Here is a 114,160-nt window from a genome sequence, read left to right as displayed (position 1 = left end):
TCGAGCCCCTGCACCGCTACCTGCGCCCCCGCTTCCCCGAGCGGGCCGGCCTGATGTTCTTCGCCCTGGACGTGGGCCCGTGGCCGCGGCCACGCGCGAAGGTCTACGTCGTCCACCCCCACGCCACGGCCGCCGACGCGGCGGAGGCGGCCCGTCTGGTGCCGGCGGCCAGTCCCCGGAAGGTGGCCGAGCACTGCCGCCGCATCGGCGGGGACGGACCCTTCGACCGCCTCCCCCTCATCTCCTGCTACGCCTTCACCGACGAGGGCGAGGGAGAGCGCAACGGCGAGGGCCGCGGTCCGACGGGCCACACCGTCCACGTCCCCGTCCGTGCGTGCGTCCGCGACGACCGGGCGGCGCGCGACCACGCCGTACGGCTCCTGCGGCGCCACGGCGTGTGCGGCGCTCCGCTCGACCGGGCCCTCGCCGCGCTCACCGTCCGGCCCCTCGACGCCGGAGTGGGGCTCATCTCGTATCTGAGTCTCGTCCAGATGGCCCGGCAGGCGCCGCGGATCACGGTCTACCTCTCCTCCGAGGCGTACCGCGTGTTCCCGCCCCGCGCCGACTGAGCCGCCGCGACCTACCCCCGCCAGCCGTCGCCCGGCCCCGTCGGCCGGGGAACCTCCGAAGGGACGTACCACTGATGGAGCCGTACCGCGTCAAGGCCGTCGAGCCGATCCCCGTCACCACCCGCGAACAGCGGCGGGCCGCCCTCGCCCGCGTCCACCACAACCTCTTCGATCTGCGTGCCGACGAGGTCACCGTCGACCTCCTCACCGATTCGGGCACCGGCGCCCTGTCCGCCGCGCAGCTGGCCGCCGCCATGGACGGCGACGAGTCCTACGCGGGCTCGCGCTCCTTCCACCGCTTCCACGACACCGTCCGGGAACTGACCGGCTTCGCGCACATCCTGCCGGTGCACCAGGGCCGGGCGGCCGAGCGGCTCCTCACCACGACCCTGCTCGCCCCCGGCAAGGTCTTCCTGAGCAACACGCACTTCGACACCCTGCGGGCCAACATCGCCCTGTGCGGGGGCGAGGCATGGGACCTGCCCTGTCCCGAGGCGCGGGACCTGGACAGCGCCGAACCGTTCAAGGGGAACATCGACACCGCCCGGCTGAAGGCCGTCCTGGACGGACCGGACGGCTCCCGTGTCGCGGCCGTGATCATGACGCTCACCAACAACGGCGGCGGTGGCCAGCCCGTGTCCATGGCCAACCTGAAGCGGGCCTCGTCGCTCTGCCGGGAGCACGGCGTACCCCTGTTCCTGGACGCGGCGCGGTTCGCGGAGAACGCCTGGCTGGTCACCCGGCGGGAACCCGCCTACCGCGACCGCAGCCCCCGGCAGGTCGCCGAGGAAGCCTTCCGGCTCGCCGACGGCTGCGCGATGAGCGCGAAGAAGGACGGTCTCGCCCACATCGGCGGCTTCCTCGCCCTCAACGACCCCGTCCTCGCCCAGCGCTGTGAACTGCTGCTCATCGCCACCGAGGGCTTCCCCACCTACGGCGGACTGGCCGGACGCGACCTGGCCATGGTGGCGCAGGGCCTGAGCGAGGTCACCGATCCCCGGTATCTGCGCGCACGTGCCGAGGACACCGCCCACCTGGCGGATCTGGTGCGGTCCGCCGGCGTCGACATCGTGGAGCCGCCGGGGGTCCACGCGCTCTACCTCAACGCGGGCCGTCTGCTGCCCCACATCCCGCCGCACCACTTCCCCGGCCAGGCGCTGGCCTGCCGGCTGTATCTGGAGGGCGGCATCCGCGGAGTCGAACTGGGCTCCCTGTACCTGGGGACGGAGGACGCGCGGGGCAACCCGCTCACCAGCGCGCCCCACGAACTGCTGCGACTGGCCATTCCCCGGCGCACCTACACCCGTGGCCACTGGGAGCACGTCGGACGTGCGCTGGCCCGCGCGGTCCGTGACGCCGCCGACATCCCCGGCCTGCGCATCATCGAACAGCCCGCCTCGCTACGGCAGTTCCGGGCCAGGCTCGCGCCGGTCACCCCGTAGGCCCACCCGATCCGTCGAACCCGTTCGCCCCGCGCGGGGCCGCGGGGCGAACGGAACGGGTGCCCGCGGCGTCGGAGGAGCATGAAGACGTCGCGCCGATCCGCCGTCCTGCTCCTGAGCGCCGTACTGTCGCTCGCCGGGTGCTCCGCCTCGTCGGACCGTCCGGGTGACGAGGGGTACTCCGGGCCCACCCTGCCCGCCCGCACCATCAAGGAGGGCACGTGGCGGGAGGGTCCGGCCAAGCCCGAGGAGCAGACCCCGTACCCGTACGACATCAATACGCACTGCGGGATCAAGTGGGTGCATTTCGGCGGCCGTTGGTGGGTGCTCGACACCGTCTTCCCCGGCGTCGAGCAGGTCCGGGGGGAGCCGGTCCCGCCGGGGAGGGACCGGATCGCCGGCTATATGACCCTGATCGGCCCGGACACGGCCGACTTCGACGCCGCCGGCATGCCGACCCTGCAGTTCGTGCCGGCCGACGACGAACCGCCGGGCTGCGCCTAGTGACCTGAGTCGGAGATTCGTCGTTGGTTTGGTATGAGTCGTCCGGGTCCGAAGATTCCGCCGTTGTCGGTGACCGATGCCCAGCGAGCCGTGCTGGAGGGCTGGGTGCGTCGCCGCACGACGGCTCAGGCGCTGGCCCAGCGGTCGCGGATCGTGCTGGAGTGCGCCGACGGGCACTCGATCATGGAGGTGTCACGCCGGCTGCGGGTCACTGCGGACACCGTCCGCACCTGGCGGCGACGTTTCCTCGAACGGGGCCTGGACGGCCTGTCCGACGAGCCGCGGCCCGGCGTCCCGCGGAAGATCACCGACGCTGACGTCGAGCGGGTCATCGTCAAGACACTTGAAGAGAAGCCGAAGAACGCCACCCACTGGTCGACCCGGTCGATGGCGGCGGCCACGGGCATGTCGCAGTCGGCGATCCCGCGGATCTGGCGCGCGTTCGCCCTGGCGCCGCACCGGTCGCAGACCTTCAAGCTTTCCACGGACCCGCTGTTCATCGACAAGGTCCGTGATGTCGTCGGCCTGTATCTCGACCCGCCGGAGAAGGCTCTGGTCCTCTGCGTGGACGAGAAGTCCCAGATCCAGGCCCTCGACCGGTCCCAGCCCGTGCTGCCGATGGTTCCCGGCGTTCCCGAACGCCGCAGCCACGACTACGTCCGCGCCGGCACCACCACGCTGTTCGCCGCACTGGAAGTCGCCACCGGCAAGGTGATCGGCTCCCTGCATCGGCGCCACCGGGCCGTGGAATTCAAGAAGTTCCTGACCAAGCTCGACAAGGAAGTCCCCGCCGACCTCGATGTCCATCTGATCCTCGACAACTACGTCACCCACAAGACGCCTGTCATCAAGAAGTGGCTGCTTGCGCACCCGCGCTTCCATCTGCACTTCACACCGACGAGTTCGTCCTGGCTGAACCTGGTGGAGCGGTGGTTCGCCGAACTCACGCAGAAGAAACTCAAGCGAAGCGTTCACCGCTCCGTCCAGGCCCTCGAACGCGACATCCGCGCTTGGCTCACCGACTGGAACGAACACCCCAGACCGTTCATCTGGACGAAGACCGCCGACGAAATCCTCGACAAAGTAGCCGCCTACTGCCGACGAATCTCTGACTCAGGTCACTAGCGTGTCGCCCCGGGGCCGGGGAGGGGCGTCGGGCCCCGCTCGGTTCCGGAGCGGGTCGCCCACCCGTCTTCCTAGGGGTCGTGCCCGGTCGCCCCGGTCGCGGGCCCCTCCGCGAGGAGGACCGCGGCGGTCGTGCTCTTGCCGACCGGTTCCCGGCGCACCTCGTAGCTCTCGCACGACGCGATGACGATCTCCAGCCCGTGCTGCCCGACCCGTCCCGGCTCCGCGGCCGAGGCCACCGGAATGACCGGGTCGCTGTCCCAGACGGTGACCCGCACCGAGCCGCCCGCCACCTCCAGGTCCAGCAGACAGGGACCCGGCGCGTACTTGCAGGCGTTGGTCAGCAGTTCGCTGACGACCAGCTGAACGGTCCCCACGGCTCTGGCGGACACCGGAAGGCCCAGGACGGACTGGAGGCGCCCCAGGAAGGCCCGGGCCAGGGCGCGGCCCCGGGCGATGTCGCCGGGCTCACCGTGGTACATCGCCGAGCTCTTGACCAGTCCGTCGTCCAGCAGGGGGCTGTCGTCGTGGGCAGCCTCGTCCATGCGATCCGCCCGCTTCCTGAGCCTTGATCGGTACACCGGCCCGTCTACCCCCAAAATCCCGCGAACACCAGACCCGGCCGTACCGGCTGCGCCTTCCACCCGTCCGCCGGAGGCCGGGACGCGGGCGGACGGCCGCCGCCTACCGGCTTCGCAGCAGGAGCAGGGCGACGTCGTCGGTGCGTGCGTGGTGCGCGCCGCCGTGCTCCAGCAGGCTCTCGGCCAGGTCGTCGAGGGGCCGGCCGCCGTGGGCCGTGATCCGGTCGGCGAGGGCCGCGATGGAGGCCGTGATGTCGGTGCCGGGGGTTTCCACCAGGCCGTCGGTGTAGAGCGCGAGGAGCCCTCCCGGGGGAAGCGGAAGGGTGGTGACGGGATAGTCGGCCTCCGCGCCCGTACCGATGCCCAGCAGCGGGCCCGGCTCCACCGTGAGCGCGACGGTCCGCGGTACGGGTGTGGGCTCCCACAGGAGCGGGGGCGGATGCCCCGCACTGGCCAGGTGCAGACGGCCCCCGTCGAGATCGATGTGGAGGTAGAGGCACGAGACGAAGAGATCGGTCTCCAGGTCCGTCAGGACGCGGTTGGTGCGGGCCAGGACCTCGCCGGGCAGCGCGCCCGCGGTGGCGTGGACGGCGGTGCGGACCTGGCCCATCAGGGCCGCGGCGTGCATGCTGTGCCCCTGGACGTCGCCGATCACGGCGGCGGCGGTCGCCTCGCCCAGCCGGATCAGATCGTAGAAGTCGCCGCCGATCCCCATACCGTGCGCGGCGGGCAGATAGCGGGCGGCGACGTCGAGACCGGGGAAGTCCGGCAGCGCCGCCGGCAGCAGGGCCTGCTGCAGACCGTGGGCGAGGTCGTGCTTGGCGTCGTACAGGAGCGCCCGGTCCATGGCCTGGGCGATGAGCCCCGCCAGGGAGACGAGGACCGCGCGGTCGCCGGAGCCGAAGGGGTGCGGGTCGTCGTACGACAGGACGCAGCAGCCGACGCGGCGCTCGGAGACCAGCAGGGGCAGGAACGCCCAGGCCCGTTTGCCGCTGAGTTCCGCGGCCCGGGGGTGGGCGCGGGCCATCTCGGCGGGGTCGGCGAAGAAGGCGGGGACGCCGCTGCGCAGGACGCGCCCGGCGGGGGTGAGATCGGTGTCCAGGGGCAGGCCGTCGAGGCGGGCGATGTTGCGCGGGTCGTAGCCCTGGTGCCCGGTGATCCGCAGCCGGCCCGCGTCGGCGGCGGACAGCACCATGCCCTGGGCGTCGAACGCGGGCAGGATCTGATCGGCCACCACGTTGACGACGTCGGCCACGGTGACGGTCTGGCTCAGGGCCGCCGCCAGGTGGATCAGCTGGTGGACCCGTCCGGTGCCGGTCCCCGCGGGCGAGGCGGCCGGGTTCGGGGTGATGCGGGGCGGCGTCGTGTCCCCGGACGGCGGGTGCGGGTGGGGCGAGACGAGGGCGCTGATGCCGCTGTCGTCGGGGTAGAGCCGGATGTCGAGCCAGTGGTCGGGTGGGCGCAGCGCCGTGTAGGCGACGGGTTCGCGGGTGAGGACGGCGGTCCGGTAGTGGTCCTCGTGGAGCGGATCGTCGAGCCAGGGCACGGACTGCCACGGCAGGGTGCCCAGGAGCCGGTCTGCCCGTCGGCCGAGCAGCCGCGCGGCGGCATCGTTGAGGAAGGTGATGCGGCCCTGCAGATCGAAACCGAGGGCGCCGACGGGCATCCGCTGCAGCAGGTCGGCGGCGGCCAGTCCGCTCTGGGCCGGGTCCGGGCCGGGCCGGTGCAGGGGCACGGCCCGCGGCTGATCGGGGATCTCGCGGGAGGCGGGCGTCTCGTCCAGCACCTGGGTGATGCGGCTCGCGCCGGCCAGAATGTTCCCGCGTTCCCGCCGGGTCAGCGAGGGTGGGTGGCTTTTGGGCCACACCAGGGCCAGGGCTCCCCAGCGCCGGACCCCGTGCAGGGGGGCGAAGGCCAGGGCGAGCTGGTAGGGCAGCCCGGCCGCGGTGTTCGGGTACAGGCGTGCCATGTCCTCCTGCCGGCCCACCCAGACCAGGCGGTCCTCCCGCACCGCCTCGGAGAGCGGGCCCGCGGCCGACACCGCCACCCGCCGCCACGGTGTCACCGCCATCACCGGCACCCCGCACACCGCTGCCAGGCACAGCACCGGGTCGGCCGCCGGCAGCAGGTAGACGCCCGCCGCCAGCGCCCCGGTCCCTCGCACCGTGCCACTGAGCACCTGGTCCAAGGACGGCTCGTCACCCGGGGTGACACCACTGCCCTCACTCACATCTCCGACAGTAGGCCGCGAACGGCCCGAGCGGGATGTGGAGCCGCACCGCCGGGGTCACCGGGCCCGGGCGCACCGCGACGAGAGGGCGCCGCGGGGCCGTCGCCGATCGGCCGGATGACGTCTGTTCAGCGGCGGGTGCACGCCAATAGCGTGTGCGGCCTTCGCGTCCTGGGGGGTCCCATGAACGGTCTCCGTGCGGTCGTCGTCTGTCTGCTGGTCGTGTGCGCGGCGATGGTGTCACCGGCCGCGGCCGTGACGCCGAAGGGCTGGACGGCGCTGCCGGTGCCGGCGGCGGCCCCGCCGGTGACCGTGACCGGTCTCGCCGCCCGGGGACCGACCGAGGCATGGGCGACCGGCCACGAGACCGCGGCCGACGGACCGCGGCCGGTGCTGTACCGGTGGGACGGCACGGCCTGGAGCCGGGACACGAGTTTCCCCGGCGCCGGTGAACCGGGCGGGCTCGACCAGGTGCGGTTCGTCGGCCGGGAGGTGTGGATCCTCCGCACCCGGTCCGGCGAGGGGGAGATCCTGCGCCGGACGGCGGCAGGGTGGAGCGTCCTCCCGGTGCCGCGCACCCTGTGGACCTACCAGGACTTCACCGCCGTACCGGGTGCCGCGTGGGTGGTCGGTGAGGACGACACCGGGCTGAAGATCCTTCGGTACGACGGTTCCGGCTGGACCGCGCAGACCGCCCCCGACGGGGTGCGGTACCTGATGGGGATCACCGCGCGCACCGCCATGGACGCGTGGGCCTGGGCCGACACCGACACCGGGACCGCCGTCCTGCGCTGGGACGGCACGGCCTGGCGGGACGCGGACGTGCCGCTGCCGCCCGACAGCAATGTGCACACCGTCCTGCTCGAACCCTCCGGCCGGGTCACGATCGGCGGCAGCCAGTACACGGCCGGCGTGGCGCGCACCTACCTGATGACCGGCGACCGGCACGGCTGGCGCACCACCCGTCCACCGCTGGGCGACACCGCCACCGAGGCGATGGTGCGCGGCCCGGACGGCGCCCTGTGGCTGCCGGTGCGCAGCGACCGCGCCTTCCAGTCGAAGTACGCGCGCGTGGACGGCGCACGCACCACCTTCTCCTACGGCCCGGAGCGTCCGAACGCCATCGACGTCAAACCGCGTGCCCTGGCGAGGGCGGGGTCGTCGCTGCTGTCCTTCGGAACCGCCGAGATCTACGGATCGAAACCGAACCTGATGAGCGAGCGGCTGGGAGGCCGACCATGACACGCCGACTGCTGGTCACGGCCCTCGCCGCCGCCCTGACGTTCCTCGCCCTCATGACCCCGGCGGCGGCGGACACCCAGGACTGGCACCACGTCCCCGTCCCCGCACAGGTACGCCCCCAGGCCGGGCTGAACGAGGCCGTGGCCTTCGGACCGGACCGGGCGTGGGCCGTGGGGACCGACGCGGTGGGACGGGAGGCGCCGGGATTCCCGCTCGTGCTGCGCTGGGACGGAACCGCGTGGCAGCGCCGGGCCCTGCCCGGGATCGGCTGGCAGGGAGAGCTGCTGTCCGTCGCCGGGACCTCACCGGCCGAGGTCTGGGCGGTCGGGCGCGACGCGGCGGGTGCCACCCGTCTGCTCCGGTCCGACGGGTCCGCGTGGTCCGAGAGCCGGCCGCCGCGCGGGGTCGTCCTGACGAAGGCCGTGGCCGGTGGCGGCGAGACCTGGCTGATCGGTTCCCGCGACGGCGCGCAGGCGCTGCTGCGCCGGGACGGCCGCGCCTGGCAGGACGTGCCCGTACCGCCCGGAGCCGTGTACGGCCTGCACATCCTGGCGGCGGACGACGTCTGGGCCGCGGGCGCGACCGGTGCGGGCGCCGCCGTGTCGCACTGGGACGGGCAGACGTGGCACCAGACGATCGTGGACGGGTTCCCGCGGTCGGCCGTGGGCAGCGTGCTCGCGGTGTCGCCGACGGAGGTGTGGGCGGGCGGCACGGCGGGATTCGTCGGCGGCCCGGTGGGGCGGCCGATCCCGCCCCTGCTGGTCCGCTTCGACGGGCAGACGTGGAACCACGTGACCGTGCCCACCGACTTCGGATCGGTCACCTCCCTGACCCCCGCCTCCTCCGGAGCGCTGAGCTGGGTCGCGGTGGCGCGCTCGCAGAAGTGGGGCCCGCCGGGCAGCCAGCCGCCGTTCGTCCCCGGACCGGACTTCCTGGCCTGGGACGGACAGGCGTTCACCGAGTACGGCGAACCGGCCGTGGCCGGGGAGGGCGACTCCTCGCGGCTGCAGCTGGCGCCCGTGCCGGGCACCGGCACGGTCTGGTCGGTGGGCCGCGCCGACGGCCCCGAGGGCACGTTCGCCCCGCGCATCCTGCGCTTCGGCTGAACGGGGTGGGGCGAGTGATGCCCGGCGGCCGGCACGCACGGCGGCCGCCGGGCCCCCGGTCACAGCACGGCCACCGGGTTGACGGGCGACCCGGTGCCGCCCGGCACGTTCAGCGGCGCCACGACCATCAGGAAGGCATGCCGGCCGGCCTCGGCACAGGCGGCGGAGAGTGCCTCCAGGTCGAGGTTGTCCAGCAGGGGCACGCCCATGGCGGCGATGGTCAGCGCGTGCACGGGGGAGGACACGCCCTCCACGGGCGAGGGCCGCACGTCGCTGTCGCCGTCGCCGCCCAGCAGCGCGATGCCGCGCTCGGCGAGCAACGGCACGGCATCCACGTGCAGGCCCGCGCAGGCGTCGTCGGGGTTCCAGGGCCCCAGCTCGCGCCGCCGCCGGAAATGGCCGGACCGCAGCAACACCGCGTCGCCCTCGCCGATGGTCACACCCAGGGCCCGCTCGGCCGCCAGGACGTCATCGGCGTGTACGGCCGTCCCCGGCTCCAGCCAGTCCCGGCCGAGCACGGCGGGCATGTCGAGCAGCACTCCCCGGGTCACCAACGGGCCCAGCGCGTCGACCGCGCCGAAACGGGCGCCCCGGGCGTCGACGGACCCGCGCGCGTCCCGCCCCTCGTACAGCAGGCCGCGGTAGGCGATGTGCGACAGGGCGTCCAGATGGCTGACCCCTTTGCCGTGGTAGTCCGCGGCGATGAAGTCCTTGTGGCAGGTGGGCTCGGGGGGCTCGACGTCGCCCAGCTCGGTCATGTGGTGCAGAGCGGGCCTGCCGTTGTCGGGACCGGGCACCGTGTTCCACGGCAGGGCCATCGGGACGACCCTCCCGGACCGCACCAGGGCGGAAGCCCGTCGCACGTGGTCCGGGGTGATCCGGTTGGCGGCACCGCGATCGGCCGGGGTCCAGCGGCCCCAGCTGCGCAGCCGGTCGAAGAGGGCGTCGAACTCCGCGCGCGTCACGGCGGGGCCGTTGTCGGGCGGTCCGGACGGGAGGGGCGTCATGGGCGTACGTGCTCCAAGGGTCGGGAAGACCTCCGAGTGTCCACGGTGGACCACGTCCGGGATTCCCACGAGCCGGACCGGCCGCGCCGCCGGTCCGGACGCGGGTCCGCCCGTGCCGCGGGTTCCCGCGGGCGCCCGTGGGCCTGCCGTCCGCCCCCGGACGGACCACCGAACCGACCGACCGCACGGAAGGACGCCGTATGAGGATCGCCGTATGAGGGTCGTCGTCACGGGCGCCTTCGGCTTCCTCGGACGCCAGGTCGCCCGCGCGCTGCTCGGCACCCGGACCTTTCGCGGGGCACCGATCGACAGCCTGGTGCTCGTCGACCGGACCGCGCCGGCCGGGCAGCCGCCCGTGACCGGCCCGAGCCCGACCGCCCCACCGGTCTCCGACACGCTCGTGTCCCACCCCCTCGTGTCCGACCCCCTCGTGTCCGACCCCCTCGTGTCCGATCCGCTCGTGTCCGATCCGCTGGTGGAGATCGTGCACGGTGACCTGACCGGCCGTCTCGACGCGGTGTTCGCACGGCCGGTGGATGCCGTGTTCCACCTCGCCGCCGCCGTCTCGGCCGAGTGCGAGGCCGACTTCGACCTCGGGATGGGCGCCAACGTGGACACCACACGGGCCCTCCTCGACGCCGCCCGGGCCCAGTGGGCCGCCGGTGGGCCGACGCCGTGCCTGCTGTTCTCCAGCAGCGTCGCGGTCTACGGTCCCGACCCGGCGCTCCCGCTCCCACCCGTCGTCGGCGAGGCGACCCTGCCCACGCCGCGGTCCAGCTACGGCGTCCAGAAACTCGTCTGCGAGCAGCTGATCGCGGACTACACCCGCCGCGGGTTCGTCGACGGTCGTGTCGCCCGGCTGATGACCGTCGTGGTGCGGCCGGGCCGACCGAACGCGGCCGCTTCGGGCTTCCTGTCCGGCATCATCCGCGAGCCCCTCGCGGGCCGCGCCGCCGTCTGCCCCGTCCGCCCCGACCTGACCGTGGCGCTGGCCTCGCCGGGGCGCACCGTCGAGGCGCTCCTGCGTATCGCCCAGGCGGAGCGCGGGGCGGGCAGGGGCCGGCTCGCCGGCGCGCTGCCGGTCAACCTCCCGGCCCTCACGGTGTCGGTCGCCGAGATGCTGGCCACGCTGCGGAAGGCGGCCGGCGACGCCGTCGCCGATCTGGTGACGATCAGACCCGATCCCGCCGTCGAGGCCATCGTGGGCTCCTGGCCCTCCGCCTTCGACCCCACGCGCGCCGCCGCGCTCGGGCTGGCTCCCGACCCGGACTTCGCCTCGGTGCTGCGGGCCTACGTCGCCGACCATCCCGACGCGGTCCTGCCCGGCCCGGCCCGCAGGCCGGGACGGCCGGACCCGGGCCCACCGGCCGGTCGCTAGGCCGTCGCCAGTGCCGTCGCCGTGCCGCCGCCGGGTCGGCGACGGCCGGGATCGCGGACACTGGACGAAGGAGAGGGGAGGCCGCCCGTGATGACCACCGTCCGTGCGCAGCTGGGCCAGGCCCTGTTCCGCCGCGTCGCCGGGCCCGACGGACCCGCCACCCGTGCCCGCATCCATGACACCCCCGGCCCGCGCTGGTTCGGCCCCGACCGCCCCATCCGGACCGTGCACGGCGACGCCTCCATGTTCATCGGCGGGCTGAGCGCCCTGCTGCTGCAGTCCCTGCACCCGCTCGCCATGGCGGCGGTGGCCGGTCACTCCGGGTACCGGGGTGACCCCTGGGGCCGGCTGCAGCGCACCAGCACCTTCCTCGCCGTCACCACCTATGGGACCGCGGCGGACGCCCGGCAGGCGGTCGACCAGGTGCGGGGCATCCACGAGCGGATCCGCGGGACCACCGCCGAGGGGGAGCCCTACCACGCGGCCGATCCGCATCTGCTCGGCTGGGTGCACGCCGCCGAGACGGACAGCTTCCTGCGCGCCCACGAACGCTTCGGGGCCCACCCGCTGGACGCCGACGCCTACGACGCCTACGTGGCGGACACCGCCCGCGTCGCCGCCGCCCTGGGGGTGAGCGACCCGCCACGCGACCGCCGCGAACTGGCGGAACGGCTGGCGGCCTACCGGCACGAGCTGAGGGCCACCTCCGAGGCCCGGGCCGCCGCCCGCTTCCTGCTGTTCCGGCCTCCCCTGCCCCTGGCCGTACGGCCCTTCTACGGCGGGCTGGCCGCGAACGCCGTCGCGCTCCTGCCGCCCTGGGCCGGCAGGATGCTCCGGCTGCCCCGGGTACCGGTCGTCGAGAACCTCGCCGTACGCCCCGCCGGCCAGGTCCTGACCCGGACCATCCGCTGGGCCATGACCCCTCCCGGCCGGTCCCGGCCGACGTGAACCACGGGAACCGGCGTCCGCCGACAGGGCCCGTCGGCGACCTAGGTGACCTGGGCGACCTCGGCGGACTCAGCGACCGATGAGCCCCACGGATCAGCCGGACAGGGCCTGTTCGACGGTGGGGTGACAGGGAATGAACGTGTCGACGCCGACCAGCTGCAGTACCCGCAGCACCGACTCCTGGGCAGCGGCGATCCGCAGCCAGCCCCGCTCGCCGCTCACTCGCCGGTGCACGGCGACGAGGACGTTGATGCCGCTGGAGTCCATGAAGGTCACACCGCCGAGGTCCACCACGATCCGCGGAGGCGGCGCCCCGTCGCCCCCGGTCAGCAGGGCCTCGTCGAAGAGGTCCTTGACGTCGTGGTCGATCTCACCCCGCAGGGTCACGACCCGGACGTCGTCGACCACATGGTGTGCGAAGGAGAGCCGGCCTGGCCGGTCCGCGTTCTCGATGGCGGTCACCGTCTCCTCGACTCGCTTAGGCTGGCCCCGGGTCAGGGCATGCACGGATGATTCTGCCCCACTGCCCGGGCCGGACACACCCGGGCAGGCTGTGTCGAGCGGCGCCTCGGTGGCATAAGTGACGGTATGGCGGGTACTGGCGTGCGTGGGTACGGGGAATGAGGGCGAGGCTCGTGGGGTCCTATGCCGAGGGTGACGGCTCGACCGAGCCGGACGGTCCACTGCTGCGCGCCGGATTCGCCCTGGACGGGGACGACGCCTGCATCGCCGACGCCCGCCACCACGCGGTCGCCTTCCTCGACCACGCCCGTACCGACCGCCACCTGCCCGTGAGCGCCCACGCGCGGGACATCACCCAACTGGTCGTCAGCGAGCTGGTGACCAACGCCCGCAAGTACGCCCCCGGGCCCGTCCTGATGGAACTGCGCATCACGGCCGACAGCGTCGAGATCGTGGTGTGGGACAGCGACCCCACCGTCCCCTCGGCCCGCGCCGCCGACCCGGACCGGGTCGGCCAGCACGGTCTGGAGATCGTCAAGGCCGTCACCGAGGACCTGTTCGTCGAGCAGGCGTCGGTGGGCAAGCGCATCACGGCCCGCGTCGCCCTGGCCGACCCGCCCGGCGCCGGCAGCGCCGCCCGCGGCCCCGCGTGACGGCTCGGCGCGAGCCCTACGCGACCTTGAACTCGATCTGGGTGATGGCCGGTCCGTCGCCGGTGACCTGACCCTCCTTGATGGACTCCGTCCAGGAGCCGTCCTGCTGGAGCTTGGCCAGAACGGCGGGGGAAAGGCTGACCGTGATCTGGATGCCGCCCCCGGCGGACGGGGCACGGTCGATGCGGATGTCATTGCTCATGCCGAGGAAGCTACCGCCAACACGTCGGCCGCCATGGGCTGTTGACGTTTTACCCGGGGTCGTGAGGTTACGGGCCGATCGGTCCGGCCGGCCGCGGTGCCTCAGTCCGTGCCGAGGGGGACCCGCAGCCGCACCCGGTAGCCGCCCTCCCGGGCCGGGCCCGACTCCAGGGTTCCGCGCAGGATGTCGGCCCGTTCCCGCAGGCCGACCAGACCGAGCCGGGAGCCGGGGAGGGCCAGGGAGGGCCTGGTCGGCGGGGAGTTGGTGACGGTCACTCCGACATGGTCGCCGTCGTGCCACAGCTCGACGACGGCGGTCGCGCCGGGGGCGTGCTTGCGGACGTTGGTCAGCGCCTCCTGGACCGTGCGATAGAGGGCCCGTTGGGCGGGCGTGCCCACGCCGGGCGGGAGTGCACCGGTCAACCGCGCCTCGATACCGCTCGATCCGACCAGAGCGTGCAGGTCGGCGAGCGTGGGCTGAGGCGTCAGCTCGGTGGCGTGCCCGCCGGAGGCGCGCAGCAGGGTGACCATGGTGCGCAGCTCGTCGAGCGTGGTGACACTCAGCGAACGGATCGTGCGGGCGGCCTCCCTGGTGTCCGTGTCCCCGGTGGAGACCTGAAGGGCCCCGGCCTGTACGGCGATGAGGCTGACCTGGTGGGAGACGACGTCGTGCATCTCGCGGGCGAGCCGGGTGCGCTCGTGGGCGAGCGCGGCCTGGGCGTGCAGCGCCCGCTCCTGCTCCCGGGCCTCCTCGACCTCGGCCAGCCGCCGGGCCAGATCCCGGTGCGCCTGCACGAGTTGGCCGACGAGGGCCGGGACGACGGCCAGGGCCAGGTTGTACACGAGGGTGATCAGCGTCATCGTCCGGCCGACCTCGGCGAGCCCGGCGGGCGGCCAGGGCGTGCTGCTCACGACGGCGACCAGGGCCACGCATCCCGCGAGGAGCCGCCGGTCGCGGGACCGTTCGGCGACGCCGTAGAGGGCTAGCAGGGGCGCGAGGGCGACCTCCTGGGTGAGGGCGATCGGCAGGGTGAGCAGGAGGACGGCGAGCGGGAACCCGCGCCGGAGGACCAGCGCGGCACACCCGAGCCCGGCCAGGGCGAGTCCCGTCCGCGACTTGTCCCACAGGTTCAGCCACACGTCGACGGCGGCCACCACGGCCAGGGCGATGTCCACGGCCGGCGCGGGCACCCGCTCCCACAGCGCGCGTGCCCCGCTCATCGGCCGGCCTCCGGCCGCCGGCCCTCGTCCAGGAGCCCGGCGCGCTGTGCCAGCAGCGCCGCCTGCACCCGGCTCGTGACCCTCAGCTTGGTGAGGATCGCGCTGACGTGGTCCTTGACCGTGCCGGCGCCGAGATGGATGCGGGCCCCGATGTCGGCGTTGGACAGCCCCTCGGCGACCAGGACGAGGACGTCGCGCTCGCGCGAGGTGAGCAGGCGGACCCGGGCCGCGTCCTCGTCGACGGCCGACGCGCTGCCGGAGTGGCTGTGCAGCAGGGTCCGCGAGGCTTTGGGCGACAGCACCACGCCGCCCGCGGCCAGGGTGCGGACCAGGTGGGCCAGTTGGTCCGGCTCGGTGTCCTTGAGCAGGAATCCGGCCGCGCCGGAGTGCAGCGCCGTGAGGATGTACTCGTCGGCGTCGAACGTGGTCAGCATCGCCACGACCGGGGCGTCCGGCATCGTCCGCAGCTCGCGCAGCACGGTGAGTCCGTCGACGTCCGGCATCCGGATGTCCAGCAGCACCACGTCGGGCCGCTCCCGCCGTACGGTCTCCACGGCCCCGCTCCCGCTCGCCGTCGCGACGACCTCGATGTCGTCCGACGCGCCCAGGATGAGCCCGAACCCCGACCGGACCAGTGCCTCGTCGTCCACCACCACAACCCGGATCACATGCGCCCGCTCTCGTCCTCGCCGTCCCGCCCTGCCGACACGACCCTAGAGCGCGCAAACGACCCCGGTCGCGCACGGAACCGCAGGTCCAGCCACCCGGCGGGGTAGCTCCCTCCGATCGGCAGGGGCCCGGCGAGGATCCGACGGAGGCCGCGGGGGACGGCCCCCGGACGGCCGACACGATCCACTTCTCCTGCGAAACCCCTTGACCTCAAGCACGGTCGAGGTCACAGAGTGATCCTCATGGACACCGAGACCGCGAACACCGCGGACATCAAGGCCATCGAAGAGGTCGTGGCCACCGTCGAACGCACCCAGCGCGCCAGGGACGCCGAGGGCTTCCTCGCGCTCTTCCACCCCGACGCCCTGTGGACGACCGCCCACGGAAAGGTCCTGATCGGGTTACCCGCCATCGCCGAGTTCACCCGTGCCGTGCTGCCCGGTGCCGTGTGGGACGGCGAGGTCACCTACGAGGTGGCGCACACGCAGTTCCTGCGCCCGGACGTGGCGGCCGTCAAGGTGCGGCAGGTCTACCACTCGGCGGAGGGCGACACGGAGGGCGCGCCGCTGTACGTCATGACCCGGCAGGCCGACGGAGCCTGGCTGCTGCACGCCTGCCAGAACACGTCGGTCCGGCGCGACTAGGGCCGGCCGGGGCGGCCGGGCGCGCTGCGGCTCACGCGTCGTCTCCGGGCTGCTCCCGCTCCCCGCCGGGACCGGACGGCTTCGGTGGCCGGCCCCGGCGGGGGAGCGGTCCCGCCGCACCGGGCAGCCGTCCCGCGTCGGACAGCGCCCTGCGCAGCAGGAACTCGATCTGCGCGTTGGTGGACCGCAACTCGTCCCCGGCCCACCGGGCCAGCGCGTCATGGACCAGCGGGTCGAGCCGCAGCAGCACCTGCTTGCGCTGTGCGGCCGACCGCTTCGGGGCCGGGTCGGCACCCGGCCCGCCGTCGGGGGGAGGGGGCGTCACTGGTACAGCGACCCGGTGTTGAGCACGGGCTGCGCGGCCCTGTCCCCGCACAGCACCACCATCAGGTTCGACACCATCGCGGCCTTCCGCTCCGAGTCCAGCTCCACGATGCCCTGTTCGGCGATGCGGGCGAGCGCGGCCTCGACCATGCCGACCGCCCCGTCGACGATCTGCCGCCGGGCCGCCACGACGGCACCGGCCTGCTGCCGCTGCAGCATCGCCGAGGCGATCTCGGGCGCGTACGCGAGGTGGGTGAAGCGGGACTCGATGATCTGCACACCCGCCGCCTCCACACGCGCGTGCAGCTCGACGGCGAGCTTCTCGGTGATCTCCTCCGCGTTGCCGCGCAGGGAGAGACCTTCCTCGTCGTGCGCGTCGTAGGGGTACTCGATGGCGATGTGCCGTACGGCCGCCTCGGTCTGGGTGGAGACGAACTCCAGGAAGTCGTCCACCTCGAAGGACGCCTGCGCGGTGTCCTCCACCTTCCACACCACCACCGCGGCGAGTTCGATCGGGTTGCCGTAGGCGTCGTTCACCTTCAGGACGGCCGTCTCGTGGTTGCGTACCCGCGTCGAGATCTTGACCCGGGACGTGAACGGGTTGACCCAGCGCAGGCCGTCGGTGCGGATCGTCCCCCGGTAGCGCCCGAACAGCTGGACGACACGGGCCTCGCCCGGTGCCACCATGTTGAGGCCGCACATGGCGAGGAACGCCGCGAGGCCCACCAGGATGCCGCCGACTATCAGCGCCGCCTTCACACCGGACGAGGTGGACACGGCGCCGAGCACCACGAGACCGACGCCGGCGGCCAGGCCCACCAGTCCGAGCAGCAGGGCGAGCCCGCCGCCGATGGAGTGGGCGGGGAACTCCCGTACGCGCGGCTCGGGCATGTCGGGGAGGTCCGTGGTGTCGGGCGCGTTCGGTGTGAGGTCGTGTGGGCTCATGGTGGTCTCCCCGAGTGAGTGGTCACAGGTGCAGGGCGAGGCGGGGTTCCGAGGGGCCGTCCGCCTCGCATCTAGCTTAGTGATATCACTTTATCGGGTTCGTGGCCAAGCTCCGGACGCCGTCGGCTACTGCTCACCGAGTCCGACGGCGCGCTGGTCCACGGCGGTGTCCGGGCGGGCCGCGCCGGTGAACCGGGTGGGGCGGAAGGCCGCGAGGAGTTCCTGTTCCCGGTCGGTCGTGATCTCGACCGCGGCCAGGCGCCCCAGAACCGGTGCCAGGGTGACCCCGCTGTGCGAGACGAGGCAGTAGACACGGGACCGCGCACGGGCGTAGCCGGCGACGGCGTGGCCGTCCGCGGGCAGCGACCGGATGCCGACGCGCAGCTCGATCCTCGGTGCCCCGGCGCAGTCCGGCAGCACCGAGCGGAACCGCCGGGCCAGGGTGCGCGCGAGGTCCCCGTCGGCGGTCGGCGGGTCCCGCGGATCGACGGCGGCGTTCAGATCGAGTGCCTGCAGGACGGTGTGCCCGTCGCCCGCCGGGCGGAGGTTGAGTCCGGGACTGTGGATCACACACCGCAGGTCCAGGCGCGGCTCCCTGACGTATCCGAGCAGGCCGACGCTCTGCGCTCCGCGCCCGGTGTCCGTCACCATGGGAACGTCGATCCCGGCGCGTGCGGCGAGTTCCCGGGTCCATCGGCCCGCGGCCAGGACGACGCGGTCGGCTCTGTGGACCCGGCCCCCGGTCAGGGTGACGGCGACTCGGTCCGGACCGTCGTCGACGGCTTCCACCTCGCCGGTCGCGTACGTGGCCCCGTGCCGCTCGGCGTCGGCCACCAGGGCCCGGACGAAGCGGTCCGGCAGTACGTAGCCCTCGGTGGGGAAGTGCGCGAGGGACGTGATCGTCGCCGGGACGCGCAGGCCGCCCGCGATGCGGCCGGCTTCGTCGGCGGTGACCCGGTGCGCGGGGTAGCCGAGGGACCGCAGGCGCGTCACGTGGTCGGCGAGCCGCCGCTCGTTCGCGGCGTCCGCCCACTGCAGGGCGCCGCTGGGGAAGTAGGAAGGGGCGCCGGGCAGTTCCGCGGCGAGCCGGGCGTGCTCCTCCATGCCCGCGAGGTTCAGCCGGTGGTAGGCGGGATGCGGTTTCCGGCTGGAGTTGGTCCAGGCGAAGGTGGTCGCGGACGTGCCGGTGCCGGCTCCGAGCCGGTCCAGCAGGAGCACGTCCGCGCCGGCGACGGCGAGGTGTCTCGCGGCGCTCGCTCCCAGGACGCCTGCACCGATGACGATGACCTTCATGGTCCGCGTGTCTCCTCTCGGTTCGGGCGGCGGGGCGTGCCGCTGCGCCGCTCACTCGGGCGGGACCGGAAGCTCCAGGAAGAACTCGGCGGTTCCCGGACGGACGACGGTCGTGACCACCTCGACGGTCCCGCCGTCGTCGGTGCGCAGCTCCCTGCGCCGCATCAGCGCCGGTGTGCCGGTCTCGCTGTGCAGCAGCGCCGCGTCGTGCTCGTCGAGGACGACCGGGTCGAGGTAGAGCCGTACGGAGTCGACGGGCACGCCTTCGCGTCGCAGGTACGGGAGGGTGACGAGGGTTGCGAGGTCCTCGCTCAGCAGGTCGGGGGCGGCCGCGAACAGCACCACGTGGCGCTCGACGGACTGCGGCTCCTCGCGGATGTCGAGTTTGCGCCGGACCAGTTCCACCACGGCGGTGTCGGCGGCGGCGCCGGGCAGGCGCAGGACGGCGTCGGCGGCTCTGACGACGCGTGCGGAGACGACGTCGTGCCGGCCCGGAGTGCCCCGGGAGGCCGTCGCGGGGGTGACGAAGTTCAGCAGGTTGATCTGCCGGGTCACATCGGCGACGAAGGTGCCGTGGCGTCGGCGGCGGATCGCCAGTCCCGCCTCGGCCAGGTCGTTGAGGACGCGCTGGGCCGTGGCGCGGCTGACGCCGTACCGGTCGGTGAGGTCCTTCTCGGTCGGGAGCCGCGCGCCGGGAAGCAGTTCCCCGGCGCGGATCCTGGCTTCGATCTCCCGTCTGATCCGGACGTACAAGGGTGCGGTCATGGGAGTCCCTGGAGGTCGGGTTTCCGTCATTTGACCGTACAATTGCGTAATCGGCCGGTCAATGGTCCGGACGGATCCGAATCCTCGCCGATCCTCGCCGCTCAGTACGTGAGCGCGTCCTCGGCCGTGCCGTAGAAGCTGGTGACCTGGCCGTCGTTGACCGTCACCGGGCCGTCCACGATCGTCACGGTCGTCGGGCTCTCGGAGGCGGTGAGGGCCACCTCCACCGTGGCGGCGCTCTTGCCGCCCGCGGTGTCGGCGCGGGAGAACAGGATCCCGGCGTAGGCGGTCTCGCCGGGCTTCATGATCCAGTCCTTGCCCTCGGGGCCCATGTGCTCGGCGGCGCCGTCGAGGCCCGGGATCGTGATCACCAGGTCGTTCGCCGGCAGCAGGCACGGGTCGCCGCTCTTGTTGGTCGCGGCCAGCAGGGCGTGGTTGACGAGCTTGGACGCCACGGTGACCTTGTAGCTCAGGTCGGTCGTCTCGCACATGCCCACGCCGCCGTCCTGGCCGTCGTCGGTCCCGGGCTCCGAGGCCGCCGGGGTGCCCTCGGCACCGCCGGACGAGTCCTCGCCGCCACCGTCGCCGTCGCCCTGGCCGGCCGTCGAGGGCTTGTCGGTGTCCTTGCCGCCGTCCTTGCCGCCCTTCGTGGGGGACGGGCTCGCCGTCGTGCCCGGGGCGGACGCGTCCTGCTCGGCGTCGCCCTTGCAGGCGGTCAGCGCGAGGATGCCGAGCGAGAGAACGGCGAGTGCGGCGGTGGCGCGGCGTGAACGAACGGCGTACGTCATGAGATGCCCCCCGGGAATCGGAATGTCCGGTGATAGTGCCGCACGGGAGGGGCGTGGTGACCGGCTGACATGGAGAGGAAACCGTCCTCGAACGGATTTGTGACACTGTGACGGTGCTACCCCGGTAGGGGGCGTGATGTCGTCCTCGTCGCCCCGTCCGCGCGCGGCACGGGGGTGCGGATTCCCGGCCCGGCCGCGTCCGTGGCCCCGCCCCGACCCTCGGTCATGGCGGGGCCGGCCGACAGGGCCTCAGCCGCGGCGGTCGAAGGGCGCGGTCGGGCGGCGGGCGTCCGGGCTGTCGGGGGTGCAGGTGTGATCGGGGTGGTCGTGGGTGCGGCGGGACTCCTTCATCTCCGCCTCGTACAGGTGGTCGCGTCCCGCGGCCAGCCGGTCCACCGCTTCGCGCTCCAGGTCCTTGAACGCCTGGTAGTACGTCCGGTCGTACGCCTCGACGATCTGGAACGTCCAGTGGCCCGGGATGACGTTGCGCCCCAGGATCTCCGTCTCGACGCGGCGGGCCCACGCGTGGTGGCCCGCCTCGCGGAGCAGTGACGTGGCCCGGTCCAGTTCCAGGTCCGCCGTCCCGGTCAGCTGGTGGAAGGAGAAGAGGTGCCCCCGGGCACGCTCGGTGGTCTCCAGGGCCTTGGACAGGGAACCGAGCGCCTCGACCGTGGCGTCGCTGAGGCCCTCCGGGCGCCGATGCGCATCGTCGGGCCCGTCTGCCGTGTCGTGCGGGCGTGTCATGGTCGGCCAGCCCCTTTCGCGTGCGGCACCTGACCGGCATCGCGGTCAGGAACCCCGGGGCCCTGACCGGAGCCGCTTCCTGCGGGTGCCCACCGGACGGTCGCCCATGCCGCAGCGGGCCCCCGGCCTGCCCTTCGAGCCTGCCGGGGCCGGGCTTCTACGGAGTGCGGCGGTCGAGCCGGGCGAGGCTGCGCAGCAGCGGTCCACGGCCCCCGTCGGGCACGGTCCACAGGGTCTGGCCCCTGACCCCCCACCGTTCGAGCAGCGCGTTGGCGGCGAGGAAGCCGCTCGTGGCCGCCCGCTCCATCAGCGCGACCGGCAGGCCGGTGCGGACCAGGTCCCCGGCCACCACCAGCCCGGGATCGCCGGTGCGGACGGTGGGCCGGTCGTGGTACCCGCCGACCGGGAACAGCGGGCAGTCGGCCCGCCACTCGTGCCGCTCGTCCAGCACGGCCGCCTCGCGCGTCTCGGGGTAGACGCGGTGCAACTGCTCCAGCAGACGCTTCTGTTCGACATCGCGGGACACGTGGTCGGACAGGGCGTAGGCGTGCAGTTCCACGACCGAGCCGCCGGTGCGGGCAGCCCAGCGCGCCGACTCGCCCTCCCAGCGGTCGAGGACGCTGACGTTGTCGAGCGTGCCGTAGCCGCCGGTGCCCAGGAAGCCGGGGCGGTCGGCGGCCACGGGCCGGTCCAGCCACAGCCGGGACACCAGGAACGGCGGCGCGCTCCGCAGACTCGCCACCCGCTCGCGCCACGCCGCGTCGGCCAGACGCGGGGAGCGTCCGGCGAGCGAGCGGAGGCCGCCCGTGTCCAGGGCCAGGACGACCGCGTCGTGGCCCCGCTCCTCCCCGCCGGCGGTGACGACGAAGCCGCCGTCGGCCGTGGGTTCGACCGTCTCGACCGGCGTCCCGGTGCGCAGCTCGGCTCGGTGCCCGCGCAGATAGCCGGCCAGGGGGTCCCACAGGGCGGTGGGGAAGGGCTCGTCGGGTACGTCGAACAGCAGCCCCTCCGCCGAGCCGAGGAAGTAGATGTGGAACATGAGGACCATCTCGGCCGCGGACAGTTCGCGGGGGTCGGCGAAGAAGCTGCGGGAGAACACCTCGAAGGCCAGGTGCTGCGCGGCCGCGGGGAAACGGATCGCGTCGAGGAAGTCGCGGGCGCTGACGTCGTCGAGGCGGTCGTGGATCCCCGGGACCCGGACGTCCAGCAGGGGGAGAGCGGCGACCGGGTCCATACGGAGCAGGTCCCGCAGGCCGAAGGACGGGCTGAGGGCGACGAAGCCGAGCGCGCTCCACGGCGGCGTGCGCGGGACGTGCCGGAAACTGTCGTGGAGCCCGTCGGCGTGCCGCAACGGATAGTCGGGCAGCCCTCGCAGCCGGTCGAGACCGGGGTCCGTGCGCCGCAGCAGACCACGCAGGTTGTAGTACTGGCGGAAGAAGGCGTGGAAGCCGCGGCTCATGGTGACGGTCGTGCCGTCCGACAGGACGGTGGGCCACCCGGCCAGCCGCCCGCCCAGCGTGGCCTCCCGTTCGTACAGCGTGACCCGCGTGCCGCGCTCGGCGAGGGCCGTCGCGGCCGCCAGTCCCGCGATGCCGCCCCCGACGACGGCGACCGCCGGGGGACGGTCGCCCGTGAAGCGCGGAGCGCCCGGTACGGCGTCCAGCCTGCGGGCCCGCCGGTCCCTGCCGTGCCTCGTCGGGCCGGTGCGCCCGGCGGCCCTCATCGGCCGTCCTCGGCGCCGGCCGGCCGGCGGGCGACGATCGTGTGCGTGATGCCGGTCTGCCATCCGGGCAGGGGCAGCACCCGTACGGAGTCGAAGCCCTGGGCGCCGACCCGCGCGGCGAAGGCGTCCGCGGTGTCGAAGTCCACCACGCTGCGCCACAGATGGCGGTACAGGTGCCCGTCGCCGAGCAGGGCGGCGACGGGCAGGACCATGCCGCGGCACACCCCCGTCCACACCGCACGGTGGACGGCCCGGCCGCTGAGGGTGTACTCGTGCACCGCCAGGCGCCCCCGTGGTGCCAGGACCTCGCGCACCGTCGACAGGACGGCGTCGGGGTCGGCCACGTTGCGGAAGAGATAGGCCGCGAAGACCGCGTCGAACGGTCCCTCCACGCCGGCGTCCACCAGACGTTCGGCGGGCGCGTGCACGAAGCGCACCCCCTCGCGCCAGGGTTTGCGGGCCGCCCGCTCCAGCATGCCCGCCGAGGCGTCCACGGCGGTGATCTCGGCACCGGGCAGCACGGCGCCGAGCGCGGCGGTGGAGGCGCCGGTGCCGCAGCCGAGGTCCAGGACGCGCAGGCCGCCGCCGGGCCGCGGCAGCCCGAGGCGGCGCGCCGAGCGGCGCAGATGGGCGTGGTAGCCGGGGTTGGCGGCCACCAGCGTGTCGTAGCTGCGCGAGGCATGGTCGAACGCGGCGGCCAGATCCTCGTCGCGGAGCAGGGTCATGCGGTGTCTCCTCGGCTGGTGCACGGAGGTCGGGTGGGCGGGGTCGGGCGGTGGGGTACGGGGCGGGGTGCGCCGGGCGTGCCGGTACGGAGCGGGGTGCGGCGGCCGTACTGGTACGGGGCGGGGTGCGCCGTCCGTGCCGGTCACGGGCGGCCGGGACCGCGGCCCGGGAACGTGCCGGCGGGGCCGGCGGGCGGGGCGGGTCTGCGGGGCAGCCAGGACAGCTCGGCGGCGGAGCGCAGCATCGGCAGCACGGGTGTACGGATGCCGAGGGCGAGATCCTCGTGGAGGCGGGTCTCACCGTCCAGGAAGCGCAGCAGCCGCTCCGCCGGCACGCGCGCGAACAGCCGTGCGAAGAAGGCGGCGCCGTCGACCCGGCCGCTGTCCAGGGCCCTCAGCAGTACGGCGTCCATCGCGCGGGAGCGCGCCGCATGGGCGGGCGGAGGCAAGGGGTGCCGGCCGGCGCGCAGCGCGGCGGCGACCGCCCGTGTCTGCCGTTGGATCGCGGAGAAGGTGTAGCCCGTGGACGGCCGGGTGGCGCCGCCGGCCGCGCCGATGCGGAACACCGAGGGCCCCGACCGGCGGGGGAAGCGGGCGTCGGTCATGGGGATCACCCCGGTCTCCGTGGAGACGACCGCGAAGTCACCGAGCCGCAGCACCTCCTCGGTGTAGCGGCGCAGCGCGGTGTCGTAGGCGCCGGGGGACAGGACGGTACGGGAGAACTCGGTGTACTCCACGAGTGCCCGGTGGCTGTCGGTGGGCAGGACATAGCCGAAGGCGAGCCCGCCGTGCGGCTGCGGGACCCGGAAGTCCATGAACTCCACCGTGCCGCGGTCGAACACCGGCCGCTCGGTGCGGACGTACCAGCCGTGGAAGTGCTGCAGCAGGGTGGTGCGGGCGGCGGGCAGACTCCCCAGGGGCCGGGAGTCGAAGACCCAGCGGGCGCGTACCGTCACCGGAGCGCCCCCGCCGGTGCGGGCCAGGATCTCGGCGCCCCCGGCGACACCGTCCACCGTCTCGACGGTCGCCTCGACACGGCGGATCTCGTCGCCGCGGGCCAGTTCGTCCGCGACGAGGTCCTCGAAGTCGTCGGAGCGGATCATCTTGTACGTCAGGGGTGCGATGTCCGTGTCCAGGAGCCGGCCCTCGGGTGTGCGCACCCGCAGCCGCCGCCAGACGGCGCTGAGGGCGGCGTCGTAGGGGCCCGGTCCCTCCTCCCAGAAGCACCACGTACGGACCGGGGGACGGGACGGTCCCGGCGGGGCGTCCAGCAGCAGGACCGACAGGCGGGGGCGGCCGGGGGCGGTGCGGGACAGCCGGTGGGCGAGGGACAGCCCGGCCGCTCCCGCGCCCACGATGGCCACGTCAGCCTCCAGCACCTGCGGCTCCCTCCCTGTCCGGCCGCACCGGCACAACGCCCGCGGCCGTCGGCCTCTCGCCAGCTTTCCGCCCCGGGGGCCGTGACGGATGCAGGCTCGACCGGATTGTGGGCCGGGTGGGGTGGGTGTGGGGTACCGGGAGTGTCTGGCGCATGGTCAGCGTCTGCCCCGGAGAGCGGCACGCACGGGTGTGCCGGCGGGGCCGGAACCGAGGGAGAGTCCTGCCGGGCCCCTGTTGTTCCCCTGCATCGATCGTGCAGCGTCTCACGCCGGGTGATCGTCGGCGCCCTCCTCGCGGAGGCTGCGGCTCAGACGCTGCAGCCCGCGCCGGGCGTGGCTCTTGACGGTGCCCAGCGGCCAGCCGGTGACTTCGGCGATCTGGGCCTGGGTCAGGTCGTCGTAGAAGGCGAGGGTGAGCACCCGGCGCTGCGGGGCCGGGATCCTGGCGAACTCGCGGCCGATCAGGACCCGGTCGAGCACGGCCTCGGGCAGCGTGTCGCGGTTCACGGGGGCCTCGGCCATACGGGTTCCGGCCGCCGCCACGAGGTCGGCCTGCCGCGTCCGCGCGGTCAGGGCGTCGGCGATCTTGCGCCGGGTGATGCCGACGAGCCAGGCGCCCAGCGCACCGCGCTCGGGGGCGTATCCGGCGCGCCCGCGCCAGGCCGCGAGGAACACCGACTGCCGCACGTCCTCCGCCTCCCGGGCGTCGCCGAGGGAGCGGCGGGCGAGCGTGTACACGAGCCCGCCCCACCGGTGGTAGGCCGCGGTCAGGCACCCCTCGTCGCCGGCCACGAACCCGGCGGCCAGCTCCTCCTGCTCCAGGGAGTCCTCCGCCGGGGCCCAGAGTGCGACGCCGTCCTGGGTCTTCTCGGCCTGCTGTGCACTCATGGTCTCTGCTCCTTGTGCGGTGCGGGCTGGGTCCGTCGCGCCCCGCGGGGGTGACGGGCGGGCTTTGGGGGCACGCGTGCCGTCCATGTCGGGCGCGCGTCGCTCGGCTCCTGCAACTCCTCCACCCTGCGAGGACGAGGAAAGAGGCCACAACTTGCATCGCCTGTGCAGCGCTTTGCGCCGGAGCGGGGCGACGCGTCCCACGGATGGACCCCGGCCCGCGCACGGGCGGCACCTTTTCACTCCTCCGGCGCATCCGCGGGCGCCCCTGCCGCGGAAGGCGTTGAGGCAGGTACCGCTGTGTCGGCGACGGAAGGAACCGTGATGGGCCCCAGCGACGCGAAGGACCACCCAGTGGCAGCGTCACCGCCCGCGACCCGCGCTCCGGGGTGCGCAGCCCCTCACCCGGCCCCCGGCGGGAGGACCACCCGCACCCATCGTCCGGCGCGGGCGAACCGCACGCCGTCGACGACGACGTCCCGGGGGCCGTACGCCGCGTACTGGAGAACCTGCTGGCGGAGCGCACCGAACGCGCCGCCGCCCTCGACCCGGTGTTCGCGGCGGACCTGGCGGACCGCGTCGCGCGGTTCGCCCTGGACGGCGGCAAGCTCATGCGCCCGCGCTTCGTGTGGTGGGCCCTGCGCGCGTGCGGGGGAGGGGCCGACCGGACCGAGGCCGCCCTGCGCGTCGGCGCCGCCCTCGAACTGATCCAGACCTGTGCGCTCGTCCACGACGACGTCATGGACGCCTCCCGGCTGCGCCGCGGACGCCTCGCCCTGCACGCCGACATCGCCGCCCAGTACGCCGGAGGCACGGCCCCGGCGGACGGGGCGCGCTTCGGCGAGGCCGCCGCGATCCTCGCCGGCGATCTGGCCCTGGCCTGGGCCGACGACATCGTCGCGGCCACCCTCACCACGCCGGACACCGACCGCGCCGTCCGGGAACTGTGGAGCGTCATGCGCACCGAGATGGTGGCCGGGCAGTACCTGGACATCCAAGGGCAGGCCACCTCCTCCAGGTCACTGGCCCGCGCCATCCGCGCCGCCTGCCTCAAGAGCGCCCTGTACTCCGTGGAGCGCCCGCTGGCCCTCGGGGCCGCCCTGGCGGGCGCGGACGCCGCGCGGACCCGGGCCCTGTGCTCGGCGGGCCGGTGCGTCGGCATCGCCTTCCAGCTCCGGGACGACCTCGGCGACGTCTTCGGCGGCCCGCGGCACAGCGGCAAACCCACCGGGGGCGACATCCGCGCCGGCAAGCCCACCTATCTGGTCGCGGTCGCCCAGGCCCGCGCCGAGGCGGCCGGTGACCGGCGTGCCCTGACCGTGCTGCGGGAGTCGCTCGGCGACGCCGAACTGCCCGAGAACCGGCTCGCCGAGGTCGTCGACGTCCTGGTCCGCACCGGCGCGCGCGACCTCGTCGAGGCGAAGATCGACCGGCTGGTCGCCCAGGGCCTGCGCCATCTGGACTCCGCCCCGCTGGAGCCCGAGGGCCGGCGGCGCCTGCGGGAGCTGCTGCACACCACGGCCGGCGGTCCGCCGCCGACACCGCCCTTCGGCGCGCGCGGACCCCTGGACGGCCTGCCCGTCCCGCTGCTGCCGGGCGCCGTCGAGGAGGTGGCGCGTTGAGCCGCACCGTTCCCGGGCGCACGGATCACGTCGTGGTCGTCGGTGCCGGACTCTCCGGCCTGGCGGCCGCACTGCACCTGCTCGGCGCAGGCCGCCGGGTGACCCTCGTCGAACGCGACCCCCTGCCCGGCGGGCGCGCCGGACGCCTGACGCGCGGCGGCTACCGCATCGACACCGGGCCCACCGTGCTCACCATGCCGGACCTGGCGGACGAGGCCTTCGCCGCCGTCGGCGAGAACCTGCGCGACCGGGTCGAGCTGATCCCCCTGCACCCGGCCTACCGGGCCCTGTTCGCCGACGGCAGCGGCATCGACGTGCACACCGACGCCGACGCCATGGAGGCGGAGGTCGAACGCTTCGCGGGCGCCGAGGAGGCCGCCGGCTACCGGAGGCTGCGCGGCTGGCTGGAGAAGCTGTACCGGGCCCAACTGCGCCGCTTCATCGACACCAACTTCGACTCGCCCCTGCAGCTGCTCACCCCCGACCTCGCCCGGCTCGCCGCGCTGGGCGGCTTCGGACGCCTGGACGCGGGCATCGGCCGCCATCTGCGCGACGAACGCCTGCGCCGCGTCTTCTCCTTCCAGGCCCTGTACGCCGGGGTCCCGCCCGCGCGGGCGCTCGCCGCGTACGCCGTGATCGCCTACATGGACACGGTGGCCGGCGTCTACTTCCCCCGCGGCGGCATGCACGCGCTCCCGCGGGCCATGGCCGACGCCGCCGCCGACGCGGGCGCCGACCTGCGCTTCGGGCAGGAGGTCGTCCGGCTGGAACGCTCCGGAGACCGTGTCACCGCCGTGGTCACCGCGCAGGAGCGCATCCCGTGCGACGCCGTGGTCCTCACCGCCGACCTGCCCGCCGTCTACGGCCTGCTCGGACGCACCCCGCGCCGCCCGCTGCGGATCCGGCACGCGCCCTCGGCGGTCGTCCTGCACGCCGGCACCGACCGCACCTGGCCCGAACTCGCCCACCACACCCTGTCGTTCGGGGCCGCGTGGCGGCGCACCTTCGACGAACTCACCCGCACCGGCAGCCTGATGAGCGACCCGTCGCTGCTGATCACCCGCCCCACCGCCACCGACCCGACCCTCGCCCCGCCCGGCCACCACCTCCACTACATCCTCGCCCCCTGTCCGAACACCGACATCGGACCGGACGCCGCCGCCTGGGGCGACCTGGCCCCCCGCTACCGCGACAGCGTCCTGCGCGAACTGGAACGGCGCGGATTCGACGGCATCGCCGACGCGGTCGAGGAACAGGCCCTGGTCACCCCGGCCGACTGGCACGCCCAGGGCCACGCGGCGGGCACCCCCTTCTCGGCCGCCCACACCTTCGCGCAGACCGGCCCGTTCCGCCCCCGCAACCTCGTACGCGGCACCACGAACGCCGTCCTCGCCGGCTGCGGCACCACACCGGGCGTCGGCGTGCCGACCGTCCTGCTCTCCGGCAAGCTCGCCGCCGCCCGGATCACCGGACGGCACGCGGCTCCCGTACCCAGGCGCGCGCGCACCGCGCCCACCGCACCGGAAGGACCCACCTCATGACCGCCCGCGAACTCGACGCGGCGGGCATCACCGAGCCGGCCCTGCGCGATGCCTACACGCGCTGCCGCCGCCTCAACGCCCGGCACGGCAGGACCTACTTCCTCGCCACCCGGCTGCTGCCCGTGGAACGCCGCCCCGCCGTGCACGCGCTCTACGGCTTCGCCCGCTGGGCCGACGACATCGTCGACTCCCTGGACACGGACCTGCCGCCCCACCGCCGCGCGGCCGACCTCGCCCTCCTGCACGAGCGGCTGGAACAGGGCCTGCGCGACGGCGACAGCCCCGAGCCGGTCGTCCTCGCCCTCGCGGACACCGCACGCCGGTACGCCATCGACCACCGGCACTTCCGCGACTTCATGGCGTCCATGCGCAGCGACCTGGAGGTCACCGACTATCCGACCTACGACGCCCTGCGCGCCTACACACACGGTTCCGCCGCCGTCATCGGGCTGCAGATGCTGCCGATCCTGGGCACGGTGGTCCCGCGCGAGGAGGCCGCCCCGCACGCGGCCGCCCTGGGGCTCGCCTTCCAGCTGACCAACTTCCTGCGCGACGTGGGCGAGGACCTCGACCGCGGCCGCGTCTACCTGCCCGCCGATCTGCTCGCGGCGCACGGCGTGGACCGCGAACTGCTGTCCTGGAGCCGCCGCACCGGCCGCCGCGACCCGCGCATCACCCGCGCCCTGCGGGCCTTTGACGACCTCACCCGCGGCGTCTACCGCGAGGCCGCCCCCGGCCTCCCCATGCTCGACCCCGTCTCCCGGCCCTGCATCCGTACCGCGTTCGTCCTGTACGGCGGCATCCTGGACGCCGTCGCCGACGACGGGTACGCGGTGCTGCACCGGCGTGCCGTGGTCCCCCGGCGGCGCCGGGCGGCGGTCGCCGCCGACGGGCTCGTACGCCTGACGGCGGCCCGGCTGCGGGGACGCGCCCAGGCGCGGCGGACACCGGCCCGGACTGCCGTTCCACCCACCGCCGTGACTCCCCGGACCGGCGTGGGCGCCGCACCGGATCCGGTGCACGAGGAGGTCGCGTGAGCCCCCGACGCCCCGTCCGCCGCGGACGGTACCCCCTGTCCCTCAGGCGCGGACCCGTGGCCTGGGAACGGCAGCGGCCCACCTGGCGCGAGGCACGCCCGGCCGTGATCGCCCGCGCCCTCAAGCGCGCCCAGGCACGCCCCTCGGGCAACTGGTACGTCGTCGGCGCCACCCGGGACCTGCGCGCCGACCGGCCCCTGGCCCGCACGGTCGCCGGCCGGGAAGTGGTCGTGTGGCGCGACGCGGACGGCCGGCTGGTGGCCGGCCCCGGCGTCTGCCCCCATCTGGGCGCGCCGCTGAAGGACAGCCCCCTGCGCTGCGGCACGCTCGTCTGCCACTGGCACGGACTCGCGCTGCCCGGGTCCTCCTTCGCCGGCTGGGAGCCTCTTCCCGCCCACGACGACGGCGTGCTGGTGTGGGTGCGACTGGACGACGTCGGCGGCGAGGCACCGCTCGACGCCCCGGTGGTGCCGGTGCGGCCGGCTCCCACCGCGTCGCTGTCGGCGGTCTACGTGGGCATCGGCACCTGCGAGCCGGAGGACGTGGTCGCCAACCGGCTGGACCCGTGGCACGGCGCCTGGTTCCACCCGTACTCCTTCGTCGACCTGACCGTCGCCGACGCCCCCACGGGCGCGGACGACGAGGACGCCTTCGTCGTCGACGTGTCGTTCAAGCTCGCCGGGCGGCTCGTCGTACCGGTGCGTGCGGTGTTCACCGCGCCCGAGCCGCGCACGGTCGTCATGCACATCACCGACGGCGAGGGGCAGGGGTCGGTGGTGGAGAGCCACGCGACGCCGCTGGCCCCGGACGACCGGGGCCGGCCCCGCACGGCGGTGGTGGAGGCCGTGGTGGCGGCGTCGGACCGGCCCGGGTTCGCCGTGGCTCGCCGGGCGGCCCCGCTGCTGCGACCGCTGATGCGGGCCGCCGCGGGCCGGCTCTGGCGCGACGACCTCGCCTACGCGGAGCGGCGCTGGCATCTGCGCTCCACGGGACGCTTCCCCGGCTGACCGCCGGGCCCGGGGGTGGTCCTCGCGTGCATCCGTCCGGGCACGTCCACCGGAAGAGGAACCGCGTGGACCACCCGGGTCGCGCCGCGGACGGAAGGAGGCGCGAGCCCGTGCCGGAGCACCACTCGCCGGGACTCGCCGGCCCTCCGCCGGACCACCCCTCCCCGTCGGTCGCCCCGCACCCGCCCGCCGGAGCCGGAGCGGCGGCGGACCCGGCCGGGGAGCCGCTCCCACACGGGGTGACGACGGGTTTCCTCGCGCGGCAGCTGGGCGTGTCACCGACCACGCTGCGGTCCTGGGACCGCCGCTACGGACTCGGCCCCGCCGTACGGGCCGAGGGCCGCCAGCGCCGCTGGTCGCCCGAGGACGTGGCGATGCTGCAGGAGATGTGCCGGCTGACGGCCACCGGCATCCCTCCGGCGGAGGCCGCCCGCGCCGCCATGCGACGATCCCGGGGGCGCGCCGCCGAGGCACCCGCCGCCGCGACAGCGACAGCGACGGCGCGCCGGGCCGTCGGCGGGTCCGCGGCCGAGCCCGAGGAGCCCGAGCGGCCGGGGGCGTTCGGCGCCGGCTCCCATGCGGCCACCGCCCTGCCGCTGGGCGACGTACGCCAGGAATGCCGGGGCCTGGCCCGCGCCGCCGTCCGGCTGGACGCGGCGGCCGTCCAGGAGCAGCTGCTGACGGTGGTGCGCACCTACGGCCTCGTCGTCGCCTGGGAGGAGGTGATCGCGCCCACCCTGCGGGCCGTCGGCCGGAAGTGGGAGTCCTCCGGCGACCGGTACGTGGAGGTCGAGCATCTGCTGTCCTGGCACATCTCCACCACACTGCGCCATCTGTACGCCGCGACCCCGCAGCCGCAGGGGGACACCCCGCCCGTCCTGCTGGCCTGCCTTCCCGACGAGCACCACACCCTGCCCCTGGAGGCGCTCAGCGCCGCGCTGGCGGAGTCACGCGTACCGGCGCTGATGCTCGGCGGCGCGGTCCCGGCCGACGCGCTGGACGGAGCCGTCCGGCGCACCGGCCCGGCCGCGGTCGCCCTGTGGGCCCAGTCCCGGCGCACCGCCGGCCTGCCGCTGGCCCAGCACACCGCCGCCACCCGGTGGGGGGTGCGCGGCGCACGCCGGCAGACCCCCGTCCTGCTGTGCGGCCCCGGCTGGGGCCGCCGTACCCCCGAGGAACTGCTGCGGCCCTCCGGGCTGCGCGACGCGGTCACCACGCTCGTGGCGCTCTCCACCTCGGCCAGACCGTGACGGCCCCGAGGTCCGGGCCGGCTGTCAGAGGGCGGCGCGGAGCAGGACGTGCAGATCGGTGCCGTCGGCCGGGGCGGGCTCGCCCCGCGGATCGGTGACCGAGGCCACCGCCAGCCCGGCGGCCGTGGCCAGTTCCGCGAACCCGTCGCGGGTGTACCAGTGCAGGACCCACGGCCGGTCCACCACACTGCTGTCCGCGCCGTGGTGGCGTTCGTAGCGCAGCACCGTCGTACGCGTCCGCGCGCTCTCGTCCCGTTCCTCGGCGACGACGGAGACCCGGAGGTCGGCACCGTCGGCCGCGGTGGCCGTGCGCACCCGGCCGATCTGGTCGGCGGGCGTCGGTTCGGGGACGAACAGGGGCACCAGGACACTGCCGTCGTCCGTCAGATGGGCGCGGATGCCCTTCAGGGCGGCCAGCGCCGTGGTGTCGTCCGGGAGCAGGGTGAACGTGGGCCCGGCGAGGAAGACCGCTTGGTAGCGGCGGGGCAGGCTCAGGGCCTCCATGCGCTGGTGGAACACGGTGGTGCGGACGCCCTGTTCGTCCGCCCGCAGCCGGAGCCGTTCGAGCATGTCCGCGGAGGAGTCGACGCCGTCGACCTCCAGCCCGCGCCGGCACAGCTCCAGCAGCGGGTCGCCGTCCCCGCACCCCAGCTCCAGCGCGGGACCCCCGGCTCGCCGGACGAAGTCCGCGTACGGCTCCGGGTCCTGGGAGAAGGCTTTGAGAGGCCCGTAGAGCTCCGCGACGATGCCGGTGTAGAAGTCCGCTGGGTCCATGGCCGTCACCCTAGGCACACCCGTCGCAGGTGATCATCCGAATATCGGCACCGGACTCCGCCCCGGTTCCGACGTTCCCGCCTCCGTCGACACCGCGCGGAATCGACCATTTAGGATGTCGGCCGCGCGTCGATGTCACGCGTGGCCGTGCCGTGCGGCCGGCCTGTCCGGTGGGCTGTATCTGCGGGATCTGCGGGGGAGAACTTCGGTGTTCGGAATCATCAGACCGTGCCGGCATCGCCTGGGCGAGGGCATGCGTACCGAGTGGATGGCGCATCTGTGCGGGCTGTGCCTGGCGCTGCGCGGGGAGTACGGCCAGTTCGCGCGGGTGGCCACCAACTACGACGGCCTGATCGTCTCGGTGCTCACCGAGGCACAGTCGGAGCGCGGCGGCGACCGGCGGCGGGGCGCCGGCCCGTGCCCGCTGCGGGGCATGCGCTCGGCGGACGTGGCCCAGGGCGAGGGCGCACGGCTGGCGGCGACGGTGTCGCTGGTGCTGGCCGCGGCCAAGATACGCGACCATGTGGCCGACGGCGACGGCCTGTTGGGGCGCCGTCCGGTCACGCTGGCGGCCCGCAGGATCGCCCATGGCTGGGACCGCGCGGGTGCCGCGGGCGGTGAGAGGCTCGGCTTCGACACCGCCGTGCTGCTCGCCGCGGTCGACCGCCAGCCCGGGATCGAGCGGACGATCCGCCCCGGTGGCTCGCTGCTGACGGTCACCGAACCCACGGAGACGGCGACCGCGGCCGCGTTCGCCCACACCGCGGTGCTCGCCGGCCGGCCCGCCAACGCCGAACCGCTGGCCGAGGCGGGGCGTCTCTTCGGCAGGCTGGCCCATCTGCTGGACGCGGTGGAGGACCTGGACGCGGACCGGGCGTCCGGTGCCTGGAACCCGATCGCCGTGACCGGCGCCGACCGCGCCGAGGTGCGCCGGCTGTGCGACGACGCGGTGCGGGGCATCCGACTCGCCCTGTCGGACGCCGCGTTCGTGGACGGTCGGCTGGTGCGGGCGCTTCTGGGCGGCGAGTTGGAACGTGCCGTCGACCGTGCCTTCGACCCTCGGCACCGTCACCACCAGCACCGCGCCCGGGGGCGGAGCGTACGGATGCTGCCCTGGCTGGGACTCCGTACGGCGACGGACCCCGCGGAGCGGACCGGCACGGACGCGGCCTGCGGCGTCGGCGCGCTCACGGACGCCACCGCCGAGGGCGCCCGGATGATGTCGGGCCGGCCGGGGGAGGGCGAGTGCCGGCGGTGCGGCAGATGGAGCCGACTGTGCCGATCCTGCGGCCTGTGCTCCCGCTGCTGCACGTGCGACGACGAGGGGCCGGACGAGGGGGACTTCTCGTTCGGCAACGACAACCGCGACGGCGGCTCGGGCCGTGACGGGTCCGGGGGCGACGGCTGGTCCGGCGGCTCGGGCGGCGGCAACTCGGGTGGCCACCACGGCGGTTCGGGCGGCGGCGGTCATGGCTCGGGTGGCCATGGCTCCGGCGGTTCGGGCGGTTCCGGGGGCGGTTCGGGCGACGGCTGCGGCGGCGGTGGGGGCGGCTGCTGCAATCCGTGCAAGTGCTGCTGCGACTGCTGCGACTGACGAAAGGACCAGGTCATGCCTCCGTGCCTGGACGTCTATGTGTGGGTGCCGCGCTGCACACCCGACGTCCTCCGCACCTTCATCGACCGCCACGTCGACACGGCCGACCCCGGTGACGAGCGACTGCGTGCCTTCGTGCGCACCCATGTCGTGGGGGAGCCGCACGAGGGTGACGCCGAGGCGCTCGCCGAGCTGCGGCCGGGCGACGGCTCCGGCGACGGCTTCGCGCTGTACGTCCGGGCACGCGCCCTCTACGGGGCCGTCATCGCACCGACGCACGACGGGGCGGTCGTACTGGGCCTGAGCATCGACGACCCCGACGGCTCCCCCCGGACACGGGAGACGGCTCGCCGGCTGCTCGACGGGCTCCGCCGGGAGTTCTCGGCCCCGGCCGGGATCGCGGGCGTGGAGCTGCCGCCGCCGCGTACCCGTGCGGAGTGGGAGGAGGAGCCGGTCGAGCTGCGCGTCGGCCGGGTGCCGCCTGGTCCGGGGCATCCCGCCGGGCCGAGAAGCCAGGGCGCCTCCGGGCGGGACGGCGCGTGAGAAGGGCGACGGCGTCGGAGGGGCCGCGTCAGGCCACCGGGTCGAGGAAGGTCAGCACCGAGGCGTCCTCCTCGATCAGCGGGGCGAGCGCCGCGTTGAACGGGCCGCCGTACGGGGCCGCGATGTGGGCCTGGAACGCGTCCTCGTCCCGGTACACCTCGAAGATCCAGAAGGCGCGGGGGCGGGACGCCTTGGTGTAGACGTCGAAGGTGATGTTGCCGTCCTCCTCGCGCACCTTCTCGGCGTACTCCACGATCAGGCGGGTGACCTCGTCCTGTGCGCCCTCGCGGGCGGTGAACTCGGCGAGCAGGGTCTTGTTCACGGTGTGGTGCCTCCGGGGTCGGGGTCGGTTCGCGGGCAGGTCACGGGTGGAGCGACGCCCTCCCGGGGCCGTCGTCGTCGACGCCGGCCGGATGTCATCGCCGACTCATGTCAACGATGACATCGCGTGGCCCGATGATGGGGCGGGTCCGGCCGATGCGTCAACACTCCGGCCGTGCCGCCGCGTGGCCGGTGCGGCGGCCGTCAGACGAGGTCGGTGCGGCGGCCGTCAGACGAGGTCGGCCGCGGTGAGCTGCGTCAACTGGCTCTCCCACGGCGGGTTGGGGCCCACCACCGAGCAGGTCAGAGCGGCGACCCGGACGGCGAAACGGCACGCCTCCGCGACGTCGTCGAGGCGGAGCCCCGTGAGCCGGCCGCCGAGGAGGCCGCGGGCGCCGAGGTGGTGCAGCAGCCCGGCGGTGAAGGAGTCGCCCGCGCCCACCGTGTCGGCGACCGCCGTGCGCACGGCGGACACCCGCACGCGCTCACCGTCGAGCGAGGCCAGTACGCCGTCGGCGCCGCGCGTGATCACCACGAGGCGGGCGCCGGCCGCGTGCCAGATGTCGCACGCCTGCTCCGGCGGGGTGCCCGGCAGCAGCAGCTCCAGGTCGTCCTCGCTCAGCCGCAGCACGTCGGTGAGGGCGCACCAGCGGGCCAGCCGGGCGCGATAGACCTCGGGCCGCACCAGCAGGGGGCGGACGTTGGGGTCGAGGCTGATGGTCGCGGCCGGGGCGGCCGTGGCCAGGAAGTCCTCCACCGCCGCGGCGCCGGGTTCCCGTACGAGGGCCAGTGACCCGGTGTGCAGACAGGCGGTGCCGGACAGGTCCACCCCTGCCAGCTCCGCGGCCGTCCACTGCCAGTCGGCCGTGTTCTGGGCGTGGAAGGAGAAGGTGGCCTGTCCCTTCGCGTCCAGCTCCGCCACGGCGAGGGTGCTGGGCTCGGCGGCCCGGACGGCGCTCGACAGGTCCACCCCGGACGCCTCCAGGTGCGCCCGGAACAGGCGGCCGAACACATCGCCGGACAACCGGGCGAGGAAGCGGGCCGGGGTCCCCAGCCGGGCCAGGGCCACGGCCGTGTTCGCAGGACCGCCGCCCGGCAGGACGCGCAGGGCGAGTTCGTTCGAGGCGCTGGAGGGTTCGGCGAAGGCGTCCGCGACGCACTCTCCCAGAACGGTGATCTGACGCGGGCTCATGAGCTGCTCTTCTCTGACGAACGAAGGGGCCTGCCGGACGCGCCCCGCCCCCGCCGCCGGACGGCCGCGGGGGCGACGGGCGCCTACGTTGCCGATTTGTGACGAGTGCAGGGCATTGACGTTTCCGGGAGACGGAGTCCATCATCCTCGCCAGGCAGTGTCAACGATGACATAAGTCAACGATGACACCCCGGACGGTGCGCACCGAACCCGACCCCCGCGCCGTCCGCTATCTCACAGGAGTCGCACATGTCTCGTACCGCTCGCCTGTCCTCCTCCCTCGTCAGAACCGCCGCCGTCGCGGGCGTCGCGACCCTCACCCTGACGGCCTGCGGATCCGGCTCGGGCTCCACCTCCACCGGCTCGGGCTCGGGCTCCGGTTCGGGCGAGGTCAAGGTCGGCCTGATCACCAAGACCGACACCAACCCGTTCTTCGTGAAGATGAAGGAAGGCGCCGAGAAGGCCGCGGACGCCGAGGGCGTCAAGCTGATGACGGCGGCCGGCAAGTTCGACGGTGACAACGCCGGTCAGGTCACCGCCATCGAGAACATGGTGGCCGCCGGTGTGAAGGGCATCCTGATCACCCCGAGCGACTCCAAGGCCATCGTGCCCGCGATCGAGAAGGCCAAGGCCAAGGGCGTCCTCGTGATCGCCCTCGACACCCCCACCGAGCCCGAGAGCGCCGTCGACGCCCTGTTCGCCACCGACAACCTCAAGGCGGGCGAGCTGATCGGCGAGTACGCCAAGGCCGCCATGAAGGGCAAGAAGGCGAAGATAGCCGCCCTCGACCTCGCCCCCGGCGTCTCCGTCGGCGTCCAGCGGCACAACGGATTCCTCAAGGGCTTCGGCGCCACCGACAAGGACGTCGCCTGTGCCCAGGACACCGGCGGCGACCAGGCCAAGGGCCAGACGGCGATGGAGAACTGCCTCCAGAAGGAGCCGGACATCAACGTCGTCTACACGATCAACGAGCCGGCCGCGCTCGGCGCGTACACCGCGCTCAAGGCCAAGGGCCGCGAGAAGGACGTCCTGATCGTCTCCGTCGACGGCGGCTGCACCGGCACCCAGGCCGTCAAGGACGGCAAGATCGCCGCGACCTCGCAGCAGTACCCGCTGAAGATGGCCGCCGAGGGTGTCAAGGCCGTCGTCACGTACGCCAAGGACGGCAAGAAGGCATCCGGTTACACCGACACGGGCGTCACCCTGATCACCGACAAGGCGCAGGACGGGGTCACCTCCAAGGACACCGTCTACGGCCTGGAGAACTGCTGGGGCTGAGCCGCCCCCCGAGGCCCTGCGACCGGGCCTCACCCTTCAGCGGGGCGGCCGCCCCCTTCCTCCGACCGGGGCGGCCGCCCGCCCGTCCTCCTGTCCGCCGATCCTCCCGATCAGCGCGGGCGACGACCTCTGTCTTGACGACAAGGACCTCGCATGACTGCCACGACCACACCTCCGGGCACGTCCTCGCCGTACGCCGAGCTCAAAGCACCCAACCCGGCCCGCCGGCTGCTCACGGCACCGACCACCGGCCCCCTGGTCGCCCTGCTCCTGGCCTGCGCCTTCTTCTCCCTCTCCTCCGACCAGTTCCTCACCGGCGGGAACTTCTCGCTGATCGTGCAGCAGGTCATGGTCGTCGGCACCCTCGCCATCGGACAGACCCTGATCATCCTCACGGCGGGCATCGACCTGTCGTGCGGTGCCGTGATGGCCTTCGGCAGCATCATGATCGCCAAGATGGCCGCCGAGGGCTCCCTGCCCCCGCTCGCCGCCATCGCCCTGGGCCTGGTCGTCTGCGGCGGCTTCGGACTGCTCAACGGGCTGCTGGTGCAGAAGATCCCGCTGCCGCCGTTCATCGTCACCCTCGGCATGCTCAACGTGGCGTTCGCCCTCACCCACATCTACTCCGAGGAACAGACCGTCACCAACCTCCCCGGCCCGCTCACGGCCCTGGGACAGACGTTCCCGCTCGGCAGGACCGACATCACCTACGGGTCCCTGGTCACGATCGCCCTGTTCCTCCTGCTCGCCTACACGCTGAGCAACACCGGCTGGGGCCGTCACGTCTACGCCCTCGGCAACAGCCCGGAGGCGGCGCGCCTGAACGGCATCCGCACGGGCCGGCTCACCATCGGCGTCTACACCGTCGCCGGCATCCTCTACGGCATCGCCGCCCTGCTGCTCATCTCCCGCACCGGCGTCGGTGACCCGCAGGCCGGGCAGACCGACAACCTCGACAGCATCACCGCCGTGGTCCTCGGCGGCACCAGCCTCTTCGGCGGCCGCGGCTCGGTGCTCGGCACGTTCATCGGCGTCCTCATCGTCGGTGTCTTCCGCAACGGTCTGCAGCTGATGGGCGTCGCGTCCATCTACCAGACCCTGATCACCGGCGTCCTGGTGATCCTCGCGGTGACCGTCGACCAGATCTCCCGGAAGAAGGCACGATGACCGCCACCAGCACCGTCACGCCCGTTCTGCAGGCCCGCGGCCTGGTCAAGCGCTACGGCCACGTCACCGCCATCGACGGCGCCGACTTCGACCTGCTGCCCGGCGAGGTCCTCGCCGTCATCGGCGACAACGGCGCGGGCAAGACCAGCCTCATCAAGGCCCTCACCGGAGCGGTCACCCCCGACGCGGGCGAGATCCGGCTGAACGGTGAGCCGATCACCTTCTCCGGACCGCAGAGCGCGCGCGCCCACGGCATCGAGACGGTCTATCAGGACCTCGCCGTGGCGGCCTCGATGGACATCGCCTCGAACATGTTCCTCGGCCGCGAACTGCGCCGGCCCGGCGTCCTCGGCAGTGTCTTCCGCATGCTCGACAAGAAGCGCATGCGCGACGAGGCCGCCGAGCACATGGCCGACCTGAAGATCGGACTGCGCTCGCTAACCCAGGCGGTCGAGACCCTGTCCGGCGGACAGCGCCAGGCCGTCGCGGTGGCCCGCTCCGTGGCCTGGGCCCGCTCGGTCGTCGTGATGGACGAACCCACCGCCGCCCTCGGCGTCAAGGAGTCCGGCCAGGTCCTCGACCTCATCCGCCGGGTCCGTGACAAGGGCCTGCCGGTCGTCCTCATCAGTCACAACATGCCGCACGTCTTCGAGATCGCCGACCGCATCCACGTCCACCGCCTCGGCAGGCGGGCCGCCGTGATCAAGCCCTCCGACTACTCCATGGCCGAGGTCGTCGCCATCATGACCGGTGCGCTCACCGTCGACGAGGCCGGGGATACTGTCGTTGCGGATTCCGCGGCGGCGAAGGCCGCGGGCGTCCAGGCCGACTGACGCCGCCACGATTCGAGTCACTCACGGGTTCCGGCCGAAGGCCGCGGCCGGAACCGACGAGCGCAGGGAGACCGTTCCACCATGGCAGCGAACCGCCGCCCCACCCTGGCCGACGTCGCCCGCGAAGTGGGCGTCAGCGCCAAGACCGTCTCCCGTGTCCTCAATGAGGACGGACCCGCCTCCGCCCGGACGCGGGAACAGGTGATGGCCGCCGTGGCCAAGCTGGGCTTCCAGCCGAACCTCATGGCCCGCAACATCAGGGTCGGCGGCCCCGACACCACCGTCGGACTGGTCATCCCCGACCTCGGCAACCCCTTCTTCGGCGCCGTGGCCAGCAGCATCGAGGACACGGTCCGCGACCGCGGCCTGACCCTGCTCATGGGGTCCAGCGCCGACGACCCGGACCGCGAACGCGCCCTGACGGACAAGTTCCTGGCCCGCCGCATCAGCATCCTCATGGTGGTGCCGTCCGTCGGCGCCGACCACTCCCACCTCAAGTCCCACCGCGCCGCCGGGCTGCCCGTCGTGTTCCTCGACCGCCCCGGAGCGGCCCTGGCCACGGACCATGTCGTCAGCAGCAACCGTACGGGCGCCCACGACGGCGTCGCCCACCTGATCGCCCACGGCCACCGCCGCATCGGCTTCATCGGAGACCTGCCCACCAAGCTCTACACCCGCCGCGAGCGTCTGGCCGGCTACCGCTCCGCCCTCCAGGAGGCCGGCCTCCCCGCCGACCGCGCCCTGATCACCAACGCCCACGACCAGCGCGGTGCCTCCGCCGCCACGTCCCAACTCCTGGGCCTGGCCGACCCGCCCACCGCCCTGTTCGCCGGCAACAACATCGTCGCGCTGGGGATAGTGACCGAACTCGCCCGCACCGGACGCAAGGACGTGGCGGTCGTCGCCTTCGACGACGTCGCCCTCGCGGACGCCCTGGAACCGGCCCTGACCGTCGTCGCCCAGAACCCCGAGGAACTCGGCAGGACCGCCGCGACCGTCGCCCTGGCCCGCCTCGACGGCGACCGCACCCGCGCCCGCACGATCACGGTCCCCACCCGCCTCATCATCCGCGGCTCGGGGGAGCGTCCGGCACCGGCACCGGCACCGCGGACGGCGTGACCTCAGGCCGCCATCGCCGTCGCCGCGTTCCGCAGGCGTACGCCCTTGTTGAAGCGGCGGAGCAGGAGGAGTGCGGTGGTGGCGAGGCCGGTGAGGAGGCCGAGCCAGATGCCCACCGTGTCCCAGCCCGTGGCGAAGCCGAGGAGCAGGGCGGCGGGGAGGCCGACGAGCCAGTAGCCGACCAGCGTGATGCGGAAGCCGCCCTTGGTGTCGTCGAGGCCGCGCAGGAGGCCGACGCCGATGTTCTGGGCGCAGTCGAAGAACTGCATCACCGCGGCGATCAGCAGCAGGCTCGTCGCGAGGTCGGTGGCCGTGCGGCTCTCGCCCTCGAAGAACGGGGCGAGCACCAGGCCCGGCACCGCGGCGTACAGGACCGCCACGACCGCCATCACGGCGGCGGCGCACGCCAGGGCGGTGGACTTCAGCCGCTGGGCGGCCGCCGTGTTGCCGAGGGCCAGTTCGCGGCTGACCCCGAGGGACGCGGCGTGGGAGAGGCCGACGGCGATCTGGAAGACGATGTAGACGAGCTGGTTGACGGCGGTGTGCGCGGCCAGCGCCGCCGTGCCGAAGCTGCCCACCAGCAGGGCGACGACGGAGAAGAACCCCGCCTCGGAGCCGTAGGTGGCGGCGATCGGCGCGCCCAGTGAGGTGAGGCGGCGCAGGGTGGCCGGGCGGGTCCTCCAGACGCTCAGCGACAGCACCGGCGCCAGCCGGGGGTCGCGCCGGGCGGAGAGGTAGAGCGCCAGGAACGACAGCGCGTACACGGAGGTCGTGGCGAGCCCGATGCCCGGCAGGCCCAGCTTCGGCAGGCCCCAGGTGCCGTGGATGAAGACCCAGTTGAGGCCGGCGTTGACGGCGATCGAGGCGATGGTGATGCGCAGCAGCGCCTGGGGGCGGCGCATGCCCACGGTGAACTGCCGTATCGCCTGGAACCACAGACAGGGCAGCAGTCCGGGCGCCAGCGCGTACAGGACGGGTTTCGCGGCCTCGACGACGTCCGGGTCCTGGCCGAGGTGGACCACGAGGTGCCCGATCCCCACCATCAGCAGCGCGCCCGCGAGACCGGCGAGCGTGGACAGCAGCAGGCTCGCCCGGACCAGGTCCCGGACCTCCTCCTGCGCGGCCTGCGCCGCGCCGGCGTCCGCCTCCGTGTCCTGGGACTCGGTGCGCGCGTCCGCCGCGGCGACCTGGTTGCCGACGGCGGTCACCAGCCCGACCCCCATGGTCCGCAGCTGGTTGAAGACGACCAGCGCGAGACCGCCGGCGGCCAGCGCCTCGGTGCCGAGCAGGCCCATCATGATCGTGTCGGTGGTGGTGAGCGCGACCTGGGCGAGCTGGGTGAGCGCGAGCGGGACGGCGAGCGTCGCCAGGGCGCGGCTGTCGGTGAGGAGTCGGGTCAGGGCGGGTGGCATCAGACGGTTTCCTGCGGGGGCTCGGGTGCTGCGGTGCGGCGGAGTTTGGTCAGCAACTCGTCGATCTCGCGCTCCACCTGGGGGGAGAGGAGTGCACGGGCGGCCATCCAGTCGTCGTCGAAGACGGTGTCCATGTACTTCTCCCCGCCGTCGTTGATCAACGCGACCATAGTGGTGCCGGGAGGCAGCGTGGACAGCCGGGTCAGGGCTGCGTGCACGACGCCGCCGGCCGAGCCGCCGAGGAGCAGCCCGGTGCGCCGCGCGACGGCCCGCGCGGTGGCGAACGCCTCGACGTCGCCGACCTTCACGCCCTCGTCCAGCAGCGAGTAGTCGACCATCGCGCCGATCGTGGCGCCCTCGGGCGTGCCGGTGCCCGACTGGTGGTAGTCGTGCGCGGGCGGTCCGAACGCGATCGAGCCCTTCGGTTCCACGCCGACGATCCGCAGCCCGGGCACGGTCTCCCGCAGCGGGCCCCCGGTCCCGAACAGTCCGCCGCCGGTGCCGACCGCGCCGATGAGGATGTCGATACGGCCGTCCAGCGCGGCGTGCAGTTCCCTGGCGACCGGGTGGTAGCCGACGCCGTTGGCCATGTTGTTGTGCTGCTCGGTGAAGTAGGCGTTGTCCGACTCGGCGGCCAGCTTCTCCGCGAACTCCTCGCGGGCGGCGGTGGCCAGATCCCCGTCGCCCTCCTCGGCGACGTACACCAGCTCCGCGCCGAGGGCCTTCATCGCGCGCAGCTTGTCGACGGCGGCGTGGTGGTCGACGACGGCGGTGAAGGTGTAGCCGCGCTCGGCGGCCACGACGGCCAGGCCGAGCCCGGTGTTGCCGGAGGTCGACTCGACGATCCGGCCGCCGGGGCGCAGCAGACCGCGCTCCTCGGCGTCGATGACCATCTGCCGGGCCATGCGTATCTTGGCGGTGCCGGTCGGGTTGAACTGTTCCAGCTTCAGCAGCAGCCGGGTGTCGCTCTCCGTGCGGGCCAGCTCGAACAGCGGGGTGGCGCCGATGAGTTCGGAGACCTGCCGCACGACGGGCGGCCGGTACAGGGGGTCGTCCATGGAGGGCTCCTGGGGCTTCAGTGGGGGTGGCGGTCGAGGCGCCAGCGGAAGGGGGAGGCCGAGGGCTCGACGACGACCTTCGGGGGCAGCGGGAGGTCGTGGAACGGCGACTCGTTGGAGTCCATCTGGTATCCCGCCGTGTTGAGGTACACGAGCAGGTCACCGGCGGCCGGACGCACGGGGAAGGGGATCTTCCGCCAGGTCAGCATGTCCGACTCCAGACAGGTGGCCGCCCCCACGCAGGCCGGGTACGGCCCCGCGTCGGCCCTCGGGCCGGTACCGGCCGGCACCAGCACCGGGTCGGGCAGGAACTCGCTGTCGAACCACTGCTCCGAGAGGCTGAGGCTGCTGCCGTCCACCGTGAGGAGCGCGTAGCCGTCGCGCTCCTTGACGCCCTGGACCCGGAACACGGTGAACCCGGCCTGGTCCAGCAGGGCCCGGCCCGGTTCGACGAGCAGGGTGACACCGGCCGCCCGGAGCAGCCCGGCGAGGGTGGTGCCCTCGCCCGCCCCGGTCGGGGTGGCCGCCAGGATCGTCCGCAGGGCGTCGGCGCCCGCGACGGGGGAGTGGTACGGGTAGAAGCCCCCGAAGGACTTCTCGGCGTGGAAGTGCTCGGGGCGCCGGCTCTCCTCGAACCGCCGCCACTCCTCGGCGCCGACGTAGTCCACCGCGAAGCCGCCCCCGATGCTGATCCGGTCCGCACGCAGCCCGAGTGCGCGGGCGCGCGTGCACAGGCCGATCGACTCGGCCGCCAGATCGGCGCGTTGACGCGTGTCGTAGCCGGAGAGATGGAAGCTGAAGCCCTCCATCTCGACGGGGCCGGTGACGCACCGCCGCAGGGCCGCGTCCAGCTCGCCGTCGTCCAGGCCGAAGCGGCTGTGCGGCTGCCCGGGGGGCAGCCTGCGCAGCAGGACCCGCGCGGTGCGGCCCAGTCGCTCCGCGAGCGGCAGGAGCCGGTCGAGTTCGTCGAGCGCGTCCACCGCGATCAGGGCGCCCTGGAGCACGGCCACGCGCAGCAGGTCGTCCGCCTTGGCGGGGCCGGTCACCACCAGGTCCTCGCCGCGGACGCCGGCGGCCAGGGCCTCGCGCAGTTCGCCCCCGCTCGCCACGTCCACGCCCAGTCCGGCCTCGGCGGCCCGTTCGGCGTAGACGGCCGCCTTGTTGGCCTTCTTCGCGTAGTACACCCGGCCGTCCACGCCTGCCTCGGCGAAGGCCCCGCGGAAAGCGGCCGCGTTGGCGTCGAACCGCTCCGGCAGCAGCACGTGGTACGGGCCGCGCAGGCCGTGGCTCAGCTCGTGCAGCAGCGCGTCGCCGAGCAGGGCCCGCACCGCGGGCGTGGTGTGGGAGGGGAGCGCGGCCGTCACTTCCACAGGGGCACCGCCGTGCCCAGGCCCTGGGCGAGGGCCAGTTGGGCGAACCGGTGGCCGAGGGCGATGTCGGTGACGACGAGCCCGCTGTTGTACGCGAAGATCTGCTGCCCGGCGTCGGTGCGGCCCTCGGCGCGGCCGGCGAGCACCTCGGGGAACTCGGCGTCCACGTCGGGCAGTTGCCCGTCGGCGTCGGCCATGTCCACGCCGGTGACCCGCATCTGCGCGGCGCTGGTGGCGATCACCCGGTCGGCGCGGTGCAGGGTCGAGGGCGCGATGCCGTAGCCGACGAGGACGGACAGGGCCGAGGGCTTGAGCCATTCGGCGTCCACGGAGGCGGGGGTGTTGGGGCCGGCGGTGGCCAGCACGATGTCCGCGTCCCCGGCCGCCGCCCGCAGATCGGTGACGACCTCCAGCTCCCGGTCGGGGAAGTGGGTGCGCAACTGCTCGCGCACCGCCTGTATGCCGTCCGGGTGCGTGCCGGACAGCATCAGCCGCTCCAGGCCGGGCAGCGTGGTCAGCAGGAACGGCAGCGCGAGCCGCCCCTGGGTGCCGGTGCCGATCACCAGGGCGCTGCGGGCGCCGGGTGCGGCCAGTTCGCGGGCCAGGAGTGCGGAGACCGCGGGGGTGCGCAGGGCGCCGACCCGGCCGCAGTCCAGCATCGCGACGGGCAGTCCGCTCTCGTCGTCGTACAGCGTCAGCGTCGTGTAGTAGTGCTGCTTGTCGCGGTCCTCGTGCAGGCCGTACTTGTACGAGGTCTTCACCGCGACCACGCCGCGCACGCCGTCGCGGCCGAGCATCGCGTACGCCACCGAGTGGCCGTCCTGCGGTTTGACGGTGAGCTTGCGGGGGTTGTCGGACTGTCCGTCGGCGAGGGTGCGGTAGGCCTGTTCCACCACGGACACGACGTCGGCGAGGGAGATGTCGATGCCGGCCACGTCGCTGGTGCCGAGGATGCGCAGGGTCGTGTCGTCGGGCGTCATCGCGGTTCCTCCGGTGCTGTCGGTGCCGGTCATGCGTGGGCCTCCACGGCGGCCTGTCCGTAGCCGTGCTCCGACTCCTCGGCGGGCGGGCGCGTCCGGCGGCCCTTCGCCCGTACCGAGGAACGCTTCAGCCAGCGGTCCGTGCCGTCGTACCGGGCCTTGAAGGGGACCCGTCCGTGCACGACCAGGTCGTTGTCCACGACCAGGACCTCGCCGGGCTCCAGGCTCACGGCCACGCTGACGCGGGCGAGTTCGTCCTCCAGGCGGGCGTAGGCCGCGCGGTGGTCCTCGGGCGCCTGCTCCAGCGGGGTGTAGGCCGGGTCGAAGCGCAGGGTCAGGCCCTCGTGCGACCGCCACAGGGTGGGCACGGGCGGCGGGTCTCCCTGGTACGCCCGGGCCTCCTCGTAGGCGTCGTCGGGGAGGATCGGCAGCACCGGGCGGCTCAGCAACTCCACGTCGGCGTCGGAGAGTTCGACGTTGCGGATGCCGGCGGCCGTGGTGGCGACGGAGTCGGGGTTGCGCACGCAGCCGAGGATCAGCAGATGGGCGCGGCCCGGGTGGAAGGCGTCCTCGGTGTGCGGGCTGAGCAGCACGCTGCTGCTGGCGCCGGTCTGCTCCTCCTCGTGGCCGGGACTCGGCACGATGTTGTGTACGAAACGCCCGTCCTGCTGCCCTTCCCAGGCGATGGGAGTGCCCATCACCGTAGACAGCAGGAGCAGGACAACGTCGTGGACGGCGCCGGCGTTCCCGGCGGTGGACCAGTGGTCCGGGGTGGGGCCGACGGCGTCGTCGTCGACATGCAGGCCGCGCAGGACGAACAGTCCGTCGGCGGTGTCGACGGGGCGGCAGGCGTGGCGGATCGGCTCGCTCAACGAGGCGGCGACGGCCGGGACTCGGGCCGGCAGGCCGGGGTGGGTGGAATCGCCGTCGTGTGCGGCGAGGAGGGCCTGGGCGGCTGCGGTCAGTTCGGCCGCGGAGGTGCTGTCGAGCAGGCGTACGGGAGTGCTACCCGTGGGCATGGGGGGTCCGTCCGTTCCGGTGCGGAATGCGTGTGCGGGCGCGGTGCGGTGAGGTGCGGGTGGGGCTGTGCCGAGCGGTCGACGGGCATGGCGAAGAAGGCCGCCCGGGAGGGGCCGCGTGGTCAGGCGCGGCTCCGGTCGGCCTCCGGAAACATAGCCAGCCCACAGATGTCAGGGAAGGCTTACCTAAGTTGATGAAGATCACATGCGAGGCCGTCTTGTCATACAGCCGTCACACAAGATAGGTAAGGCTAAGCAAATCAAGCCAACAGCGGGAAATTGAGGGACAAGTGGACCTGACGCGACGTCAACTGCTCTGGGCCGGCGGCGCCATCGGCGCGGGCGTCATGCTCACCGCCTGCGGTGGCGGCGACGAGAAGCCCACCGCGTCGGCCACCGGCGACTCGGCCAAGCCCCGCAAGGGCGGCACCCTGCGGGTCGGAGCCCTCGGCCGGGCCGGTGCCATCACCCGCGACCCGCACGGCAGTCAGGCCAACGAGAGCGACTACCTCATCATCAGCCTGCTCTACGACACCCTCACCGTCCCCGGCGCCAAGCCCAACACCGAACCCCGCCTCGCCGCGAGCTGGAAGCACTCCGAGGACCTCAAGACCTGGCGGTTCACCCTCGCCAAGGGCGCCACCTTCCACGACGGGACACCCGTCACCGCCGAGGACGTCGTCTTCTCGCTGAAGCGGCTGCGCGCCACCCCCTCCGGCGCCTCCCGCCTGCCCGGCATCCAGGCCAAGAACATCACCGCCGACGGCACCGACACCGTCGTCATCGTCTCCGACTACGCCAACGCCGAACTGCCCCTGCTGGTCCGCCTCACCACCTTCGTCGTCCCCAAGGGCACCACCGACAAGGACATCGCCAAGGCCCCCGGCACCGGACCCTTCAAGCTCGACTGGTTCCGCGGCGGCAACGCCCGCCTCGTCCGCAACGACGACTGGTACGGCGGCGAGGTCCACCTCGACGCCATCGAGGTCAAGATCTTCGAGAGCCCCCAGGCCATGGCGAGCGCCCTGCTCGCCGGCCAGATCGACCTCGCCTCCAACGTCGGCGCCGTCGCCGCCCGAACGGCCGAGAGCCGCAAGGACATCCAGGCCGTCCGCCGCCCCAACGACATGGCGATGCCCCTCGTCATGCGCACCGCCGACGGCCCCTTCGCCGACCCCAGGGTCCGCGAGGCACTGCGCCTGGCCGTCGACCGCGAGGCCATGGTCGAACAGGTCCTCTCCGGCTACGGCACCGTCGCCAACGACGTCCTCGGCACCGGCGACCCCGCCTACGACAAGGGCCTCCCGCAGCGCACCCGCGACCTCACCAAGGCCAAGTCCCTGCTCAAGGAGGCGAAGTTCGACACCTCCAAGACCTACGAGCTGTACACCACCGAGGACATCGCCGGCCTCGCCGAGTCGGCCACCCTCTTCGCCACCCAGGTCCGCGAGGCCGGCGTCAAGATCAAGGTCGTCAAGCAGGAATCGGCCACCTTCTGGGACAAGACCTGGCTCAAGGGCGACCTCTACACCACCTACTGGGGCACCAACGACTCCGTCGTCTTCTTCGCCAGCAAGACCATGGTCTCCGACAGCGGCCAGAACGAGGCCGGCTGGAAGGACAAGGACTTCGACACGGCGTACGAGAAGGCGATCGGCACCGCCGCCCCGGCCGAGCGCACCGCCCTGCTGAAGGAGCTCCAGAAGATCGAGTACGACGCCTCCGGCTACCTCCTGTGGGGCATGGCCGACGGCATCGACCTCGCCGGGGCCAAGGTACGCGGGCTGCCGACCCTGCCCGGGTACGGAAGGGTGCAGCTCGAAGGCGCGTGGCTGGCCAGTTGACCCCCGACACCGCCGCGCCGGCCGCCTCCCGGGTCACCCCGGGCGGGCGGTCGGCGCGCACCCCTGTCCAGGTCCTCGCCCGGGTGGGCGCGGTCCTGGTGAAACGCGCCCTCCTGCTCGCCCTGCTCCTCGCCCTCGTCTTCGGCACCGTCGAACTGCTGCCCGGCGACGCCGCCACCGCCACCGCCGAACGCGGGGAGAGCGCCGCCGACGTCGCCGCCCGCCGCGCGCAGCTCGGCCTGGACCGCCCCGTCCTCGAACGCTTCGGGGACTGGATGACCGGCCTGCCCACCGGCGACCTCGGCACCTCGGCGCGCGGCGAGAAGGTCACGGACCTGCTCTCCAGCGCCTTCCCCAACACCCTGCTCCTCGGCGGCATCGCCCTGCTGCTCACCGCGCTCGTGTCCCTCACCGCGGGCTGCTGGGCCGCGCTGCGCCCGGGCGGCCGCCTCGACCGGGCCGTCTCCGCCACGGCGACGGCCGTCCTCGCCCTGCCCGAGTTCGTCGTCGCCGTCGCCCTGGTCCTGGTGTTCTCCCTGTGGACCGGATGGCTGCCCGCCGTCACCCTCACCGGCGCCGACGGAACCCCCGCCGACTGGACCATGCTCGTGCTGCCCGCCCTCGCCCTCACCGTCCCGCAGGCCGGCTGGAACATCCGCATCGTGCGCGCCGCACTCGCCGACGAGGCCCGCGCCCCCCACGTGGAGACGGCCGTCCTCGACGGACTGCCGCCCCACCGCGTCCTCACCCACCACGTGCTCCCCGGGGCGCTGCCCGCCATCGCCGCGGGCCTGGCCACCTCCACCGGCATGCTGCTGGGCGGCGCGGTCGTGGTGGAGACCATCTTCAACCACCCCGGGATCGGCTCCGTCCTGGCCTCCGCCGTCAGCGACCGCGACAGCCCCGTCATCGCGGGCGTCACCGCCCTCTCCGGCGCCGTCATCACCGCCGTCCTGCTCCTGGCCGACCTGGTCCGCGACCTCGCGACGGGAGTCCGACGGTGAGAATCGCAGCCGCCCTGCGCGCCACCCCCGCCCTGCTCCTCATCGGGCTGGCCCTCGTCGGCCCCTGGATCGCCCCGCACGCCGTGGACACACCGGTCACCGCCCCCTACGCCACCCCCGACTCCGCCGCACTCCTCGGCGGGGACCAGCTCGGCCGGGACGTCCTCTCCCGCCTGCTGGCCGGTGGCCGCGACCTCGTGCTCTCCTCCCTCCTCGTCGCCCTCCTCGTCACCGGCACCGCCGCGGTGCTCGGCGCGATCGGCGCCGTACGCCCCCTCGTCGGACGCCTCGTGGAACGCACCGCCGACGTCCTGATGCTGCTCCCCGCCGTGCTCGGCATCCTCCTCGTCACCCTGTCCTGGCCCGACGGCGGCCGTCTCGCCGTCATCGCCGCCGCCGTCGTCCTCGGCGTGCCCTACGCCGTCCGGCTCACGGCGAGCGCGGCCCGCCCCATCGCCGAGGCCGGGTACGTCGAGGCGGCGGCCGCCGGCGGCGAACGCCTGTGGTACCTCGTCGTCCGCGAGATCCTCCCCAACCTGCGCGCCACCCTGCTGGCCCTGTTCGGCCTGCGCTTCGTCGCCGCCGTCTACCTCGTCGCCACCGCCGGATTCCTCCAGGTCGGCCCCCAACCACCGGCCGCGGACTGGGCGTTGATGGTCCGCGAGAACTCCTCCGGCCTCCTCCTCAACCCCTGGGCCGTCGTCGCCCCGAGCATCGCCATCGGCCTGCTCGCCCTCAGCGTCAACCTCGCGGCCGCCACCCTCGCACCCCAGACCGGCCGGAAGGCGGTGACCGTCCTGTGAGCCACACCCGCGACGGGTACACGAAGGCGGACGACCTCCCGGGCGACGACTCCCCGGCGGTCCGCGTCAGCGACCTCACCGTCACCGCACCCGACGGCCGGCACCTGCTGAGCGAGGCGTCCCTGACCGCCCGCCCCGGCCGCCTCGTCGCCCTCACCGGCCCCTCCGGCGCCGGCAAGACCACGCTGCTGCGCGCCCTCACCGGCCTCCTCCCGCCGGGCACCACCCGCACGTCGGGACAGGTCGACGTCCTCGGCCACGACGTCTTCGCCCTCACCGACCGGGAACTGCGCACCCTGCGCGGCACCCGTCTCGCCTACGTCGGCCAGGATCCCGGCTCCGGACTCAACCCCCGGATGCGCGTCCGTACCCTGGTCCGCGAACTCGCCGCCGACCGCGACCCGAAGGCGGTGGCCGCCCTCCTCGCCGAGGTCCGCCTCCCGGACGACGGCCGCCTGGCGGGCCGCCGCCCCGGCGCCCTCTCCGGGGGACAACAGCGCCGTGTCGCGCTCGCCCGCGCGCTGGCCCGCCGCCCCGACCTCCTCCTGCTGGACGAGCCCACCGCCGGCCTCCACCCCGAACTGCGCGACGAGATAGCCGAGTTGCTGCGTCACCTCGCCCGCGAACACCACTTGGCCGTCGTCCTGTCCTGCCACGACCCCGCCGTGGTCGAGCGCGTCGCGGACGACATCGTGGAACTCGGCGCACGACCCCGCCCGCCGAGCCCCGCACCCGTGCTCACACCCCGCACCGCCCCCGCTCCTCCGCCCCCCGAGGCCCCGCCGGCCCTCGACGTACGGAACCTGCACGTGTCGTTCCGCGGCACGCCCGCGCTCACCGGCGTCGACCTCACCGTCGCCCCCGGCACGGCGGTCGGCATCGTGGGCGTGTCCGGCGCCGGCAAGACCACCCTCGTCCGGACCGTCGTGGGCCTCCAGCGCAGCACCTCCGGCACGATCCGGCTGTCCGGCACCGCCCTGAGCACCGGACTGCGCGGACGCACCCGCGCGCAGCGACGCGGACTGCAGCTCGTCACCCAGAACCCGCTCGGCGCGCTGAACCCCAGCCGCCGCGTCGGCGACGCCGTGGGGCGCCCGCTGCGCCTGCACCGCCGCTGCCCGTCCGGGGAGACCGCGCAGCGCGTGGCGCACCTCCTGGAACAGGTCGGCCTGCCGCCCGCGTTCGCCGACCGCTACCCCCACGAGCTGTCCGGCGGGCAGCGGCAACGGGTCGCCGTCGCCCGGGCCCTGGCCGCCGAGCCCGACGTCCTGATCTGCGACGAGGTCACCTCCGCGCTCGACACCGAGACGGGCCACGCCCTCATGGACCTGCTGACGGACCTCCGCGAACGCAACGGCACCACCCTCGTCCTCATCAGTCACGACCTGTCCCTCATCGCCGACCGCACGAGCACCGTCACCGTGCTGGAGGCGGGCCGGGCCGTGGAATCCGGACCCACCGCCGAGGTCTTCGCCGCTCCTCGGCACGCGGCGACGAAAGCCCTGCTCGGCGCGGCCGTGTCCGCCACGACCCCCTGACTCCGCCGCGCCGCGGCACCTGCCGGTAGGAACGGCCCGTTCCGCCCCCGGTCCGGCGTGCAACCATCCCGCGCACCCGGTCGTCTCACTCGGCACCAGAGCTACACCGCAAAACATGATCAAGGGGTACGACATGCGACGTATCGGAGCGGCAGCGGCCGTGCTCGTGCTCGCGGGCACCACACTGGGGACGGCGGCCGGCACCGCGGGTGCCGAGACCGGGACAGCGGCCGGGCGCACGGTGGCGGCCTGCCCGACGGGCTGGGGCAGCGGCGCCAAGGGCGGCGCCGCGGTGGGCGCCGACCACCTGCGGAACATCAGGACCGGACGGCACGCGTGCTACGACCGCATGGTGTTCGAGGTACCCGGCGGCGGCCGGATCAGCTATCACGTCCAGTACGTGAAGCGCCTCGTGACGGACGGAGGCGGCCAGTACATACCGGTCAAGGGCGGAGCGATCCTCGACATCCGCATCGGCGCCTGGAGCTACGACCTGGAGGCCGGCGCTCCGACCTACCCGGGCAAGGTGGGCAAGCGCCTGCCCGGCGTCGACGTCACCGGCTACCACACCTTCCGGGACACCCGCTTCGGCGGCACCTTCGAGGGCCAGACCCAGGTCGGCCTCGGCGTCCGGGCCCGACTGCCGTTCCGGGTGCTCCGGTTGAGCGACCGTGTCGTGGTCGACGTCGCGCACCGCTGGTGACGAACCTGCACAGCACCCGGCCTCCCTCATGAGGCCACCGCCGGCGAGGCCGGGACCCCACCGGGCCCGGCCCCGCCGGCAGAGCGTGGTCCCCGGCGTGTGCTGAAGTGGGGATCATGACGAGAAGCGACGCGATCGTGGTGCCGGAGCTGTACGTCGGCTACCCCGGAGTGGCCTTCGGCGGATACGTCGCCGGCACGCTCGCGCAGAGACTGGACGCGCGGACGGTACGGGTGGACTTCCGCGGGCCGGCACCCGTCGAAGTGCCCCTGCCGGTCGCCGGGACGGCCGACGGGGGCGTTCGGCTGGGGGAGGCGGAGCGACCCCTCGCCGCGGCCCGCCCCGCCGAGTTGTCGCTCGACGTGCCGGCCGCGCCCTCCTGGGCGGCGGCGACCGCCGCGACCGATCGGTTCCGGTCCGATCCGCCGCCGGGTGCGGTCGACTGCTTCGGCTGCGGCCTGCGCGCTCCCGGCCAGGGGCTGCGCGTGCACTGCGCGCCGGTGCCGGAGTCGGGCCTCGTGGCCGCCGCCTGGGTCCCGCCCCCGGTCTTCGCCGACCCGGACGGCCGGCTCCCGGCCCGGCTGGTCTGGGGGGTCCTGGACTGCCCGGGACACTGGGCGGGCCGCTTCCTGGGCACCCAGCAGCCGGGCGCGGTCACCGCCTCCCTGACGGGCTCGATCCTGCGGCCGGTCACGACGGGCGAGCCGCACGTCGTGTACGCCTGGCTGCTGTCGGAGTCCGGCCGCAAACACACGATGGGCGTCGCGCTCACCACGGCAGAGGGCGAACTGTGCGCCCTCTCCGAGGCGTTGTGGATCGACCCCCGGCCCGCCCCCGCCTGACGGTCCCGGTCGAGGGTCGGCCCCGTCACAGGCCGGCGGTCCGTTGCGGTCGGGCGTCCGGTGTCCCGGCCCGGTCGCTCGATGCGGGTCGCCTCACCCCTCCACGGGCCGCCACCGCTCCACCGGCTGCCGCAGCACCGTCCTCAGCCGGGCCGGGTCGGTCCTGCGCGGGTCGCTGAGGTAGATCTCGTGATGGAGACCCGCCTCCCGCAGGCCGTGGGCGGGGAGGTAGTCGCGGTGCAGCCTGGTGAGGACGGGGGTCTCGTCGTCGTAGGAGCCGATGTGGAGGACCTGGGCACTGGTCCCCTCCCGCAGGGTCTCCGGCCGGACGGCCCCGAGGGCGGGCCGGTCCTTCTTGGCCGCGGCGGCCGAACGGGCCTCCTCGATCATGGGGTCGGTGATCCAGCCGGGCACGTTGATGAGCATGCGCCACCGCCAGTTGTCCTTGCGCCTGGCCAGGAAGTCGTCCATGTCGTCGGCCCACCACAGCCCTTCGAGCGGGCCCACGACGAAGTCCTCGCCCCGCTCCCGCCTGCTCGTGAACTTGACGGTGTAGGCGACCGCGTAGAGGGCCTCGACCGCGTGGCGGTACGCGGCGGCCGTGTTCGGATCGCCGTGCCCGTCGACGGCGAGGTAACGGAGTTCGGGGACGTCGACGAGTTCCCAGTCGGTGTTCTTCGGCGCGTAGCACGCCTTGAGCGCACGCTTGACGTCGTACTTGGTCGTCATGGGCCGAACCCCCACGCCCTTCTTCCCGCGTCCCTCGGCGCACGCGCGCCACCGCGCAACCTAACGCGTTTCCCGCGCCCGGCACCGGAGAACACGTCGACAGGCGCACCAGAGCGCCGAGGCCGGGAGCGGCGTCACCGGCATGTACGGCCGGTGTTGATGCACCGGACCATCCGGTTCATCAGGCGCTCGTCGAACACGTTGATGAAGTCCCCGTGATCCGTGATCGGCTTGTGCATCTGCTCCGGGAAGCCGTCCACCGCGTAGAAGGGGCTGGACTTTCCGTTGTCGCCCAGGCTGGGCGCCTTGACGTCGTAGACGAGGCGCTGCACCAGCTGGGGGACGGCCTTGAAGCCGTTCGGGCAGGCACCGGTGCGCGGGTCGGCGAACGCGACGTGGGCGCGATGGTTGGCGCTGTCGATGCTGCGGCCGTCCCAGCAGCTCTGGAACCTCGACGTACGCACCAGACTGCTGCCCCGGGGGCAGACCGGGTACTTGTCCGTCAGCTGTCGGTTCTCGAAACCGGTGCAGCTCCATGCCGCGTTGGCGTTGGCCGTGCCGTTGGTGAAGGCCTTGGCGTCACCGGTGATGATCCGCAGAAACTCGGGCATCGCCACGACCTTGCCGCGCGGGCTGCCCACGAAGTTCAAGGTGACCTTGGACGCGGTCAGGATGCGCCCGGTGTTGCCTTCGGCGCCACCGCCGAGCCGCTTGGCGTCGAACTCCTGGGTACCGTCCTGGAGCCGGAGCACCGGCCAGTAGTACGTGGACCTGTCGCCCTGGTTGCGGCAGCTGGTCGACGCGGCGGCGAACTCCTCGTTGGTGGTGAAGGCGTCGTTGTCCTGGTTGCCGACGTAGTCGTGGGTGTGGTGGGCGCCGTTGCCCACACCGGGCGCGACGATGATGTTGTCGGAGTTGTACAGCTTGTTCGCGTTGACACCGCACCGCGTGGTGAAGGTGCCCGAGGAGGCGCCCCTGGACCGGCGCGGGGTCCTCACGTTCGGCTGAACCTTCGTGATGTCCACGAAGTCGGCGGCCACCGGCCCGTTGCCGCCCGGAGCGCCGGTTCCGTTCTGCCCTCCGGCATTGCCCCCGCCCTGCCCCTGGCCGCCGCCCTGCCCCTGGCTTCCCGCCTGTTGGCCGGCGGAGTCGCGCAGGGTGCAGCCGGCGAGCGATTCCAGGCCCTGCGGCCGGGGGGCCGACCTGCTGATGGCGATCACGATCCGGTCGATGGCCGCGGCCCGTTCGTCCTTCAGGGGGCCCATGATCGCGTTGCCGACGAAGCCGGCGTCCGCCTGCACGGCACCGCCTGAGTCACGCAGCCGTTGGTAGGCCTCGGCGACCTGCTGGTCCAGAAGGGCGAGTTCTCTGTCCACCTCACCCCTGGCCCGGTCGGGGACGGACGTCAGCTTCGCCCCGACGTCCGGGCAGCCGATGGTGACGGCACCGGCCGCCGCTGCCCGACCGGCCTGGCCCTGAGCCTGGGGGGAGCGTTTGGTCGTGTAGCCGTTGTCGCCCTCGTGGGCGGAGGCGTACACGTTGACCGCTATCAGCCCTCCCGCTCCCAGGGCCAGACCCGCCGCAGCGGCGACGACGCGGTGTGTCGTCCTGGATCGCTTGCGTGTGGTGTGTCGCATCGGACTCCTCCGGGGCTCTCGCATCACGTGTGACTCGGCCGGCCTCCGGTCGACATGTCGTCGTCCGGAGGGGCGCCGTGATCAGAGTTACGGAGGGGACCGGTGTGAAGACGGGACTTCGTCATCACGTCAGCCCTCCGTAAGAACTCGCCCGGCAGGGCACGGTGGCTGATGGCGAGAAGAGGGCCCGCGGGCCCGGCCCGTACGGTCGGCCTCGGCCTCGGCTGCGATCGGGGAGAAGTCAGCGCAACCGGCGGGCGCGCAGGACCAGGTCGTCGGTGTGGTGGGCGCCGGCGCCACCGTCGGGGGCCACCCGCGGCCGTTGCTCGTCCACCTCGATCTCCCAGTCGCCGTCGAGCAGTTCGGCGACCATCGAGGGCCACACGTAGTCGGCCGGGTCGAAACCGCTCTCGTGTGCCTGTCGGGTCTCCATCCCCGCGTGGTGCACGAGCAGCAGCACGCCACCCGGTGCGACGGCCGCGAGCAGCGCCCGTTCGGCCGTGGCGTCGGGGGTCCGCAGCAGGGCCGGGTACTGCGCGGAGACCAGATCGAAGGAGCCCGGCGGGAGCGCCGCTTCGGCGAGTTCGGCGTGCACCCAGCGAATGGCGAGGCCGGCGTCCCGCGCGTGCCCGGCCGCCCGTTCCAGCGCCACACCGGAGACCTCCAGCGCGGTCACGTCCCAGCCGCCGCGCGCGAGCCACACGGCGTCGGCGCCTTCGCCGCAGCCGACGTCGAGCACGCGCCCCGGGGTGAGCCCGGCGGTCTCGGCCACGAGCGCGCCGTTGGGCTGCCCGCTCCACAACTGTGTCCGGTCGGCGTATCGGCTGTCCCACTCCGCCCGCACCGCGGGGTCACCGACGTAGCCGTCGGCAGAGGAGACGAGGTGGGACATGGGCGGGCCTGCTGCGATGTCGTCGGTCATGCACCCACCGTCGCCCACCGCGTTCCCCCTCGGCCACTCCTGTTGCCGGTCCGGCAAATCGTGCGTCACTCCGGGACCGGCCGCCTTCCGCGGATCGGGCGGTCGGAGGCCCCGTACCTCCGTCGCCGCCGGTCAGGGCAGGTGAGGGCGCGTCTCCGACCAGGTGAGGAGCAGATCCCGTACCGGCCCGGGGGACAGGTGGCCGACAAGCTCGCCCGCATGAGCCGTCAGGTTCTTGTGCCGCCTCAGCTCGCCGATCCTCTCGATCGCGAGGTCGGGCCAGTGCTCGGCGAGGGACCGGGCCGCGGCGGGGCTGAGTTCGAGTGCGGAGACGGTGTCGGCCGCCAACGCCTCGGGGTCCCAGAGCCGGTCCCCGGGATCGGGGCCGAGCCGTTCGATCACCCACATCCGGAGCATGAAGTCCTGGTGCGCCTTGCGCGCGCGATCCCATGAACGGCCGCCGCTCATGCGCTGGTTGGCCCGCAACGACAGCGTGGCCCACTCACGGCAGGCTCCGGGAGACCCCACGGCGCCGTACGCATGCTGCTGCGCGACGACCCGCACGGCCTCGAGCTGCCCGCCCCGCACCCGCTCGGTGAAGGATCGGAGCTTCTCGATCGACCAGGTGCCGAGATCGTGGCTCGGGCTGTCGCTGCCGGAGCCGGAGTAGGCATTCTCGTCGGCGTCGGCGTCGGCGTCGGCGTCGGTGTTCAAGCGACCTCGCTTCTGTGACGGGACGGGGACCGTTGCCCTGTGGCGGCCCGAGAGCCGGGCGCGGCGGGTTGGTGCCGTTGCCTGATGATCGGCGCGGGGCATCGCGGTGTCCAGGGCCCACGGGAGCGGCCCCTCAGGCCGCGCGCGACCGTGCCAGGGGTCACGGCGCAGTCACCCTGTGTGTCCCCCGGAGGGCGTCGCCGACGTGATCTGAACCATAAGTGTTCTGCGACATACGTCCCTGTAGTCCGTTATGGGTAGCTTGAGGTGCCCGACACGCCCACGGTGCCGCTCTGCCGCGCGCACCGCCCCCGATACCCGTCCGGGAGCCCCATGCGTCTGCGAATAGCCTCCCTTCCGTCCCCCGTCCTGACCGGCGGTGCGCTGACCGTCGGCCTCGGCGGCCTCTATCTGGCCGGTCTGCTCGTCACGGGCGGTGACATCGAGGCGGGTACGACGGTGCGCGGGGTCGACATCGGGGGGCTCAGCCGTGCGGAGGCCATCCACAAGCTGGACGCCCACCTGGCGACGGCCGGCCCGCGCGAGCTGGCCGTGCAGGTCGGCGACCGCAGCGGCACCGTCGACACGCGGCAGGCCGGACTCGGCTTCGACAGCGAGCGGACCGTCGACCGGGCGACCCGCACCGCCTCCGACCCCCTCAGCGTGATCGGCGGCTTCTTCCACTCGGGCGGAGACATCGAGCCGGTCGTACGCCTCGACGAGGACAAGGCCCACGCCGCCCTCGGGAACCTGGCGAAGGCGCTCGACCAGAAGGTCAGGGACGGCGCCGTCACCTTCGCGGACGGCAGGGTCGCGCAGGTCGCCGCCCACAGCGGTTACGCCCTGGACGTGGACGCCGCCTCCGACACCCTGCGGACCTCGTTCCTGCACGGTGCGCGGGGCAGGGCCGTGGTCCTTCCCGCCCGTGAGACCAAGCCCGAGGTGACGGCGGACGAGGTACGGCGGGCGGTGCGCGACTTCGCGCAGCCGGCCATGTCGGCGCCCGTCACCCTCACCGCGGCCGGCAGGCGCTTCACGGTCGACCCGGCGGTCCTCGGCGAACACCTGAGGATGGTGCCGGACGGCTCCGGCCGACTGGAGCCGAAGCTGGACGTCAAGGGCCTGCGCGCCGCCCCCTCCGTCGCCGGCCCCCTGGCCGCCGTCACCACCACGGCCCAGAACGCCAGGCTGGAACTGGACGGCGACAAGGTCGCGGTGGCCGAGGACGCCCGGCCCGGCGTACAGATCAGCGACAGCGCGTTGAGTGACGCGGTGCTGCCGCTGCTCACCAGAACGGGCTCCGCGCGTACCGCGGACGTGGCCGTGCGGCGCATCCAGCCCGAGGTGACCCGCGAGAACGCGGCACGGCTGGGGCTGACGCAGAAGATGTCCTCCTTCACCGTCAACTTCGAACCGGCCCCCTACCGAACCAAGAACATCGGGCGGGCCGCACAGCTCATCAACGGCTCCGTCGTCATGCCCGACGAGACCTGGAGCTTCAACCGGACCGTGGGCCGGCGCACCGAGGCCAACGGCTTCGTCGAAGGCATCATGATCCTCGACGACCAGTTCACCAAGGCGGCGGGCGGCGGTGTGTCCGCCGTGGCCACCACCGTGTACAACGCGATGTTCTTCGCCGGGGTCAAGCCCGTGGAACACGGCGCCCATTCCTTCTACATCGAGCGCTACCCGGAGGGCCGTGAGGCGACGGTCGCCTGGGGCAGCCTCGACCTCCGGTTCACCAACGACTCCGGCAAGGCCCTCTACATCCAGGCCGAGTCCACGGACACCTCGGTGACCATCAGCTTCATCGGCACCAGGCACTACGACGAGATCAGGTCGGTGAAGGGGCCCCGGACCCATGTGCAGCCGCCGGCGAAGAAGGTGCGCACCGACGACAAGTGCGTCCCGCAGACCCCGCTCGAAGGCTTCGACGTCACCGTGGAGCGCGTCTTCTACGACGACGGCAAGGAAGTGCGGCGGGAGCCGTTCCGCACCCACTACACCCCGCGCGACGAGATCACCTGCGAGACCCCCGAACCCTCCGACGGCCCCAGCCCCAGCCCCACCACCGGACAGACCGCACCGCCCGCCACCCACGGCTAGCCCACGCCGTCCCGGCGGTCATGCGGCCCGTACGGCACGGTCTCGGCGGGCGTCAGGGCCGGCAGTCTCCGCCGCAGCGTCAGCACGGCGTGGACGCCCCGACTCGGCGGACACGACACCGACCCGGTGCAGCGACCCGTCGACGCGATCGACCAGGTACGGACCGTTCCCGACCAGGTACGGACCGTTCCCGACCAGCATGCGCTCCGGCCGCCGCATGCGCCGGTCGATCGCGCGTGCAGTATCCCGTACGGATGTACGCCACGGCCGACGCATGGTCCCGGCCGGAGGACGGCGGCGGGCCGAGCGATCCGGGTGGGCGGTCACGGCGCCGTGGTCCGGGGGCAGGAACGCTGTGACGTAGGACGGGCGGATAAACGCATCGCGCCGATTGTCACTGCTTCGAGGTAAGCATCTCGTCCGCCTGATGGATGTGGCCGGTCGGGAGGCTAGGTTTCTGCAGGTGAAGGGATTCCCGTGATCCTTCTCGCCGTTGCCCACCCCTCCCTGTCTCCCGGTCGGCGCACCCGTGTGCGCCCGACGGCCCGTCGCGCAAGGAGAAAGCCCCCTCGATGTCCGTCGACAGCAGTCCGGAAGCACGGACCGCCCCAGGCGTGCCGCAACAGTCCCTGAGCACCGCCGCCGCCCGCACCCTCGCCACCACCACCAAGTCGGCCCCACAGATGCAGGAGATCACCTCCCGCTGGCTGCTGCGGATGCTGCCCTGGGTCGAGGCCGAGGGCGGCGTCTACCGGGTCAACCGACGGCTGCGCCACACCCTCGGCAACGGGCGCGTCGGGTTCGTCCAGGAGGGGGCGACGGTCCGCGTCATTCCCCAAGGACTCGGTGAACTGGCCTTCCTGCGCGGATTCGAGGACCGGGACGTCCTCGGCGCACTCGCCGACCGCTGCGCGCAGCGCGACTTCGCGGCGGGCGAGGTCCTCGCCGAGCGCGGCAGCCCCGCCGACCGGATCCATCTGATCGCCCACGGCCGGGTCAGCCAGACCTCCGCGGGCAAGTACGGCGGCGAGACCGCCGTCGCGGTGCTCGCGGACGGCGAACACTTCGGCGCCGACGCCCTGTCGGACCCCGACGCCCGCCACGACTGCACGGTCACCGCCCAGACCGCCGGCACCCTCCTCACCCTCTCCCGCGCCGACTTCACCGCGGTCCAGGCCACGGCACCCCATCTCCGGGCCCACCTCGACACGTTCGGCTCCCGCACACGCCGGCCGCAGAACAAGCACGGCGAGGTCGAGATCGCCGTGATGGCCGGCCACACCGGGGAGCCCGACCTGCCGGGCACGTTCGTCGACTACGCCTTGAACCCGCGCGAGTACGAACTCTCCGTCGCCCAGACCGTGCTGAGGATCCACACCCGGGTCGGCGACCTCTACAACGGCCCGATGGACCAGAGCGAGGAGCAACTCAGGCTCACCGTCGAGGCCCTGCGTGAGCGCCAGGAACACGAGCTGATCAACAACCGTGAGTTCGGCCTGCTGCACAACGCCGACTTCAAGCAGCGGATCCAGCCCCGGCTCGGCCCCCCGACCCCGGACGACATGGACGATCTGCTCTGCCGCCGCCGCGGCACCAGGATGTTCCTCGCCCACCCCAGGACCATCGCCGCCATCGGACGCGGTTTCAACGCCTGCGGTCTCCACCCCGACCAGGTCGACATCGAAGGGGAGTCCGTCCCCGCATGGCGCGGTGTCCCCATCCTCCCGTGCGACAAGATCCCGATCAGCGCGGAACAGACCAGCTCGATCATCGCGATGCGCACCGGCGAGAAGAGCCAGGGCGTCATCGGCCTGCGACGGACCGGCCTGCGGGACGAGTACGAACCCGGGCTCTCCGTGCGGTTCATGGGCATCAACGAGCAGGCGGTCGTCTCCTACCTCGTCAGCACCTACTTCTCCGCCGCGGTGCTCCTGCCCGACGCCGTCGGGGTGCTGGAGAACGTGCGGATCGCCCCCGGGCCGCGCTGACGCCCGACCGGTCGCACGTCCACGCCCGACACGCACGCTCCGCGCACCGCGGAGCGCCCACCCCGCCGCGACAAGGAGCCCTCGACCATGCCCACTTCCGGGCCCCTCGGACCACCACGCACCCCCGAACAGGTGCCGACGCCGACGTCATCCACAGCCGTGCCGGACGCGGCGGCGCCGGCGGCGGCGGTCCCGGACCACCGTCCGGCCGCACCGACCGCCCCCGGCTTCCTGGCCGCACTGCATCCGCCGGTCGCGACCCTCGTGCCGCCGCCGACCGCGCCCACGACGCCGCCGCCACCACCCGTGGAGCCCTCCGCCGCCGTACCGGACCCGCCCGACACGACCGCGGCCGCGCCCGACACGACCGCGGCCGACGACGCCCTCCGGCGGATCCTGCGCGGACCGACCGGACCGGGCACGGCCTCGCTCATCGTCGCCGACAGGTACGCATCCCCGCTGCCGGGTCCGGTGTCCCGGACACCCGCCGAGCCCGCCCCGGGGCGGGCCGTCCCCGGGCTCTACCACCACCCCGTCCCCGAGCCCGACCCGGTGCGCGTCGAAGAGGTGAGCCGCCGCATCAAACGCTGGGCCGAGGACGAGGTCCAGCTCTATCCCGAGGAGTGGGAGGGGCAGTTCGACGGCTTCTCCGTCGGCCGATACATGGTCGCCTGCCACCCCGACGCGCCGACGATCGACCACCTGATGCTCGCCACCAGGCTGATGGTCGCGGAGAACGCGGTGGACGACTGCTACTGCGAGGACCACGGCGGTTCCCCCGTCGGTCTCGGCGGGCGCCTGCTCCTCGCCCACACCGCGCTCGATCCCTTCCACACCACCGCCGAGTACGCCCCGGCATGGGAGGAGTCCCTCGGGTCGGACGCGCCGCGCCGCGCGTACCGCAGCGCCATGGGCTACTTCGTCGGCGCGGCCACACCCTCCCAGGCCGACCGCTACCGCCACGACATGGCCCGGCTGCACCTGGGCTACCTCGCCGAGGCCGCCTGGGCACAGACCGGTCACGTCCCCGAGGTGTGGGAGTACCTGGCGATGCGCCAGTTCAACAACTTCCGCCCCTGCCCCACGATCACCGACACCGTCGGCGGCTACGAACTGCCCGCGGACCTGCACGCCCGGCCGGACATGCAACGGGTCATCGCCCTGGCCGGCAACGCGACCACCATCGTCAACGACCTCTACTCGTACACCAAGGAACTCGACAGCCCGGGGCATCACCTGAACCTTCCGGTGGTGATCGCGGAACGCGAGCGGCTGCCCGTACGCGACGCCTATCTGAAGGCGGTCGAGGTCCACAACGAACTGCAGCACGCCTTCGAGGCCGCCTCGGCCGAACTCGCGGAAGCCTGCCCCCTGCCCACCGTGCTGCGTTTCCTCAAGGGCGTGGCCGCCTGGGTCGACGGCAATCACGACTGGCACCGCACCAACACCTACCGCTACACCCTGCCCGATTTCTGGTAAGAACGGATATCTCCATGACCACTGACACCACCGCCACCTCGACCGCCACCGCCAGGATTCCGTCGCCGGCGACCCCGTACCAGGGGGACATCGCCCGCTATTGGAACAACGAGGCCCGGCCCGTCAACCTCCGCCTCGGTGACGTGGACGGTCTCTACCACCACCACTACGGCATCGGCGCCGTGGACCAGGCCGCGCTCGGCGACCCGGCCGACAGCGCCTACGAGAAGAAGCTCATCGCGGAGCTGCACCGACTGGAGTCGGCGCAGGCGGAGTTCCTCCTGGACCACCTCGGCCCCGTCGGTCCCGACGACACACTCGTCGACGCCGGCTGCGGGCGCGGCGGATCCATGGTCATGGCCAACCGCCGTTTCGGCTGCACGGTCGAGGGCGTCACGCTCTCCGCCACCCAGGCCGACTTCGGCAACCGGCGCGCGCGGGAACTGCGCGTCGAGGACCGCGTCCGCTCCCGCGTCTGCAACATGCTCGACACCCCCTTCGACAAGGGCAGCGTCACGGCCTCGTGGAACAACGAGTCGACCATGTACGTCGACCTCCACGACCTGTTCGCCGAGCACTCCCGCTTCCTGAAGGTGGGAGGCCGGTACGTGACCATCACCGGCTGCTGGAACCCCCGCTACGGCCAGCCGTCGAAGTGGGTCTCCGAGATCAACGCCCACTTCGAGTGCAACATCCACTCGCGCCGGGAGTATCTGCGGGCCATGGCCGACAACAGGCTGGTGCCGCAGGCCATCGTCGACCTCACCCCGGAAACCCTGCCCTACTGGGAACTGCGGGCCACGTCCTCGCTGGTCACCGGCATCGAGAAGGCGTTCATCGAGTCCTACCGGGACGGCTCCTTCCAGTACGTCCTGATCGCGGCCGACCGCGTGTGAGTCCTGTCCCGGCGGGGCACCGGCGACACCCCGGACGAGGGGGTGTCGCCGGTGCCCCGTTGCCGTGTCCCGCAAGCGCGTGGGCCCTCCTTACGCAACACGAGTGAATCCGACGGGTTTGCCGTTCGACGGGGGTGTGCGTTCCGTACGGTCTCCGTACGGATCCGGCGGCCCGCGGGAAGCCCCGACGGCGGCGCCGATCGAAGGGGGCACCTGGATGCCGAGGCTGGGGAAGTAGGGGGTTCGGATGATGTCCCTCGGACCGTCCGTCGGCTGTTGGGTGCTGACTCTCTCCCTGCTGCTGCGGGTACGGGGGGCGCGTGGGCGGGCGCGGACGCGTCTGCTGCTGGTGGCGGGCTCCGCGGCGGCCGGGGGCGTCTACCGTGCCGCGCTCGCCGCGCTGTCGGTTCAGCCGGCGCGGACACCGGATGCGGCGGGGCCGGCCGGTCTGGCCGTGATCGTGGGCGTGACCGTCACGGTCGGGCTGGGGACGGCCGGTCTGGTGGCCGCGGCGGATGCCGGTTCGGGACGGCGGGCCTGGCTGCGGCGCGTCCTCGACGGGACGGTCATGGCCGGGGCCGCGTTCATGGCGGGCTGGGTGTTCCTGGGCAGAGCCGGTGAGGGATGGCGCCCGGGGACCGGCATGCTCGGCGTCCTGTGGGCGGCGGAGGTCGTCTTCCTCGGATTCCTGCTCGCCCTGCGCCGCCTCGTGCGCGACGACCAGCGTGCGACGGTCTGGGCGGCGATCGCGGGTGTGTCCCTCATGGTGGTCGGCGACAGTCTGCCGCTGTCGCCGACCGATGCGGGTGACCGCGAGGTGCTGTCGTCCCCGTGGGCCGACCTCTGCGTCACGGCCGGACTGCTGATCGTCGCCGTCGGCCCCTGGGTGCCCGGCGGGGCGAGCGTCCTCGGTGCCGGACGGCCGGCGTTGCGCTCGGGGATGGAGGGCGCCGCCGCGTTCATCCCCCTGACCGTCTGCACGGTCACGGCGCTGGGATACGTGCTGGCCCCCTCCGCCGCCGATCCGGTGCCGCTGCTGGTCGGCGGTCTGGCGCTGCTGGGCCTGTGGGCCCGTCAGATCTACCTGCCGAGCGACGTGAGAACGCAGGACGACTGAATCGTCCTGCCGTACAGGCGAGTTGAAGATCGGACCCGGTACTCCTGTGCCCGGTCTCCAAGGTGATCTGCGCCTCACGGGCAACCTGCGGGGCGCGCACGGCATCTTGATCGGTAACGGATGAAGCCGAGGCCCCCGGGGCTACGGCGTTCATCTCCGACGCCGTATACGCATTGTGTATACGCGGCGTGTAGAGATCGCGTGTAGAGCCGGCACGAGCTGACGCATGCGACCGGACCGAAAGGCAACCATGTACGGCAAGGCGTTCGCCCCCGAATACCAGGGCGCCCTGACCACCCTGTCCGTGAATTCCTCGCTGACCGAGGTACTGGCGGCCGGTACACGGCAGTTGAGAGAGGCCGAGCGTGCCGGGCAGCACGGTGAGGCGGCCCGCTCCGGGCTCGCGGTGGCCGAGGCGCACCGGCGGCTGGGGCAGATCGGCGACGCCGACCAGGCGTGGAAGGCGAGTTACCGGGCGGCCAGGGCGGCGGGGGACCAGGGGGCGATGGCCTGGGCGCTGTGGAGCGGCGGGACCCTGGCCCGGCAGCGCGGCTCGTTCGCGCTGGCCCGGCGGCTCCTGGGACTCGCCGCCGACCTGGGCGGGCGGGGAGGCGATGTCGTCGTCCGCGGCTACTCCCTCGCCGGGCTGGCCGAGACCGGCAGGATCCAGGGCGACTACGAAGCCGTCGCCCAGCTGCACGAGCAGTTGCTCGCCGAGGCCCGGCGGCGCGGCGAGGCGCGGCACACCGTGTGGGCGTTGGAGGGCATCGCACAGATCCACCGCCAGCAGGGGGCGTACGACAGCGCGTACGCGCTGTTCGAGGAGGCGGCCGGGATAGCCGCGGGCGCCGACGACCGGCGCGGTCACGCCTGGGCGCTGCGCGGGCTCGCCGACATCGTCTCGGCGCGCGACGGGGACGTGGAGCGCGCGCTCGCCCTGCTGTCGGAGGCGGAGGCCACCTGTCGGGAGATGCGCCTGTCCAGCGCGCTGGCCTACAACCACAAGATGCGCGGCAACGTCTGCTACCGGGCCGGGCGTTACACCGAGGCGCGGGACACCTACGAGCTGGCCCTGGGCGAGTTCCGTGAGATGAGCGAACCGCGCGGGCAGGCGCTGGCCCGGCTGGGACTGGCCAAGTCACTCGCCCGGCTCGGCCGGGACCACGACGAGACGGCTGCCGAACTGGCCGCGCTGGAGCAGGAGTTGGAGCGGATCGGGCTGCGGCATGCCCGGCAGATGGTGGCGCGGGCGCACGAGGAACTCGGGGTCCGGGCCCAGTCGCGGGGCGGCGTCCGGGTGGAGGCGGCACGGTGACGGCGCTCTCCACGGCACTGCGGTCGCCGGTCGACGTCCCCTTCGTCCTGGAGCGCTGCCGCGAGCTGGTGCGCCCCGCGCTGCGGGAGGCGGTCGGACGGACACACCCCTGGGTGGGCGAGATGGCCGCGTACTCGTTCGGCTGGTGCGAGGTGGGCGGTGCTCCCGCGGCCGCGTCCGGCGGCAAGGGAGTGCGGCAGGCGCTGGCCGTGCTGGGCGCCGAAGCGGTGGGGGCTCCCGCCCGGGCCGGGGTGCCCGCCGCGGTCGCAGTGGAACTGGTCCACGTCTTCTCGCTGTTGCACGACGACATCATGGACGGCGACACCGAACGTCGTCGTCGCCCAACGGTGTGGAAGGCGTACGGCACAGGACCCGCCGTCCTCGCGGGCGACGCCCTGTTCGCGCTGGCCGTCGAGACGCTCGCCACCGCGGAGTCCGGTGCGTCCGCGCTGCGGGCCCTGTCCGCGGCGCTCGGCGAGCTGGTGCGCGGGCAGGCCGACGACCTGCTGTTCGCCGCACGCCCCTGGGCGGGGCCGGAGCGGGTGCGCCCGGCGGAGTACCGGGCCATGGCCGAGCGGAAGACCGGCGCGCTGCTGGGCTGCGCGGCAGCGCTCGGCGCCCTGCTCGGCGGCGGCCCGCCCGCCGCGGTCTCGGCGCTGGACCGGGCGGGCCGCCGCCTCGGTCTGGCCTTCCAGATCGTCGACGACGTGCTGGGCATCTGGGGCGACCCCGAGATCACCGGCAAACCCGTGCACGGCGACCTTCGCGAGCGCAAGAAGACCTTCCCCGTGCTGGCCGCGCTCGATGCGGCCTCCCCCGAGGCGCGGCGGCTGGCCGAGCTGCTGGCCTCGGACGCGGACCCGCGGGAGGCGGCCGTCCTCGTCGAGGCGGCGGGAGGCCGGGCGGCGGCGCTCGTCGAGGCACGCCGTCACATCGCGGCGGCGCAGGCCGCCCTGGCGGACCTGGCGCCGGGGAGCGCGGCCGCCGACGAGCTCCGCGCGCTGTCGGCGTTCCTCCTGCGCCGGGACGTCTGAGGTCGTCGGCCGCGTCCCGGGACCTCGGTGACAGGTCCCGGGACAACCGGGAGCGCACGCGGCATCCCGCCGGTCGGCCCGGCCCGGGAGACGACCTCGGCGGGGAGGGCCGGCGGATGATCCCCGCAGGGAGGGGTATAACGGGCAAAGGGCCCTGATGCGGTGTATCGGCCTTCGACGGGTGATGGGTGAATTCGTCATCCCACTGCGCGCCCGCCTTCGCACTCCTATGCTGACGCCGAAGGTGGACACGTTCTGGGGGGAGTGCCTGATGAATGCGGTGGGCAAGGGTCCGTCAGTGGTGAAGTCCGGTGTCAAGCGCCTTCTGGGGCGCGCCGGATTCGACATCGTGCGCAGTACCGACAATCGGGGTGGCGTCGACGACTTCCTTCCGTTCGAGGCGACGATGCGGGCCGCGCGCGCGTCGGGCCTGTCGGTCGGCGACCACATCGACGAGGTCATGAACAAGACGCCCGGCGCCACCCAGAAGACCATCGACGAACTCCGCGCCCGCGGGGTCTTCGACGGTGACCCGGGCAGGGTGCTGGAGATCGGCCCCGGGTCCGGGCGGTATCTGGAGAAGACGCTCAAGGAGTGCTCGCCGGACCGCTACGAGATCTACGAGACGGCGAAGCCCTGGGCGGACTACCTGGTGGAGACGTTCGGTGTCGTCGCCCAGCCGACCGAGGGGAGCAGCCTCGCCCCGACACCCGACGCCAGCGTGGACCTCCTTCAGGCCCACAAGGTCTTCAACACCGTGACCTTCCTCTGCGCCTCCCGTTACTTCCTGGAGATGGCGCGCGTCACCCGGCCCGGTGGCCGGATCGTCTTCGACGTCATGACGGAGAACTGCCTGGACCCCGCGACGGTGCGCGCCTGGGCGGCGGAGGGCGGCTCGGGACACGACTCCTATCCGGCCCCCATGCCGCGCCAGACGTGCGTGGACCTCTTCGCGACCCTCGACTGCACCCTGGAGGCCGGATTCCTTGCGCCCATGGGCGTCGGCTCCACGGAGGTGCTCGTCTTCACGAAGAAGGCCTGAGCCTCGCACGGCACCTGTCCGCCGGTCCGCCGGACGGAGCCGGCCTGCCCGAGGCGGGCCGGCGCGGTCGGCCGGGGCGCCTAGGTGGTCCCGCCGCGCCGGTCGTCGGCGCGGGGGACCGCCCGCCGTCGCTCAGCTGTCGGAGTAGCTGAAGTCGCCCACCGTCCAGGCGCTGACGTCCTCGATCGCCACGCGGTACATCCCTCCCGTCTCCGGAATGCCCACCGTGCCCTGCAGGATGCGGGCGACGTGGAAATGCAGATGAGTGGGTGCCTCGTCCGCCCGGTCGGGGGCGTCGAACATCGCGGAGAACTCGCCCAGTCGGTCGGAATCCCTGAGGACGTCCGACACCCGCTGTCTCCACACCGTCTCGGGGGCCAGCCGGCCGGTGATGACGGCACCGCTGGTGACCACGGTCAGGGACATCTGGTTGCTCTTCTCGGACTCGACCAGGGTGGCGACGTCAACGAGCAGCTTGTCAGGCTTCGACATGGCGCAGAGTGTATTCGCCCGCAGGGGAGTGCAGGGGTCCGGCCGAGGGAATGCGGCGCCTCTGCCGCGCGAGCGCCGGCGGGACGGCAGGCGCCTGGCCCGGCGCGTCGAAGAATGGCTCGATGTGGTGTCGCCAAGGGCGGATGGGAGCGCTCCCATGGTGTGGGGGCGCGAGGGGTCCGAGCCGGGTGGCAGCCAGGAGGAGATGACATGACCGAGCGTCAGAACGAGCCCGAGCGCGGACGCGGGGGATCGCCGAGCCGCAGGACCGTGCTGGCGGCGGTGGGTGCCCTGCCGATCCTCACCGCCGTCGCGCCGCCGGCCGCGGGAGCCGTGAAAGCCGTGGCCGCGACGGCGGTCATCGATCCGGCCGCGCGCCGCCAGACGATCCGCGGCTTCGGCGGCATGACCCACACGGCGTGGATCGGAGATCTCACCGCCGCCCAGCGGGACACGGCGTTCGGGGCCGGAGAGGGGCAACTGGGACTGTCGCTGCTGCGGATCCCCGTCCCCGAGGACCGGGCGGCCTGGAGCCGCGACCTGGCGACGGCGAAACGCGCGGCCCAACTAGGGGCGGCCGTCATCGCGTCGCCGTGGAATCCGCCCGCCCGCATGGTCGAGACCTTCGTACGCGGCAGCCAGACCGACGCCCGGCGCCTGAGGTACGACATGTACGGCGCCTACGCCCAGCACCTCAACGACTTCACCACGTACATGCGGGACAACGGAGTCAACCTCTACGGCATATCGGTGCAGAACGAGCCCGACTACGCGCACGACTGGACGTGGTGGACCCCCGCCGAGATGCTCCGGTTCCTGCGGGAGAACGCCGGCTCGATCGGCACCAGGGTCATCGCCCCGGAGTCGTTCCAGTACCTGAAGAACATGTCGGACCCGATCCTCAACGACCCGGTCGCGCTCGCCAACGTCGACATCGTCGGCGCACACCTCTACGGCACCTCGTTCGCCAACTTCCCCTACCCCCTGTTCAAGCAGAAGGGCGCGGGCAAGGAACTCTGGATGACCGAGGTCTACTACCCCAACAGCAGCGACTCGGCGGACCTGTGGCCCCAGGCACTGGACGTGGGCGAGCACATGCACCGCGCCATGGTGGACGCCGAGTTCCAGGCGTACATCTGGTGGTACATCCGGCGCGGCTACGGACCCCTGCGCGAGGACGGCAGGATCAGCAAGCGCGGCGCCTGCATGGCCCACTTCGCCAGATTCGTCCGGCCCGGCTACGTACGGATCGACGCGACGCCGAGGCCGACGACGGACGTGTACGTCTCGGCGTACCGGAGCACGGGCTCCACGGTCGCCGTCGTCGCCGTCAACAAGGGCGCGTCGACGGTGAGTCAGCAGTTCACCCTGACGAGTGGTTCGCCGTCCCGTGTCTCGTCGTGGCTGACCGACGCGAGCAGGAGCGTCGCGCCCCAGGCCGCGACCGGTGTGTCCAACGGGTCGTTCACCGCCACGCTGCCCGCCCGCAGTGTGACGACGTTCGTGACGGGCTGACCGGGCGGCAGCCGTGCCGGGTGCGCGCCGCGGGAGGGTTCCGTGCGCGCACCCCTCGGACATCGATGTCCGATTCTCGCCGTTCCGCGTTAAATGCCTGGACCGGTCACCTCCCCGGACGGGACACTTCCGACTTCCGAACCTCCGGGAGTGTGATGGGGACCACAGAAATGCGAGGACCGGCGCCGGCCAGGAGCGCGGTCGTCCTCGCGCTGCGCCACTACGTCCGGGAACTGCTGCGACTACGACGACTCGCCCTGCCCGCGCTGCTGTTGCCGGCCATGGGCAACATCGGCGTCCGTTACGTCGCGCCCCTGCTGATCGCCAAACTGGCGGCACAGGCGGCCGACGACGGTCTCACGCTCGGCGCGGCCCTGCCGTACGTGCTCGGCTTCGGCGTGACGCTGGTGCTCGCCGAGACCGTGTGGCGCGCCGGGCAGCACTGCCTGAACCGCGTGGACGCCCTCGGCATGGAACACCTCTACGTGAGAGGCATGGACGAACTCCTCGCCAAGGACGCGGCGTTCTTCCACGACAACTTCGCCGGCTCCCTGACCAAACGGGTCCTCAGCTACGGCAAGCGCTTCGAGGACTTCGTCGACACGCTGACCTACCGGATCGTCGGCAGCCTCGTCCCGCTGCTGTTCGGTGCCGTGGTGCTGTGGAGCTACGAGCCGATGCTCGTCGTCGGCCTCGTGGTGATGATCGCGCTGACCGCGGTGGCCGCGACACCCCTGATCCGCCGCCGGCAGAGACTCGTCCACGACCGTGAGGCGGCGATCGCCCGGGTCTCCGGCCATGTCGCCGACAGCCTCATGAACATGGAGACCATCCGGGCGTTCGCGGCCGAGCGGCGCGAGGCCGACGAACACCGCAGCCGGGTCGCGGAATCCCGGCGGCTGACGCTGCGGTCCTGGGACTACGGCAACCTGCGCGTCGACATGCTGATCGCGCCCATGTCGGTGCTGACCAACGTGCTGGGCCTGGTGGTCGCCATCGCCTTCGGCAGCTCGGGCCAGGGGGTCGAGGAGATCGTGGTCGCGTTCACCTACTACTCCAACGCGACCCAGATCATGTTCGAGTTCAACCAGATCTACCGGCGGCTGGAGAGCTCGATGACCGAAGCCGCGCAGTTCACCGAACTCCTGCTGGATCCCCCCACCGTGCTCGACCCCCCGGAACCCGAACCGCTCGCGCCGAAGGACACCGGCATCCGCTTCGACGCGGTGACCTTCGCCCACGCGGGCGCGAAACCCATCTTCCGGGACCTCCACCTGGACGTGCCCGCGGGCGCCCGCGTCGGACTGGTCGGCAGGTCGGGCGGCGGCAAGACCACGCTCACCCGGCTCCTGCTGCGCATGGCGGACATCGACCGGGGGCGCCTCGCCATCGGCGGCCAAGACATCAGCCGGCTGCGGCAGACCGACCTGCGCTCACTGATCGCCTACGTCCCGCAGGAACCCGCGATGTTCCACCGCAGCCTGCGGGACAACATCGCCTTCGCCCGGCCGGGGGCCACCGACGAGGAGGTGCGCGCGGCGGCCGCGGCCGCGCACGTCACGGAGTTCGCCGACCAGCTCCCCGACGGCTTCGCCACGCTGGTGGGGGAGCGGGGGGTGAAACTCTCGGGCGGCCAGCGCCAGCGAGTCGCCCTCGCCCGAGCGATCCTGCGCGACGCCCCGATCCTGCTGCTCGACGAGGCGACCAGCGCGCTGGACTCGGAGAGCGAACTCCTCGTCCAGGACGCCCTGTGGCGGCTGATGGACGGACGGACCGCCCTCGTCGTCGCCCACCGCCTGAGCACCGTCGCCGGCATGGACCGCCTCGTCGTCCTCGACCGCGGGAGCGTCGTCGAGCAGGGCACCCACGAGGAGTTGCTCGCGTCGGAGGGCGCCTACGCCAAGCTGTGGCAGCACCAGTCGGGCGGGTTCCTCGGCGAGAGCGGCGAGTCGGCCGACGGCTGCCCGGTCCCGGAGGCGGGCCACGACAGGCTGCCCGGGCCGGCCGACCCGGCAGCGGACGGGGAACTCCGGACGTGGTCGGACGCCCCCACGAGGACCGGGTCCATCTGAGCGAGTCGATTCCCGGCCATTCTCGATCGCCGGCGGCTTCCCGCCGCGACGCCCGCTCCGCCCACCGGACTCCGCCGGCGCAGCCGTCGACCCTCCCGTGGGGAGGGCGGGAGGGGCGACGCGGCCCCGCCCGGGCAGGAGCGCGCGGGCGGGGCCGGGCGTGGTGGCCTCCAACGGGGGAATGGAGGCCACCGCCGACACAGCTTTGCACTGGATTCGGCCACGCAACAGAGGTGTGACCGGATTTCGTCGCATCGGAGTCTCCGTGCTCGGCGAGGTCCGAGGCGGCGCGGGCAGCCGACCGGCCGTGTGTTCGTCCCCGGCGAAGACGGCGGCGGGCCACGGCCGCCGCCGACAGGCTGTTCTCATGACGACGACACCGGACGGACGACCCGTCCCACCCGCGTACGCCGACGAGCCGGCCATGCTGGAGGCATGGCTGGACTTTCACCGTGCGACGCTCGCCCTGAAGTGCTCGGGCCTCACGGACGAACAGTCGCGCCGTGCGGCGGCGGCACCGTCGGCGATGACCCTGCTGGGTCTCGTCCAGCACATGGCCGAGGTCGAACGGAACTGGTTCCAGCGCGTCTTCGCGGGTCGGTCCGTCCCGCCGGTGTTCGGGCAGGACAACGCCGACGGGTTCGCCCTGCGGCCGGAGCGGGGTCTCGACGAGGCGACGGCCCTCTGGCGGGAGCAGGTCGCCCGAGGCCGTGAGCTGATCGTCGGCGTGCCGCTGGACACGGTGGGCCGGCTGTCCGAGGAGGAAGCGGGTCATGCCGGCGACCACGGGGTCTCCCTGCGCTGGATCATGGTGCACATGATCGAGGAGTACGCCCGGCACAACGGCCACGCCGATCTCCTGCGTGAGCGGATCGACGGGGTCACCGGCGCCTGAGACCCGCGTACCTCCGGAACATGCGGGAGTGCTTTCGCCCGCCGTATGGGACAGCCTGCCGACGGGACGGTCATGTGGACCGGCGAGAATGAGGGGTGGGATTCCGTGCGGCTCCGACGAGGGAGAGGCCCGGGCCGGGTGGCCACGTTCGCGGGCATGCTCGTGGCGGTACTGACGGCGCTGGCGGCGATGGCCTCGACGGCCTCCGCCGCGCCCCCGGCCGCGCGCACGGCGCCCGCGGCACCGGCGGCCAGGCCCGACTTCAAGCTGCCGTTCGCCTGTCAGCAGACCTGGCAGCTGCAGACGTACCGGGGCCATGCGCCCGACGACAAGAAGATCGACATGTACCGGGTGGGCGGGAACACCCTCGGCTCCCTGGTGGCCGCGTCCGCGGCCGGCACGGTCACCGAGCGGTTCGACCCGGGCGGCGTGGAGATCAACCACGGCAACGGCTGGTTCACGGTCTATCTGCACATGGACCGCGTCGACGTGACGGTCGGACAGCGGGTGGCCTCCGGGGCCACGCTCGGGCGGCTCGGTCTGGAGGGGACGACCTCGGCGCACCTGCACTACGAGCAGCTCTACGACACCAACGGCGACAACGACGGGGAGAACGACGAGATCGTCCACCCGGTGATCCAGGGCACCGAGTACCGGCTCTCGCCGGACGGTCCCTTCCCGCGGGTGACCAGCACCAACGCCTGCGGCGGCGGCAGCGAGCCGTCGAAGCAGTGGGTCGACACCTTCGCGGACGCGACCGGCTACGCCGCCGTCGACTGCGTGGGCGACAGCAGGCCGGGTTGCGCGCCCCAGGGCAAGCTGTACAAGGGCACCAACTACGTCCTGTGCAAGAAGAAGGGCGCCAGGTTCCAGGTGGGCAGCGCGTACAACCACTGGTGGCTGCTGACCGATCTCGACGAGGTGGCGCCGGGCGGCAAGGGCCGGGCCTATGTGTCGGCGTACTACCTCCAGCGCTGGGGGAACGACGAGGCGAAGGACAACGACGGCCGTGTGATCCGTGACTGCGGGGCCGACGAGGTACCCAGGTGACGGGTCGGTTCAGGAGCAGTCGGGCAGCGCGGGGCCGTCCTCGGTGCGGACGGCGGGCAGCCAGGCCGTCGTCTGCGGTGACCCGTCCGGGAGGCGGACCCGCAGCCACTTCGTGGAGCGTGAGCCGGTCTCGTCGCTGACCGGCGTCCCGCGCAGCACGTGACAGTCGACGGCGAGGACGTCCCCGTGCCACACCCGGTGCGCCACGACGTTCTCGACGGTGTACGGGAGCGCGGGATCCACGGCCAGGCCGAGGCTGCACGCCGGAAGGCGGTCCTCGGCCCGGTCACGGCACAGCCCCACCACGTTGAACACGGTGACCCGGCCCGCCGGTTCGGCGGTGTGCCGTGTCCCGCTCCGGTCGCCGCCGGAGGAGTACGCCCATCCGGTGGCGGCCGTCCCGCACAACGCGGCGGCCAGGGCGAGGCCGAGCAGCGGCTTCGCCCGTCCGCCGGTCCGCGGGACGGCCGCGGTCCGCATCCGGGCGAGCAGACTCTCGGCGGTGTGGACGGCGCGCTCGTCATGGGTGGGGGCCAGGCAGTCGGCGGCCAACTCGCGCCAGAGGGGCGGTACGGCGTTGTCCAGCCGCAGCGGCGCGCGCCCCTCGGCGTACTCCTGGGCCGCCGCCCCGCGTGCCATCGGGGTGGCCCCGGGGAACGGTGAGGCACCCCCGGTGAACATCTGGTGGATCATGATGCCGAGGGCCCAGATGTCGTTGCTGGGCCGCACCTGGACGCCGCGCTCGCCCAGCGGTGCTCTCCAGCGCTCGGGGGGCAGGTAGTCGGGGGTGCCGAGGGGCGGTGTGTAGCCGTGGGTGCCGTCCAGTTCCACGGCGAGACCGAAGTCGGAGAGCCTGGCCGAACCGTCGGCCATGATCAGGACGTTGTCGGGTTTGAGGTCGCCGTGCACCCAGCCGGTGCCGTGCAGATGGGCCAGCCCCTCGCAGATCTCGGTGAGGAGCCGCACCTTCTCGGACTCCGCCGGCCCCGGCCCGTCCCGTTCGAGGAGACGGCGCAGACTGTGCTCGGCCCGTTCCATGACCAGGACGACCGATCCGTCGAGAACCGGGTCGCCGGGCTCGCTGAGGACCACCGAGTCGAGCATCCGGATCAGCCGGGGGTGTCGGGTCCGGCGGCCGACCTCGGTTTCGCGCCGGGCGGTCTCCACGAGGGCGCGTGCCTGACGCGGGGCCAGCCCGGCGGTGGGCAGGAACTTGAGCGCGACGACCTGCCCGCGCCCGGTCTCCTGTCCCCGTTCTCCTCCTGACCCTGGCCCTGACCCTGGCCCCTGCCCTTCCCCGGACCCTGGCCCCTGCCCTTCCCGGGACCGGGACGTCGGCTCACCGTCCCGGGGGAGCGTGGGCCGGCCCTCGTAGACCGTGCCCCAGCCCCCGCTCGCGATCCGTTCGCCGACCTCCCAGTCTCCGACCCGGTAGCCGGGAGTCAGCCGCTCCAGGGGATCGCTCACGCCGTGCACGTCCTCGCCCCGAGCCCTGCCGCCGTACGGGGAGGCAGCAGGGCGAGATGGTCCTCGTGGACCAGACCGAAGCGGAGCGCGAGCCCGACGATCGCCTCGCGCTTGCCGTTGCGGCGGGCACCCTGCCCCGGTTCCACGGCGGCGGGGACGTCCAGCCGGAGCTTCTCCTCGGCGAGGTAGGCGATGTGGGAACTGACGGCGCGGGCGGTGAGTCCGCCGTACTCCGGCCGGGTCCTGAGCCGTTCGACGACCTGGGGCGTGGTCGGGACGGCGACCGCCGACTCGTCGCGCAGCCGGGGTTCGCAGAGCGCCACCAGAACCAGGAAGTAGGTGGCGGTCTCGTCCAGGGAGTAGGCCGTGAGGGTCTGCGTCCCCCACGAGCCGCCCGTGTGCTGCGCCCGGTCCGGATCGAGGTACACGTGATCCGGCGCGAACACCTGGAAGCTCACCGTCGACTCGCGCGCGGGCAGGACCACCCGCGCGAACTCGAAGGGAATGGGCGCCCCCACCCGGCGCGGCGGGACGCGTACGTACTCTCCCGCGCCCTCCGGGTTCTCCACCAGATAGCTCTGGGTGGCGCTGAAGTTGCTCAACTGCCAGTGATCCTCGGTCACCCGGATCTCGCCCGCGAGCCGGGAGACCGCCGGATCACCGAGCCGCAGTTCGACGGGAGTGTCGGCCGAACCGCGTCCGAACCGGGCCACGCCGCCCGGCCCCAGCCGCAGGGTCACCGGCGCCGCACGGTGCCGCGGCCGGCCCGCGCCCATGCCGGGGCCGCCGGACCCCACCCCCTGGCCGTAACCGCTCCCGCCGCTCTCCTCGTCGCGCGGAAGATGGATCACCACGCCGCTCATCCCGTTCCCCCGTTGCTGCCGTCGTCGCGCCGTCGCTGCCTGACTCGGTGAACGCCACGTGGTCGGCGCGGAGTTCACTTCGTCCCTGTGCTGTCCCGGCCCGTCCGCGCTGACAACGTTGGCCGTGAGCGGTGCTCCGACGAACGGGTCGAGGGGGAGGAAGGACAGCCGTGGTCACTGATTCATACGCGTGTCGGAGCGCCTTGGTTGCAGGGGGAGGCGTCGGGCCGGGCGGCGGCCGGTCAGCCGGCGAAGCCGCCGTTGCTCATCAGGAGCTGCCCGTTGATCCACTGGCCCTGCGGTGAGCACAGGAACTCCACGAGATGGGCGGTGTCCCGGGGGCTGCCCAGACGTCCCAGCGGCGTCCGGCGCAGGACGTGCTCCCGGATGCCGTCGGACATCCAACCCGTGTCCACCGGCCCGGGGTTGACGACGTTGGCGGTGATCCCGAGGGGGGAGAGTTCGTGGGCTGCCGCCAGCGTGATGCGGTCGAGTGCGCCCTTGCTCGCGCCGTAGGGCAGGTTGCCGACCGTGTGGTCGCTGGTGAGGCTGATGACGCGGCCGGTGCCCTTCGTCCCGCGGAAGCGTCGGCCGTACTCCCTGATCAGCAGCCAGCCGGCACGCGCGTTGACCGCGAAGTGGCGGTCGAAGCTCTCGACGGTGGTGTCGAGCAGGCCGGAGTCGACCGACTCGCAGTGGCACATCACCAGGGCGGTGACGCCGCCGAGGCGACGTTCGGCCTCGTCGAAGACACGGGCCGCCGCGTCCGGGTCGCCGAGGTCCGCCTCCACCGCCGTCGTGTCCGCGCCCCGCTCGGCCAAGGCCGCGGTGAGGGTGTCCACGGCGCCCGCTTCGGCGCCCCAGGCCATGCGGGCGTCGTACGGAGTCCAGTAGGTGAAGGCCACGTTCCAGCCTGCCTCGGCCAGTCGGCGGGCGATACCCGCACCGATGCCCACGGTCCGGCCCACGCCGGTCACCAGGGCGACGGGGCGTGCCGCATCATCGGGCGGGGTCTGTCCACGGGATGTCATGAAGAACCATCGTTCGGCCCGGGCCGTGCGCACCGCAACTCGATTCCGCGAGCGGCCCTCCGCTCCACCAACTCCCCGCAAGATACGCCGTATTCGATCACAAGACGAGCAAGGTCGGTCCTACAATGCTCTCTGCATCCGCACGCCGACGTCGCTGACCCACGACCCGGGGTGTGGTTGGAACCGGGGGGTTTGGTGGGGGAGCGAGCGGTGCCTGCGGGCGCGTTGCGATTCATCGTGCTGCGGGCGTGGGCGTACCGCGCCCTCGTCGGTGCCGTGCTGCTGACCGTGCTGCTGACCACGGCCGTGCTGGCCGCGCTCACCGCCTACTCGACGGCGATGGGCGACGCGGCGCTGCGGCGGACGCTCGCCGGACAACGGACCGCCGCCGAGACCGCCTTGGTGCTCAAGGCCGATGTGCCGGCCGACCAGCGGCGGGCGGCGGACGACGCGGTGCGGGCCGGGGCCCGCACCGTCTTCGACGGGCTTCCCCTGCGCGTGCGGACCCTGCTGCGGTCCGGCCCCTACGCCCTGCCGCCCGCGCTGCGGCCGGCCTCCGAACGGGGCGAGAACCCCGACCTCACCTTCTTCGCCGCACTGGACCGCACACAGGTGCGCACCGTGGCCGGGCGGCTGCCCCGGGAGACGGTGAGCGGGGGGACCGTCGAGGCCGCGCTGCCGCAGAGCGCCGCCCGGCGGCTCGGGGTGGAGCCCGGGGACCGGCTGACCGTCACCGACCGGCTGGACGGCCCGGCGGTGCGGGTGCTGATCACCGGCGTGTACCGGCCGGTGGACGCCGGGGCCCCCTACTGGCGGCTGGACGACCTGGGCGGGCGCGGCGTGCAGGCGTCGAGCTACACGACGTACGGGCCCCTGCTGACGGCCGCCGGTCTGCCCACGTCGGGGCGGGTGAGCACCGGCGCGTCCGGCTGGCTGGTGTCGGCCGACTACTCCTCGCTGACGACGGAGCGGATCGGCGCCCTGCGCGAGGCGGCCCGCTCGGGCAGCGCCCACCTGCGCAAGAACCCCGCGCTCAGCAGCGCCACCGTGGCCGACACCGCGCTCCCGGAGGTACTGGACCGCATCGAACGCTCCCTGCTCGTCACGCGGTCCAGCATGCTGATCGTCGCGGGCCAGCTCGGACTGCTTGCGGCCTGCGCCCTGGTGCTCGTGGCGGGGCTGCTCAGCTCCGAGCGGACGGCCGAGACCCGGCTGCTGCGAGCGCGCGGTGCCACCCGGGCACGGCTGGCCGGCCTGGCCGCGCTGGAGGCCCTGCTGATCTCCCTCCCGGCGGTGGTGGTGGCGCCGCTGCTGTCGGGACCCCTGACGCGACTGCTGGCCGGACAGGGCGCGCTGGGCGGGACCGGGGTGCGCGTGGAGGTACCGGCCGGGGGCCGTCCGGAGGTGTGGGCGGTCGCCGGGGGGGTGCCTCTATGTCTTTCGTCAAGGCGCCCAGGTTGGGGTGGATTGGCTGGCTGGGGTCATGCGGCGAGTTCGACGTCCTTGGGGATGCGGGGTTCGTAGAAGGTGCCGTCGCGGAGCATGGCGAACAGGACGCTGATGCGTTGACGGGCGAGGCGGAGGAGGGCCTGGGTGTGGGTTTTGCCGCGGGCTCGCTGGCGGTCGTAGTAGGTGCGGGAGGCCGGGTCGGCGTTCATGCAGGCGAAGGCGGAGAGGAACATGGCGCGTTTGAGCTGCCGGTTTCCGCCTCGGGGTGCGTGTTCGCCGTGGATCGAGGTCCCGGACGACTTCGTGGTCGGGGCGAGGCCGGCGTAGGAGGCGAGGTGGGCGGCGGTGGGGAAGCCGGTGCCGTCGCCGACGGTGACCAGCAGGACTGCGGCGGTCCTGACGCCGACGCCGGGCATCGACGTCAGGACCGGGGAAAGAGGGTGGGCCTCCAGCAGGGCGTTGATCTGGGCTTCCAGGGCCCTGCGCTGGGTGTGGACGGTGGCGAGCGAGGCGGCCAGGGAGGGGATCACGATGTCGAGGGTGCCGGTGCCGGGGACGACGACGGTCTGCTCGTCGAGGGCATCGAAGACATCGTCGATCAGTCGTGCGGCCATGCGCGGTGCCTTCGGACGGATCACCTCGACCAGCCGACGGCGGCCGGCCTTTCGCAGTGCGGCCGGAGAGCCGTAACGCTCCAGCAGCCAGGTGACGGCGGGGTGGTCGAGGCGGGGGCCGAGGACGCGTTCCAGTGACGGGTGGAACTGGGTGAGCAGGCCGCGTATCCGGTTGGAGGTGCGGGTGGCCTCGGCCGCGAGGTCCTGGTCGAAGCCGGTCAGCACGGTCAGCTCGGCGGTGATCTCGTCGGCCAGCTCCAGGGTGCGCAGGGTGTGGGGCATGGTGCGGGCGGCGTCCGCGATCACCGCGGCGTCCTTGGCGTCGGTCTTCGCCTCGCCCGGGTAGAGGTCGGCGATCCGGCGCATGGCCAGTCCGGGCAGATAGGCGACCTGGCAGCCCGCATCCCGGGCGACGGTCAGGGGCAGGGCTCCGATCGAGGCGGGCTGGTCCACGATCACCAGGACGGTGCCGAACTTCTCGGTCAGTTTGTCGAAGACGGCCCGCAGTTTCGGCTCGCTGTTGGGCAGCTGCTTGTCGAAGACCTTCTTCCCGGCCGGGGTGAGCCCGTGGCCGTGGTGGGCCGTCTTGCCGACGTCCAGGCCGAGGAACACGCCCACGTCTTCGGTGTCGACCATCGTGCCCTTCCAGGGGAGTTGAGTGTGCCGGCCTCGGCAGTGGTGTCGTACGCGCGCATCCACGTTATGCAGACCTGCCGCCCGCGAGCTGTCCGGCATTGCGCCGGACCGGACGGTGGCCGGACCTCTCATCAGCGTCTCCGACGGCACCTTCCGGGCCCGGTGACATCACCCCCCAGGTCATCCGTTCGACAGGGGGACACAGTCATGCCGGGCCCGGAGGCCAGCGGCCCTCTTGCAGGACCGCGGAAAACATAACGGGGGGGGGCCGCGGTGTGCGCGCTGGCGGTGGCCGTCCCGGCGTGGCGGGCCTCGTTCGCGGGTGGCGTCGGCACGCGGGCACAGGCGCTGGCCGCACCGCTGCGGGCCGGGGCGGATGTCGGTCTGCTCGCCGTGGCGGGCGTCGCTCTCCGGCTCCTCGGTGACCAGGACTCCGGAGCCGTCACCGCCGACCGCGGCGGCGTCCTCGGCGTCGACCCGCTGCTGGTGGTGGCGCCCGCCCTGGTGCTGCTCGCCGGCACGGTTCTCGTCCTGCGGCTGCTGCCCCTGCTGGCACGCGTCGGCGAGCGGCTCGTCACCCGCGGGCACGGTCTGACCGCTGCCATGGTCGGCTGGCAGTTCAGCCGCCGCCCGATGCGGGGGGCCGGCCCGGTCCTGCTCCTGGTCATCTCCGTGGCGCTGGGCGTGATGGCGATCGGGCAGAACGCCTCCTGGCACCGTTCCCAGGCCGACCAGGCCGACTTCCGGGTGGGCGCCGACCTGCGCGTCCTGACCTCCGGAAGCGGCGACGTGGGCCGCACGGACGTCTACGCGGACCTTCCGCACGTCGACGCCGTCGCCCCCGCGTTCCGCGGCACGGTGCCGCTCTCCGGCAGCCGCAACGCGACCGTCCTGGCCGTGAACACGACGGAGGCCGCCCGAGTGGTGCGGGCCCGGCACGACCTGACGGACGGTCCGCTGTTCGCCGGGCTCGCGCCGCGCGGAACCCCCGCCGGTGTCGAGGTGCCCGAGGGCACGACCCGGCTCACCCTGACCGCCACCCTGCACAGCACCGGGCGGGGGCCGGGCGCGGACGTCACGCTGACGGTGCGCGACCGGCACGGAACCACCTACGAGATACCCTCCGGCAGCCTCGCCGCCGACGGCCGCCCGCACCGGCTGACCCCGGACCTGAACGGCGCCCGGGGCCCGTTGACGCTGACCGGGCTCACACTCGGCACACCACAGCCGACCGACCGGGCCGACCGGCACCGCCTGGTCCTCGACGCGCTCACCGCGACAGCCGGTGACGGCGACGCCCGGCGGCTGTCCCTGCCGGCCACATGGACGACCGCGGTACAGGCCGATCCGGCCGGCGCGCCCGAGGACGACGCCCGGCCGACCCGCCCCCGGCTCACCTCGACCGCACCCGTCGCCTTCACGTACGGCACCGGTTACCAGCCGTCCGGCATCTCGCCGCCCGCCCTGCCGCTGGAGGTCCGCCTCAAGGTCGCCCAGCCCCGGCCTCCCGAGATCGCCGCGGTCGCCACCGACCGGTTCCTCACCTCCTCCGGCGCGCGCGAAGGGCAGCGTCTGAAGGTGACGTTCGACGGCCGGTCCGTACCCGTCCGTATCGTCCGCACCGCGAGCGCCCTGCCCACCACCGAGGCCACCGCCCGGGACGGCGGGGCCCTGCTGGTCGACCTCCGGGCCGTGAACCAGGTGCTGCAGATCCGCCACGGGACCAGCCTGAAGCCCACCGAGTGGTGGCTGGGCACGACCGAACCCCGTGCCACGGCAGCGGCCGTACGCGCCCTGCCCGACGTCGATCCGGAGCAGGTGATGGTGCGCGACGAGACAGCGGCGGAACTGCGCGGCGACCCGTTCGGGGCCGCCCCGGAGGCCGCGCTGACCGCGGCCGCGGCGGTGACGGTGCTCTTCGCCTCGCTCGGCTTCGCCGTGAGCGCGGCGGGCGCGATGCGGTCCCGGGACGCCGAGTTCGCCGTCCTGGGTGCCCTCGGAACACCGCGCCGACGGCTGGCCCGGCTGGTCGCCGTCGAGCACGGCGTGCTGGTGACCCTCGCACTGCTGGTCGGCACGGCCCTGGGCGCGGTGCTGACGCATGCGCTGGTGCCCCTCGTCGTCCTGACCGGCCGGGCCACCCGCCCGGTCCCGCCGGTACTGGTCGAACTCCCGCTCCTGCCGCTGACCGCCCTGCTGGCGGCCCTCGCGGCGGGTCCCGCCCTCGTCACCGCGGCCCTCGCCCTGCGGCGGACCAAGCCCGTGACCGCGCTCAGGGACGAGGTGACGCGGTGACCGCGCGGCCGGTACCCCCGCGGGACGGGGGAGCGAAGGCGACGCCGCCACGGGCCCGGGCCGGACTGTGGACCCGGCTCAGGGCCTTCGCCGGCACGTCCGTGGCCCTCGCGGTCCTGGTGGCCGTGACCGCCGCGCTGGCCGCCGCCTACCCGCGTGCCGTCGACCGGTACGGGGACGCGGGACTGCGCCGGGCGGTCGAGCAGGCACTGCCCGACCAGACGACCGTGCAGCTGCAGGTGCCCCTGTCCTGGATGGACACGGTCGAGGACATGGAGGCCGCCCTGCGCGCCGGCCCGCTGGCCGCCGCGCGGGCCGAGGTCCTCGCCGCCGCCGAGGCGCCGCTGGTACCCGACCGCGCGCAGTCCTCGTACGGGGTGCGGACGACCGTGCCCCTGGAAGCGCCCGACCGCTGGCTGCCCCGGCCCGCCGGCCACCCCGCCCAACTGGTGCTCGCCGCCCAGCAGGACCTGGCCTCCCACGCCCGGCTCAGCGAGGGCCGGCTGCCGCGCACCACGGACACGCCGGTGACCTCCGCGACCACACGGGTCGAGGCGGCCGTCACCGTCGAGACCGCCCGCACGCTCCGCATCCGGGTCGGTGCGGTGATCCACCTGCCGCGCTCGGGGAACGACCCGCTCTCCGTCGAGGTCACCGCGATCGTCGCCCCGCGCGCCCCCGAGGGCGCCTACTGGTCGGCCCTGCCGGTGCTGCGCACCCCCGTACTGAGCCGTCCGCCCCAGCTCTTGCCGACGGATGTCCACTGGCTCGGCGGCCTGCTCCTCGCCCCCGACGCGGGCCCGGCGCTGCTGGGCACCCCCGGCCGTCCGGAGCGGTACTGGAACGTGGCGCCCGACACCGCCGCCCTGCACGGCCGCGACCTCGACCGTACGGCGTCCGCCGTGGCCGCCCTGGAGTCGGGCCCGGGACTGCAGCGCCTGCGGTCGGCCGTCGACGACGGCCTGGAGGCCCAGACGAACCTCGACGAGGTCCTCGCGGACCATGCCCGACTGCGGTCGGGGATCGTTCCGTTGCTGCTCCTCGCCGCCGTCGGGGCCGGCAGCCTCGCCGTGATCGTCCTGTCCATGGCCGGTGGCGTCGCGGCCGACCGCCGGCGCGCGGAGCTGGCCCTGCTGCGGGCCCGCGGCGCCTCACTGATCGGTCTGGCCGTCCGGCTGCTGGCGGAGACCGCGGTGGTCGCCGTGCCGGCCGGCGCCCTCGGACTGACCGTCGCGCTGCTCGCCCTGCCCGGCGCGCGCACCGGACCCGCCGTCGCGGCCGCCCTCGCCGTCACCCTGACGGCCTGCGCCGCGCTCCCCCTGCGGGCCGTGATCGCGCACCGCACGGTGCGGATGCACGAGGAGCGGCAGGACGCCGCTGCCGCCCGGCCCTCGCGACGCCGTACGGTGGCGGAACTGACCGTGCTGGTGATCGCCTCGGGGGCCGTCGTCGCACTGCGCCGGCAGGGATCCGGCAGCACCGCCCTGGTGGCCGCCGCACCGCTGCTGACCGGCGTGGTCGCGGCCCTGCTGCTGGCCCGCCTCCACCCGCTGCCGCTGCGGGCGCTGAGCGGGGCGGCCACACGGATGCGGGGCCTGGTGATCCCGCTGTCGCTGGCCCAGGTGGCCCGCGCCCCCGGGTTCGCCGTGCTGCCCCTGCTCGCCCTGCTCAGCGCCCTGACCACGGCGGCGTTCGGCGGCTCGGTCCTGGCCGGGGTCACGGAGGCCCGCGACCGGGCCGCACTCCTCGACGTCGGCGCCGACGGCCGCGTCGAGACCATCACCGGCGCCCTCCCCCGCACCCTGCCCGACCGCGTGGAACGGATGCCCGGCGTACGGGACATGGCCGAGGCGAGTGTCAGCTACGACGCCAAGCCGGAACAGGGCAGCCGGCCCCTGCCGCTGGCCGCGGTGGACCCGGGCACGTACGCGCGCCTGGCGCACCGCACGGGCCTGGGGCCGTTCGACGCGGCACGCCTGGCGCGCAAGGACGGCGCGACGGCCGGCGGCGCCGGGCGGCCCCTGCCCGCGCTGGCCTCGTCCGGCGTGGTCGACGAGTACGGCACCGGCCCCCACTCCGTCCTGCTGGCGGACGGCACCTCCGTCACCGTCCGGATCGTCCTGGTCCGGGACCGCACCCCGGCCGTGTCCGGCGACGAGTTCCTGGTCGTGGACCGCGCCGGCCTGCCCCGCGGCGCGGCGCCCACCACGACCCTGCTGCTGACCGGTGACGCCCTGGACGGCCGGGCCCTGCGCGCGGCGACCAAGGGCACCGCTGCGGCCGTCCGGCTGCGCGCCGAGGAACGCGACCGGCACGTCGACTCACCGCTGCAGTCCGGCGCGGAACGCCTGTACGGCGCCGCGGTCGCCGCGGGCGCCGGGTACGCGGTTCTCGCCCTCGTCCTGACCGTGCTGCGCACCGCGCCCGAACGCGCCGCCCTGCTCGCCCGGTTGCGCACGATGGGCATGACACGGTCCCAAGGCCGCCGGCTGCTGATCCTCACGGCCCTGCCCCAGGCGTTCCTGGCCGCGGCGGGCGGCGTGCTCACCGGCTGGGCCGCCATCCACCTGCTGGCGCCCGGCGTCGACCTCTCGGCCCTCGCCCTGGCGTCCCCGTCCGCCGCCGAGGGGGCCGCGCTGCGCACCGATCCGCTGTCCCTGGCGGTTCCGGCGCTCACCGTGCTGCTGCTGGCCGTCGGAGTGCCCGCCGGGCAGGCATGGTGGGCCGGGCGACGCGGTTCGGTACGCGAACTGAGACTGGGGGACACGTAGATGGATCACCTCATGCGCGGGGAGGACCCTCGACCGCGTCGACGACCGGACCGCGACCACCCGGACGATCCGCGGGACACGGGACCGGACAGGAGCAGCCGATGACCAGCAGCCCGACCTTCCACGAACTCGCCGACCGCGCCCTCGCCCGGCGCGACGCCGCCGCGTACGGGCACGACGCCCTGATCACCTGTGACCGGGTGGTGCGCATCTTCTCCGCCGACGGGGTGGAGGTCCAGGCGCTGCAAGGGCTCGACCTCCTGGTTCGTCAGGGGGAACTCATGGCCCTGGTCGGTGCCTCCGGCAGTGGCAAGTCGACCCTCATGAACATCCTGTCGGGCCTGGACCGACCCACCGCCGGCGCCGCCCGCGTCGCCGGTCACGACCTGGCCGCGATGTCCGCCAAGGAGCGCCTCGCCTACCGTCGCGGGACCGTCGGCTTCGTGCGGCAGCAGACCTCCCAGAACCTCCTGTCCTATCTCACCGCCGCGCAGAACGTCGCCCTGCCCCTGCAGTTGGCGCGCACCCCGGGCGGGCGCCGGGCCCGGGCCGCGCGGGCCGTGGAACTCCTGGACCTGCTCGACGTCGCTGGATGCCGCGACCGCCGGCCGCCCGAGATGTCCGGCGGCCAACAGCAGCGCGTCGCCCTCGCCGTGGCCCTCGCCAACGACCCCGCGGTCCTGCTCGCCGACGAACCCACCGGCGAACTCGACTCCCACACGGGCGAACAGGTCTTCGCGGCGTTCCGCACGGCCAACGCGGAGCTGGGGACCACCATCGTGATCGTCACCCACGATCAGGCCGTCGCCGGGGAGGTCAGCCGTACGGTGGCCATCCGGGACGGCCGTACCTCGACGGAGGTCCTGCGCCACAGCGAGGTCGACTCCGCGACCGGTCAGGAGAACATGGTCGCCCGCGAGTACGCCATGCTCGACCGGGCCGGCCGCCTCCAACTGCCCGCCGAGTACACCCGTGCCCTGGGCATGCGCGACCGCGTCGCCCTGGAACTGGAGCCCGACCACATCGCCGTCCGCCCGGACGACGTCCGGAACGAGGCCTGAGCGCCGCGTCTCATCAGGTGGCCGGTCACCGGTCCTGGTTCTTGGCGACCTCGGTGATCTCGCCGTCCTTCAGCTCCAGGACACGATCCGCGAGGTCCAGGAGGGTCGCGTCATGGGTGGCCACGAGAGCCGTGATCTGTTCGCTGCGGACGACCGCGCGCAGCAGCTCCATCACGGAGTGCCCGGTCTCCGCGTCCAGTTGACCGGTCGGCTCGTCGGCGATGAGGATCGAGGGGCTGTTGGCCAGGGCGCGGGCGATCGCCACGCGCTGGCGCTGTCCGCCGGACAACTCGCCCGGGCGCTGCTCCGCATGGTCCGCGAGCCCCACGAGGGACAGCAACAGGTCGACACGCTCCCGCCGTTCGCGCGGGTCCGCCCTCCGCAACCGCAGCGGTACGCCCACGTTCTCGGCGGCCGTGAGGAGAGGGAGCAGGCCGAACGACTGGAAGACGAAGCCGATGCGCTCCCGGCGCAGCGCGAGCAGGGCGTCCTCACCCTGCTCCCGCAGGTCCAGCCCGTCGACGGTGACCTGCCCGCTGTCCGGCTCGTCCAGACCGCCGACGATGTTGAGCAGAGTGGTCTTGCCCGAGCCCGAGCGTCCCTTCACCGCGACGAGTTCCCCCCGCGGAACCTCGAAGGAGACGCCACGCAGCGCGTGCACGGTCCCGGCGCCCCGCCCGTACGACTTGTGAACATCCGTCACCCGCAGCATGGCTGCGGTCACCACCCGGCTCATCGCGCCCCCGTATGCTCCGCCGATTCCGCGGCGCACCACTATCCCACCCGGCGCGACCACCGGCAAAGCATGCATGCTGGGGTCAGGAACGGCGGTCTTCGCCGAGCGCGTGACGGTAGGCCCGCTCGTCGTCGGCCGTGAAGACGGTGAACACCACACGGTCGAAACGGTCCGGACGCGCCGTGATCCAGTCCTCGACGGTCCGCAGGGCCACCGACGCGGCCTCTTCCTTGGGGTAGCCGAAGACCCCGGTGCTGACGGCGCAGAACGCGAGGGTGCGCACCGACTCCACCTGCGCGGCGAGGTCCAGGCACGACCGGTAGGAGGAGGCGAGTGCCTGTGCGTCGTCGGTGTGCGGCCGGCCCCGGACGATCGGGCCGACGGTGTGCACGACGTAGCGCGCCGGGAGGTGATAGCCCCGGGTGATCTTGGCTGTACCGGTGGGTTCCCCGGTTCCCTGCGCCGTGACGATCGTGTGGCAGTCGTCGCGCAGGCGGGGCCCGGCGGCGTTGTGGAGGGCGTTGTCGATACAGGGATGCCGGGGCCGGAAGCAGCCCAGCAGCCGGCTGTTGGCCGCGTTGACCACGGCGTCCGCGGCCAGGGTGGTGAGGTCGCCGCGCCACAGCGTGGTCGCGGCCGCCGCCCGGAAGGCCGAGCCGGGGAACTCGTCCTCGATCGTGGGCAGTTCCCGTGGCGAGAACCTGGGCCGCTGGTCGCTCTCCGCGCCGAGGAGGGCGTCCAGCTCCCGTTCCGCCTCCTCCGGCAGGGGACCGGGGTCACGGACGGTCAGCAGAGCGCGCAGCACGTCGCGGGCCGCCGCCGCGTCGGACTCCGTTTCCGTCGCGCGCTCGGCGAGGCTTCTCAGCGCGTCGGCGCGCAGACCGAGCCGGGAGACCGCCGGGTCGGCGCCGAGCAGGCGCAGTGCCGAGCGCAGATGGGCGTCCTGGCGGCCGTCGGCGGCCGGCGCAGCCTTGGGGCGGAAGGGCGTGTCGAGGGCGACGGCCGTCCGGTACGCGGTCAGGGGCAGTGAGCGCCGTGTCCCCGAGCCGGTGAGGGCGTCGGACTCCGCGCGGATCGGGGTCATCAAGGGCTCCGGGTGGGTGGGTGGTGGGGTGCCGAGGGCTCGGCCCGCGCACACCCGCGCGCGGGGCCGAGCCCTCGGCGGAGGGCCGGATCGTTTCGACCCGGTGGTCGGACGGTCAGAACAGGCCGTTGCCGTGGGGCAGTTCGGCCGGGACGGGGGCGATGACGTCCCAGTGCTCGACGATCCTGCCGTCGGCCACGCGGAACAGGTCGTAGTAGGCGACGGCCACACCGAACTCGCCCTCGGACTGCGTCAGGACGAACTCGCCCTCGGCGATGACCTTGTGCACCTTCTTGTAGACGAGGTTCTTGCCCTCCTCGGCCCACTTGGCCGCGGCCGCGCCGAACCCGTCCAGGCCGTCGGCGGCCTCGGTGTTGTGCTGGTGGTAGGTCTCGGTGGAGATGTAGTCGGTGAGCACCGAGTAGTCGGCGCCGACGAGGACCTTCTCGGCGAACTCGGCCACCAGGGCGCGGTTGGCCTCGGTGCTGCCGGTCTCGGTGACCGCGGCCGGGCCGTCGGTCTGGGAACGGCCGGAGACGGTGTCCTCGACCAGCGGGGTCAGGGCGTCCCAGTGCTCGGCCAGCTTGCCGTCGGCGTCGACGCGGAAGACGTCGAACCCGACGAGCGGGTCCGGGCCGAAGCCGTGGTAGGTGCCGTGCAGGGCGACCAGGTCACCGTCGGCGATGACACGCGCGCCGTCGTAGCGGAAGTCCTCGCCGAGGCCGGCGACGAGCCCGCGGAGGGCCTCGGGGCCGTCGGCGGCCAGCGCGCTGTGCTGCCTGTAGTCCGCGGCCACCCAGCGGTCGACGGCGGAGGGGTCCTTGTCCCCGAACAGCTCGGCGGCGGCCTGAAGGACGGTGTTCTTCGCGTTGCTCATGACTGTCTTCCCTGCTGTGGAGTCTGGGAGGGAGGGCCGGTGATCGCGGCGCCATGTGTTCAAACTATGTCTCCAAAGGGAGGATCACCGGCTCGAACAGTCCCTTTTGATGGTCAAAAACTGACATGGCTGTCTCGATGTCCGGCCTACGCGTCCCGTCGGTCTCCCTCGCCGCGGAGGACGTCGGCGAGGGGTGTGGCGGGGTGGCCGGTGAGTCGGGGAACCGCGTCACTCACCCCGTCGAGCCCGCCGGACGCGATGGCCGTGTACGTGGACACCCAGGCGTCCAGCTGCCACGACGGTGCGTTGAAGGAGGAACGGGAGGCGTAGGCCGCCTCGACCGTCTCCTGCTCGTAGGTGACGGTGCGCCCGAACCGCTCGGACAGGACGGCGGCCGCCTGCTCCAGGGAGAGGGACTCGGGCCCGGTGAGGTCGTAGGTCGCGCCGGCGTGGTCGTCGGGCCGGAGCAGCACCGCGGCTGCGGCGTCGGCGATGTCGTCCTGCCCGACGAACGCGGCGCGTCCGTCCCCGGCCGGACCACGGATGACGCCGTCCTCGCCGACCAGGTCGGGGACGAACTCCGCGTAGAGGTTGTCCCGGAGGAAGGTGTACGCCAGGCCGCTCGCGCGGATGTGCTGCTCGGTGTGGAAGTGGTCCCGGGCCAGGGTGAAGGTGGCGTCGGGCGCCGCGCCGTAGAAGGAGAGGTAGACCAGGTGCCGGACGCCCGCTTCCGCCACGGCGTCCACGAACGCCCTGTGCCGCGCGAGCCGATCGGCGCTCTCGGAGGCGGACACCATGAAGACGGTCCGGGTGCCGGTGAGAGCGTCCCGTACGGCGTTCCGGTCGGCGTACTCGGCTCGTACGGCCACCGCGCCGGGCAGCCGTGGGGCGCGTTCCGGGCTGCGGACCAGGAGTGTCTGCGGGACTCCCCGCGCGGCAAGCCGCCGGGCGACGAGCCCGCCGAGCCGGCCGGTGGACCCGGTGACGGCGAGGGTGGGCACGGAGGTGCCGGATGCCTCGGACATGAGGTTGCCTCTCTGTCAGGGACGGGGCCGGTCGAGCAGCAGGTCCGCTCCGAAGGGCACGGACAGTGCGCGGGCCCCGAGGTCCGACGGGACGTCGGGGTGGTCGGGATTGATCCGGACGAGCCGGGCCCGAGGAGTGTGGCGCACCAGGTTCTCCATGGGCCTGCGGACCACGCCGGGCGTATTGAATCCGGCCCCGATCTCCACCACCAGCAACGCGCTGTCCGCGGGCGCGTCGTCGAGCCACTCGACCAGCCGCCGCCCCGCGGGCAGATGGGCGTCGTCGACGAACTCAGGACCGACCCGGACGTTGGGGAACATGTCGGCGCCGCAGCGGGGGCAGCGCGGCAACGCCCGGGGGTCGGTCACCCGGCCGGTGTCGCGGTCGTACGCGGCCAGGATCGCGTCGATGAACGGTCGGGCGGACCAGGTCTCCCGCGAGCACGGAACCGTGCACTGGAAGGAGCCGTAGTCTCCCTGCGGGGTGAAGACCCGGTCCGCCTCGAATCCGTTGCGGGCGAAGAGGCCGTCGACGTTGGACGTCATCACCCAGTGGTCGCGGTCGCCGATCCGCTCCCGCAGCGAACGGTAGAGGGGGTTGGGCTCGGAGCCGTAGCGGATGTCGTCGATGTGGACGGCCCAGTAGCCCCACATCATGTCCGCCGGCAGAGGCGCGCCGAACAGGTAGCGCGAACGCAGGCCGAGCCGGTACAGCGCCGGGAGCAGTTCCCGGAAGCGTTCCGTGTCGCCGTAGTCGTAGCCGGCGGCGGCGCTCAGACCCGCGCCGGCCGCGATCAGCACGCGGTCGGCCTCCTCCAGCCAGGCACGGAAGGCCGACCGCGCCGATGCGAGCGGGGCAGGGGTGTCGGTCGCCGCCGGGGCGAGGGGACGGGGAACGGTACTCACGGCGTACGGGTCCTTTCCGGCGCCACGGATCGCCGGGGTCGGGCACGTGCCGAAGGCCGTGGCCGGTTGGCGGCCCGCGCGGGCAGGTGACGAGAGCGGGAGGTCGGAGCGGCACGTCGGAGCGCCGCACGCCCGCCCGTCGTCGCCGCGCGCGCCCTTTCCCCTTTCCGCCAGGGAGGAGTTCCGGTGCCGCGCGGCGACACGACCAACGTACGGCGGTCTCCGGGGGGAGGCTGGATAAACTTCCGACTGATGATGGCCAAAATCCGACAGGACGTGCCTCGGGAGATCCCGGAGCTCCCCTTCGCCGCACCCGCGGGCACGCCCGCCGGAGTCGAGGTCATGTCGCTGGCCGAACTGCGGCGGCGCGTCCCCGCGCAGACGCTCGCCGGGCCCCAGCGCCCCGATTTCCATCATCTGCTCACGCTCACCGAGGGCGACCTCCGGCAGGTCGTGGACTTCAGCGGCCACGTCCTGCGGCCGGGGTCCTGGCTGTGGGTGCGCCCGGGGCAGGTGCACCAGTGGGGCGACGTCACCCGGGCGGAGGGCACCCTGATCCTCTTCCGGCAGGACGTACTGGACCCGGCCACGGCGACGGCCGCCCGGGTCGACGACCCGCACGCACCGGTCGTCACCACCCCCGTCACCGCCGACGCCGAGGCGGTGACCATGGCGGCGGAGCACCTGAGCCGCGAGTTCCAGGCGCTCGGCCGGCTGCCGCTGGAGGTGCACATCGCGGCGCTGCGCCACCTCCTGGCCGTACTGCTGCTGCGGCTGGCCCATCTCACCGTCCCGGTCGGCGGGCGCGTGCCGGACCCGGACGAGACCTATCTACGGTTCCGTGACGCGGTCGAACAGCACTTCACCGGCACCCGGCGGGTGGAGGACTACGCCCGGATGCTGGGCTACTCGGGGCGCACCCTGGCGCGGGCGACGCTGGCCAACTCCGGCCTCAGCGCGAAGGAGTTCATCGACCGCCGGGTCGTGCTGGAGGCGAAGCGCCTGCTGGCGCACGGCGAGGAGACCGCGGCCCAGATCTCGGACCACCTCGGCTTCGTCACCGCCTCACAGTTCAGCAAGTACTTCGCGCAACGAACGGGCCGGTCCCCGATCGAGTTCCGCCGGGAGATCCGAGGACTGGCGGTGAGCGAGTCGGACGACGGACATCGGGGCGAGGTCTCGGACGACGGGCATCGGAGCGAGGGCTCGGGCGACGGACATCGGAGCGGGGGCTCGGACGACGTCACCTCACCGCCGGAGGGGAAGCTCGGACGCGGCACGGGCTGACGGCCGCGGGCCGGAACGCCGACGCAGATCCGCGTAGTGGGTGGGGCACGTGCGGCGGTCGGTGCGGCGATGGTGCGTCCGCGCCCCGCGCCGCAGCGTGCCCCTCGCGCCGGGGCTCGCGTCGTCCCGTCCCTCGTCCTTTCCGGCCCGGGGCCGTCCAGCCCTCGCGAGCCATGGAACATCCCAGCAATCGAGGCTCGACGGGCGACTCGGTGGCCGTGCCCTACACCCCGGGGGCGGTGGCCCGGCGCACCTGTTCCGCGATCAGGGCGTAGACCTTCAGGGCCGTCTCCGGGTCGTTCTGGTCGTAGCCGTGGTCGGCGTCGGGCACGTCGTAGTGCTCGCGCAGGGCGCCCACCGCGCGCAGGCGCTCCGCGTACCGCACGCCCTCCGCGCGGAGCAGGTCGTGGGCCGCCGTGACGACGAAGGCCGGGGCGATGCCCGTGAGGTCCGCGGTGTCCGACGGGTGCGCGGGGGAGACCAACGGATCGCCGCGTCTGCTCCGGTCCGGGACGTAGGCGGAGTCGAAGACGTCGGACATCCAGGGGCGCAGCACCGGCTTGGCGGTGGCCGAGCGCTTGTCCCGGGCGCCGGTCGCCAGGTCGAGCGGCGGATAGTGGAGCACCTGCAACGCGATCGACGGCCCGCCCCTGTCCAGAGCCTGACGGGCCACGGCCGCGGCGAGGGCGCCCCCGGCGCTCTGGCCCCCCACCGCCAGCCGCCGGCCGTCCCAGCCCTGCTCCTCGCCGTGCTCGGCGACCCAGCGCACCACCTCGTACGCCTGCTGCGGCGGCGCCGGGAAGGGATGCTGCGGGGCGACGACGTAGTCCACGTTCACCACGACCGCCCCCGCCTCGGCGGCGAGAAGACGGCACAGCGGATCGTCCAGTTCGATCGGCGGCAGCACGAAGCCGCCCCCGTGGAAGTTCACGTACACCGGCGGCGGCCCGTCCGCGGGACGCTCCGGCAGGTAGACGACGGCGCGGGCCGGGGCGACGGACGTGGGGACGGTCAGCTCGCGGGTGTCGCGGGGGTACTCCGGATACCGGCCGAGCAGGGTCGACGCGATGTGCCGGTCCGCCAGCAGGGCGTTGAGGCGCTGCATCGTCCTGGCGGCGACGGAGGCGACTCTCGGCCGGGCGAGGAGGGACATGACGGCTCCGTTCGGGGATCGCCGGGAGGACACGTTCAGGTTAGGCACCGCAGGGCCGGCGTCCGAGGCCCTCAGGAACCCAAGTCGGCGGTATCCGGTGGTACTCGGGTACGGGTCGGCCTCTTCCGTGAGGAGTACGGGGCCGGGCGCGCGAGGAGTACGGAACCGGGTCGCGCCCCGGCCGGAGCCGCCGCGGCGGCCGCGGGCGCCGCCGAGATCCCTCCGGGGTACCTGCTTTCGGATGAGCCGGGCCCCTACCCCGGTACCGGTCGGCTCCGCCGCATTCGCTTCCCCGGTGCCGTGGCCGGCCGAAGATCCGTGCCTAGCGTGAGAGCCGGGTCGCAGGACCCACCGGTCTTTCTCCATCCGTTCCTTGCATTCCCAGGTGGGAGTATCCCCGTGGCCACCCTTCTCTACCGGCTCGGCCGGTTCGCCTTCCGGCGGCGACGCCTCGTGCTGATGCTGTGGATCGTCGTCCTGGCGGTCGTCGGCATAGGCTCCGCGAGCGTGTCCGGCACGACCTCGGACCAGTTCACCATTCCGGGCACCCAGTCACAGAAGGCCCTCGACCTGCTGGACAAGGAGTTCCCGCAGGCGTCCGCGTCCGGCGCCACGGCCCGGGTCGTCTTCGAGGCACCGGACGGGCAGCGCCTCACGTCCGGGACGAACAGGTCCGAGGTCGAGTCGCTGATCGCGGACCTGAGGAAGGCCCCGCTGGTGGCCGACGTCACCGACCCCTACCGGAGCCGGCTCGTCAGCGAGTCCGGCACCATCACCTACGCGCAGGTGACGTACAAGGTCGCTCAGGCCGACGTCACCCCCGAGGCCCGTGACGCGCTCCACGCCGTCGCCGAGCAGGGCCGTGCGGCCGGCCTCGCGGTGAGCCTGGGCGGCAACGCCGTCCAGGAGAAGGAGGGGGCCAACGCCGGAGAGCTGATCGGCCTCGCGGTGGCCGCCGTCGCGCTCGTGATCACCTTCGGCTCACTGCTGGCCGCGGGGCTGCCCCTGCTGACCGCGCTCCTCGGCGTCGTCGTGGCCATCCTGTCGATCACCCTCGCCACCGCCTTCGTCGACATGAGCTCCTCCGCCTCCACGCTCGCGCTGATGCTGGGCCTGGCGGTGGCGATCGACTACGCGCTCTTCATCGTGTCCCGCTACCGCGGTGAGATCCGGGACGGCCACGCACCCGAGGAAGCCGTCGGGCGAGCCCTGGGCACCGCCGGCTCCGCGGTGGTGTTCGCGGGGCTCACCGTGGTCATCGCGCTGGCCGGACTGAGCGTCATCGGCATCCGGATGCTGACCGACCTGGGTGTGGCGGCGGCCTTCGCGGTCGTCGTCGCGGTGATCGTGGCGCTCACCCTGCTGCCCGCGGTGCTGGGATTCGCCGGCCCGCGGATCATGAAGGGGAACCTCAAGACCGAGCGGATGCGCGCGCTGGAACGCGGCGACGGCGAGGCGATGGGCGTGCGCTGGGCACGGCTGGTCGTCCGCCGCCCGTGGCAGGCGCTCACCGTGTCGGTGCTCTGCCTCGGCATCCTGTCCCTTCCCACGCTGGGGCTGCGGCTGGGCATGCCCGACGACAGCACCGCCGCACCGGGCAGCACCCAGCGGATCGCCTACGACACCCTGAGCAAGGGCTTCGGCGCCGGCTACAACGGCCCGCTGACGGTGGTCGTCGACGCCCGCGACAGCAAGGACCCCCAGGCCGCCGCCCGGGAGACGAGCACCGTACTGGGCGAGCTGCCGGACATCGCCTCGGTGAGCCCGCCGGTGTTCAACCGCGACGGTGACGTGGCCCTGCTGCGTGCCGTGCCGAAGAGCTCCCCGAGCAGCACCGAGACGATCGACCTGGTCTCAGAGATCCGGGACACCAGCGCCGCGGCGGTGCGCCGGACCACCGGCGCCGAGGTGGTGATCACCGGCACGACCGCGCTGAACATCGACGTCTCCGAGAAGCTCGGCGACGCGCTGCTGCCCTACCTGGCGGTGGTCGTCGGGCTCGCGATGGTCCTTCTGCTGCTGGTGTTCCGCTCGATCCTGGTCCCCCTCAAGGCCACGGTCGGCTTCCTGCTCAGCGTGACGGCGACCCTGGGTGTGCTGGTCGCGGTCTTCCAGTGGGGCTGGCTCAAGGATCTCTTCGGCGTCGACACGACCGCGCCGATCGTGAGCGTGATGCCGATCTTCATGATCGGTGTGGTGTTCGGCCTGGCCATGGACTACCAGGTCTTCCTCGTCACCCGGATGCGCGAGGAGTACGTGCACGGCGCCGAACCCACCGAGGCGGTGATCGCCGGCTTCCGGCACGGTGCTCGCGTGGTGACCGCCGCCGCCATCATCATGATCTCGGTGTTCGCCGGGTTCCTGCTCGCCGACGCCTCGCTGATCAAGTCGATCGGCCTCGGCCTCGCCTCCGCGGTGCTCTTCGACGCCTTCGTGGTGCGGATGACGATCGTGCCCGCCGTCATGACCCTGCTGGGCCGCCGGGCCTGGCACCTGCCCCGCCGGCTCGACCGGATCCTGCCCGACATCGACGTCGAGGGCGAGAAACTGCGTCACGCCCTGGCGGAGGGAGCCCTGGGAGCGCCGGCGGCGGGCCCTGCCGGCACCGGGGCCGAGCCCGGCGAGACCCAGCGCCTGGCCCCGGTGCGCCCCGGCGGGGACTGACCCCTCCGCCCCACCGCGACGGCCGGCGCCCGGAGCGCGGGCGCCGGTCCCGCCCGGCCGCCGTCCACCGGTCCCTCCCTGCCTGGGACCGGTGGACGGCCACCTTGCGGCCGTCGGGCCGCCGGGCCGCCGGGCCGCCGGGCCGCCGGGCCGGGGCCGACGTCCGGGGTGGCCGTCGGACCGGCTCCCAGCCGTCGTCGGGCGGTCAGGGGAGGACGTGGGGGTGGGGGACGACCCGACCTCCGGCAGCCTCGGCCCGCCGGTTCCCGCTCCCCGGTTCCCGCTCCCCGCGTGCCGCGCACCTCGCGCCCAGCGCCGCGCGAGCGTGATCGGCGAACACGCGGATCGCGTAGCGTGCGACCCACACCACCTCGACTCGCCCGCACCACCCGCCCCCGCCCGCGCTACTCCGTCCCCGACCGCCCGACCGCCCGACCGCCCGACCGCCCGACCGCCCGACCGCCCGACCGCCCGACCGCCCGACCGCCCGACCGCCCGACCGCCCGACCGCCCGACCGCCCGACCGCCCGACCGCGCCACCCCGTCCCCGCCCGCCGGCCCGCCTCTCCCGTCCGTCGGCGGACGGTCCTCCCGCCCCTTCGGAGACGCCCGCCGTGACCTCCCGTCCACCTGCCCGCCCGGTCGACCCCGGGGCCCTGCTGTGCGGCCCCGAACAGCGCACCGTCGTACGGCTTCTCACGGTGCTGATGGCGATGAGCCGGATGAACCAGGCCCATCCCCGGTTCCGGAAGTGGGCGGCACCGCTGGTGTGCGCGGCGATCGGTGTCCCGGCGCTGTTCGACGCCGGAGAGCACGGCCTGCCCGGCCTCCCCGTGCCGGCGCTGTTCCTGGCCGGATCCACGGTGCCGCTGCTGTGGCGCGAGAGCCGTCCCTTTCTCGCCTTCGGGCTGGTGACGGCCTTCTCCTTGGCGGAGGCGGCGTCGGGCGTGCTGACCAACTCCCACTTCCTCGCCCAGCTGATCACGCTGTACAACCTCGCCCGCTTCGCGCCGCCCGTCCACCTGGCCGTCGCGGTCTGTGTCGCCGTGCCCCAGACGATCGTGACGATCGTCGCCTTCACGACCGACCGCCAGTTCGAACGCGTCGACAGCCCGCTCGCCGTCACGACCGAACTCGTCCTCGGCATGCTCGCCATCGCCGGGCTGGGCCTGGCCGGCCGCGTGGCCCGCTCCTACATCGCCGCTCTGGAGGACCGCGCGGTCCGTCTGGAGGTGGAGCGGGACCAGCGGGCCCGGCTCGCCGAGGCGGCGGAACGCGCGCGCGTCTCACGGGAGATGCACGACATCCTCGGGCACACTCTCGCCGTGATCGTCGGACTGGCGGACGGGGCGGCCGGACTCGCCGAGACCAAGCCGAAGCGGGGCGCGGACACCCTGCGCATCATCGCCGACAGCGGGCGCGGCGCACTCGCCGACCTGCGGCGCCTGCTGTCGACCCTCCGCGACGACGAACGCCCCGACGCCCCGTTCAGCCCCCAGCCGGGCACCGCCGACCTCGACGGTCTGCTGGAGCGGGTCCGGGCCGCGGGTCCGGCGGCGACCCTGCGCGCCGCGGGCGACCTCGCGGGTCTGCCGACCGCCCTGCAGCTGGCCGTCTACCGGATCGTCCAGGAAGCCCTCACCAACACCCTGAAACACGCGGCCCCGGACACCACCGTGTCCGTGTCCGTGACCGCCGGGACGGGCACCGTGCACGTCGTCGTCGAGGACACCGGGCCGCCGCGCGCCGACCGGGGGACCGCCCTCGACGGAGGCGGGCAGGGCCTGCTCGGCATGCGGGAACGCGCGGCCCTCTACCAGGGCGCCGTCAGCGCGGGACCGAACGACCGCGGCGGCTGGACCGTCCGTGCCGTACTCCACACCTCCCCACCCTCCGGCCTCCCCAAGGAGCGGCTCCAGCCATGACCACCGTCCTGATCGTCGACGACCAGGCGTTGCAGCGCCTCGGGTTCAGCATGCTCATGGAGCAGCACGCGGACATGACCGTGGTCGGCGAGGCCACCCACGGCGCGGAGGCCGTCCGTATGACCGCCGAACTCCACCCCGACGTCGTCCTCATGGACATCCGGATGCCCGGCATGGACGGCATCGAGGCCACCCGGCGCATCGTGCAGTCCGGCGGCCGCTCCCGCGTGCTGGTCCTGACGACGTTCGACCTCGACGAGTACGCCTACGACGCGCTGCGCGCCGGAGCGAGCGGATTCCTCCTGAAGGACGCCCTGCCCGGCGAACTGGTCGCGGGCATCCGGGCGGTGGCCGCCGGGGACGCCGTCATCGCGCCAGGGCTGACCCGCAAGCTCATCGACGCCTTCAGCGACCGCCTGCCCGGTCACACCGGCGAGCAGGAACGCAGGCTCGCCGTGCTCACCGAGCGCGAACGAGAGGTTCTCACGGTCGTCGCGAGCGGCTACAGCAACGCCGAGATCGCCGAACGCCTCCACCTCGCCGAGACCACCGTCAAGTCGCACGTCAGCCGTATCCTCGCCAAGGTCGGAGCCCGGGACCGCGTGCAGGCCGTCATCTTCGCCTACGACGTGGGCCTGGTGCGGCCTGCCTGAACGCTTCCCGGCGCGGCCACTCCGGGAGGCACCGCGGTCGTGCGGCGAGGTCGTGCGGCGAGGTCGTGCGGCGAGGCCGCCCGGCGGGGTGCCGGGCGGCCTCGCGGATGCCCGGCGCTCAGCCGAGCCGGCGGACCACCGCCTCGGCGACCGCCCTGGCACTGCCCGGGTTCTGGCCGGTGATCAGCCGGTCGTCCTCGACGACATGGGTGTCGAAGGGCTTCGCCGCGACGCTGTAGTGCGCGCCGAGTTCCTTCAGCCGGTCCTCCAGGCTGTACGGGACGGCGTCGGCGCGCTGCGCCAGTTCCTCCTCCCGCCAGGAGAAGCCGGTGACGTTCCTGCCCCTGACCAGGGGTTCGCCGTCGCTCAGGGTGACGTCCAGCAGACCGCAGGGCCCGTGGCAGACCGCCGACACGATCCGCCCGGACTCGTGGAACCGGGCGATGAGCGTCTCCAGCGCCCGGCTCTGGTGGAAGTCGAACATCACGCCGTGACCGCCGGTGAGGTAGATGGCGTCGTAGTCCTCGACGTCCACCTCGGCGACGGGGACGACGTCGCGCAGCCCGTCCATGAAGGCCCGGTCGGCGTATCGCTTGTCGGTGCCGAGATCGCCGAGGATGTCGTGGGCGAGGCTCTCCGGGTCCAGCGGTACGGCGCCGCCCTCGATGCTCGCGATGGTGAGCGAGCAGCCGGCCGCCTCGGCGACGTCGTAGAAGTGGGTCAGCTCGCCCAGCCAGAGGCCGGTGCGATAGCCGACCTTCTCGTACTCGCCGGTGCTGGTGACGATGATCAGGATGCGCTTCGTGGGGGACATGTGGGGTCTTCCTGTTCAGGGGGTGCGGGCCGCCGTACGGACACGCGGCCTCGTGCGCGGCCTTCGGGCCATCCCGGCGACACCGGGCCGGAACGCTGTTCCCGTGCGGGCCGGTACCACGATAGGACGTGATGGCGGGTCACAGCCGGTACCGGGGAAGCACATCGGCGGACGGCGGACAGTACCGCGGTACCACGCCCCGCGGCCGTCGAAGGACCGCACCGCCCCCCCCTCGCGCCCGGTCATTCCTCCCCGGCCAGATCGCCGTAGCGCCGCGCGACCTCGTGGAACGCCTCCTTGGGGCGGCGCGTGCCGTCGGCGGTCACCGCCACGATCCCGAAGCCGGCCCGGTCGAGGTCGAGACGGGGGTCGTCGTGACGGGGGAAGTCGGGCATGGCGTAGGTGAACACGAAACAGCCGTGCACGCCCTGCGCGTCGTACAGGTCGATGAGTTCACCCAGGTAGCGGGCCTGAGCGGCCTCGTCGCGCGGGTGGTCGCCCCGGATGCGCGGGGGCGTGGCGAACCAGTCGACGATCCAGAACGATCCGGCTCCCCGCTCGTCCGCGCCGGTGAAGGCGCCGCACCCGAACTCGGTGACGACGGCGGGCTTGCCGTGGTCGCGCACCAGGCCGCGCAGACGGTCCGTGTACGCGTCCCGGTTGCGGCGGGAGCGGTAGAGGCTGACGCCGACCTGGTCGAACAGGGACCAGTCGACGGGCTCCCAGCCGGCCGCGGAGTAGGTGACGGGCCCGCCGAAGCGACTGCGCGCGGTGGTCGCGGCGGCGGTCAGCAGGGGCTGGAGCCGCCGGGCGATCCTTCGCCGCAGGAGGCGGCGGAAGCGCACGATGAGCTTCAGGCGCAGGAACGAACGGGGCCCGGGGACGATGCCGGGCACCGTGTGGGAGAACTCGCTGCCGACCAGGAGCGTCACCCGGTCCGGATGGTCCCGGCGAAGTCCCTCGGCCGCGTCGGCGACGGTCTCCAGGCGTTGCAGCAGCTCCCGTCGCGGCAGTTCGGCGAGATGGGGCCGCAGGTGGACGCCCAGACCGACGTCGAGGGCGGTACGGGCCGCGTCGATCAGCCGCTCCCCGTCCCCGATCAGCATCACCGTGGTGCAGTGCAGGTCCCGGGCGATGACCTCCATGTCCTGTCGCACGTCGGCCGTGTCCGCGTCGCCGACCAGGTAGGAGATGCCGCGAACGGTCAGCATGCGCTCGGCTCCTGACGCCATGCGCTCGGCTCCTGACGGCGCAGACGACGGGCGGCCAGGAACAGAAGGACGGTGACACCACCGAGCATCGCCGCGTTCACCGCGTACTTCATCGCGAGATCCACGTGGTCGCCCAGCGGTTCGACCAGGAACGACAGCGACGCGCGGACGAGGAGGGCGCTGCCGGCGGCGGCCAGGACGTGCCGCTGCCCCCAGCCCCGGCGGCGGGACCAGCGCAACAGCAGCAGGCCCACCGCGACCATGGCGACGACGTTCACCGTGACCCCCGTCCAGGTCGCCGGCAGCAACTGACCGGCGCACCAGGCGACTCCCGTCACACCGCCGACCAGCCACCACGACGGCGCCCGCGTGGACGACCGTTCTCTCCGGGGCCGGACGGTGAACGCGGCGGCGATCAGGGCGACTGCGACCACTGCGGCGCCGGTCAGCTGTGCCGGGCCGGCGCTGGAGTCCGTCGCCGTGTCGGTGTGGATCAGCCCGGCGCTCGCCGCCCACAGCAGCACCAGGGAACCGATGCCGACCGGGCCCAGCCACCGCCGGTCCGCGATGCGCGGGGCACAGGCGTCGACCACCGCGATCGGAGCGGCGAAGCTCCAGATCACATGCCCTCCGACATAGTTGAGCAGGCTCGCCGCGTCGATGCCCAGGCCCGGGACGAGGGTGACGAGCGGTTGGGTCGCCCAGTCCGGGCCGTCGGGGTCGACCTGGTTGTCGAACAGGGTCTGGTCGATCAAACCGGCCTGGATCACCCCGAAGGCCGTGCTCAGCAGCAGGATCGTCGGCCAGCCGCGCCCGGTGCGCCGGGTGATCTCACGGATGAGCACCGCGACCGTTCCGTAGAGCGGCACGAGGATGAGCAGGCCCGCCAGAAGCTCCAGCGGGCGGTCCGTGCTGTCGCCGTAGCCGATGAGGTACTCGGCACTGACCGGGGAGAGCACCAGCAGGCCGGTCACGGCCGCCCAGCGGTGCCGTAACCGCGGCAGCGCGGCCGGGGTGGACGATGCGGACATGCGGTTCCTCCACGGGGCGGTCGGGGGTGCCGTGCCGTCACCGGCCCGGCCGACACTAGAAGAGACCGCCCGCGCCCCGACATCCGTCTTTGGTCCAGGACCGCGCGACTTTCGTCCAGAGGTACGTGGTCCCTCCGCCGTGCGCCGCACCCGGGGCTGCGCGACGGACGGGTGCAACCTTCGGGTCGCTTCGGATGTCTCTGCTGGTGCCGGACATTCACGCATCTGGGGGCACAGGATGAAAGCGAACAGGACAGTCTGGACGACCGCGGCCCTGGTGACCGCCACCCTGGGGGCGGTCGCGATGCCGACCGCGGCCACGGCGGCCACCCCGCGGGCCGCGACGGCCGCCGCCTGCCCGACGGGCTGGGGCAGCCTGGACAAGGTGGACTGGTCCTACACGGCGGGCGAGTACATCACGAACGCCAGGACCGGTCGCCACGAGTGCTACGACCGGTTCGTCGTCGACGTCCCGGCCGCGTCCGCCGACCAGATCGGCTACACCGTTCACTACGTCGACCGACTGATCCAGGACCCGACCGGCGACCCCATCCCGATCACCGGCGGCGCCATCCTCGAAGTGATCGTCAGGGCGCCCGCCTACGACTCCGGGGCGCCCACCTACCCCGGACAGGCCGGACAGCCCCTGCCGGGCCTGAACCTCACCGGATACCGCACGTTCCGCGACGCGAAGTTCGCCAGCTCCTTCGAGGGCCAGTCACAGTTCGGCCTCGGCCTGCGCGCCCGACTGCCCTTCCGGGTGCTGCAGTTGGACGGTCGCCTCGTGGTGGACGTGGCGCACACCTGGTGAGCCTCCGGCGCGGTCGCCGGAGGCGGGGGCGGGCCCGGCGGCCGGTCAGCCGTCGACGAGGAACTCCAGGGTGTCGATCACCCGGTTCGAGAAGCCCCACTCGTTGTCGTACCAGGCGACGACCTTGACGTGGCGGCCGTCGACGCGGGTGAGGGCCGAGTCGAAGATCGACGAGGCGGGGTTGCCCGTGATGTCGGACGACACGAGCGGGTCGTCCGAGTACTCCAGGATGCCCGCGAGCGGTCCCTCCGCCGCGGTGCGGTAAGCCGCCAGCACGTCCTCGCGCGTCACGTCCCGCGCGACGGTCGTGTTGAGTTCGACGATCGAGCCCACCGGAACCGGCACGCGGATCGAGTCGCCCGACAGCTTGCCGTCGAGGTTCGGCAGCACCAGGCCGATCGCCTTGGCGGCGCCGGTCGTGGTCGGCACGATGTTGACGCCGGCGGCGCGGGCGCGACGGGCGTCGCGGTGCGGGCCGTCCTGGAGGTTCTGCTCCTGCGTGTAGGCGTGCACCGTGGTCATGAACCCGTGCTCGATACCGGCGAGTTCGTCGAGCACCTGGGCCAGGGGCGCGAGCGCGTTGGTGGTGCAGGAGGCGTTCGAGACGACCGTGTGCAGGTCCGGGTCGTAGGCGTCGGTGTTGACGCCGAAGGCGAGCGTGACGTCGGCGCCGTCCGACGGCGCGCTGACGAGCACCTTGCGCGCGCCCGCGTCGAGGTGGGCCCGGGCGGCCTTGGCCGAGGTGAAGCGGCCGGTGGCCTCCAGGACGATGTCGACGCCGAGTTCGGCCCAGGGCAGCTGCGCCGGTTCACGCTCCGCCAGCACGGTGATCCGACGTCCGTCCACGACGAGGGTGTCGCCGTCGACGGTCACCGGCCGTCCGAGGCGGCCGGCCGTGGAGTCGTAGGCGAGCAGCCGGGCGAGCGTCGCGGGCTCCGTGAGGTCGTTGACGGCGACGACCTCCAGGGCGCTGTCGCGCTCCAGCAGGGCGCGCAGCACGTTGCGCCCGATGCGGCCGAATCCGTTGATGGCGATGCGAGTCATGAGTGGTGTCCCTTCCCTTCGCCCCACCAGGCTCGCCCGCGGCCCGGGCCGCTGCCAGTGGCGAGATCGCCACGGTTCACAAGGATCGCGCCATGGTCATGTGCCGCGGGTGAAGGTACGCCGGTACTCGCTCGGCGTGGTGCCCAGGATGCGCTGGAAGTGCAGGCGGAGGTTGGCGCCCGTGCCGAGACCGACGTCGGCGGCGATCTGTTCGACGCCGCGCTCGGAGCGCTCCAGCAGTTCGCGGGAGAGGTCGATGCGGGCGCGCATCACCCACTGCATCGGCGTGTAGCCGGTCTCCTCGACGAAGCGCCGGGAGAACGTGCGCGGCGACACCCCGGCCTGCCGCGCCAGGATGTCGAGGGTGAGGGGTTCGCCGAGCCGGTGCAGGGCCCACTCGCGGGTGGCGGCGAACCGCTCGCCGAGCGGCTCGGGGACACTGCGCGGTACGTACTGGGCCTGGCCGCCGCTGCGGTAGGGGGCCGCGACCAGCCGGCGGGCCGCGTGGTTGGACGCGGCCACGCCGAGGTCGCCGCGCAGGATGTGCAGGCACAGGTCGATGCCGGAGGCGGCACCGGCCGAGGTGAGCACACTGCCCTCGTCGACGAAGAGCACGTTCTCGTCGACCCGGACGAGCGGATGCCGGCGCGCGAGTGCCCGCGCGTAGTGCCAGTGCGTGGTGGCGCGTCTGCCGTCGAGCAGCCCGGTGGCGGCGAGGGCGAAGGCGCCGGTCGAGATGGCGGCGAGCCGCGCGCCCCGGTCATGGGCGGCGATCAACGCGTCGACGACCGCCCGCGGCGGGTCCTCACGGTCGGGGAACCGGTAGCCGGGCACGAACACGACGTCGGCCCAGACGAGCGCGTCGAGACCGTGCTCGACGAAGTAGGCGAGGCCGTCGCCGCCGGTCACGAGCCCGGGTGCCGCCCCGCAGACCCGCACCTCGTACGGCATGCTCGCGCGGGTCGTGAAGACCTGCGCGGGAATGCCGACATCGAGCGGCTTCGCCCCTTCGAGCACGAGCACGGCGACGCGACGCAGGCGGGAGTCCGGCATGGGGAGAGGTTACGCGGGGCCCGGTGCACGTCCGGCGCCGTCGCGCCGGGCCCCACCGGAGTTGACGAGCGGACGGCGGCGCAGGAACCTACCCAAAGGGGGCGCCGACCAACGGCGATTCACGGGGGAGGGCCGATGTCCGGGCTGCAGTGGATGCTCGTGCTGATCGTCGTCAGTTTCCTGGGCCTGGGGGTGCTGGCCTGGAAGGGGCCGGAGATCCGCCAGGACATGCTGAAGCTGATGGGCGGCATGCTGGTCGCCGCGGTCCTCGGGTACGTCGTGTCGTCGATGCAGGGCGTCCGCTGGTAGGGCCGGAGTCCGGGCGGTGGCCGTGTCGGCCGTGTCGGCAGGGCCTCGACGGGTGACCGCGGCGGAGAACGCCCCGCTGTAACCGCGCCCGCCGTATCCGCGCCCGCCGTATCCGCGCCCTCGGTATCCTCCGGGAAAGCGCTCCGCACAAGTCTTCCTGCGCGCAGTGCCGTTGACGTCCGCTGTGGGGCGGCCAGAGGGTGGGGAGCCGATGTCCGATCAGCCGGTGTTCGTCCTGGGGGAGGAGCTGCAGGCGCTGGAGCTCGCCGGTTTCGAGACGGAACAGGAGTTCCAGGAGCTGCTCGCTCGCCACCCTCGGGTGCTGGATTTCGGCTCGCTGGCCGACGGCCGGCCGCTGCGGCTGACGCTCGTGGCCCGGGAGATGGGGGTCGCGACCATGGCGGAGTGCGGTCCGTCCTACTGGCTGGACCATCTCTTCGTCGACGCCGACGGTGTGCCGACCCTGGTGGAGGTCAAGCGGGCCACGGACACCCGCATCCGGCGCGAGGTCGTCGGGCAGATGCTGGACTACGCGGCCAACGCGGCCCGCTACTGGCCGGCGGCACTGCTGCGGCGTTCCTTCGAGGAGACGTGCGCCCAGGACGGACGACTGCCGGAGGAGGCGTACGGGGAACTTCTCGGGGAGCGGTCCCCGGACGAGTTCTGGACGACGGTGGAGGAGCGGCTGGCCGCCGGGCAGATGCGGCTGCTGTTCGTCGCCGACCGGATTCCGCTGGAGCTGCGGGCCATCGTGGAATTCCTGAACCGGCAGATGCGGCAGACCGATGTCTACGCGGTGGAGCTGACCCAGTACCGCGGAGCGAAGGACCTGCGCGTCCTCGTGCCGCGTGTGCACGGAGAGGTGGCCACAGCGGCGAAGTCACCGTCGGGCCGCCGTACCACGCAGCGGACCACACGGGCCGACATGGACGAGGCGATCGGCTCCCGCCCCGATCCGGACGTACGGCGGATCGCCACCGCGCTGGTCGATCACGTGGCGGAGTGGGGCCGTTGGGAGGGCGGTACGGCCAAGTACCGGAGCATGTCCGCCTACTATCCCGTCTCCGGACGGCAGGTGCCGGTCTGGTCGCTGTCGTTGCAGGACGGCCCGGCCAAGGACGACCTGTCCTTCGCCTTCGGATCGATCAGCCACCACCTCGGCCGCGAACGGGCGGCGACCTTCGCTGCGTTGCTTCCGCCCGTTCCCGAACTGGCGGAGCGGCTGCGCGCGCTGCCAGGGAAGGAGTACAACGCCTGGCCGTCCGTTTCCCTGTCCGCGCTCGCCGCGGAACCCGGCGCCCTGGAAGGCGTGCTGTCCGCGATCCGGCAGCTCATGGACGGTCGGGAATCCGCCGTCTGACGGAGCCGCCGCGGCAGGTCCGAGCAGGAGTGCGCACCCGACCCGCACGTTCACGGGATGGACCGGGGGCACTTGGCTACTCCCCGCCCGACGGTCTCTAACGCCCCCAGATCTTGCGATACGCCCGGCGGTAGCCCTCGGAGTCCCAGGACAGGGCGCCGCCGCTGTTGGTGGCGGTGGTGATGTGGACGGGGGCGACGTAGGTGCTGGCCGGTTCGTCGGTGAAGGCGCGGTTGAACTCGTCGATGATCTGCCAGCCCTGTTCGGACAGGGGTTCGGGCACGGTGGCGGACTGGTACTGCTTGCCGTTGATGCGCTGGAAGGCCGACGGGTCGCCGTCGCCGGCGCCGATGTTGAAGGGGGCGCCGTCTCCCTTCCGGCCGGCGGCGCGCAGGGCGGGCGCCGCGTGGTCGAAGTACAGGTCGTTGATGGCCGCGGAGTAGGTCCACCGGTCGCCGAATCGGGCGCGCAGAGCGGAGACCCGCTCGACGGTGCCCGTGTTGGCCTGGGGGATGGGGATGTCCTCGTAGCTCAGCAGGTCGACGTCGGGGCAGGTGGCCAGCTCCTTCTTGATCAGCTCCGACTTCCGCTTGGCGAACGGTATGGAGGCGTCGGTGAACACCACCACGCCCGCACGGCCGCCCGACCGGGCGATGATCCAGTCGGCGCTGATCCTCGCCACGTCCGCCACGTCGGTGGTGATGTTGGTGAAGAGCTTCGGATCCTTGCTGGGGCCGGGAGCGGCGGTGGCGTGCCAGCCGATGAGGGGGATGCCCGCGGCGTCGGCCTGCTCCACCTGCCGGGACACGGAAGCGGGGTCGAAGCCGCCGACGACGATGCCCGAGGGCTTGAGGGCGATTGCTTCGGTGAAGGCGTTGCGGATGCCGGCCGGGGTGCCCCGGCCGTCGATGGTGCGGACGTCCCAGCCGATGATCCTGGCCGCTTCCTCGACGCCCTTGGCGACGCCGGAGACGCCGGGGTTGGTCATGGTCTGCGCCACGTAGACGATGGTCCTGGAGGGGACGGCCGCGGGTCCTCCGGTGGGGCCGCTCCAGGGGGCGTTGACGTCCTCGGCCTCCTTGACGGCCCGCTTCGCCTTGGCGAGGACGGTGGGGCAGCCGGGTTCCCGTGAAGCGGTGGCGGCCGCGGGAGCGGCGGTGCCGCTCTCGCAGCCGGTGGCGGCGGTGGCCACGGCCAGGAGCGCGACGGCTGCCGCGGTCGCCTTGCGGGTGGAGTGCACGAGGTCTCCTCAAGTGGGCGTGAGGGAGTACGGGTTCGGGGTGGGGGAGGAGACCGAGCCGGCCGGCGGCCGGATGCGCAGCGGTCACGACAGTGCCCCCGGACTGTGGCCGGGGAGGCTGTCGGGGTGGGAATGTAGCAGGGCTCCGGCGCGGTCATCCACGGCGAGGACACCGTTCGGTAGGCATGCGTGAACAATTTGCAATCACGTATTGGTTACGTACAGGCTCAAGCCGATCACAAAAGCGATAGTCTCCGGCCGACGAGATCCGGACACGTGACGTGATTTGTACCTGCGTCATGGGTCCGGTCGCTCACGCCCGATGGCCCGTCGCGAGAGCGCCGGGCCGGTTCCCCGGTCGTCGACGGTCCGGCGGTACCAGCGACTTGACCGCCGAGCAGCACACACCCAAGGAGACCAGCGTGCCCGCGAACACCGTGGAGCGGCCGCCCGGACACAGGGACCGGACTTCTCCGTTCCGCCGGAAGACGGGCTCCGTACTCGCCCGGTGGCCGTTCCGGAGAAAGCTCAACATCCTGGTCGTCGCACCCGTGGCCGTCGTCGGTGTGCTGCTCGCCGTCGGCGTCGGCGGACAGATGGAACAGGCCCGTGACGCCGGCCGCATCGCCGAACTCGTCCGCGACAGCGAGCAGGTCACGAAGCTCATCAACGACGTACAGGCCGAACACCGGCTGGCACTGCTGCTGTCCGTGCAGTACGAGGCGGCCCGCCCCGGAGCCGCGAAACCGCCAACGGCCGCCTACCGCGAGGCACAACAGGCCACCGACGCGCAGGTGGGCGCCGTGCGGGACGCCTTCGGGGCGAGCCTGCCGGCCGCGGAGGAACAGGCACTCGGCTACATCACCGGCCTGGACGTCCTGCGGGAGAAGCTCGGCCGCGACTACGTCCCCGCCGCCAACATCGACCCGGCCTACGCGGCGGCGGTCGGTTACCTGATCGACGGCATCGGGCTCGACCGCTTCTCCGTGAACTCGACATCCTCGGCGTCCTCGGTCACCAGCCTGCTCGACGCGATCCTGCGCGCCGACGCCGCCCACGCGGCCTTCGAGAGCGCCGTGTTCTCCGCCCAGACACGTGACGCCAACGCCCTCACCGAGTACACACGCGCGGCCGGCGCCCACGAACTCTTCGTCCACCAGTCCGACCGCTTCGGCCGCATGGCCGCCCCGGCCCAGGTGCTCCGCCTGGCGGGCATCGAGCGCGGCGCCGAACAGAACGACATCACCTCCCAGTTCGCGGAACTCCAGATCGATCCGTCCGCCCTGCAGTCGCAGTCCCCGCGGGAGCTGCGCGCGAAGATCTCCGCCGGTGAGCGGCAGGCCGAGACCCGTCTCGCCATCACCCGGACACTGATCGACGAGACCGCCGCACAGGCCGACGCGGCCTCCGCCGACGCCCTGCGCAAGGCATGGATCCTGCTCGGTGTGGCCCTGCTCGGGTTCGCCGTCTGGCTGGCCTTCTGCGTCCTGGTCCGGCGCTCGGTCGTCCGCCCCCTGGTGGCCCTGACCGGCTCCGCCCGGCAGGTGGTCGAAGCCGCCGACGAGGAGCTGGCCCGGGTCGCCGACGACGAACTCGCCGACACCACGCCCTTCAGCCCCCGCCCCATACCCGTGCCGGTGCGCGACGAGATCGGGCAACTGGCCGAGGCGTTCAACCGGGTGCAGGACACCGCCGCCGCCCTCCTGGAGCGGCAGGTGCTCAGTCGCCGCAACATCGCCGAGATGTTCGGCAACGTCGGCCGCAGGGTCAGCAACCTGACCACCCGGCAACTGCTGCTGATCGACGCCGTGGAGCGCGAGGAGACCGACCCCGACCTGCTGGACCGGCTCTACCGCATCGACCACATCGCCGTACGCCTCCAGCGCAACGCCGACAGCCTGATGCTGCTCGCGGGCATCCGGGAGACCGATGTCGAGGCGCGGCCGATCACCCTGGCCGACGTCATCCGTTCGGGCCTCGGCCGGATCGAGGGATACCAGCGGGTCTCCCTGCGCTCCGAGACGGACATCACCGTCGGACCCGACATCACCGGTGACCTGACCCTGCTGCTGGCCGAACTGATGGAGAACGCGGTCGCGTTCTCCCCGTCCGACTCTCCCGTCGAGGTGGTCGTCCGGCCCGGCACCGACGTCACCAGGGACGGCGGCGCACTGGTCGAGATCATCGACCACGGCCTCGGCATGAGCGCGGAGCGTCTCGCCGAGGAGAACGCCCGCCTCGTCCGCCGCGAACGCCTCGACCTCGTACCGACCAAGGTGCTCGGCCTCTTCGTGGTCGGCAGCCTCGCCCGCCACCTCGACCTCCAGGTGACCCTGAGCCGCACACCGGGCGGCGGCGTCACCAGCACCGTGCTGATCCCCGCCGCGCTCCTGCTGGCGATGAGCCCCGTCGACGCCGCGCCGCCCGCCGCGGGCCGGGGCCGCACCACACGCGAGTTCACACCGCGCACCGCCGCGTCACCGTCGGCCGCCACCGCGGTCATCACCGCCACCGCTCTCGAACGGCGGCCCTTGGCCCCGTCGCCGGAAGGTGAACTGCCCCGCCGCGTCCCGCTCCGTCCCCACACGGCACGGACCGAGGCCCCCGACACCGCCTCCCCTCCCACGACCGCCCGGCCCCTGCGCCGACGGGTCCGGGGCGCCACGCTCACCGTCACCGCCACGGCGGCCGAACGGACCGTCCCGACGGTGCGGCAACCCGCGGACGCGGAAGCCGTCCGCGCGGAACTCGACGAGTTCGAAGCCGCCGTCCGCAGAGCCGAACAAGACAGCGCCGAACAGGGCAGAGCCGACCAAGACAGCGCCGACCGAGACAGAGCCGAACACGGCAGAGCCGAACCAGGCAGCGCCGCACGAGAACGTGCCGCACAGCAAAGCGCCGCACACCTCGGCGCCGAGCCCCCGAACCCAGCCCGCACGACACGCGACAACCCCAGAAGGCCAGAAGGAGACGGGCAGTGACCACGTCGGCAGATGACAGCACCCCCGAAGAGACGAAGCCCACCGACCTGCGCACCGCGGCCGCCGACTTCACCTGGCTGCTCGACCGTTTCGCCACGGAGACCGCCGGTGTCGTCGACGCCATCGCGGTGTCCTCCGACGGCCTGCTCATCGCGGTTTCCCAGCTCCGCGAACGGGCCGACTCCGAGCGGCTCGCCGCGATCGTCTCCGGCGTCACCAGCCTGGCCGCCGGCGTCTCCGGCAACTACGGCCTGGGCGGGCTCAACAAGGTCATCATCGACCTGGAGGGAGGCCACGTCCTGGTCTCCGCCATCGGCAACGGCGCGGTCCTCGGAGTGGTCGCCTCCAAGGAGGCCAAACTGGGCAACATCGCCTACGAGATGACCCTCTTCGCCAACCGCGCCGGCGCCGCGCTCACCCCGCAACTGGTGATGGAGCTGAAGAACAGCGTCGGCTCACCCGTGGCCGGCTGACCCATCCCGCGAGGCAGGAGGTCGTCATGGCCGATGGTGGGCGAGAACCACACGAGACAGCGGCAGGAGCCCGGCAGACCATGGGGGACCCGGTGGGTCGCGCCCCGGTGGTCCGGCCGTTCCTGCTGACCGCGGGCCGGGTGTCGGGGGCGGGCCCGGCCGCGCCGCTGCCGATCGAGACCCAGATCGTCGCGACGGCGGCCGGGCTGTCCCTGCTCGGCCGGCTGGCCTTCGAACACCATGACATCGTCGCCGCCTGCCGACGCCCGCAGTCGGTCGCGGAACTGGCCGCCCGCCTGCGACTGCACCTCAACGTGGTCCGCGTGCTCGCCGAGGACCTGTGTGCCGCGGGGCACCTGGCGATCTACGTACCGCACGCCAGGATCGCCCAGGACATCTCCGTACTGCGAAGGGTTATCAATGGTCTCCGTGCCGTCCCCGACTCACGGGGCACACTCCGCGACAGCGGTTGAACAGCCGCCGCTGCCGGTCAAGCTGGTCGTCGCGGGCGGCTTCGGGGTCGGCAAGACCACCACGGTGGGCTCGATCTCCGAGATACGCCCCCTCACCACGGAAGCCGCGATCACCGAGGTCGCCGCGGGCGTGGACGACCTCACGCACACCCCGGAGAAGACCACCACCACCGTGGCGATGGACTTCGGCTGCATCACCCTCGACCCGACCCTCAAGCTGTACCTGTTCGGGACACCGGGCCAGGACCGCTTCGGCTTCATGTGGGACGACATCGTCGACGGTGCCGTCGGCGCCCTGGTCATCGTCGACACCCGGCGCCTGGACGACTGTTACGCGGCCGTGGACTACTTCGAGCACAAGGGCATCCCCTTCGCGGTCGCCGTCAACGCGTTCGACGGGGAGGTCGCGCACGACCTGGACGAGGTGCGGTGGGCCCTGGACATCGCCGAACACGTCCCCCTGACCGTCTTCGACGCCCGCCGGACGGGCTCGGTCCGCGACGCGCTGCTCGTCGTGCTCGACGTGGCCCTGTCCCGGGCCGAGGCGATCACTGCGGGTTGACTCCCTTGCTCCGCCGGCCGAGCTGTGGCTGACTGGCAGCAGTGCGAGGGGGAGTGGACATGGGCAACTGGGCCGTGGTCGCGCAGTACGGCCACAACGAGATGTACAGGACCGAGTTCGTCTGGCGGGGAAAGACGTCGAAGGAAGAGGCGCTCGACGCGCTGCGTGCCGCCGTCCACACGTATGTGCCGAGCAAGCACCTCGTGGAGAAGCGGCGTCAGGTGTACCGCTTCTCCGACCAGGAGTCCTATCTGGTGGTGATCAAAGGCAAGCTGACGGAGTGGGAGTGCACCCTGCGCATCGCGGAGCTGCTCTCGGACTCCGCCGACCCGGCCGTCGCGGAGCGGGCGCGAGGCGACGGCGGCGCCCCGCGGGCGGGGGACGAGCCGCAGGACCGGAACCCGTTCGCTCCCTGACGGGCGGACCGCACCCCGGACGCACGCGTTCCGCCCGAAACGGTGGTCAACTCGGCGCTGTGCGGCCCCAGTTGTGGCAGGATCCGATGGCATGTCGCTTTCAGTGATGTCATGGCCCAGATCGGTTCGCCGTCCCGTGGGTGTGGTGTTCGTGCTGCTCGCACTGGTCGTCCAGCTCATCGTGGCCGGCCCCGGCGCGCACCGGGCGCACGCGGCGGCCGGTGCGGCGACGCCCAGGACCGCGACACCGGATCGCGCGCGGTACGACGTGTCCCTGCGGGCCGACGCCGACGGCAGTCACTGGGCGGGACGCCAGAAGGTGTCGTTCCGCAACGCGTCCCGCCAGCCGCTGCGCGAGGTGTGGCTAAGGCTGTGGGGCAACGGCCAGGACGGATGCGGCAAGCCGGGCGCGCCGTCCCCCGTCACCGTGTCGAAGGTCCGGGGCGGCAGGCCGGACCGGCTCACCGTACGGTGCACGGCCCTGCGCATCGCCCTGCCCAGGCCCCTCGCGCACGGTGAGCGGACGTCCGTCGCCTTCGACGTCTCCGTCTCCGTCCCCGACCGTACCGACCGCTTCGGCCGCGACGGCGCCCACCGCTTCCTCGGCAACGCCCTGCCCGTGCTCGCCGTCCACGACGCGCGCGGCTGGCACCTCGACCCGTACGTGGTCCTCGGCGAGAGTTTCCATGCGCTGGCGAGCGACTTCCGGGTCCGCCTCGACCATCCGTCGGCCCTGAAGGTCCCCGCCACCGGCCGCACCCGGACGCTGCCCGCCGGCCACGGCCGCACCGTCACCCTGAGCGTCGCGCACCGCGTACGGGACTTCGCCTGGGCCGCGGGACCGTTCCGCACGGCGACGCAGACCAGCCCCGGGGGTGTGCGCGTGAAGTCGTACTGGGCGGCCGACACGCCCGCCGCGGGGGTGCGCGTCAACCGCGCGGACGCCGTCGCCTCGATCGACCGCTTCGGCAAGGAGTTCGGCCGCTACCCGTACGGCGAGATCGACCTGGTGATGACCAGCCGATTCGGCGGCGGCATGGAGTACCCGGGCCTGGTCCTGGTCGGCACCACCGAGGAGGGCGGCGCCGTCGTCCACGAGGTGGCGCACCAGTGGTGGTACGGCATCGTCGGCAACGACGAGTACGCCTCGCCGTGGCTGGACGAGAGCTTCGCGCAGTACGCCAACGCCCGCTTCTACGGGTGGGAGACCCGTGACTGCTGGTCGGAGGTGGACTGGCCGGACGACAGCACCGCACTGACCAACTCCATGGCCTACTGGTCCCGGCACCGCGGCGAGTACCACCTCGTCTACACGGCCGGATCCTGCGCCCTGGCCGACCTGGAACGCACGCTCGGCGCCGGCACCATGGCGCGGATGCTCAAGCGGTACGCCGCGGACCACTGGTACGGCGTCTCCACCACGGCCGCCTTCAAGAAGGCCGCGCAGGCGGCGACGGACAAGGACCTCGGCCCCT

The 114,160-nt window shown here is 73.2% G+C and carries 101 protein-coding genes and 1 pseudogene (2 of these 102 running past the window's edge); 56 read left to right on the top strand and 46 right to left on the bottom strand.

Annotated features, from left to right (window positions below):
* The 4 genes from PYR72_RS07890 to PYR72_RS07875 all read left to right on the top strand — a co-directional run.
* On the top strand, positions 1–569 hold the 3' end of the coding sequence (locus PYR72_RS07890) for a tryptophan dimethylallyltransferase family protein (protein WP_275454604.1). The gene continues 655 nt to the left of window position 1, outside the view; the window shows 569 of its 1,224 coding nt (coding positions 656–1,224); its start codon lies off the left edge, out of view; its stop codon occupies positions 567–569.
* Between the two features lie 74 nt (positions 570–643).
* The gene (locus PYR72_RS07885; protein ID WP_275454603.1) at positions 644–2,011 is read left to right on the top strand and encodes a tryptophanase; all 1,368 of its coding nucleotides are present in this window, start codon (positions 644–646) and stop codon (positions 2,009–2,011) included.
* 81 nt (positions 2,012–2,092) lie between these two features.
* A complete protein-coding gene (locus PYR72_RS07880) occupies positions 2,093–2,515 on the top strand; it encodes a hypothetical protein (RefSeq protein ID WP_275454602.1) in 423 nt (140 codons plus the stop codon).
* Between the two features lie 33 nt (positions 2,516–2,548).
* Complete coding sequence (locus PYR72_RS07875; RefSeq protein WP_275454601.1) at positions 2,549–3,640, top strand: IS630 family transposase; 1,092 nt, start codon at positions 2,549–2,551, stop codon at positions 3,638–3,640.
* A 71-nt stretch (positions 3,641–3,711) separates the two neighbouring features.
* Here the strand turns inward: PYR72_RS07875 and PYR72_RS07870 are convergent, their stop codons facing one another.
* Positions 3,712–4,185: an ATP-binding protein gene (locus PYR72_RS07870; RefSeq protein WP_275454600.1), complete on the bottom strand. Its 474-nt coding sequence runs from the start codon at positions 4,183–4,185 to the stop codon at positions 3,712–3,714.
* A 139-nt stretch (positions 4,186–4,324) separates the two neighbouring features.
* Positions 4,325–6,451 (bottom strand): SpoIIE family protein phosphatase, encoded by a 2,127-nt coding sequence (locus PYR72_RS07865; RefSeq protein WP_275454599.1) that lies wholly within the window; start codon positions 6,449–6,451, stop codon positions 4,325–4,327.
* 183 nt (positions 6,452–6,634) lie between these two features.
* Between PYR72_RS07865 and PYR72_RS07860 the strand changes: the two genes are divergently transcribed.
* Together PYR72_RS07860 and PYR72_RS07855 are read left to right on the top strand one after the other, a co-directional pair.
* Positions 6,635–7,693, top strand: coding sequence for a hypothetical protein (locus PYR72_RS07860; RefSeq protein ID WP_275454598.1), 1,059 nt, complete (start codon positions 6,635–6,637; stop codon positions 7,691–7,693).
* Positions 7,690–8,799, top strand: a complete 1,110-nt coding sequence (locus PYR72_RS07855; protein WP_275454597.1) for a hypothetical protein — start codon at positions 7,690–7,692, stop codon at positions 8,797–8,799. Before PYR72_RS07860 ends, PYR72_RS07855 begins: the two co-directional genes overlap by 4 nt.
* A gap of 59 nt (positions 8,800–8,858) precedes the next feature.
* Here the strand turns inward: PYR72_RS07855 and PYR72_RS07850 are convergent, their stop codons facing one another.
* The gene (locus tag PYR72_RS07850) at positions 8,859–9,806 is read right to left on the bottom strand and encodes a cyclase family protein (protein WP_275454596.1); all 948 of its coding nucleotides are present in this window, start codon (positions 9,804–9,806) and stop codon (positions 8,859–8,861) included.
* A 214-nt stretch (positions 9,807–10,020) separates the two neighbouring features.
* On the opposite strand from PYR72_RS07850, the gene PYR72_RS07845 reads away from it, so the two are divergent.
* Entirely contained in the window at positions 10,021–11,184 is a 1,164-nt protein-coding gene (locus PYR72_RS07845) for an NAD-dependent epimerase/dehydratase family protein (RefSeq protein ID WP_275454595.1), read from the top strand.
* Positions 11,185–11,274: 90 nt separating this feature from the next.
* The gene (locus PYR72_RS07840; protein WP_275454594.1) at positions 11,275–12,132 is read left to right on the top strand and encodes an oxygenase MpaB family protein; all 858 of its coding nucleotides are present in this window, start codon (positions 11,275–11,277) and stop codon (positions 12,130–12,132) included.
* A 93-nt stretch (positions 12,133–12,225) separates the two neighbouring features.
* Here PYR72_RS07840 and PYR72_RS07835 read toward each other — a convergent pair whose 3' ends face one another.
* Positions 12,226–12,594: an STAS domain-containing protein gene (locus PYR72_RS07835; protein ID WP_275454593.1), complete on the bottom strand. Its 369-nt coding sequence runs from the start codon at positions 12,592–12,594 to the stop codon at positions 12,226–12,228.
* Positions 12,595–12,767: 173 nt separating this feature from the next.
* Here PYR72_RS07835 and PYR72_RS07830 point away from each other — a divergent pair, with 173 nt between their 5' ends.
* A complete protein-coding gene (locus PYR72_RS07830; RefSeq protein WP_275454592.1) occupies positions 12,768–13,247 on the top strand; it encodes an ATP-binding protein in 480 nt (159 codons plus the stop codon).
* A gap of 16 nt (positions 13,248–13,263) precedes the next feature.
* Here the strand turns inward: PYR72_RS07830 and PYR72_RS07825 are convergent, their stop codons facing one another.
* The 3 genes from PYR72_RS07825 to PYR72_RS07815 form a co-directional block, all read right to left on the bottom strand.
* Positions 13,264–13,449 carry a hypothetical protein gene (locus PYR72_RS07825; RefSeq protein ID WP_012998494.1) on the bottom strand — a complete coding sequence of 62 codons (186 nt, stop codon included), beginning with the start codon at positions 13,447–13,449 and terminating at the stop codon, positions 13,264–13,266.
* A gap of 101 nt (positions 13,450–13,550) precedes the next feature.
* On the bottom strand, positions 13,551–14,669 hold the full coding sequence (locus PYR72_RS07820; RefSeq protein ID WP_275454591.1) for a histidine kinase: 1,119 nt from the start codon (positions 14,667–14,669) through the stop codon (positions 13,551–13,553).
* Entirely contained in the window at positions 14,666–15,325 is a 660-nt protein-coding gene (locus PYR72_RS07815; RefSeq protein ID WP_275460360.1) for a response regulator transcription factor, read from the bottom strand. The genes PYR72_RS07820 and PYR72_RS07815 overlap by 4 nt, the downstream gene beginning before the upstream one ends.
* A 255-nt stretch (positions 15,326–15,580) precedes the next feature.
* Between PYR72_RS07815 and PYR72_RS07810 the strand changes: the two genes are divergently transcribed.
* A complete protein-coding gene (locus tag PYR72_RS07810; RefSeq protein WP_275454590.1) occupies positions 15,581–15,982 on the top strand; it encodes an SgcJ/EcaC family oxidoreductase in 402 nt (133 codons plus the stop codon).
* Positions 15,983–16,013: 31 nt separating this feature from the next.
* On the opposite strand, the gene PYR72_RS07805 is transcribed toward PYR72_RS07810, so the two are convergent.
* The 10 genes from PYR72_RS07805 to PYR72_RS07760 form a co-directional block, all read right to left on the bottom strand.
* Positions 16,014–16,307, bottom strand: a complete 294-nt coding sequence (locus PYR72_RS07805) for a hypothetical protein (protein ID WP_275454589.1) — start codon at positions 16,305–16,307, stop codon at positions 16,014–16,016.
* Entirely contained in the window at positions 16,304–17,251 is a 948-nt protein-coding gene (locus PYR72_RS07800) for an SPFH domain-containing protein (RefSeq protein WP_275454588.1), read from the bottom strand. The genes PYR72_RS07805 and PYR72_RS07800 overlap by 4 nt, the downstream gene beginning before the upstream one ends.
* A 126-nt stretch (positions 17,252–17,377) precedes the next feature.
* Positions 17,378–18,544, bottom strand: a complete 1,167-nt coding sequence (locus PYR72_RS07795; protein WP_275454587.1) for an FAD-dependent oxidoreductase — start codon at positions 18,542–18,544, stop codon at positions 17,378–17,380.
* A 51-nt stretch (positions 18,545–18,595) separates the two neighbouring features.
* On the bottom strand, positions 18,596–19,309 hold the full coding sequence (locus PYR72_RS07790; RefSeq protein WP_275454586.1) for a GntR family transcriptional regulator: 714 nt from the start codon (positions 19,307–19,309) through the stop codon (positions 18,596–18,598).
* A gap of 101 nt (positions 19,310–19,410) precedes the next feature.
* Positions 19,411–20,097: a DUF4232 domain-containing protein gene (locus PYR72_RS07785; protein ID WP_275454585.1), complete on the bottom strand. Its 687-nt coding sequence runs from the start codon at positions 20,095–20,097 to the stop codon at positions 19,411–19,413.
* Positions 20,098–20,346: 249 nt separating this feature from the next.
* Entirely contained in the window at positions 20,347–20,841 is a 495-nt protein-coding gene (locus PYR72_RS07780; RefSeq protein WP_275454584.1) for a hypothetical protein, read from the bottom strand.
* A gap of 157 nt (positions 20,842–20,998) precedes the next feature.
* A complete protein-coding gene (locus PYR72_RS07775) occupies positions 20,999–22,564 on the bottom strand; it encodes an FAD-dependent oxidoreductase (RefSeq protein WP_275454583.1) in 1,566 nt (521 codons plus the stop codon).
* A complete protein-coding gene (locus PYR72_RS07770) occupies positions 22,561–23,289 on the bottom strand; it encodes a methyltransferase domain-containing protein (protein WP_275454582.1) in 729 nt (242 codons plus the stop codon). Before PYR72_RS07770 ends, PYR72_RS07775 begins: the two co-directional genes overlap by 4 nt.
* Before the next feature lie 143 nt (positions 23,290–23,432).
* Entirely contained in the window at positions 23,433–24,668 is a 1,236-nt protein-coding gene (locus tag PYR72_RS07765; RefSeq protein ID WP_275454581.1) for a lycopene cyclase family protein, read from the bottom strand.
* Between the two features lie 264 nt (positions 24,669–24,932).
* On the bottom strand, positions 24,933–25,556 hold the full coding sequence (locus PYR72_RS07760; protein ID WP_275454580.1) for a sigma-70 family RNA polymerase sigma factor: 624 nt from the start codon (positions 25,554–25,556) through the stop codon (positions 24,933–24,935).
* A gap of 389 nt (positions 25,557–25,945) precedes the next feature.
* On the opposite strand from PYR72_RS07760, the gene PYR72_RS07755 reads away from it, so the two are divergent.
* From PYR72_RS07755 to PYR72_RS07735, 5 genes are all read left to right on the top strand, one after another.
* The gene (locus PYR72_RS07755) at positions 25,946–27,178 is read left to right on the top strand and encodes a polyprenyl synthetase family protein (protein WP_275454579.1); all 1,233 of its coding nucleotides are present in this window, start codon (positions 25,946–25,948) and stop codon (positions 27,176–27,178) included.
* Positions 27,175–28,719 (top strand): phytoene desaturase family protein, encoded by a 1,545-nt coding sequence (gene crtI, locus PYR72_RS07750; RefSeq protein WP_275454578.1) that lies wholly within the window; start codon positions 27,175–27,177, stop codon positions 28,717–28,719. The genes PYR72_RS07755 and crtI overlap by 4 nt, the downstream gene beginning before the upstream one ends.
* A complete protein-coding gene (locus PYR72_RS07745) occupies positions 28,716–29,756 on the top strand; it encodes a phytoene/squalene synthase family protein (protein WP_275454577.1) in 1,041 nt (346 codons plus the stop codon). Before crtI ends, PYR72_RS07745 begins: the two co-directional genes overlap by 4 nt.
* Positions 29,753–30,763, top strand: coding sequence for a DUF5914 domain-containing protein (locus PYR72_RS07740; protein WP_275454576.1), 1,011 nt, complete (start codon positions 29,753–29,755; stop codon positions 30,761–30,763). The genes PYR72_RS07745 and PYR72_RS07740 overlap by 4 nt, the downstream gene beginning before the upstream one ends.
* Positions 30,764–31,002: 239 nt before the next feature.
* Entirely contained in the window at positions 31,003–32,013 is a 1,011-nt protein-coding gene (locus PYR72_RS07735; RefSeq protein ID WP_275460359.1) for a MerR family transcriptional regulator, read from the top strand.
* Positions 32,014–32,037: 24 nt separating this feature from the next.
* On the opposite strand, the gene PYR72_RS07730 is transcribed toward PYR72_RS07735, so the two are convergent.
* Positions 32,038–32,787 (bottom strand): class I SAM-dependent methyltransferase, encoded by a 750-nt coding sequence (locus tag PYR72_RS07730; protein WP_275454575.1) that lies wholly within the window; start codon positions 32,785–32,787, stop codon positions 32,038–32,040.
* Positions 32,788–32,995: 208 nt separating this feature from the next.
* On the opposite strand from PYR72_RS07730, the gene PYR72_RS07725 reads away from it, so the two are divergent.
* On the top strand, positions 32,996–34,381 hold the full coding sequence (locus PYR72_RS07725; RefSeq protein WP_275454574.1) for a DUF5685 family protein: 1,386 nt from the start codon (positions 32,996–32,998) through the stop codon (positions 34,379–34,381).
* A gap of 15 nt (positions 34,382–34,396) precedes the next feature.
* The gene (locus PYR72_RS07720) at positions 34,397–34,924 is read left to right on the top strand and encodes a hypothetical protein (protein WP_275454573.1); all 528 of its coding nucleotides are present in this window, start codon (positions 34,397–34,399) and stop codon (positions 34,922–34,924) included.
* Between the two features lie 28 nt (positions 34,925–34,952).
* Here the strand turns inward: PYR72_RS07720 and PYR72_RS07715 are convergent, their stop codons facing one another.
* Together PYR72_RS07715 and PYR72_RS07710 are read right to left on the bottom strand one after the other, a co-directional pair.
* On the bottom strand, positions 34,953–35,246 hold the full coding sequence (locus PYR72_RS07715; protein ID WP_275454572.1) for a putative quinol monooxygenase: 294 nt from the start codon (positions 35,244–35,246) through the stop codon (positions 34,953–34,955).
* A 228-nt stretch (positions 35,247–35,474) separates the two neighbouring features.
* Positions 35,475–36,437, bottom strand: a complete 963-nt coding sequence (locus tag PYR72_RS07710; RefSeq protein WP_275454571.1) for a carbohydrate kinase — start codon at positions 36,435–36,437, stop codon at positions 35,475–35,477.
* A 249-nt stretch (positions 36,438–36,686) separates the two neighbouring features.
* On the opposite strand from PYR72_RS07710, the gene PYR72_RS07705 reads away from it, so the two are divergent.
* The 4 genes from PYR72_RS07705 (at position 36,687) to PYR72_RS07690 (ending at position 40,834) form a co-directional block, all read left to right on the top strand.
* Positions 36,687–37,715: a sugar ABC transporter substrate-binding protein gene (locus tag PYR72_RS07705; RefSeq protein WP_275454570.1), complete on the top strand. Its 1,029-nt coding sequence runs from the start codon at positions 36,687–36,689 to the stop codon at positions 37,713–37,715.
* A 153-nt stretch (positions 37,716–37,868) separates the two neighbouring features.
* Positions 37,869–38,882 (top strand): ABC transporter permease, encoded by a 1,014-nt coding sequence (locus PYR72_RS07700; RefSeq protein WP_046916475.1) that lies wholly within the window; start codon positions 37,869–37,871, stop codon positions 38,880–38,882.
* Positions 38,879–39,715 carry an ATP-binding cassette domain-containing protein gene (locus PYR72_RS07695; protein ID WP_275454569.1) on the top strand — a complete coding sequence of 279 codons (837 nt, stop codon included), beginning with the start codon at positions 38,879–38,881 and terminating at the stop codon, positions 39,713–39,715. Before PYR72_RS07700 ends, PYR72_RS07695 begins: the two co-directional genes overlap by 4 nt.
* 81 nt (positions 39,716–39,796) lie before the next feature.
* On the top strand, positions 39,797–40,834 hold the full coding sequence (locus PYR72_RS07690; protein ID WP_275454568.1) for a LacI family DNA-binding transcriptional regulator: 1,038 nt from the start codon (positions 39,797–39,799) through the stop codon (positions 40,832–40,834).
* A gap of 2 nt (positions 40,835–40,836) precedes the next feature.
* On the opposite strand, the gene PYR72_RS07685 is transcribed toward PYR72_RS07690, so the two are convergent.
* From PYR72_RS07685 to PYR72_RS07665, 5 genes are read right to left on the bottom strand one after another with little or no spacing between them, the layout of a single operon-like run.
* Positions 40,837–42,246, bottom strand: a complete 1,410-nt coding sequence (locus PYR72_RS07685; RefSeq protein WP_275454567.1) for an MATE family efflux transporter — start codon at positions 42,244–42,246, stop codon at positions 40,837–40,839.
* The gene (locus PYR72_RS07680) at positions 42,246–43,304 is read right to left on the bottom strand and encodes a cysteine synthase family protein (protein ID WP_275454566.1); all 1,059 of its coding nucleotides are present in this window, start codon (positions 43,302–43,304) and stop codon (positions 42,246–42,248) included. Before PYR72_RS07680 ends, PYR72_RS07685 begins: the two co-directional genes overlap by 1 nt.
* A 17-nt stretch (positions 43,305–43,321) precedes the next feature.
* Positions 43,322–44,668 (bottom strand): alanine racemase, encoded by a 1,347-nt coding sequence (locus PYR72_RS07675; RefSeq protein WP_275460358.1) that lies wholly within the window; start codon positions 44,666–44,668, stop codon positions 43,322–43,324.
* A complete protein-coding gene (locus PYR72_RS07670; protein WP_275454565.1) occupies positions 44,665–45,687 on the bottom strand; it encodes an ornithine cyclodeaminase family protein in 1,023 nt (340 codons plus the stop codon). Before PYR72_RS07670 ends, PYR72_RS07675 begins: the two co-directional genes overlap by 4 nt.
* Positions 45,684–46,673, bottom strand: coding sequence for a TauD/TfdA family dioxygenase (locus PYR72_RS07665; RefSeq protein ID WP_275454564.1), 990 nt, complete (start codon positions 46,671–46,673; stop codon positions 45,684–45,686). The genes PYR72_RS07670 and PYR72_RS07665 overlap by 4 nt, the downstream gene beginning before the upstream one ends.
* Positions 46,674–46,963: 290 nt before the next feature.
* On the opposite strand from PYR72_RS07665, the gene PYR72_RS07660 reads away from it, so the two are divergent.
* The 6 genes from PYR72_RS07660 to PYR72_RS07635 all read left to right on the top strand — a co-directional run bounded on the left by PYR72_RS07660 (position 46,964) and on the right by PYR72_RS07635 (position 53,407).
* Positions 46,964–48,517: an ABC transporter substrate-binding protein gene (locus PYR72_RS07660; RefSeq protein WP_275454563.1), complete on the top strand. Its 1,554-nt coding sequence runs from the start codon at positions 46,964–46,966 to the stop codon at positions 48,515–48,517.
* Between the two features lie 83 nt (positions 48,518–48,600).
* Positions 48,601–49,521, top strand: coding sequence for an ABC transporter permease (locus PYR72_RS07655; RefSeq protein ID WP_275460357.1), 921 nt, complete (start codon positions 48,601–48,603; stop codon positions 49,519–49,521).
* Positions 49,518–50,324 (top strand): ABC transporter permease, encoded by an 807-nt coding sequence (locus PYR72_RS07650; RefSeq protein ID WP_275454562.1) that lies wholly within the window; start codon positions 49,518–49,520, stop codon positions 50,322–50,324. The genes PYR72_RS07655 and PYR72_RS07650 overlap by 4 nt, the downstream gene beginning before the upstream one ends.
* Complete coding sequence (locus tag PYR72_RS07645; RefSeq protein ID WP_275454561.1) at positions 50,321–51,862, top strand: ATP-binding cassette domain-containing protein; 1,542 nt, start codon at positions 50,321–50,323, stop codon at positions 51,860–51,862. The genes PYR72_RS07650 and PYR72_RS07645 overlap by 4 nt, the downstream gene beginning before the upstream one ends.
* A gap of 133 nt (positions 51,863–51,995) precedes the next feature.
* A complete protein-coding gene (locus tag PYR72_RS07640; protein WP_275454560.1) occupies positions 51,996–52,565 on the top strand; it encodes a hypothetical protein in 570 nt (189 codons plus the stop codon).
* Between the two features lie 116 nt (positions 52,566–52,681).
* Positions 52,682–53,407 (top strand): hotdog fold domain-containing protein, encoded by a 726-nt coding sequence (locus PYR72_RS07635; RefSeq protein WP_275454559.1) that lies wholly within the window; start codon positions 52,682–52,684, stop codon positions 53,405–53,407.
* A 93-nt stretch (positions 53,408–53,500) separates the two neighbouring features.
* Here PYR72_RS07635 and PYR72_RS07630 read toward each other — a convergent pair whose 3' ends face one another.
* The 4 genes from PYR72_RS07630 to PYR72_RS07615 form a co-directional block, all read right to left on the bottom strand.
* Entirely contained in the window at positions 53,501–54,136 is a 636-nt protein-coding gene (locus PYR72_RS07630; protein ID WP_275454558.1) for a GyrI-like domain-containing protein, read from the bottom strand.
* Between the two features lie 134 nt (positions 54,137–54,270).
* Complete coding sequence (locus tag PYR72_RS07625; RefSeq protein WP_275454557.1) at positions 54,271–55,773, bottom strand: DUF1996 domain-containing protein; 1,503 nt, start codon at positions 55,771–55,773, stop codon at positions 54,271–54,273.
* Positions 55,774–56,014: 241 nt separating this feature from the next.
* Positions 56,015–56,695, bottom strand: coding sequence for a class I SAM-dependent methyltransferase (locus tag PYR72_RS07620; RefSeq protein ID WP_275454556.1), 681 nt, complete (start codon positions 56,693–56,695; stop codon positions 56,015–56,017).
* Between the two features lie 132 nt (positions 56,696–56,827).
* A complete protein-coding gene (locus PYR72_RS07615) occupies positions 56,828–57,409 on the bottom strand; it encodes a hypothetical protein (protein ID WP_275454555.1) in 582 nt (193 codons plus the stop codon).
* A gap of 333 nt (positions 57,410–57,742) precedes the next feature.
* On the opposite strand from PYR72_RS07615, the gene PYR72_RS07610 reads away from it, so the two are divergent.
* The 8 genes from PYR72_RS07610 to PYR72_RS07575 all read left to right on the top strand — a co-directional run bounded on the left by PYR72_RS07610 (position 57,743) and on the right by PYR72_RS07575 (position 68,386).
* On the top strand, positions 57,743–59,515 hold the full coding sequence (locus tag PYR72_RS07610) for a VanW family protein (protein WP_275454554.1): 1,773 nt from the start codon (positions 57,743–57,745) through the stop codon (positions 59,513–59,515).
* Between the two features lie 572 nt (positions 59,516–60,087).
* A complete protein-coding gene (locus tag PYR72_RS07605) occupies positions 60,088–61,503 on the top strand; it encodes a family 2B encapsulin nanocompartment shell protein (protein WP_275454553.1) in 1,416 nt (471 codons plus the stop codon).
* A gap of 87 nt (positions 61,504–61,590) precedes the next feature.
* Entirely contained in the window at positions 61,591–62,982 is a 1,392-nt protein-coding gene (locus PYR72_RS07600; RefSeq protein ID WP_275454552.1) for a family 2 encapsulin nanocompartment cargo protein terpene cyclase, read from the top strand.
* A gap of 14 nt (positions 62,983–62,996) precedes the next feature.
* Complete coding sequence (locus PYR72_RS07595) at positions 62,997–63,878, top strand: geranyl diphosphate 2-C-methyltransferase (protein ID WP_275454551.1); 882 nt, start codon at positions 62,997–62,999, stop codon at positions 63,876–63,878.
* A 247-nt stretch (positions 63,879–64,125) separates the two neighbouring features.
* Positions 64,126–64,995, top strand: coding sequence for a hypothetical protein (locus PYR72_RS07590; RefSeq protein WP_275454550.1), 870 nt, complete (start codon positions 64,126–64,128; stop codon positions 64,993–64,995).
* Between the two features lie 250 nt (positions 64,996–65,245).
* The gene (locus PYR72_RS07585) at positions 65,246–66,310 is read left to right on the top strand and encodes a tetratricopeptide repeat protein (RefSeq protein WP_275460356.1); all 1,065 of its coding nucleotides are present in this window, start codon (positions 65,246–65,248) and stop codon (positions 66,308–66,310) included.
* On the top strand, positions 66,307–67,344 hold the full coding sequence (locus PYR72_RS07580) for a polyprenyl synthetase family protein (RefSeq protein ID WP_275454549.1): 1,038 nt from the start codon (positions 66,307–66,309) through the stop codon (positions 67,342–67,344). Before PYR72_RS07585 ends, PYR72_RS07580 begins: the two co-directional genes overlap by 4 nt.
* 271 nt (positions 67,345–67,615) lie before the next feature.
* Positions 67,616–68,386 carry a methyltransferase domain-containing protein gene (locus tag PYR72_RS07575; protein WP_275460355.1) on the top strand — a complete coding sequence of 257 codons (771 nt, stop codon included), beginning with the start codon at positions 67,616–67,618 and terminating at the stop codon, positions 68,384–68,386.
* A gap of 132 nt (positions 68,387–68,518) precedes the next feature.
* On the opposite strand, the gene PYR72_RS07570 is transcribed toward PYR72_RS07575, so the two are convergent.
* Complete coding sequence (locus PYR72_RS07570; protein ID WP_275454548.1) at positions 68,519–68,878, bottom strand: hypothetical protein; 360 nt, start codon at positions 68,876–68,878, stop codon at positions 68,519–68,521.
* Positions 68,879–69,088: 210 nt separating this feature from the next.
* Between PYR72_RS07570 and PYR72_RS07565 the strand changes: the two genes are divergently transcribed.
* From PYR72_RS07565 to PYR72_RS07550, 4 genes are all read left to right on the top strand, one after another.
* Positions 69,089–70,393, top strand: coding sequence for a glycoside hydrolase family 30 beta sandwich domain-containing protein (locus PYR72_RS07565; protein WP_275454547.1), 1,305 nt, complete (start codon positions 69,089–69,091; stop codon positions 70,391–70,393).
* A 155-nt stretch (positions 70,394–70,548) separates the two neighbouring features.
* Entirely contained in the window at positions 70,549–72,465 is a 1,917-nt protein-coding gene (locus PYR72_RS07560; RefSeq protein WP_275454546.1) for an ABC transporter ATP-binding protein, read from the top strand.
* A gap of 367 nt (positions 72,466–72,832) precedes the next feature.
* Entirely contained in the window at positions 72,833–73,360 is a 528-nt protein-coding gene (locus PYR72_RS07555; protein WP_275454545.1) for a DinB family protein, read from the top strand.
* Positions 73,361–73,498: 138 nt separating this feature from the next.
* Entirely contained in the window at positions 73,499–74,410 is a 912-nt protein-coding gene (locus PYR72_RS07550; RefSeq protein ID WP_275454544.1) for a M23 family metallopeptidase, read from the top strand.
* A gap of 9 nt (positions 74,411–74,419) precedes the next feature.
* Here the strand turns inward: PYR72_RS07550 and PYR72_RS07545 are convergent, their stop codons facing one another.
* From PYR72_RS07545 to PYR72_RS07535, 3 genes are all read right to left on the bottom strand, one after another.
* Positions 74,420–75,886 (bottom strand): serine/threonine-protein kinase, encoded by a 1,467-nt coding sequence (locus PYR72_RS07545; RefSeq protein WP_275454543.1) that lies wholly within the window; start codon positions 75,884–75,886, stop codon positions 74,420–74,422.
* Positions 75,874–76,653, bottom strand: coding sequence for a serine/threonine protein kinase (locus PYR72_RS07540; RefSeq protein WP_275460354.1), 780 nt, complete (start codon positions 76,651–76,653; stop codon positions 75,874–75,876). Before PYR72_RS07540 ends, PYR72_RS07545 begins: the two co-directional genes overlap by 13 nt.
* A gap of 329 nt (positions 76,654–76,982) precedes the next feature.
* The gene (locus PYR72_RS07535; protein ID WP_275454542.1) at positions 76,983–77,771 is read right to left on the bottom strand and encodes an SDR family oxidoreductase; all 789 of its coding nucleotides are present in this window, start codon (positions 77,769–77,771) and stop codon (positions 76,983–76,985) included.
* Positions 77,772–78,005: 234 nt separating this feature from the next.
* On the opposite strand from PYR72_RS07535, the pseudogene PYR72_RS07530 reads away from it, so the two are divergent.
* A pseudogene (locus PYR72_RS07530) lies at positions 78,006–79,199 on the top strand (FtsX-like permease family protein); the annotation flags it as partial.
* A gap of 53 nt (positions 79,200–79,252) precedes the next feature.
* On the opposite strand, the gene PYR72_RS07525 reads toward PYR72_RS07530, so the two are convergent.
* Positions 79,253–80,470, bottom strand: a complete 1,218-nt coding sequence (locus tag PYR72_RS07525) for an IS110 family transposase (RefSeq protein ID WP_275454541.1) — start codon at positions 80,468–80,470, stop codon at positions 79,253–79,255.
* A gap of 273 nt (positions 80,471–80,743) precedes the next feature.
* On the opposite strand from PYR72_RS07525, the gene PYR72_RS07520 reads away from it, so the two are divergent.
* From PYR72_RS07520 to PYR72_RS07510, 3 genes are all read left to right on the top strand, one after another.
* On the top strand, positions 80,744–82,765 hold the full coding sequence (locus PYR72_RS07520) for an ABC transporter permease (protein ID WP_275454540.1): 2,022 nt from the start codon (positions 80,744–80,746) through the stop codon (positions 82,763–82,765).
* Complete coding sequence (locus PYR72_RS07515) at positions 82,762–85,536, top strand: ABC transporter permease (protein WP_275454539.1); 2,775 nt, start codon at positions 82,762–82,764, stop codon at positions 85,534–85,536. Before PYR72_RS07520 ends, PYR72_RS07515 begins: the two co-directional genes overlap by 4 nt.
* A 101-nt stretch (positions 85,537–85,637) precedes the next feature.
* Positions 85,638–86,597: an ABC transporter ATP-binding protein gene (locus PYR72_RS07510; protein ID WP_275454538.1), complete on the top strand. Its 960-nt coding sequence runs from the start codon at positions 85,638–85,640 to the stop codon at positions 86,595–86,597.
* A gap of 25 nt (positions 86,598–86,622) precedes the next feature.
* Here the strand turns inward: PYR72_RS07510 and PYR72_RS07505 are convergent, their stop codons facing one another.
* From PYR72_RS07505 to PYR72_RS07485, 5 genes are all read right to left on the bottom strand, one after another.
* A complete protein-coding gene (locus PYR72_RS07505) occupies positions 86,623–87,333 on the bottom strand; it encodes an ABC transporter ATP-binding protein (RefSeq protein ID WP_275454537.1) in 711 nt (236 codons plus the stop codon).
* An 82-nt stretch (positions 87,334–87,415) separates the two neighbouring features.
* Positions 87,416–88,417 carry a protein-ADP-ribose hydrolase gene (locus PYR72_RS07500; protein WP_275454536.1) on the bottom strand — a complete coding sequence of 334 codons (1,002 nt, stop codon included), beginning with the start codon at positions 88,415–88,417 and terminating at the stop codon, positions 87,416–87,418.
* A 115-nt stretch (positions 88,418–88,532) separates the two neighbouring features.
* Entirely contained in the window at positions 88,533–89,294 is a 762-nt protein-coding gene (locus PYR72_RS07495) for a nuclear transport factor 2 family protein (protein ID WP_275454535.1), read from the bottom strand.
* 146 nt (positions 89,295–89,440) lie between these two features.
* Positions 89,441–90,319: an SDR family oxidoreductase gene (locus tag PYR72_RS07490; RefSeq protein WP_275454534.1), complete on the bottom strand. Its 879-nt coding sequence runs from the start codon at positions 90,317–90,319 to the stop codon at positions 89,441–89,443.
* Positions 90,320–90,334: 15 nt separating this feature from the next.
* Positions 90,335–91,225 carry an NAD-dependent protein deacetylase of SIR2 family gene (locus PYR72_RS07485; protein ID WP_275454533.1) on the bottom strand — a complete coding sequence of 297 codons (891 nt, stop codon included), beginning with the start codon at positions 91,223–91,225 and terminating at the stop codon, positions 90,335–90,337.
* Between the two features lie 252 nt (positions 91,226–91,477).
* On the opposite strand from PYR72_RS07485, the gene PYR72_RS07480 reads away from it, so the two are divergent.
* The gene (locus PYR72_RS07480) at positions 91,478–92,512 is read left to right on the top strand and encodes an AraC family transcriptional regulator (RefSeq protein WP_275454532.1); all 1,035 of its coding nucleotides are present in this window, start codon (positions 91,478–91,480) and stop codon (positions 92,510–92,512) included.
* 223 nt (positions 92,513–92,735) lie between these two features.
* Here PYR72_RS07480 and PYR72_RS07475 read toward each other — a convergent pair whose 3' ends face one another.
* Positions 92,736–93,665, bottom strand: a complete 930-nt coding sequence (locus PYR72_RS07475; RefSeq protein WP_275454531.1) for an alpha/beta hydrolase fold domain-containing protein — start codon at positions 93,663–93,665, stop codon at positions 92,736–92,738.
* Positions 93,666–94,064: 399 nt separating this feature from the next.
* Here PYR72_RS07475 and PYR72_RS07470 point away from each other — a divergent pair, with 399 nt between their 5' ends.
* The 3 genes from PYR72_RS07470 to PYR72_RS07460 all read left to right on the top strand — a co-directional run bounded on the left by PYR72_RS07470 (position 94,065) and on the right by PYR72_RS07460 (position 98,907).
* Positions 94,065–96,329: an MMPL family transporter gene (locus PYR72_RS07470; RefSeq protein WP_275454530.1), complete on the top strand. Its 2,265-nt coding sequence runs from the start codon at positions 94,065–94,067 to the stop codon at positions 96,327–96,329.
* A gap of 614 nt (positions 96,330–96,943) precedes the next feature.
* Positions 96,944–98,254, top strand: coding sequence for a histidine kinase (locus PYR72_RS07465; RefSeq protein WP_275454529.1), 1,311 nt, complete (start codon positions 96,944–96,946; stop codon positions 98,252–98,254).
* Positions 98,251–98,907: a response regulator transcription factor gene (locus PYR72_RS07460; protein ID WP_275454528.1), complete on the top strand. Its 657-nt coding sequence runs from the start codon at positions 98,251–98,253 to the stop codon at positions 98,905–98,907. The genes PYR72_RS07465 and PYR72_RS07460 overlap by 4 nt, the downstream gene beginning before the upstream one ends.
* A gap of 118 nt (positions 98,908–99,025) precedes the next feature.
* Here PYR72_RS07460 and PYR72_RS07455 read toward each other — a convergent pair whose 3' ends face one another.
* The 3 genes from PYR72_RS07455 to PYR72_RS07445 all read right to left on the bottom strand — a co-directional run bounded on the left by PYR72_RS07455 (position 99,026) and on the right by PYR72_RS07445 (position 101,963).
* A complete protein-coding gene (locus PYR72_RS07455) occupies positions 99,026–99,721 on the bottom strand; it encodes a type 1 glutamine amidotransferase domain-containing protein (RefSeq protein ID WP_275454527.1) in 696 nt (231 codons plus the stop codon).
* 242 nt (positions 99,722–99,963) lie between these two features.
* Positions 99,964–100,932, bottom strand: coding sequence for a hypothetical protein (locus PYR72_RS07450; RefSeq protein WP_275454526.1), 969 nt, complete (start codon positions 100,930–100,932; stop codon positions 99,964–99,966).
* Positions 100,926–101,963 carry a hypothetical protein gene (locus tag PYR72_RS07445; RefSeq protein WP_275454525.1) on the bottom strand — a complete coding sequence of 346 codons (1,038 nt, stop codon included), beginning with the start codon at positions 101,961–101,963 and terminating at the stop codon, positions 100,926–100,928. Before PYR72_RS07445 ends, PYR72_RS07450 begins: the two co-directional genes overlap by 7 nt.
* Before the next feature lie 238 nt (positions 101,964–102,201).
* Between PYR72_RS07445 and PYR72_RS07440 the strand changes: the two genes are divergently transcribed.
* The gene (locus PYR72_RS07440) at positions 102,202–102,774 is read left to right on the top strand and encodes a hypothetical protein (protein WP_275454524.1); all 573 of its coding nucleotides are present in this window, start codon (positions 102,202–102,204) and stop codon (positions 102,772–102,774) included.
* Between the two features lie 45 nt (positions 102,775–102,819).
* Here the strand turns inward: PYR72_RS07440 and gap are convergent, their stop codons facing one another.
* Together gap and PYR72_RS07430 are read right to left on the bottom strand one after the other, a co-directional pair.
* Positions 102,820–103,818 (bottom strand): type I glyceraldehyde-3-phosphate dehydrogenase, encoded by a 999-nt coding sequence (gene gap, locus PYR72_RS07435; protein ID WP_275454523.1) that lies wholly within the window; start codon positions 103,816–103,818, stop codon positions 102,820–102,822.
* A 96-nt stretch (positions 103,819–103,914) separates the two neighbouring features.
* Positions 103,915–104,871 carry a helix-turn-helix domain-containing protein gene (locus PYR72_RS07430; RefSeq protein WP_275454522.1) on the bottom strand — a complete coding sequence of 319 codons (957 nt, stop codon included), beginning with the start codon at positions 104,869–104,871 and terminating at the stop codon, positions 103,915–103,917.
* Positions 104,872–105,006: 135 nt separating this feature from the next.
* Here PYR72_RS07430 and PYR72_RS07425 point away from each other — a divergent pair, with 135 nt between their 5' ends.
* Together PYR72_RS07425 and PYR72_RS07420 are read left to right on the top strand one after the other, a co-directional pair.
* On the top strand, positions 105,007–105,180 hold the full coding sequence (locus PYR72_RS07425) for a hypothetical protein (RefSeq protein WP_275454521.1): 174 nt from the start codon (positions 105,007–105,009) through the stop codon (positions 105,178–105,180).
* A 211-nt stretch (positions 105,181–105,391) separates the two neighbouring features.
* Complete coding sequence (locus PYR72_RS07420; protein ID WP_275454520.1) at positions 105,392–106,540, top strand: hypothetical protein; 1,149 nt, start codon at positions 105,392–105,394, stop codon at positions 106,538–106,540.
* Positions 106,541–106,637: 97 nt separating this feature from the next.
* Here PYR72_RS07420 and PYR72_RS07415 read toward each other — a convergent pair whose 3' ends face one another.
* Positions 106,638–107,780, bottom strand: a complete 1,143-nt coding sequence (locus tag PYR72_RS07415; RefSeq protein ID WP_275454519.1) for a substrate-binding domain-containing protein — start codon at positions 107,778–107,780, stop codon at positions 106,638–106,640.
* A 596-nt stretch (positions 107,781–108,376) separates the two neighbouring features.
* On the opposite strand from PYR72_RS07415, the gene PYR72_RS07410 reads away from it, so the two are divergent.
* From PYR72_RS07410 to PYR72_RS07385, 6 genes are all read left to right on the top strand, one after another.
* Positions 108,377–110,761, top strand: coding sequence for an ATP-binding protein (locus PYR72_RS07410; RefSeq protein ID WP_275460353.1), 2,385 nt, complete (start codon positions 108,377–108,379; stop codon positions 110,759–110,761).
* The gene (locus tag PYR72_RS07405; RefSeq protein WP_012998406.1) at positions 110,758–111,234 is read left to right on the top strand and encodes a roadblock/LC7 domain-containing protein; all 477 of its coding nucleotides are present in this window, start codon (positions 110,758–110,760) and stop codon (positions 111,232–111,234) included. The genes PYR72_RS07410 and PYR72_RS07405 overlap by 4 nt, the downstream gene beginning before the upstream one ends.
* An 80-nt stretch (positions 111,235–111,314) precedes the next feature.
* Complete coding sequence (locus PYR72_RS07400) at positions 111,315–111,707, top strand: DUF742 domain-containing protein (RefSeq protein ID WP_275454518.1); 393 nt, start codon at positions 111,315–111,317, stop codon at positions 111,705–111,707.
* A complete protein-coding gene (locus PYR72_RS07395) occupies positions 111,655–112,269 on the top strand; it encodes an ATP/GTP-binding protein (RefSeq protein WP_275454517.1) in 615 nt (204 codons plus the stop codon). Before PYR72_RS07400 ends, PYR72_RS07395 begins: the two co-directional genes overlap by 53 nt.
* A 59-nt stretch (positions 112,270–112,328) precedes the next feature.
* Positions 112,329–112,685 carry a hypothetical protein gene (locus PYR72_RS07390; RefSeq protein WP_275454516.1) on the top strand — a complete coding sequence of 119 codons (357 nt, stop codon included), beginning with the start codon at positions 112,329–112,331 and terminating at the stop codon, positions 112,683–112,685.
* A 142-nt stretch (positions 112,686–112,827) separates the two neighbouring features.
* Positions 112,828–114,160, top strand: partial view of a M1 family metallopeptidase gene (locus PYR72_RS07385; RefSeq protein WP_275460352.1) — the 5' portion only. Its footprint extends 26 nt past the window's final position; 1,333 of the gene's 1,359 nt are visible here — the first part of the coding sequence; it begins with the start codon at positions 112,828–112,830; the stop codon falls past the right edge of the window.

It is taken from the genome of Streptomyces sp. VNUA24 (assembly GCF_029167005.1).
Lineage (GTDB): Bacteria > Actinomycetota > Actinomycetes > Streptomycetales > Streptomycetaceae > Streptomyces > Streptomyces scabiei.
This window is presented reverse-complemented; position numbering and strand designations above follow the sequence as displayed.

Coding starts and splice junctions, on each gene's coding strand:
- PYR72_RS07885 (WP_275454603.1), top strand. CDS start 644: ATGGAGCCGTACCGCGTCAAGGCCGTCGAGCCGATCCCCGTCACCACC.
- PYR72_RS07880 (WP_275454602.1), top strand. CDS start 2,093: ATGAAGACGTCGCGCCGATCCGCCGTCCTGCTCCTGAGCGCCGTACTG.
- PYR72_RS07875 (WP_275454601.1), top strand. CDS start 2,549: ATGAGTCGTCCGGGTCCGAAGATTCCGCCGTTGTCGGTGACCGATGCC.
- PYR72_RS07870 (WP_275454600.1), bottom strand. CDS start 4,185: ATGGACGAGGCTGCCCACGACGACAGCCCCCTGCTGGACGACGGACTG.
- PYR72_RS07860 (WP_275454598.1), top strand. CDS start 6,635: ATGAACGGTCTCCGTGCGGTCGTCGTCTGTCTGCTGGTCGTGTGCGCG.
- PYR72_RS07855 (WP_275454597.1), top strand. CDS start 7,690: ATGACACGCCGACTGCTGGTCACGGCCCTCGCCGCCGCCCTGACGTTC.
- PYR72_RS07850 (WP_275454596.1), bottom strand. CDS start 9,806: ATGACGCCCCTCCCGTCCGGACCGCCCGACAACGGCCCCGCCGTGACG.
- PYR72_RS07845 (WP_275454595.1), top strand. CDS start 10,021: ATGAGGGTCGTCGTCACGGGCGCCTTCGGCTTCCTCGGACGCCAGGTC.
- PYR72_RS07840 (WP_275454594.1), top strand. CDS start 11,275: ATGACCACCGTCCGTGCGCAGCTGGGCCAGGCCCTGTTCCGCCGCGTC.
- PYR72_RS07825 (WP_012998494.1), bottom strand. CDS start 13,449: ATGAGCAATGACATCCGCATCGACCGTGCCCCGTCCGCCGGGGGCGGC.
- PYR72_RS07820 (WP_275454591.1), bottom strand. CDS start 14,669: ATGAGCGGGGCACGCGCGCTGTGGGAGCGGGTGCCCGCGCCGGCCGTG.
- PYR72_RS07810 (WP_275454590.1), top strand. CDS start 15,581: ATGGACACCGAGACCGCGAACACCGCGGACATCAAGGCCATCGAAGAG.
- PYR72_RS07800 (WP_275454588.1), bottom strand. CDS start 17,251: ATGAGCCCACACGACCTCACACCGAACGCGCCCGACACCACGGACCTC.
- PYR72_RS07795 (WP_275454587.1), bottom strand. CDS start 18,544: ATGAAGGTCATCGTCATCGGTGCAGGCGTCCTGGGAGCGAGCGCCGCG.
- PYR72_RS07790 (WP_275454586.1), bottom strand. CDS start 19,309: ATGACCGCACCCTTGTACGTCCGGATCAGACGGGAGATCGAAGCCAGG.
- PYR72_RS07785 (WP_275454585.1), bottom strand. CDS start 20,097: ATGACGTACGCCGTTCGTTCACGCCGCGCCACCGCCGCACTCGCCGTT.
- PYR72_RS07780 (WP_275454584.1), bottom strand. CDS start 20,841: ATGACACGCCCGCACGACACGGCAGACGGGCCCGACGATGCGCATCGG.
- PYR72_RS07775 (WP_275454583.1), bottom strand. CDS start 22,564: ATGAGGGCCGCCGGGCGCACCGGCCCGACGAGGCACGGCAGGGACCGG.
- PYR72_RS07770 (WP_275454582.1), bottom strand. CDS start 23,289: ATGACCCTGCTCCGCGACGAGGATCTGGCCGCCGCGTTCGACCATGCC.
- PYR72_RS07760 (WP_275454580.1), bottom strand. CDS start 25,556: ATGAGTGCACAGCAGGCCGAGAAGACCCAGGACGGCGTCGCACTCTGG.
- PYR72_RS07745 (WP_275454577.1), top strand. CDS start 28,716: ATGACCGCCCGCGAACTCGACGCGGCGGGCATCACCGAGCCGGCCCTG.
- PYR72_RS07730 (WP_275454575.1), bottom strand. CDS start 32,787: ATGGACCCAGCGGACTTCTACACCGGCATCGTCGCGGAGCTCTACGGG.
- PYR72_RS07720 (WP_275454573.1), top strand. CDS start 34,397: ATGCCTCCGTGCCTGGACGTCTATGTGTGGGTGCCGCGCTGCACACCC.
- PYR72_RS07710 (WP_275454571.1), bottom strand. CDS start 36,437: ATGAGCCCGCGTCAGATCACCGTTCTGGGAGAGTGCGTCGCGGACGCC.
- PYR72_RS07705 (WP_275454570.1), top strand. CDS start 36,687: ATGTCTCGTACCGCTCGCCTGTCCTCCTCCCTCGTCAGAACCGCCGCC.
- PYR72_RS07700 (WP_046916475.1), top strand. CDS start 37,869: ATGACTGCCACGACCACACCTCCGGGCACGTCCTCGCCGTACGCCGAG.
- PYR72_RS07695 (WP_275454569.1), top strand. CDS start 38,879: ATGACCGCCACCAGCACCGTCACGCCCGTTCTGCAGGCCCGCGGCCTG.
- PYR72_RS07690 (WP_275454568.1), top strand. CDS start 39,797: ATGGCAGCGAACCGCCGCCCCACCCTGGCCGACGTCGCCCGCGAAGTG.
- PYR72_RS07685 (WP_275454567.1), bottom strand. CDS start 42,246: ATGCCACCCGCCCTGACCCGACTCCTCACCGACAGCCGCGCCCTGGCG.
- PYR72_RS07680 (WP_275454566.1), bottom strand. CDS start 43,304: ATGGACGACCCCCTGTACCGGCCGCCCGTCGTGCGGCAGGTCTCCGAA.
- PYR72_RS07670 (WP_275454565.1), bottom strand. CDS start 45,687: ATGACCGGCACCGACAGCACCGGAGGAACCGCGATGACGCCCGACGAC.
- PYR72_RS07665 (WP_275454564.1), bottom strand. CDS start 46,673: ATGCCCACGGGTAGCACTCCCGTACGCCTGCTCGACAGCACCTCCGCG.
- PYR72_RS07640 (WP_275454560.1), top strand. CDS start 51,996: ATGCGACGTATCGGAGCGGCAGCGGCCGTGCTCGTGCTCGCGGGCACC.
- PYR72_RS07635 (WP_275454559.1), top strand. CDS start 52,682: ATGACGAGAAGCGACGCGATCGTGGTGCCGGAGCTGTACGTCGGCTAC.
- PYR72_RS07630 (WP_275454558.1), bottom strand. CDS start 54,136: ATGACGACCAAGTACGACGTCAAGCGTGCGCTCAAGGCGTGCTACGCG.
- PYR72_RS07625 (WP_275454557.1), bottom strand. CDS start 55,773: ATGCGACACACCACACGCAAGCGATCCAGGACGACACACCGCGTCGTC.
- PYR72_RS07620 (WP_275454556.1), bottom strand. CDS start 56,695: ATGACCGACGACATCGCAGCAGGCCCGCCCATGTCCCACCTCGTCTCC.
- PYR72_RS07610 (WP_275454554.1), top strand. CDS start 57,743: ATGCGTCTGCGAATAGCCTCCCTTCCGTCCCCCGTCCTGACCGGCGGT.
- PYR72_RS07605 (WP_275454553.1), top strand. CDS start 60,088: ATGTCCGTCGACAGCAGTCCGGAAGCACGGACCGCCCCAGGCGTGCCG.
- PYR72_RS07600 (WP_275454552.1), top strand. CDS start 61,591: ATGCCCACTTCCGGGCCCCTCGGACCACCACGCACCCCCGAACAGGTG.
- PYR72_RS07595 (WP_275454551.1), top strand. CDS start 62,997: ATGACCACTGACACCACCGCCACCTCGACCGCCACCGCCAGGATTCCG.
- PYR72_RS07590 (WP_275454550.1), top strand. CDS start 64,126: ATGATGTCCCTCGGACCGTCCGTCGGCTGTTGGGTGCTGACTCTCTCC.
- PYR72_RS07585 (WP_275460356.1), top strand. CDS start 65,246: ATGTACGGCAAGGCGTTCGCCCCCGAATACCAGGGCGCCCTGACCACC.
- PYR72_RS07575 (WP_275460355.1), top strand. CDS start 67,616: ATGAATGCGGTGGGCAAGGGTCCGTCAGTGGTGAAGTCCGGTGTCAAG.
- PYR72_RS07570 (WP_275454548.1), bottom strand. CDS start 68,878: ATGTCGAAGCCTGACAAGCTGCTCGTTGACGTCGCCACCCTGGTCGAG.
- PYR72_RS07565 (WP_275454547.1), top strand. CDS start 69,089: ATGACCGAGCGTCAGAACGAGCCCGAGCGCGGACGCGGGGGATCGCCG.
- PYR72_RS07560 (WP_275454546.1), top strand. CDS start 70,549: ATGGGGACCACAGAAATGCGAGGACCGGCGCCGGCCAGGAGCGCGGTC.
- PYR72_RS07555 (WP_275454545.1), top strand. CDS start 72,833: ATGACGACGACACCGGACGGACGACCCGTCCCACCCGCGTACGCCGAC.
- PYR72_RS07540 (WP_275460354.1), bottom strand. CDS start 76,653: ATGGGCGCGGGCCGGCCGCGGCACCGTGCGGCGCCGGTGACCCTGCGG.
- PYR72_RS07535 (WP_275454542.1), bottom strand. CDS start 77,771: ATGACATCCCGTGGACAGACCCCGCCCGATGATGCGGCACGCCCCGTC.
- PYR72_RS07525 (WP_275454541.1), bottom strand. CDS start 80,470: ATGGTCGACACCGAAGACGTGGGCGTGTTCCTCGGCCTGGACGTCGGC.
- PYR72_RS07510 (WP_275454538.1), top strand. CDS start 85,638: ATGACCAGCAGCCCGACCTTCCACGAACTCGCCGACCGCGCCCTCGCC.
- PYR72_RS07505 (WP_275454537.1), bottom strand. CDS start 87,333: ATGAGCCGGGTGGTGACCGCAGCCATGCTGCGGGTGACGGATGTTCAC.
- PYR72_RS07500 (WP_275454536.1), bottom strand. CDS start 88,417: ATGACCCCGATCCGCGCGGAGTCCGACGCCCTCACCGGCTCGGGGACA.
- PYR72_RS07495 (WP_275454535.1), bottom strand. CDS start 89,294: ATGAGCAACGCGAAGAACACCGTCCTTCAGGCCGCCGCCGAGCTGTTC.
- PYR72_RS07490 (WP_275454534.1), bottom strand. CDS start 90,319: ATGTCCGAGGCATCCGGCACCTCCGTGCCCACCCTCGCCGTCACCGGG.
- PYR72_RS07480 (WP_275454532.1), top strand. CDS start 91,478: ATGATGGCCAAAATCCGACAGGACGTGCCTCGGGAGATCCCGGAGCTC.
- PYR72_RS07475 (WP_275454531.1), bottom strand. CDS start 93,665: ATGTCCCTCCTCGCCCGGCCGAGAGTCGCCTCCGTCGCCGCCAGGACG.
- PYR72_RS07460 (WP_275454528.1), top strand. CDS start 98,251: ATGACCACCGTCCTGATCGTCGACGACCAGGCGTTGCAGCGCCTCGGG.
- PYR72_RS07455 (WP_275454527.1), bottom strand. CDS start 99,721: ATGTCCCCCACGAAGCGCATCCTGATCATCGTCACCAGCACCGGCGAG.
- PYR72_RS07450 (WP_275454526.1), bottom strand. CDS start 100,932: ATGCTGACCGTTCGCGGCATCTCCTACCTGGTCGGCGACGCGGACACG.
- PYR72_RS07445 (WP_275454525.1), bottom strand. CDS start 101,963: ATGTCCGCATCGTCCACCCCGGCCGCGCTGCCGCGGTTACGGCACCGC.
- PYR72_RS07440 (WP_275454524.1), top strand. CDS start 102,202: ATGAAAGCGAACAGGACAGTCTGGACGACCGCGGCCCTGGTGACCGCC.
- gap (WP_275454523.1), bottom strand. CDS start 103,818: ATGACTCGCATCGCCATCAACGGATTCGGCCGCATCGGGCGCAACGTG.
- PYR72_RS07430 (WP_275454522.1), bottom strand. CDS start 104,871: ATGCCGGACTCCCGCCTGCGTCGCGTCGCCGTGCTCGTGCTCGAAGGG.
- PYR72_RS07425 (WP_275454521.1), top strand. CDS start 105,007: ATGTCCGGGCTGCAGTGGATGCTCGTGCTGATCGTCGTCAGTTTCCTG.
- PYR72_RS07420 (WP_275454520.1), top strand. CDS start 105,392: ATGTCCGATCAGCCGGTGTTCGTCCTGGGGGAGGAGCTGCAGGCGCTG.
- PYR72_RS07410 (WP_275460353.1), top strand. CDS start 108,377: ATGGAACAGGCCCGTGACGCCGGCCGCATCGCCGAACTCGTCCGCGAC.
- PYR72_RS07400 (WP_275454518.1), top strand. CDS start 111,315: ATGGGGGACCCGGTGGGTCGCGCCCCGGTGGTCCGGCCGTTCCTGCTG.
- PYR72_RS07395 (WP_275454517.1), top strand. CDS start 111,655: ATGGTCTCCGTGCCGTCCCCGACTCACGGGGCACACTCCGCGACAGCG.
- PYR72_RS07390 (WP_275454516.1), top strand. CDS start 112,329: ATGGGCAACTGGGCCGTGGTCGCGCAGTACGGCCACAACGAGATGTAC.